The organism is Pseudomonas sp. 10B238 (assembly GCF_000970615.1).
Taxonomy (GTDB): domain Bacteria; phylum Pseudomonadota; class Gammaproteobacteria; order Pseudomonadales; family Pseudomonadaceae; genus Stutzerimonas.
The window spans coordinates 1-114,980 of sequence record NZ_KQ033929.1 but is presented as its reverse complement, the minus strand read 5'-3'; the positions used below and the strand labels follow the sequence as shown (position 1 = coordinate 114,980).

At 60.0% G+C, this 114,980-nt stretch carries 96 protein-coding genes, 9 tRNA genes and 2 pseudogenes (1 of these 107 running past the window's edge); 67 read left to right on the top strand and 40 right to left on the bottom strand.

All coding sequences use genetic code 11. The features are described 5' to 3' along the window. The 3 genes from RT21_RS05240 to RT21_RS23535 all read left to right on the top strand — a co-directional run. On the top strand, positions 1–121 hold the 3' end of the coding sequence (locus RT21_RS05240; RefSeq protein ID WP_045428669.1) for a hypothetical protein. 299 nt of this gene lie to the left of the window's left edge; 121 of the gene's 420 nt are visible here — the last part of the coding sequence; its start codon lies beyond the left edge, outside the window; the stop codon is at positions 119–121. Positions 122–242: 121 nt separating this feature from the next. After that, complete coding sequence (locus tag RT21_RS05235) at positions 243–1,253, top strand: 2-hydroxyacid dehydrogenase (protein ID WP_046161907.1); 1,011 nt, start codon at positions 243–245, stop codon at positions 1,251–1,253. Positions 1,254–1,682: 429 nt separating this feature from the next. Next, positions 1,683–1,904 carry a hypothetical protein gene (locus tag RT21_RS23535; RefSeq protein WP_127838884.1) on the top strand — a complete coding sequence of 74 codons (222 nt, stop codon included), beginning with the start codon at positions 1,683–1,685 and terminating at the stop codon, positions 1,902–1,904. On the opposite strand, the gene RT21_RS05230 is transcribed toward RT21_RS23535, so the two are convergent. Both RT21_RS05230 and RT21_RS05225 read right to left on the bottom strand, forming a co-directional pair. After that, positions 1,890–2,921, bottom strand: a complete 1,032-nt coding sequence (locus RT21_RS05230) for an AraC family transcriptional regulator (RefSeq protein WP_046161906.1) — start codon at positions 2,919–2,921, stop codon at positions 1,890–1,892. The genes RT21_RS23535 and RT21_RS05230 overlap by 15 nt on opposite strands. A gap of 4 nt (positions 2,922–2,925) precedes the next feature. Then, the gene (locus tag RT21_RS05225; protein WP_046161905.1) at positions 2,926–3,840 is read right to left on the bottom strand and encodes a GGDEF domain-containing protein; all 915 of its coding nucleotides are present in this window, start codon (positions 3,838–3,840) and stop codon (positions 2,926–2,928) included. Between the two features lie 705 nt (positions 3,841–4,545). On the opposite strand from RT21_RS05225, the gene RT21_RS05220 reads away from it, so the two are divergent. The 7 genes from RT21_RS05220 to RT21_RS05190 all read left to right on the top strand — a co-directional run bounded on the left by RT21_RS05220 (position 4,546) and on the right by RT21_RS05190 (position 14,279). Further along, a complete protein-coding gene (locus RT21_RS05220) occupies positions 4,546–7,026 on the top strand; it encodes a TonB-dependent receptor (RefSeq protein ID WP_046161904.1) in 2,481 nt (826 codons plus the stop codon). Positions 7,027–7,112: 86 nt separating this feature from the next. After that, positions 7,113–9,044 (top strand): phytase, encoded by a 1,932-nt coding sequence (locus tag RT21_RS05215; RefSeq protein ID WP_046161903.1) that lies wholly within the window; start codon positions 7,113–7,115, stop codon positions 9,042–9,044. An 87-nt stretch (positions 9,045–9,131) separates the two neighbouring features. After that, positions 9,132–9,845, top strand: a complete 714-nt coding sequence (gene tolQ / locus RT21_RS05210) for a protein TolQ (RefSeq protein WP_046161902.1) — start codon at positions 9,132–9,134, stop codon at positions 9,843–9,845. 12 nt (positions 9,846–9,857) lie between these two features. Next, positions 9,858–10,319: a protein TolR gene (gene tolR, locus RT21_RS05205; RefSeq protein WP_046161901.1), complete on the top strand. Its 462-nt coding sequence runs from the start codon at positions 9,858–9,860 to the stop codon at positions 10,317–10,319. Further along, entirely contained in the window at positions 10,316–11,167 is an 852-nt protein-coding gene (locus RT21_RS05200) for an energy transducer TonB (protein WP_046161900.1), read from the top strand. The genes tolR and RT21_RS05200 overlap by 4 nt, the downstream gene beginning before the upstream one ends. Before the next feature lie 34 nt (positions 11,168–11,201). Then, positions 11,202–13,163 (top strand): PhoX family protein, encoded by a 1,962-nt coding sequence (locus RT21_RS05195; RefSeq protein WP_046161899.1) that lies wholly within the window; start codon positions 11,202–11,204, stop codon positions 13,161–13,163. A gap of 132 nt (positions 13,164–13,295) precedes the next feature. Next, positions 13,296–14,279, top strand: a complete 984-nt coding sequence (locus tag RT21_RS05190) for a lipid A deacylase LpxR family protein (RefSeq protein ID WP_046161898.1) — start codon at positions 13,296–13,298, stop codon at positions 14,277–14,279. Between the two features lie 38 nt (positions 14,280–14,317). Here RT21_RS05190 and RT21_RS05185 read toward each other — a convergent pair whose 3' ends face one another. Genes RT21_RS05185 through RT21_RS05175 form a run of 3 tightly spaced genes read right to left on the bottom strand, consistent with a single transcriptional unit; the run spans position 14,318 to position 17,465 of the window. Beyond that, a complete protein-coding gene (locus RT21_RS05185) occupies positions 14,318–14,662 on the bottom strand; it encodes a YdbL family probable chaperone protein (protein WP_046161897.1) in 345 nt (114 codons plus the stop codon). 8 nt (positions 14,663–14,670) lie between these two features. Continuing rightward, positions 14,671–14,862, bottom strand: coding sequence for a YnbE family lipoprotein (locus RT21_RS05180; RefSeq protein WP_046162118.1), 192 nt, complete (start codon positions 14,860–14,862; stop codon positions 14,671–14,673). A 38-nt stretch (positions 14,863–14,900) separates the two neighbouring features. Then, entirely contained in the window at positions 14,901–17,465 is a 2,565-nt protein-coding gene (locus RT21_RS05175) for an intermembrane phospholipid transport YdbH family protein (RefSeq protein WP_046161896.1), read from the bottom strand. Between the two features lie 559 nt (positions 17,466–18,024). Between RT21_RS05175 and RT21_RS05170 the strand changes: the two genes are divergently transcribed. Continuing rightward, positions 18,025–18,378, top strand: coding sequence for a tetratricopeptide repeat protein (locus tag RT21_RS05170; RefSeq protein ID WP_045431990.1), 354 nt, complete (start codon positions 18,025–18,027; stop codon positions 18,376–18,378). A 79-nt stretch (positions 18,379–18,457) separates the two neighbouring features. After that, positions 18,458–19,930 carry a DNA recombination protein RmuC gene (gene rmuC / locus RT21_RS05165; protein ID WP_046161895.1) on the top strand — a complete coding sequence of 491 codons (1,473 nt, stop codon included), beginning with the start codon at positions 18,458–18,460 and terminating at the stop codon, positions 19,928–19,930. A gap of 15 nt (positions 19,931–19,945) precedes the next feature. Here the strand turns inward: rmuC and RT21_RS05160 are convergent, their stop codons facing one another. Beyond that, positions 19,946–21,190 carry an MgtC/SapB family protein gene (locus RT21_RS05160; RefSeq protein WP_046161894.1) on the bottom strand — a complete coding sequence of 415 codons (1,245 nt, stop codon included), beginning with the start codon at positions 21,188–21,190 and terminating at the stop codon, positions 19,946–19,948. 82 nt (positions 21,191–21,272) lie between these two features. Then, positions 21,273–24,743 (bottom strand): hybrid sensor histidine kinase/response regulator, encoded by a 3,471-nt coding sequence (locus RT21_RS05155; protein WP_046161893.1) that lies wholly within the window; start codon positions 24,741–24,743, stop codon positions 21,273–21,275. Positions 24,744–25,260: 517 nt separating this feature from the next. Between RT21_RS05155 and RT21_RS05150 the strand changes: the two genes are divergently transcribed. From RT21_RS05150 to RT21_RS05135, 4 genes are all read left to right on the top strand, one after another. Continuing rightward, positions 25,261–25,827, top strand: coding sequence for a GNAT family N-acetyltransferase (locus RT21_RS05150; RefSeq protein ID WP_046161892.1), 567 nt, complete (start codon positions 25,261–25,263; stop codon positions 25,825–25,827). 226 nt (positions 25,828–26,053) lie between these two features. Further along, on the top strand, positions 26,054–26,767 hold the full coding sequence (locus RT21_RS05145; RefSeq protein WP_046161891.1) for an AzlC family ABC transporter permease: 714 nt from the start codon (positions 26,054–26,056) through the stop codon (positions 26,765–26,767). Next, positions 26,767–27,093, top strand: a complete 327-nt coding sequence (locus RT21_RS05140) for an AzlD domain-containing protein (protein ID WP_046161890.1) — start codon at positions 26,767–26,769, stop codon at positions 27,091–27,093. Before RT21_RS05145 ends, RT21_RS05140 begins: the two co-directional genes overlap by 1 nt. Positions 27,094–27,190: 97 nt before the next feature. Beyond that, the gene (locus RT21_RS05135) at positions 27,191–29,068 is read left to right on the top strand and encodes an MFS transporter (protein ID WP_046161889.1); all 1,878 of its coding nucleotides are present in this window, start codon (positions 27,191–27,193) and stop codon (positions 29,066–29,068) included. A 24-nt stretch (positions 29,069–29,092) separates the two neighbouring features. On the opposite strand, the gene RT21_RS05130 is transcribed toward RT21_RS05135, so the two are convergent. The 3 genes from RT21_RS05130 to RT21_RS05120 form a co-directional block, all read right to left on the bottom strand. Beyond that, complete coding sequence (locus RT21_RS05130) at positions 29,093–30,016, bottom strand: MalM family protein (RefSeq protein ID WP_046161888.1); 924 nt, start codon at positions 30,014–30,016, stop codon at positions 29,093–29,095. A 157-nt stretch (positions 30,017–30,173) separates the two neighbouring features. Then, the gene (locus tag RT21_RS05125; RefSeq protein ID WP_046161887.1) at positions 30,174–31,463 is read right to left on the bottom strand and encodes a maltoporin; all 1,290 of its coding nucleotides are present in this window, start codon (positions 31,461–31,463) and stop codon (positions 30,174–30,176) included. A gap of 512 nt (positions 31,464–31,975) precedes the next feature. Then, on the bottom strand, positions 31,976–33,043 hold the full coding sequence (locus RT21_RS05120; protein ID WP_046161886.1) for a protein kinase family protein: 1,068 nt from the start codon (positions 33,041–33,043) through the stop codon (positions 31,976–31,978). A 94-nt stretch (positions 33,044–33,137) separates the two neighbouring features. On the opposite strand from RT21_RS05120, the gene RT21_RS05115 reads away from it, so the two are divergent. Further along, positions 33,138–33,470 carry a thioredoxin family protein gene (locus RT21_RS05115; RefSeq protein WP_046162117.1) on the top strand — a complete coding sequence of 111 codons (333 nt, stop codon included), beginning with the start codon at positions 33,138–33,140 and terminating at the stop codon, positions 33,468–33,470. Here the strand turns inward: RT21_RS05115 and RT21_RS05110 are convergent. Then, positions 33,460–35,535 carry an alpha-amylase gene (locus RT21_RS05110; RefSeq protein WP_046161885.1) on the bottom strand — a complete coding sequence of 692 codons (2,076 nt, stop codon included), beginning with the start codon at positions 35,533–35,535 and terminating at the stop codon, positions 33,460–33,462. The two genes, RT21_RS05115 and RT21_RS05110, sit on opposite strands and share 11 nt — an antisense overlap. Before the next feature lie 259 nt (positions 35,536–35,794). On the opposite strand from RT21_RS05110, the gene malE reads away from it, so the two are divergent. From malE to RT21_RS05085, 5 genes are all read left to right on the top strand, one after another. Next, complete coding sequence (gene malE / locus RT21_RS05105) at positions 35,795–36,982, top strand: maltose/maltodextrin ABC transporter substrate-binding protein MalE (RefSeq protein WP_046161884.1); 1,188 nt, start codon at positions 35,795–35,797, stop codon at positions 36,980–36,982. Between the two features lie 67 nt (positions 36,983–37,049). After that, positions 37,050–38,615, top strand: coding sequence for a maltose ABC transporter permease MalF (gene malF, locus RT21_RS05100; protein WP_046161883.1), 1,566 nt, complete (start codon positions 37,050–37,052; stop codon positions 38,613–38,615). Between the two features lie 11 nt (positions 38,616–38,626). Continuing rightward, positions 38,627–39,517 carry a maltose ABC transporter permease MalG gene (gene malG / locus RT21_RS05095; protein ID WP_046161882.1) on the top strand — a complete coding sequence of 297 codons (891 nt, stop codon included), beginning with the start codon at positions 38,627–38,629 and terminating at the stop codon, positions 39,515–39,517. Between the two features lie 63 nt (positions 39,518–39,580). Next, the gene (malT, locus tag RT21_RS05090; protein ID WP_046161881.1) at positions 39,581–42,325 is read left to right on the top strand and encodes an HTH-type transcriptional regulator MalT; all 2,745 of its coding nucleotides are present in this window, start codon (positions 39,581–39,583) and stop codon (positions 42,323–42,325) included. 78 nt (positions 42,326–42,403) lie between these two features. Further along, complete coding sequence (locus RT21_RS05085) at positions 42,404–42,952, top strand: sugar O-acetyltransferase (protein ID WP_046162116.1); 549 nt, start codon at positions 42,404–42,406, stop codon at positions 42,950–42,952. A 46-nt stretch (positions 42,953–42,998) separates the two neighbouring features. Here the strand turns inward: RT21_RS05085 and RT21_RS05080 are convergent, their stop codons facing one another. After that, positions 42,999–44,276 carry a hypothetical protein gene (locus RT21_RS05080; protein WP_046161880.1) on the bottom strand — a complete coding sequence of 426 codons (1,278 nt, stop codon included), beginning with the start codon at positions 44,274–44,276 and terminating at the stop codon, positions 42,999–43,001. Between the two features lie 334 nt (positions 44,277–44,610). Here RT21_RS05080 and RT21_RS05075 point away from each other — a divergent pair, with 334 nt between their 5' ends. Together RT21_RS05075 and malK are read left to right on the top strand one after the other, a co-directional pair. Then, entirely contained in the window at positions 44,611–46,230 is a 1,620-nt protein-coding gene (locus tag RT21_RS05075; RefSeq protein ID WP_046161879.1) for an alpha-glucosidase, read from the top strand. Positions 46,231–46,335: 105 nt separating this feature from the next. Beyond that, a complete protein-coding gene (gene malK / locus RT21_RS05070; RefSeq protein ID WP_046161878.1) occupies positions 46,336–47,451 on the top strand; it encodes a maltose/maltodextrin ABC transporter ATP-binding protein MalK in 1,116 nt (371 codons plus the stop codon). A gap of 58 nt (positions 47,452–47,509) precedes the next feature. Here malK and sugE read toward each other — a convergent pair whose 3' ends face one another. The 3 genes from sugE to rdgC all read right to left on the bottom strand — a co-directional run bounded on the left by sugE (position 47,510) and on the right by rdgC (position 49,882). Further along, a complete protein-coding gene (gene sugE / locus RT21_RS05065) occupies positions 47,510–47,824 on the bottom strand; it encodes a quaternary ammonium compound efflux SMR transporter SugE (RefSeq protein WP_045428610.1) in 315 nt (104 codons plus the stop codon). A gap of 130 nt (positions 47,825–47,954) precedes the next feature. Further along, a complete protein-coding gene (locus tag RT21_RS05060; RefSeq protein ID WP_046161877.1) occupies positions 47,955–48,899 on the bottom strand; it encodes a bile acid:sodium symporter family protein in 945 nt (314 codons plus the stop codon). Between the two features lie 62 nt (positions 48,900–48,961). Further along, positions 48,962–49,882 (bottom strand): recombination-associated protein RdgC, encoded by a 921-nt coding sequence (rdgC, locus tag RT21_RS05055; protein ID WP_045431984.1) that lies wholly within the window; start codon positions 49,880–49,882, stop codon positions 48,962–48,964. Positions 49,883–50,097: 215 nt separating this feature from the next. Here rdgC and RT21_RS05050 point away from each other — a divergent pair. From RT21_RS05050 to RT21_RS05040, 3 genes are all read left to right on the top strand, one after another. Further along, positions 50,098–50,173 (top strand) — tRNA-Val (locus RT21_RS05050). A gap of 13 nt (positions 50,174–50,186) precedes the next feature. Then, positions 50,187–50,263, top strand: a tRNA-Asp gene (locus RT21_RS05045). A gap of 297 nt (positions 50,264–50,560) precedes the next feature. Further along, positions 50,561–51,313, top strand: a complete 753-nt coding sequence (locus tag RT21_RS05040) for a BamJ family beta-barrel-assembly machinery protein (protein WP_177327058.1) — start codon at positions 50,561–50,563, stop codon at positions 51,311–51,313. Positions 51,314–52,012: 699 nt separating this feature from the next. Here RT21_RS05040 and RT21_RS05035 read toward each other — a convergent pair. After that, positions 52,013–52,088 (bottom strand) — tRNA-Asn (locus RT21_RS05035). A gap of 51 nt (positions 52,089–52,139) precedes the next feature. Continuing rightward, positions 52,140–53,336: an amino acid aminotransferase gene (locus RT21_RS05030; RefSeq protein WP_046161876.1), complete on the bottom strand. Its 1,197-nt coding sequence runs from the start codon at positions 53,334–53,336 to the stop codon at positions 52,140–52,142. Positions 53,337–53,671: 335 nt separating this feature from the next. On the opposite strand from RT21_RS05030, the gene uvrB reads away from it, so the two are divergent. Then, complete coding sequence (uvrB, locus tag RT21_RS05025; protein WP_046161875.1) at positions 53,672–55,687, top strand: excinuclease ABC subunit UvrB; 2,016 nt, start codon at positions 53,672–53,674, stop codon at positions 55,685–55,687. Positions 55,688–55,807: 120 nt separating this feature from the next. Here uvrB and RT21_RS05020 read toward each other — a convergent pair whose 3' ends face one another. Together RT21_RS05020 and RT21_RS05015 are read right to left on the bottom strand one after the other, a co-directional pair. Continuing rightward, positions 55,808–57,298 carry an MDR family MFS transporter gene (locus tag RT21_RS05020; protein ID WP_177327066.1) on the bottom strand — a complete coding sequence of 497 codons (1,491 nt, stop codon included), beginning with the start codon at positions 57,296–57,298 and terminating at the stop codon, positions 55,808–55,810. A gap of 49 nt (positions 57,299–57,347) precedes the next feature. Then, positions 57,348–58,382, bottom strand: coding sequence for an HlyD family secretion protein (locus tag RT21_RS05015; RefSeq protein ID WP_046161873.1), 1,035 nt, complete (start codon positions 58,380–58,382; stop codon positions 57,348–57,350). Positions 58,383–58,485: 103 nt separating this feature from the next. On the opposite strand from RT21_RS05015, the gene RT21_RS05010 reads away from it, so the two are divergent. The 9 genes from RT21_RS05010 (at position 58,486) to RT21_RS04970 (ending at position 62,491) form a co-directional block, all read left to right on the top strand. Then, positions 58,486–59,415 carry a LysR family transcriptional regulator gene (locus tag RT21_RS05010; RefSeq protein WP_046161872.1) on the top strand — a complete coding sequence of 310 codons (930 nt, stop codon included), beginning with the start codon at positions 58,486–58,488 and terminating at the stop codon, positions 59,413–59,415. 63 nt (positions 59,416–59,478) lie between these two features. Further along, positions 59,479–60,960, top strand: coding sequence for a glutamate--tRNA ligase (gene gltX / locus RT21_RS05005; RefSeq protein WP_046161871.1), 1,482 nt, complete (start codon positions 59,479–59,481; stop codon positions 60,958–60,960). Between the two features lie 167 nt (positions 60,961–61,127). Further along, positions 61,128–61,203 (top strand) — tRNA-Ala (locus RT21_RS05000). A 49-nt stretch (positions 61,204–61,252) separates the two neighbouring features. Next, positions 61,253–61,328, top strand: a tRNA-Glu gene (locus RT21_RS04995). 51 nt (positions 61,329–61,379) lie between these two features. Then, positions 61,380–61,455: transfer RNA gene (locus tag RT21_RS04990), tRNA-Ala, on the top strand. Positions 61,456–61,501: 46 nt separating this feature from the next. Then, a tRNA-Glu gene (locus RT21_RS04985) sits at positions 61,502–61,577 on the top strand. Between the two features lie 51 nt (positions 61,578–61,628). Then, positions 61,629–61,704, top strand: a tRNA-Ala gene (locus RT21_RS04980). A gap of 46 nt (positions 61,705–61,750) precedes the next feature. Continuing rightward, a tRNA-Glu gene (locus RT21_RS04975) sits at positions 61,751–61,826 on the top strand. A 215-nt stretch (positions 61,827–62,041) separates the two neighbouring features. Continuing rightward, on the top strand, positions 62,042–62,491 hold the full coding sequence (locus RT21_RS04970; RefSeq protein ID WP_045428595.1) for an acyl-CoA thioesterase: 450 nt from the start codon (positions 62,042–62,044) through the stop codon (positions 62,489–62,491). Between the two features lie 12 nt (positions 62,492–62,503). On the opposite strand, the gene RT21_RS04965 is transcribed toward RT21_RS04970, so the two are convergent. After that, positions 62,504–62,782, bottom strand: a complete 279-nt coding sequence (locus RT21_RS04965) for a hypothetical protein (RefSeq protein WP_045428593.1) — start codon at positions 62,780–62,782, stop codon at positions 62,504–62,506. A 394-nt stretch (positions 62,783–63,176) separates the two neighbouring features. Between RT21_RS04965 and dinB the strand changes: the two genes are divergently transcribed. From dinB to RT21_RS04880, 17 genes are all read left to right on the top strand, one after another. Further along, a complete protein-coding gene (gene dinB / locus RT21_RS04960; RefSeq protein WP_045428591.1) occupies positions 63,177–64,232 on the top strand; it encodes a DNA polymerase IV in 1,056 nt (351 codons plus the stop codon). A gap of 336 nt (positions 64,233–64,568) precedes the next feature. Then, complete coding sequence (locus RT21_RS04955; protein ID WP_046161870.1) at positions 64,569–65,489, top strand: type IV pilus biogenesis protein PilM; 921 nt, start codon at positions 64,569–64,571, stop codon at positions 65,487–65,489. Then, on the top strand, positions 65,489–66,094 hold the full coding sequence (locus RT21_RS04950) for a PilN domain-containing protein (RefSeq protein WP_046161869.1): 606 nt from the start codon (positions 65,489–65,491) through the stop codon (positions 66,092–66,094). Before RT21_RS04955 ends, RT21_RS04950 begins: the two co-directional genes overlap by 1 nt. After that, positions 66,087–66,752, top strand: coding sequence for a type II secretion system protein GspM (gene gspM / locus RT21_RS04945; protein WP_046161868.1), 666 nt, complete (start codon positions 66,087–66,089; stop codon positions 66,750–66,752). Before RT21_RS04950 ends, gspM begins: the two co-directional genes overlap by 8 nt. Beyond that, a complete protein-coding gene (locus RT21_RS04940) occupies positions 66,745–67,077 on the top strand; it encodes a Type II secretory pathway component (protein ID WP_156155714.1) in 333 nt (110 codons plus the stop codon). The genes gspM and RT21_RS04940 overlap by 8 nt, the downstream gene beginning before the upstream one ends. Beyond that, positions 67,074–68,672: a pilus (MSHA type) biogenesis protein MshL gene (gene mshL, locus RT21_RS04935; RefSeq protein ID WP_046161867.1), complete on the top strand. Its 1,599-nt coding sequence runs from the start codon at positions 67,074–67,076 to the stop codon at positions 68,670–68,672. The genes RT21_RS04940 and mshL overlap by 4 nt, the downstream gene beginning before the upstream one ends. An 8-nt stretch (positions 68,673–68,680) precedes the next feature. Then, on the top strand, positions 68,681–69,613 hold the full coding sequence (locus tag RT21_RS04930; protein WP_046161866.1) for an ExeA family protein: 933 nt from the start codon (positions 68,681–68,683) through the stop codon (positions 69,611–69,613). After that, positions 69,610–71,016, top strand: coding sequence for a tetratricopeptide repeat protein (locus tag RT21_RS04925; protein WP_046161865.1), 1,407 nt, complete (start codon positions 69,610–69,612; stop codon positions 71,014–71,016). Before RT21_RS04930 ends, RT21_RS04925 begins: the two co-directional genes overlap by 4 nt. After that, entirely contained in the window at positions 71,013–72,737 is a 1,725-nt protein-coding gene (locus RT21_RS04920; protein WP_045428579.1) for a GspE/PulE family protein, read from the top strand. Before RT21_RS04925 ends, RT21_RS04920 begins: the two co-directional genes overlap by 4 nt. A gap of 331 nt (positions 72,738–73,068) precedes the next feature. Further along, positions 73,069–74,307: a type II secretion system F family protein gene (locus tag RT21_RS04915; protein ID WP_046162113.1), complete on the top strand. Its 1,239-nt coding sequence runs from the start codon at positions 73,069–73,071 to the stop codon at positions 74,305–74,307. A 165-nt stretch (positions 74,308–74,472) separates the two neighbouring features. Then, positions 74,473–74,976 (top strand): pilus assembly FimT family protein, encoded by a 504-nt coding sequence (locus RT21_RS24275; protein ID WP_046161864.1) that lies wholly within the window; start codon positions 74,473–74,475, stop codon positions 74,974–74,976. Between the two features lie 25 nt (positions 74,977–75,001). Then, on the top strand, positions 75,002–75,457 hold the full coding sequence (locus RT21_RS24270; protein ID WP_046161863.1) for a prepilin-type N-terminal cleavage/methylation domain-containing protein: 456 nt from the start codon (positions 75,002–75,004) through the stop codon (positions 75,455–75,457). Between the two features lie 47 nt (positions 75,458–75,504). Further along, positions 75,505–75,948 (top strand): pilus assembly FimT family protein, encoded by a 444-nt coding sequence (locus RT21_RS04900; protein ID WP_046161862.1) that lies wholly within the window; start codon positions 75,505–75,507, stop codon positions 75,946–75,948. Next, positions 75,945–76,418: a prepilin-type N-terminal cleavage/methylation domain-containing protein gene (locus RT21_RS04895; protein WP_082082112.1), complete on the top strand. Its 474-nt coding sequence runs from the start codon at positions 75,945–75,947 to the stop codon at positions 76,416–76,418. Before RT21_RS04900 ends, RT21_RS04895 begins: the two co-directional genes overlap by 4 nt. Further along, complete coding sequence (locus RT21_RS04890) at positions 76,409–77,290, top strand: PulJ/GspJ family protein (protein ID WP_052724721.1); 882 nt, start codon at positions 76,409–76,411, stop codon at positions 77,288–77,290. Before RT21_RS04895 ends, RT21_RS04890 begins: the two co-directional genes overlap by 10 nt. Further along, positions 77,280–77,693, top strand: a complete 414-nt coding sequence (locus tag RT21_RS04885) for a hypothetical protein (protein ID WP_046161861.1) — start codon at positions 77,280–77,282, stop codon at positions 77,691–77,693. The genes RT21_RS04890 and RT21_RS04885 overlap by 11 nt, the downstream gene beginning before the upstream one ends. 88 nt (positions 77,694–77,781) lie before the next feature. Next, positions 77,782–82,170 carry a DUF6701 domain-containing protein gene (locus tag RT21_RS04880; RefSeq protein WP_046161860.1) on the top strand — a complete coding sequence of 1,463 codons (4,389 nt, stop codon included), beginning with the start codon at positions 77,782–77,784 and terminating at the stop codon, positions 82,168–82,170. Positions 82,171–82,535: 365 nt separating this feature from the next. Here the strand turns inward: RT21_RS04880 and RT21_RS04875 are convergent, their stop codons facing one another. The 8 genes from RT21_RS04875 to RT21_RS23170 form a co-directional block, all read right to left on the bottom strand. Next, complete coding sequence (locus tag RT21_RS04875) at positions 82,536–82,937, bottom strand: META domain-containing protein (RefSeq protein WP_046161859.1); 402 nt, start codon at positions 82,935–82,937, stop codon at positions 82,536–82,538. After that, complete coding sequence (locus tag RT21_RS04870) at positions 82,934–83,371, bottom strand: hypothetical protein (RefSeq protein ID WP_046161858.1); 438 nt, start codon at positions 83,369–83,371, stop codon at positions 82,934–82,936. Before RT21_RS04870 ends, RT21_RS04875 begins: the two co-directional genes overlap by 4 nt. Before the next feature lie 340 nt (positions 83,372–83,711). After that, complete coding sequence (locus RT21_RS04865; RefSeq protein WP_046161857.1) at positions 83,712–84,509, bottom strand: dienelactone hydrolase family protein; 798 nt, start codon at positions 84,507–84,509, stop codon at positions 83,712–83,714. A 221-nt stretch (positions 84,510–84,730) separates the two neighbouring features. Further along, positions 84,731–85,327 (bottom strand): cytochrome c3 family protein, encoded by a 597-nt coding sequence (locus RT21_RS04860; RefSeq protein WP_045428556.1) that lies wholly within the window; start codon positions 85,325–85,327, stop codon positions 84,731–84,733. Positions 85,328–85,337: 10 nt separating this feature from the next. Then, the gene (locus RT21_RS04855) at positions 85,338–85,820 is read right to left on the bottom strand and encodes a nitrate reductase cytochrome c-type subunit (protein ID WP_046161856.1); all 483 of its coding nucleotides are present in this window, start codon (positions 85,818–85,820) and stop codon (positions 85,338–85,340) included. 11 nt (positions 85,821–85,831) lie between these two features. Further along, positions 85,832–88,336 carry a nitrate reductase catalytic subunit NapA gene (napA, locus tag RT21_RS04850; protein ID WP_046161855.1) on the bottom strand — a complete coding sequence of 835 codons (2,505 nt, stop codon included), beginning with the start codon at positions 88,334–88,336 and terminating at the stop codon, positions 85,832–85,834. Beyond that, a complete protein-coding gene (locus RT21_RS04845; RefSeq protein WP_045428550.1) occupies positions 88,333–88,593 on the bottom strand; it encodes a chaperone NapD in 261 nt (86 codons plus the stop codon). The genes napA and RT21_RS04845 overlap by 4 nt, the downstream gene beginning before the upstream one ends. A 67-nt stretch (positions 88,594–88,660) precedes the next feature. Continuing rightward, positions 88,661–88,831, bottom strand: a complete 171-nt coding sequence (locus RT21_RS23170) for a periplasmic nitrate reductase, NapE protein (protein ID WP_082082125.1) — start codon at positions 88,829–88,831, stop codon at positions 88,661–88,663. A 288-nt stretch (positions 88,832–89,119) separates the two neighbouring features. On the opposite strand from RT21_RS23170, the gene RT21_RS04840 reads away from it, so the two are divergent. Next, on the top strand, positions 89,120–90,304 hold the full coding sequence (locus tag RT21_RS04840) for an MFS transporter (protein WP_046161854.1): 1,185 nt from the start codon (positions 89,120–89,122) through the stop codon (positions 90,302–90,304). 16 nt (positions 90,305–90,320) lie between these two features. On the opposite strand, the gene RT21_RS04835 is transcribed toward RT21_RS04840, so the two are convergent. The 4 genes from RT21_RS04835 to RT21_RS04820 all read right to left on the bottom strand — a co-directional run bounded on the left by RT21_RS04835 (position 90,321) and on the right by RT21_RS04820 (position 93,043). Then, positions 90,321–90,815: a SprT family zinc-dependent metalloprotease gene (locus RT21_RS04835; protein WP_046161853.1), complete on the bottom strand. Its 495-nt coding sequence runs from the start codon at positions 90,813–90,815 to the stop codon at positions 90,321–90,323. 55 nt (positions 90,816–90,870) lie between these two features. Continuing rightward, on the bottom strand, positions 90,871–91,536 hold the full coding sequence (locus RT21_RS04830) for a Yip1 family protein (RefSeq protein ID WP_046161852.1): 666 nt from the start codon (positions 91,534–91,536) through the stop codon (positions 90,871–90,873). A gap of 139 nt (positions 91,537–91,675) precedes the next feature. Then, positions 91,676–92,275 carry a Yip1 family protein gene (locus RT21_RS04825; RefSeq protein WP_045428541.1) on the bottom strand — a complete coding sequence of 200 codons (600 nt, stop codon included), beginning with the start codon at positions 92,273–92,275 and terminating at the stop codon, positions 91,676–91,678. Between the two features lie 138 nt (positions 92,276–92,413). Further along, positions 92,414–93,043 (bottom strand): DNA-J related domain-containing protein, encoded by a 630-nt coding sequence (locus RT21_RS04820; protein ID WP_046161851.1) that lies wholly within the window; start codon positions 93,041–93,043, stop codon positions 92,414–92,416. 112 nt (positions 93,044–93,155) lie between these two features. Here RT21_RS04820 and RT21_RS23530 point away from each other — a divergent pair. From RT21_RS23530 to RT21_RS22985, 5 genes and pseudogenes are all read left to right on the top strand, one after another. After that, positions 93,156–93,284: pseudogene (locus RT21_RS23530) on the top strand (tRNA 2-thiocytidine(32) synthetase TtcA); the annotation flags it as partial. A 203-nt stretch (positions 93,285–93,487) separates the two neighbouring features. Then, positions 93,488–94,687: a site-specific integrase gene (locus tag RT21_RS04810; RefSeq protein WP_227343405.1), complete on the top strand. Its 1,200-nt coding sequence runs from the start codon at positions 93,488–93,490 to the stop codon at positions 94,685–94,687. Further along, positions 94,684–96,336 (top strand): hypothetical protein, encoded by a 1,653-nt coding sequence (locus RT21_RS04805; RefSeq protein ID WP_023082702.1) that lies wholly within the window; start codon positions 94,684–94,686, stop codon positions 96,334–96,336. Before RT21_RS04810 ends, RT21_RS04805 begins: the two co-directional genes overlap by 4 nt. After that, a complete protein-coding gene (locus RT21_RS04800; RefSeq protein WP_041106970.1) occupies positions 96,299–98,626 on the top strand; it encodes a hypothetical protein in 2,328 nt (775 codons plus the stop codon). The genes RT21_RS04805 and RT21_RS04800 overlap by 38 nt, the downstream gene beginning before the upstream one ends. Before the next feature lies 1 nt (position 98,627). After that, on the top strand, positions 98,628–99,038 hold the full coding sequence (locus RT21_RS22985) for a hypothetical protein (RefSeq protein ID WP_052649197.1): 411 nt from the start codon (positions 98,628–98,630) through the stop codon (positions 99,036–99,038). 103 nt (positions 99,039–99,141) lie between these two features. Here the strand turns inward: RT21_RS22985 and RT21_RS04790 are convergent, their stop codons facing one another. From RT21_RS04790 to RT21_RS04775, 4 genes are all read right to left on the bottom strand, one after another. Next, positions 99,142–100,350, bottom strand: a complete 1,209-nt coding sequence (locus RT21_RS04790; RefSeq protein ID WP_023082699.1) for a GIY-YIG nuclease family protein — start codon at positions 100,348–100,350, stop codon at positions 99,142–99,144. Continuing rightward, positions 100,343–102,493 carry a hypothetical protein gene (locus RT21_RS04785; protein ID WP_063880481.1) on the bottom strand — a complete coding sequence of 717 codons (2,151 nt, stop codon included), beginning with the start codon at positions 102,491–102,493 and terminating at the stop codon, positions 100,343–100,345. The genes RT21_RS04790 and RT21_RS04785 overlap by 8 nt, the downstream gene beginning before the upstream one ends. 62 nt (positions 102,494–102,555) lie before the next feature. Continuing rightward, positions 102,556–105,357 (bottom strand): class I SAM-dependent DNA methyltransferase, encoded by a 2,802-nt coding sequence (locus tag RT21_RS04780; protein WP_045428537.1) that lies wholly within the window; start codon positions 105,355–105,357, stop codon positions 102,556–102,558. Positions 105,358–105,706: 349 nt separating this feature from the next. Next, positions 105,707–105,928: a helix-turn-helix domain-containing protein gene (locus RT21_RS04775; RefSeq protein WP_041106964.1), complete on the bottom strand. Its 222-nt coding sequence runs from the start codon at positions 105,926–105,928 to the stop codon at positions 105,707–105,709. Positions 105,929–106,032: 104 nt separating this feature from the next. Between RT21_RS04775 and RT21_RS04770 the strand changes: the two genes are divergently transcribed. The 4 genes from RT21_RS04770 to RT21_RS04755 all read left to right on the top strand — a co-directional run bounded on the left by RT21_RS04770 (position 106,033) and on the right by RT21_RS04755 (position 108,958). Further along, positions 106,033–106,620 (top strand): hypothetical protein, encoded by a 588-nt coding sequence (locus RT21_RS04770; protein WP_041106962.1) that lies wholly within the window; start codon positions 106,033–106,035, stop codon positions 106,618–106,620. Further along, entirely contained in the window at positions 106,617–108,017 is a 1,401-nt protein-coding gene (locus RT21_RS04765) for a DEAD/DEAH box helicase (protein ID WP_023083090.1), read from the top strand. Before RT21_RS04770 ends, RT21_RS04765 begins: the two co-directional genes overlap by 4 nt. Before the next feature lie 66 nt (positions 108,018–108,083). Then, entirely contained in the window at positions 108,084–108,347 is a 264-nt protein-coding gene (locus tag RT21_RS04760) for a BPSL0761 family protein (protein ID WP_023083089.1), read from the top strand. Positions 108,348–108,361: 14 nt separating this feature from the next. Next, positions 108,362–108,958, top strand: coding sequence for a DUF6088 family protein (locus RT21_RS04755; RefSeq protein ID WP_041106958.1), 597 nt, complete (start codon positions 108,362–108,364; stop codon positions 108,956–108,958). 102 nt (positions 108,959–109,060) lie between these two features. On the opposite strand, the gene RT21_RS04750 is transcribed toward RT21_RS04755, so the two are convergent. Together RT21_RS04750 and RT21_RS04745 are read right to left on the bottom strand one after the other, a co-directional pair. Next, on the bottom strand, positions 109,061–110,215 hold the full coding sequence (locus tag RT21_RS04750) for a helix-turn-helix domain-containing protein (RefSeq protein ID WP_031653271.1): 1,155 nt from the start codon (positions 110,213–110,215) through the stop codon (positions 109,061–109,063). Positions 110,216–110,221: 6 nt separating this feature from the next. Then, positions 110,222–110,872: a hypothetical protein gene (locus tag RT21_RS04745; RefSeq protein ID WP_045428535.1), complete on the bottom strand. Its 651-nt coding sequence runs from the start codon at positions 110,870–110,872 to the stop codon at positions 110,222–110,224. A gap of 333 nt (positions 110,873–111,205) precedes the next feature. Here RT21_RS04745 and RT21_RS04740 point away from each other — a divergent pair, with 333 nt between their 5' ends. Continuing rightward, positions 111,206–111,439, top strand: a complete 234-nt coding sequence (locus tag RT21_RS04740) for a hypothetical protein (RefSeq protein WP_031653269.1) — start codon at positions 111,206–111,208, stop codon at positions 111,437–111,439. 166 nt (positions 111,440–111,605) lie between these two features. Beyond that, positions 111,606–111,887 carry a hypothetical protein gene (locus tag RT21_RS24045; RefSeq protein ID WP_041106953.1) on the top strand — a complete coding sequence of 94 codons (282 nt, stop codon included), beginning with the start codon at positions 111,606–111,608 and terminating at the stop codon, positions 111,885–111,887. A gap of 522 nt (positions 111,888–112,409) precedes the next feature. Here RT21_RS24045 and RT21_RS04725 read toward each other — a convergent pair. Together RT21_RS04725 and RT21_RS04720 are read right to left on the bottom strand one after the other, a co-directional pair. After that, a complete protein-coding gene (locus tag RT21_RS04725; RefSeq protein ID WP_045428530.1) occupies positions 112,410–113,687 on the bottom strand; it encodes a Y-family DNA polymerase in 1,278 nt (425 codons plus the stop codon). Beyond that, positions 113,674–114,105 carry a LexA family protein gene (locus tag RT21_RS04720; protein ID WP_023082840.1) on the bottom strand — a complete coding sequence of 144 codons (432 nt, stop codon included), beginning with the start codon at positions 114,103–114,105 and terminating at the stop codon, positions 113,674–113,676. Before RT21_RS04720 ends, RT21_RS04725 begins: the two co-directional genes overlap by 14 nt. 94 nt (positions 114,106–114,199) lie before the next feature. On the opposite strand from RT21_RS04720, the pseudogene RT21_RS04715 reads away from it, so the two are divergent. Then, positions 114,200–114,883: pseudogene (locus tag RT21_RS04715) on the top strand (SOS response-associated peptidase family protein); the annotation flags it as partial. Positions 114,884–114,980: the final 97 nt, after the last annotated feature.

Sequence of the window (114,980 nt, the reverse complement as noted above, 5' to 3'; positions counted from 1 at the left end):
GGATTTCATGGTTTCGACTGATTTTTTGCGGCAGCAGAACAAGACCAATCCCAAGGTTAGCTTTCTTGGCTACCGGTTGCCCTGCAGCAACCCTTACGCCCGGTTCGACGGGCTGGCGTGAGGTCATACGGTATCCGCCTGCCTCGTTGAGCCCGTCGGTCAATGGCCTTTGCACTGTCATTCGATGGATCAAGTGACAGGCTGGGTGGCCCCCTCAATCCGTCCCAACCGGAGGCCTGTTCATGCGCATCGCCGTCTTCAGTACCAAGCCCTACGATCGCACCTTTCTTGACCAGGCCAACCAGGCCAACCAGGCGCACCAGCACCACCTGGTCTATCTGGACGCCCGGCTGACCGCGGAAACCGCGCCGCTAGCGGCGGGTTTCGCCGGCATCTGTGCCTTCGTTAACGACAAGCTCGACCGCGAGGTGCTGCAGCGCTTGCATTCCAGCGGTACGGAGCTCATTGCCCTGCGGTCGGCCGGTTTCAATAACGTCGATCTCGCCGAGGCGGAGCGGCTGGGCATGACGGTGGCGCGAGTGCCGGCGTATTCGCCCCACGCGGTGGCAGAGCATGCGGTGGCACTGGTGCTCGGGCTCAACAGGATGACCCATCGCGCCTATAACCGCGTGCGTGAAGGAAATTTCTCCCTCGATGGCCTGCTCGGTTTCGACCTGTACGGTAAGACGGTGGGCGTGATTGGGACCGGTAAGATCGGCCTTATCTTCGCCGACATCATGCACGGTTTCGGTTGTAGGGTGCTGGCCAGCGATCCCTTTCCCAGCGCCGATGCGAAGGAATTTGTCAGCTATGTGCCGCTAGAAAAACTGTTCGGCGAAGCGGACATCATTTCGCTGCACTGCCCGCTGACCCCGGAAACCAACCACCTGATCGATGCCGACGCGATTGCTCAGATGAAACCGGGCGTAATGTTGGTCAACACCGGCCGAGGCCGTGTGGTCGATACGCGCGCAGTCATCGAGGGTCTCAAGAGCGGAAGGATCGGTCGGCTGGGGCTGGATGTTTACGAGGAGGAAGAAAACCTCTTCTTTCAGGACCTTTCACAGCAGGTCATCAGCGACGATTTGTTCATGCGCCTGACGACCTTTCCCAACGTGTTGATAACTGGGCATCAGGCATTTTTCACTGCGGAAGCGCTGACTAATATCGCCGAGACCACGCTGGCGAATATCAGCGCCTTCGAGCAGGGTAGCGGTGCCCTGCATCGGGTGACCGCCGACAAGCTGGTGTAGCCATCACGGTTCGCTTTGGCGCCTGGATTGCCAGGCGGAGCCGTGGCCGATCAGCGTGGGCTCTGCTCGCTGATCAGCATCCCGCATGCCACCTGATAAACCTGATTCCCACGTCTGATCGTCAGTGGCGCTCGTTCAGCAATCACCGCGCCGCTGTCTAGCATCCGTTCGATGTGGGTACGCAGTTGATGGTATTGCCTGGTGTATTCCCGATGCATCTAGGTCAGCCCTCTCAGCCATCTCGAGTTATTAGGCGTAGCGACCCAGTTACGACTCGCTAGAAGTCGATTTGTCCCACCGTTCGTCGGAGAGTGGACGGGCAAAGCCTGGCTGCGACCGCTTAATGCAGCGATGGTATTCGCCCATTATCGCCGGTAGTATCAAAAGGCTATCGCTGCCGCGACGCTTTTCTAAGGGTGAGCTAGACGCATGAACGAACAAGCCATACCGGTGCTAATCACATTTCTCGCCGTAGCCGGTATCGCCGCGCTGTTGCTGCGTCGAGCGTTGACCCTCTCGAGTCTTCAGCGCAACGCGAAGGAAGCACAACCAACCCAAGCGAAGGTTACTCGTCTCAACTCCGAGCCGACCAATAGTCCCATCGACAGGCACGGCGCGGCGATACGCCCGACCGGGTCAGCTCTGGAATAGCTGGCGCAGGCTACTGGGCGCTAGCCCGGTCCAGCGCTTGAACGACCGTCGGAAGTTGGTGGTGTCGTTGAAGCGCAGGTAGCTCGCCACTTCTTCATTGCTGTAGCCCTTCATTTGGTAGAGATACAGCGCTACATGCTTGCGTACCTGATCCAGCTGCTCCTGAAAGCCGGTGCCATGCTTGTGCAGTTTGCGCTTGAGCGAGGCGGGACTCATCTCGAAGGACTGGGCGACACGCTCGAGATTCAGCGGCTCTCGGATGTTCGCGTAGAGATGGTCGTACAGCTGATCGATAAAGCTGCCAGGCCAGCCAAGGCTCTCCAGCTGCGCGCAACTCGCCTGCTGCGCGACCTGCCCGGCGGTCGCCGAGGCGCCTGGCCAAGGCGTGTGTAGATATTCCAGCGGCAGGCTCATCACGGTCATCTGACTGGCGAAGGTCAGCTGCTCGCTCAGGTGCACCCAGTACTGCTCGACATGCCGCGGCTGCGGGTAGGCGAGGTGGAAGCGCCAAGGGAGGCGCTCGCCGGATAGCCGTCTGCTCATCGCCACCACGGCGGTCAGGCTGGCTTCGGTGAGGAACCGCTGCTGGTTACCGATACCACAGTTGTCGGTCCAGTACAGGTATGCCCTCCGCTCGTCGAGGAACAGCCGGGGCGTCATTAGCGGACTGAGCAGGACGCGGAATTGCTGCAGCTGTTCCAGCGCCTGTTGCAAGGTGCAGGCATGGGTCAGCGCGTGGCTGACCTCGCCGTAGTGGCCGGGTAACAGGCGCTGGCCGAACAGAAAGCTGCTGTCGTCAGCCTCAAGTAAGCGCTGCGCGTTTCCGATTAAGGTCAGGAACTGCAGGGGACTGATCCGCGCCTGGCCACTGATGACGTCTTCATAGAACAGCCCACTACCACGCAGTAGCTGGTGGTTGTCGATCCCGCGTGACAGCGCCAGATCGATCAGCACGGCCGGCTGGTGATGAGCGGCGATGAAACGCGTATCGCAATCGTAACCAGTGGGCATGGCCATTTCCTCAGGCGCAGCGCGGCAACTGCTGCTTGGTTTTGGCCAGGTTCAAATTGAGGCGTTTGAGCAGCTGTTCAGCATCCTCGTCGAACGCCATCACGGTCCCTGTGCTTGCACGGAGGTGCACCCGTTCGCCGTGCTGTGTTGTTTTGTGCGCCAGGCTGGCCACGGCCTGTTGCAGTTCACCTGCGACCATTCGGGCCTGGGTCTCGCCCGTGTTTGGCAATACCGCCACGAAGCGATCCCCGGCCAAGCGGCAGAGTAGATCCTGACGGCGCAGATTGAGCAGCAGCAGCTGCGCCATGGCCTGCAAAACCGCATCCCCCTCTGCCTGGCCGTAGTGCTGATTGATTATGTTGAAATCGTCCAGGTCCACGACCACTAGCGACAGTGGCTGCTGTTCCGCCTGGGCGTGACCGAGCGCCAGTTGCACCTGCTGGCGCAAGTATTCGGCGGCGCCCAATGGGGTCAGCTTGTCGAACAGGCGGTGCTCGCGGAATCCTTTCTCACGCTTGCTCATCTGCTGGCTGATGGCACGCTGTTCCTGGTTGAGGTGATAGATGCCCAGCGTCAACAGCAGCAAGCCGATGGGCATCGGCGCGGTCTCCAGCCAGTTGTCCCAGACGGCCAGCTCCGGCAGCTGGATGAACTCGTCCAGCGTGTCCATCCACCAGGAAAAGAACACGCAGGCCAGGCCCAGGGCGAGCAGCCGTGTCACTCGACCGGCTGGACGGCTGTGCAGCAGCATGATCAGCCAGGCGAGCGCCAGCACGGCCGAGCCGCCTTCGCCGGCGACGTCCGTCCAGTTGATCTCCGCCCAGGTTTTGATCTGGCCGGTCGCCAGATAGACCTGCAGACCAAGATTGGCGACGAAAGCGAGGCCGAGCAGGGTGAGGGTGTGCAGTTTGAGCAGGGATTTCATCGGGTCTCCGTGGCGAGCCGCGCCAGTGCGTGAGGGCACGGAAACAGATGGATGTGACGGTTGGATGAATGGGGTGGGGGTTGAATTGGCTCAATGGTTTTTTTCGATGTTGCTCTTTTTTGAGTGTAAGCGGATTAGGGAGTTGCTTGATGGCTTGGTTTCGCCCTGCTGGGCGAGTCCCTTTTGGCAGTCGCCCCAAAAGGAACCAAAAGGTCTTGCCCCTGCATCCGAACTAGGCGTCCCCGGTTCGCTGCGCTCGACTTCCCTCATTCCATCGCTGCTCCGTGGGTCGCCGCGCAAGGGCCATCCATGGCCCTTCACGGCTCTCGCGGCATCCATGCCGCTCGCCCCTCTACGTAGCGATTCCATTCGGCCTGCTGAAAGGGGCGTTCGGCGGCGTCTGATGGTTCGTCTGCCAGCAAAGAAGCAACGCGCCCCCGCGTCTCGTAGCGGCGTAGGGTGGGCTTCAGCCCACCGTGACGGAGTCGCGATGTGCTTGTGGTGGGCTAAAGCCCACCCTACGGGTTGAGCGTTGCGTCCGAGCCGGAGGCGGGTCATATCGGCTCACCTCATACCCCAAACCACCCCAATAACCCCTTTCTGGCGCCCCAGCAAAAACCCCTGTCACAGAACCGCCATATCCCGACCCTACCGTCCGCTCCAGTTCCGGGATGGACCCGGTAAACAGCGTTCGGGGGATTGTTCATGAGCACATACCGCAGCGGCATCCGTCATGCAGGGTTCCGCATCAGCCTGCTGGCCCTGGCCGTCAGCGCCGGTTCGGCCTGGGCCGAGGAGCCGCTTGTCATGGAGCACGTCGAGGTGATCGGCCAGGCCGTCAGCGTCGACGAAGCATTGAGGGACCAGCGCAACTCCGACAGCGTGAAAAGCGTCGTCCATGCCGATGGCATCGGCCAGCTGCCCGATGACAACGCCGCCGAAGCCTTGCAGCGCATCCCCGGCCTCTCCGTTGAGCGCGATCAGGGTGAAGGCCGCTTCGTCAGCGTGCGCGGCATCGCGCCCGACCTGAACAGCGTCACCATCAATGGCACCCTGGTGCCCTCGCCGGAAAGCGGCCGCCGCGCTGTGGCGCTGGATGTGCTGCCTTCGGAACTGGTGCAGTCGCTTTCAGTGGTCAAGACCCTCACGCCGGACATGGATGCCAACTCCCTGGGCGGCACCATCGAGGTGGAGAGCCTGTCGGCGTTCGACCACGACGGCCTGTTCTACAGCCTCAGCACCGAAGCCAGCTACGACGAGAACGTCGGCGAGACCAGCCCCAAATTTTCCGGTGCCATCAGTAACCGCTTCAGCCTGGGCGGTGGCGTCGACAACTTCGGCGTGGCCGCGGCGCTGAGTTGGCAGGATCGCGACTTCGGCTCGGATAACGTGGAAACCGGCGGCGCATGGGATTTCGAAGACGGCGCCCGGCTGGAAGAGTTCGAGCAGCGCGACTACGAGATCACCCGCGAGCGCACCGGCTTTGGTCTGAACTTCGATTACCAGCCGGACGACTTCAGCAGCTATTACCTGCGCACGCTATACAGCCGCTTCAAGGACACCGAGACCCGCAACGCAGCCGGGGTCGAGTTCGAAGATGCGCAACGGGCCGGCGAGCTGGGCGATGCCGAGGGCTGGCGTGAGCTGAAGTCCCGCGAGGAAACCCAGACCATCCAGTCCTACGTGTTCGGCGGTGAACGCATGATGGGCCTCTGGACCCTCAGCGGTCAGGTCGGCTACAGCGAGGCCCGCGAGCGCAACCCGGGCGGCATTTCCAGCGCGACGTTCGAGGGTGACTTCGCTGACGTAGGTTTCTCCAGTACGGGCAAACCGCGCCTGACCGTCGACCCGTCTTTCTACGATCCTGCCAGCTTCGAACTCGACGAGGTGGAGTGGGAGAAGACTGATGCGCGCGACAAAGAGAAAAACATCCGCCTGGATCTGGCCCGTGATTACGACATCCAGGGCTATGCCTCGCAGCTTAAGTTCGGTGGCAAGCTCAGCCGGCGCGACAAGACCAACGACGCCGAGATCTGGGCCTACGACGATTTTGACGACCTGACCCTGGCCGACTTCCAGAGCGGCAAGGTCGACTACGCGCTGGACCGCTTCGGTTCGGGCATCAGCGCCGGCGGCCTGGAGGGCCTGATTGGCGGCCTCGATGCGAGCGAGTTCTACGATCAAGAGGAGTCGCGCATCGGCGACTTCGACATGAGCGAAGACATCAACGCGGCGTATTTCATGAACACCCTGGACTTGTACAAGTGGCGCATCATCGCCGGCCTGCGCTATGAGGGCACCGAGTTTAGCGCCAAGGGCACCGGCCTGCGCGACGGTGAGTTCGAAGCCGTATCCAGCGACAACCGTTATGAATATTGGCTGCCGGGCTTGCATGCGCGCTATGAGCTGACGCCCGATACCTTCGTTCGGGCGGCCTGGACCAATACCGTGGTGCGCCCGACGTTCGAGCAGCTGGCGCCTGGCTTCGTCATCGATGGCGAAGATGCGGAGTTTGGCAACCCTGACCTCAAGCCACTGGAGTCGATGAACTACGACCTCGGCATCGAGCACTACATGGGCCGCGCGGGCGCTGTGTCGGCCTATCTGTTCTACAAGGACATCGACAACTTCATCTACAACACCGATCTGGCCGGTACGGGCCAATGGACTGGATTCGACGAAGCGCTGAGCTTCGAGAACGGCAGCAGCGCCAAGCTCTATGGTGTCGAGTTGGCCTATTCGCAGAAGCTGAACTGGCTACCGGCACCCTGGAATGGCGTGCTGCTGGGCGCCAACGCCACCTTCAGCAAATCCGATGCAGAGATCGAAGGGCAGGGAAGCAGTCGCAGCATCGACCTGCCAAACCACTCCGATAGCGTCGGCAACCTCATGGTCGGTTGGGAGAATGACGTGTTCAACATGCGTCTGGCCGCCAACTACAAATCTGAGTACCTGGCCGAAGTGGCCGGTATCGATGACGCAGCCCACGATCTCTACGCAGACGATCAGCTGTTCGTGGACTTCAAGGCAGGCTACTTCATCACGCCGAACCTGCAGGTGACGCTCGAGGCGTTGAACCTCACGGACGAGTCCTACTTCGTCTACACCGGGCGCAGCAACTTCAACGCCCAGTACGAGGAATACGGCCCGACCTACAAGCTTGGCCTGACCCTGACGCACTTCTGACCAACTTCGACTTATTCGCCGCCCCGCCTCTGCTCTGTTCCCCTTTTCGGAATGGTGGCGGTCAGCGGCTGCAGATTGGAAAAACCATGTACATGACTTTGCATAAACCCATGCTGCTGAGCCTCTGCATTGCGCTTGCGGCCTGTCAGTCCGGAGCGGGCGTCGACTCCGGCAAGCAGCCGGCGCCGACCCTGAGCATCGTGGATGCCGCACCGCTGGAAGCCGTGAGCGCTCAGCTGATCGCCAATACAGATTTCTGGCCAACTGCGTCGCGACTGGTCGTTCGACCGGATTCGCGCGGGCTGCAGATACTCGACGCCAAGGGCGCAGTGATCAGCGATTTCAAAGGCCGCTTTGAAGGCCTGGATCATCGCCTAGGCAGGCAGGGCATGCTGATCGCCACCCTCGACCGCAAGCGCCAGCAGGCCGTGTTGCTAGGGCTTGACCGCGAGCATCGCTGGAGCCAGCCGCTGTACATCCCGCGAACCGACTTCGCCATCGAAGGGCTGTGCTTGTTCCGCGACGCGGCGCGCAACAGCTTCCTGTTTTTGGTCGGTGAAGAAGGTATCGGTGAGCAATGGCTGGTCGCCGCCGACATGCGCCCACTTGCGACGCCGCAGCGCGTACGCGGCCTGAGCCTGCCGCCGGAAAGCGGCTACTGCCAGGTGAATGATCAAACCGGCGAGCTGATCGTCAACGAAGAAGGCGTGGGCCTCTGGCGTTACGCGGCGGATGCCGAAGCACCGCTTGTGCGCGATCCGGTGGATATGGTTCAGCCGTTCGGGGGTATCGCCGAAGCAACTGCCGGCATGGCATTGGTGCCCGGCGGATTGCTGGCGCTAGACCCGGAAGCCGGCGCGCTGCACCTCTATGGGCGAGACGCCGACAGCTGGCGTAGCCATTCGGTACTGCCGCTCGAAGGCTTCGACGAGCCTGAGCAGATCAGCGCCCGATTGACCGAGGGTGGCATCGACCTGCTGCTGACCGATGAGCGTGGCGCCCACGCGTCTCGTCTGGATTGGCAGCCTCCAACGCCCACCGCGACGCCTGTCATTCCGATGCTGCCGGCTCAGGTCCAGACCGATCCGGTGCCGCACCTGGGGGATGCTGCCGATGACCCGGCGATCTGGGTCAACGCCAGCTACCGGACCAGAAGCCGTGTGCTGGGCACCGACAAGAAGGGCGGGCTCGGCGTGTACGACCTGACCGGCAAGCAGCTCCAGTACCTGCCCGTCGGGCGGTTGAACAACGTGGACGTGCGCACCGGCTTTGTTCATGGCGGCAAGCAGGTTGACCTCGCCGTGGCCAGCAATCGGGATCACAACAGCTTGCACCTGTTCGCCATCGATCCAACAAGCGGGCAGTTGAGCGACATCGGACAGATCGCCACGCCGATCACCGAAATCTATGGCCTGTGCATGTTCAAGGATCGCCAGGGCGCTATCCATGCGATCGCCAACGATAAGGACGGCACCTTTCTGCAGTACCGCCTGGATGGTTCCAGCGGCTCGCCGCGCGGTGAGCTAGTGCGGCAGTTCAAGGTCGCCAGCCAACCCGAGGGTTGCGTGGCCGATGACCGCACCCAGCGGCTCTTCGTCGGTGAGGAAGACGAGGCGGTCTGGACGCTGGATGCCCGTGGCGATGCACCGGCGAAGCTGGAGAAGGTGATCGGTGTCGGCGGCCCGTTGCATGACGACGTCGAGGGGCTGGCGCTCTACCAGGGTGCGAAGGCCGATTACCTGGTGATCTCGAGCCAGGGTAACGACAGTTATCTGGTACTGGATGCCGCCGCGCCTTACGCCGTTCGCGGCGCATTCCGCGTTGGTTTGAATGCCGAGCGCGGCATCGATGGCGCATCGGAGACCGATGGGCTGGAGGTCACTTCGGCCAACCTCGGCGGTATCTGGAGCCGCGGCATGCTGGTGGTGCAGGACGGCCGCAAACGCATGCCCGAAGGCGCTCAGAACTACAAATACCTGCCGTGGGCAGCGGTTGCTGACGCGCTAGGGCTCGACTGACCTCGGTCGCATGAATGCATCAGGCGACGCCCGCAACGTTGCCTGAAAGTAATAAACGAATGCCGTCCCACAGGGCGGACGGAGGAAATACAGATGCAAAGTGAACACATGTCGGTCTGGGGCCTGGTCAGCGAGGCCAGCCTGGTGGTGCAACTGGTGATGGTGATTCTGGTGCTGGCCTCGATTGCCAGTTGGTACCTCATCATCCAGCGTGGCGCGGCCTTGCGCCGCAGCGAACGCCTTTTGAAAACCTTCCTGCAGCGCTTTCGTAGCGGCGCGGAACTGACGCAGTTGTATCGCGAGGGCAGTGATCAGCCGCTGCCCCGGGAGGCGGCCCTGCAGCACATCTTTCTCGCCGGTTATCAGGAGTTCAGCCAGCTGCAGCGCCAGCCGGGCATTGCGCCGGATGCGGTGCTCGAGGGGGTGGAGCGCAGCCTCTATGTCGCCATTTCCGAGCAGGAAGAGCGTTTGGAAGGCGGTTTGCAGTTCCTCGCCACGGTCGGTTCGGTCAGCCCTTATATCGGGCTGTTCGGTACGGTGTGGGGGATCATGAATTCCTTCCTTGGTCTGTCCATGGTGCAACAGGCGACGCTTTCAACCGTTGCTCCGGGCATTGCGGAAGCGCTGATCGCCACGGCCATCGGCCTGTTCGCGGCGATCCCCGCGGTGATGGCCTACAACCGCTTTTCCGCCCGTGGCCAGACCCTGAGCGCGCGTTACTACAGCTTCGCCAACGAGCTGCAGGCGCGCCTGCATCGTCGCCTGCATGCCGGCTCGCCCAGCGTCGCCGCTGCCGCCTGAAGGAGCTTCGTCATGCTGGTCAAACCGCAGCGTAAACACGGCCCCAAAGCCGAAATGAATGTGGTGCCCTACATCGATGTGATGCTGGTGCTGCTGGTGATCTTCATGGTCACCGCGCCGATGCTGGTGCAGGGTGTGAAGATCGAATTGCCCAAGGTCGCCGCCGAGGCGCTGCCCACGGAGAATGAGCGGCAGATCCTGACCCTCTCGGTGAAGGCCGACGGCGGCTTCTACTGGCACCTGGGCACCGAGCTGAATGCCGAGGACCAGACGGACAGCGCCATCGACCTCGGGGAAATGCGCGAGAAGGTCGCCGCGATCATCGCCGAGCGCGGCGATACCCAGGTCTACGTACGCGCTGATGATGCCGCGGACTATGGCCGCGTGGTGGCCGGGATCGCCGAGCTGCAGCGCGGCGGGGTGGTGAACCTCGGTCTGATTACCGAGGCGCCACCTGGGCAGCCTACGCCATGAGCAGCCTGACCATGACGCTACCAACGAGGTTCCCGGTAGCGCGTCCGCAGTGGCGCAGCCATGCCGGTGCGGCGGCGGCCACCCTGGCGCTGCACGCGGCGGTGTTCGGTCTGTTGCTGCATGGCTGGACGCCCGAGCTGAGCGCGCCGAGCCAGACTCAAATACTCAAGACTCAGCTGATCAGCCTGCCGACTCCCAAGCCGGCGGCGGAGGCTGTGATTGAGCCCGAGCCCACACCCGTCCCGGAGCCGCTGGTGGAGACGGTCATCGAGGAACCGCAGGTCGATCCGCAGATCGAACAGCAGCGCCTGGAACAGGCCGATCTGGCCTACAAGCGCGCCGAGCAGGAGCGACAGGCAGAGGAGGCGCGCGTCAAAGAGCAGCAACGAGCCAAGCAGCAGCGCAAAGAGCAGCTGGAGCGCGAACGGCAGGAACGCATCGAAGTCGAGCGGCAGCAGCGCGAAGCCGAGCGCCGCGAGCAGCTGGCTCGTGAGGAACAACAGCGCCAACAGGCGGCACGTGCCGAAGCGGCGGCCGCTGCAGAACGCGCGCGCCAAGCCGAAGCCGCAGCGGCTGCCAGTCGCCAGTACCTGCCCATCGCCAAGGATGCACCTGACTACCCAACGCGTGCGCTGGACAAGGGCATCGAGGGCACCTGCACCGTCAGTTATTCGGTCAACCCACAGGGGCGGATCGAAAACCCGAAAGCGCTGGAAGACTGCCACCCGCTGTTTATCCGACCGTCACTTACGGCTGCTAAAAGTTTTCGCTACCAACCTCGGATCGTCGACGGTCGCGCCGTGACCGTTCCCGAGGTCAAAAACACCTTTCACTACCGCATCCAGTGATGCGGACCAGACCCATTTGCTTAACGAGTTAATGATGAAACAGGATTTCCAAAGCTTTCACGCCAACCTTTCCGCGCTCGATGATCAGGCGATCAACCCGAGCGCCAACGTCTCGTTGGAGCAGCTCGTCGATCACAGCCGACGCAACCTGCTCAAGGGCGGGATGGGCCTTGCCGCACTGGGCTTTCTTGGCGGCAGTCTGGGCGCCTGTCGTAGCGCCGTACAGTCTGAGTCGCTGATTGGCTTCGAGGGCATCCCGACGCAGCTAGACCCAGCGTTCGACAGCGTGCAGGTTGCACCAGGCTATAGCGCGCGGACGTTCTTTTCTTGGGGTGATGCCGTCATGGCGGATGCCCCCGAGTGGAATCCGGACGCCACCGATGATTGGCAGGCCCAGCTCAAGCAGGCGGGCGACAACCATGACGGCATGCATTTCTTTCCCTTCCCGGAAAATCCAGACAGCCACGGCCTGCTGGTGATGAACCACGAGTACGTCAACCCGCTGCTGCATCCTAACGGCATGACGTTTACCGACGGCAAGCGCCCGCTGGATGAGGTGCGCAAAGAGCAGGCAGCTCATGGCGTCAGCGTCATCGAAGTGAAAAAGGATGCACAGGGCCAATGGCAACGGGTCATGCCGTCGCGCTACAACCGGCGCATCTCGGGCATGACGCCGATGGCGGTGGGCGGCCCGCTGGCCGGCAACGACGCGCTGAAGACCGCTTCCGACCCCAGCGGCCGCGAAATCATCGGCACGCTGAACAACTGCTCCAGCGGCTTCACGCCCTGGGGCACCTATCTGGTGTGCGAGGAGAACTGGCACAACTACTTCGTCAACCATGACGCCGAGGACATGGCCAAGCGCGTGTCGCACAAGCGCTATGGCATCGAAGGCAAGGGCTTGAGCAAACTCTACGGCTGGGAAACGGCCGACCCGCGCTTCAACGCAACCCCGGACCCTGCGCAACCTCACGGTGGCCACGTACATGAGCCGAACCGTTTCGGCTGGGTGGTCGAGGTCGATCCCTTCGACCCAGCGAGCAAGCCGGTCAAGCGCACCGCGTTCGGTCGCTACTGCCGCGAGTGTTCCGTTCTTTCGCTGGGTGACGACGGCCGCATGGCCTTCTATTCCGGCGACGACACCAAGGGCGAATACGTCTACAAATTCGTTCCAAGCGGCCGTTATGTAGCGGGTGATGATCAGGCCAACCGGCGACTACTGGACGATGGCACCTTATACGTGGCGCGGTTCAACGCCGATGGCAGCGGCGAGTGGCTGGCGCTGGTCCACGGACAGAACGGTCTGACCACCGAGAATGGTTTCGCCGACCAGGCTGAAGTGTTGCTCAATGCCCGCGCCGCTGGCGACCATGTGGGCGCGACGCCCATGGACCGGCCAGAGTGGGTGGCCGTGCACCCGCGCAGTCGCGAGGTCTATGTAACCCTGACCAACAACGACAACCGCGGCATCAAGTGGCCCACCGACAAGGCCAATCCGCGTCCCGTGAACCTGCACGGCCAGATCCTGCGCTGGAGCGAAGCGGGCGCCGACCCCACCGCGACCGCCTTCACGTGGGAAGTCTTCCTGCTGGCCGGCGAGCAGCCCGGCGCCAAGCATGCAGAGGGTGAGTCAGTACCGGCCAACCTCACCGGCACCATCAACGGGGATATCTTTTCCTCGCCCGATGGGCTGGCCTTCGATAACGCTGGCCGGCTGTGGATTGAGACCGACTACGGCGACGACGAGCCCGCGATGCAGGCCATGGGCACCAATCAGCTGCTTTGTGCTGACCCGCGCACCCGCGAGGTGCGGCGCTTTCTGGTCGGCCCTCGCGGCTGCGAAATCACCGGTATCACCTGGAGCCCGGACTACCGCGCCATGTGGATCAACGTGCAGCACCCCGAGCTGAGCTTCCCGGCCAGCGATGGCAAGACGCGTCCCCGGGCCTCGACAGTGCTTATTACCAAGGACGATGGCGGCATCATCGGGACCTGATGGCTGTTAGCGATGGACAGGCCTGCCGGCGCGCTCATGTTTGTGCGCCGCGGTCACGCTGAACGTTTAGGCCACAGCCCGGTTCTAACATGCTGATACATACTTCTCTGCATGTAACCAAGGAGTCGGGCTATGGCCATTTCGCAGCTGCGCACTCGCGTGTCCCTCGCCGTCGTCATTTCCTGTACACCGCTGGTGAGCCAGGCGGACCTCTACTCGCTGAAAATCGAAAACGATGTGTTTGCTTCTGACGATGGGCACTACACCAACGGTTTCGAATTGATGCGTTCGTTCGAGCCTGGCGCCGATCACTGGTCGCGACGTTTCGCCGAGGCGATGCCGGGCTGGAGTGCCGATCAGGTTGATAACGTCGCCTATCGGCTGGGACATCAGCTTTACACGCCGGACGATATAACTCGAGCTCAGCTGATCGAGGACGACCGTCCCTACGCCGCGCTGTTGTTTGCTGGCATGTCGATTTTCTCGAATGATCAGCATGAAGGTTGGCGCGGCACCAGCGGCCTGCATCTGGATGTCGGGATCGTCGGCCCGGCAGCTGGGGGCAAAAAGATTCAGCGCCGGGTCCACGAAATCACCAACAGTGACGAGCCGCGCGGCTGGGACAACCAATTGCGCAACGAACCCTTCGTCAACCTTGCGTACCACTACCGCTGGTGGGGTCAGCAGCGCCTTGGCGGTCTGGAGTTCGAGTACGGTCCGAGCGCCGGCTTTGCGCTAGGCAATCTCTACACCTACGGCTCTGCGGGGTTCGGGTTGCGCATCGGGCAGCGACTAGAGCGCAGTTTCAGCATTCCGGCAGTGGCGCCGGCACAGAGCGGCAGCATGTTCTTCAATCAGGGCGGCGGCTTCGCCTGGAGTCTTTTCGCCGATGTCGAAGGGCGCTATATGGCGCAGAACATGCTGCTTGAGGGTAACACCTGGAAAAGCAGTCACTCAGTGGACCCGAACGAGTGGGTGGGCGATGCCAAGGCCGGTATCGCGCTCACCTGGAACAGCTGGCAGCTGGCCTTTGCCAGGGTCTGGCGAACACGTGAATTCAATGGCCAGGCCAATCATGACCAGTTCGGCTCGCTGACGGTCTCGACCTGGTTTTGAGGATCAAGCGGGGAGCGAGTGCCCCCGCGAAGGTTCACTTACTTCTTAACCCAGCTGCCGTTTAGCAGGATGATCTGGCCGGGCGGGGTTTTTTCGATGGCCTTCTTACCGGCAATGGCTTCCACATCTGCGACGCCGATGCCGTTCTTCTGTGCCAAGCGATAGTACTCGGCGCGTCGGGCCTGGTTGATCTGACTGGCGATTTCTTCAGCTTGCCCGCCGCTCTGCACGATGCCGAGATAGCCGTCGGGTTTCTCGCCGAGCTGACCGCTGGCCTTGGCCTGGCCGAGTGCGGACATGGCCTCGTTGAGCGACATGGCGGCAGCCGGCAGCGCAAGGCACAGCGCCACAAGCAGGGTTCCGAGTTTCAGATAGGTCTTCATAAGGCTCCTCAGAACAAACCGCTGTCTTCGTTGATGATCGAATCGAGTTGCTTGTCGACCTTGATGTAGATCTCGTGCTCGATTTTCACGTTGAGGTTGATGTTGATCGGCTCGTTGGGCACGGCCAGCTCAACGCGTGGGGTACAGGCAGTGGCCAGCAGGGCCAGCGCCAGAATGCTGATGGGATGGCAGAACCGCATGACGGTGTTCTCCAGATCGAAGTCGCCGCTACATTGCCTCATCTGAGGCGCTCCTGCACGCGCCGTTGAATGGTTTCGCTGACACGATCAGACAATTGGAGGCTGGTTAGCAGGGCGGGAATGTCTTCCTCGAGGTTGATTGAAAAATTGATAGGGCGGCCGCCTTCCAGCGCGGGGTTGCGCCCGTGCAGCTTGAGGCCCAGGTCGAGTGTGCCGTCGGCGGCATAGTGCACATCGCTGGCGAGCAGATCGTAGTGGAAGTCATCCAGCGCCTCGGTGACCAGGCGCATCGCCGGGTTGGCTTGGCCCAGTGCCTGGATTTTCGGTGAACGGAATTGCAGCGCGCCGCCAGGCTCGCGAGCCTGCAGCGAGCCTTGTTCGATACTGATTCCGGCTTCACTGCGCTGCAGCTGCAGCTCGCCATCGATCACGCCTGTGCCGGATAGCCCTTCGGCGGGATAGGCTTCGAGCAATAACGGCAATTGCAGCCCGCGCAGGTGCGCTTTCAACTGCTGCGTGCCCGACCCAAGGTCAGCCATGCCCGGTTCCAGCCATAGCCGTCCGCCCAGCAGCCGCACCTCGGCGATACTCCAGGCCAGGCGGCCCTGAGCGAGGTTGTCGAGCGGGCCCGCGTATTCACCGGCGAAGCGCAAGGGGCCGAACGTGAAGCCCGGATTGGCCTCGCGCAGGGTCAGTTCCGTCACGTCCACCCGCAGCTGATCGCGCCGTAACACGGCCGAAATCTCTGCGTCGAGCCCGCTCAATTCGGTGCGATCGTAAATGCCGCCGAGCCCCTTGGCGCTGAGCTTGGCCGACGCTGCGAGTGGGCCGCTGCCTGGCAGGTTGAGTTGCGCCTGCCCTTGCAGGCGTCCGTTGTTCAGCTCCAGCAAAGGCGGCCAATCGGCGAAAGTCGCGGCCAGTGGGTTGCCGGCGCGCAGGAACAGCTCAGGCAGGTTGACGTTGAGGCGAGTCGCGCTGTTAGCCCAGGTGTGGCTCAGCGCCACTGGCAGGCTGAGGCCTCCATCGTTGCCCAGCGGGCCGTCGAGGGAGACCTGCGATAGGTCCGCATTGAGTGTGCCGCTCCAGTGCCAGCCCTGTGGACGCAAGACAGGCTGCTTTACTTCACTGGCCGCTACAGCGGGCTTGCCGGTGATCGCCAGGCGTCGAAGCTCACCCTCGGCAAAACCAGCCTCCACCTTGGCCCCCGCCAGCTGCAGCATCAGCTGGCTGACGGTCAGGCCTGACGCGGCTGACAGGCTATCTACTCGCAGCCTTGAGTTTTTGTCGAAGCGAATGGTGGCGTCCTGCTGCGAAACCCGCCCGCTCAGCCGCAGGTCTGCTTCGAGCCCCTGCAAGCTGAAGTCCGCCTCTGTCATCGTCGGGCTGCGCAGCTTGAGCTGGGTTTGGTCGAAGGTCGCCGCGTAGGGCGAAGCGGTTGCCAGTACGAGACGCGTATCCAGCGTCACAGACGAGGGGCCGCTGGCAGACAGCTGCACGCTCAAGGGCAGGGTTTGAGTCGCCTTGTCAGTCTCTGTCGGGATGATCTTGAGACTTACGGCACTGGGGCGCAGCTGTGCCGGCAATGCCGCGAACAGATCCGCGGCCGGCTGCAGGGTGACATCGCCGGCCAGCTCGGTTGGTATCCACAGGCCGTCATCGGCAAGAAGGCTCAAGTCCAGCTGACCCTGTAGCTGGCCAAGGCCGACCACGGGCCAGGGCGCCGGTAGATTCGCCGATAGTCTCAGCTCGCCATTCAGTGCCTGCCAATCCTCCGCCAGGGTTTGCGTGTCGAGTTGCAGTGCCCAGCCGGCGCCGATCCGCATCTGCTCGGGTAGTGTCGGCAACGCCGGCGGCGTATAGGCCATCCATTCATTCAACCAGGCCAGCAGCCAAGGCGCTTCCGGCAACTCGTTCATCGCCAAGGTACCGCGCCAGAGCGTCGAACCGGTCTGGGCAGTCAGTTGGTTTTGCATGCTTAAGCGCTGCTGGCCGTCCAGCTGCAAACCGAGGTCCAGATGGGTGTCACTGTCTTGTTCATACGCGTGCAGCGCCAAGGCCAGGCGATGCGGCTGGTGGTCCAGCTGCAGGTCGAGGGTGGCGGGAAGCAGCTCCTGCTCGCCAAGCTGCCAGCCAAGTTGCCCCTGGGCCCGGCAGGTTCCGCTTGCACAGGGCACAGTCAAGTCCAGCGAAGCGATCTGTCCTCGTCGGGGCAGCCAAGCCGACCAGTCGTTCAGTTGCTCAGGGTCGGGTAAAGAGAGGGGCTGGTTGTCGTCGTTCTTGCTGGCAGCGGGCTGCCATTGGGCGTCGAGGCGCTCGATGTTCAGTGACCGAAGCGGCAGCAGTCGCCAACCGTCTGCAAAGTCGAGGCGCAGATTGTCGAGTGTCACTTCGAGCCGTTCGTCGGCTGATGGCTGCCGGACGAGGACCATTTGCCGCACGGCAAAATGGTCGAGCGTCAGGCGCATTCCGCTCACGTCGAGCGTGACGATTCCGAGGTCGCGCTTGAGTTGCTGCCAGCGAAAGCCACCGTAAAACCCAAACCCCAGAACGAGCAGAGCCAGGCCGGCAACCGCCCAGACGAGGATTGTCTGCCGCTTCGTCATGACCCGTTCCGCTGAAAATCGATGCGTAAGCATAGGCTGGTCGCTGCGCGCTTGCGACCGGCTTACGAAGCGAAGTCGTCGAGACCGAACTGGGAGCGGAAAGTTCCTTGCCATGCCGCGAAACGCTGGAGGGACGCGCCCAGGCGGGCGTTTCGAGAAGGTTGCGCCAAACTTGTGCACATTCGCTGTCGAGCGTTGTCAAGCGCTTATGACAATCTGTCGCAAATCAAGCGGAAGCTTATATCGGGAATAACCTACTGAAAAATAAAGGTTTTTTACATTGGCGAAAAAACCGCCAGTTTAACTGAAACCCGCTCACCATAGGCGCTAGGGGAATTTGTAACCTGTTTGCCCACAAAGTTATCCACAGCTTCTGTGGATTAAATAATTGTGTGATCCAGATCGTGTATTTCGAATTTTTGCAAGACTTTAACTCTGTGAAAAAAGGAGTAGAGTGCGCGCCCTTGTCCCCCCGAACCATTCGGTGACCATGAGAACGCGTCCACTCGCCTCGAGCTCGCTCGAGAGCACTTCATCTTCTCCACGCCTGCCGATGCGCATGGCGTTGTGGCTGCTGGACAGCCAGCGTCTAGGACAGACCAAGAGTGTCAAACGCATCGCCGGTCGGATGCTCAAGCAGCCGGCACTCGAAGGTGTGGTTGAAGCGCAGAGCCGCCTGGGACGGTTGCTCTGCCACGACTGCGACAGCCAGCGTGATCGTCGCATCGGTTTCGAACTGCTGCGCCAGGCCGCACGAGCCGGCGACCGTCAGGCTCAGCTCGAGCTTGGTCAGCTGTACTGTCAGGTTCAGCACCGCGAGCTGTCCAAAGCACGCCACTGGCTCGAACAGGCGGCTGCACAAGGTTCGACCGAAGCCTCGCGGATCCTCTTGCTGCTTCCGGCCAAGCGCTAGATTCGGCGTCGCAGACGGGCCGGCCTGACCTGCACGGGCTGGCTGGCTATACTGCCGCGCAGTTCAGCCGGAGCCGTTCATGCCCCTTGATCCTCTCTATCTAGCAGCCGGCCTCGGTGCCCTCTGTTTATTGCTCGCCATTGTTACGTGGTCGCTGCAACGGCGCTTGTCCCTGCAGCAGGCGGAGCTGTCGTTGCTCGACGAGCGGCTGAGCCAGGCGGTCATGGCGCAGGAAGGCCTCGGCGCGCAACTGGAAACCAGTCGCCAGGAGCAGGCCGATCTTCATGAAGCCCGCGCAGCGCTTCAGTCCGAAGCCGCTGTCTTGCGACGAGAAACCGAATGGCTGCAGGCCCAACGGTTGGAAAGCCGAGAAGCGCTCGATGATTTGCAGGCCGAGCGCGATGCGCAGCAAGCGGAGCTGCGTGCACTGAGCGCCGCTCACGCTGCGGTCACAGCCGAGCTGAACGAACAGCAGAAAACTCATGAGCAGCGTCTGGAAGATCTCCAGGGCGCCCGCGATGAGTTGCGTGCGCAGTTTGCCGAGCTGGCAGGCAAGATCTTCGAGGAGCGCGAGCAGCGTTTCGCCGAGACCAGTCATGAGCGTCTCGGTCAGCTGCTCGATCCGCTCAAGGAGCGCATCCAGTCGTTCGAGAAGCGCGTCGAGGAGAGCTACCAGAACGAGGCGCGCGAGCGTTTTTCTCTGGCCAAGGAGCTTGAACGGCTGCAACAGCTCAACCAGCGCCTCGGCGACGAAGCAACCAACCTGACCCGCGCCCTGCAGGGGCAGAAGACCCAAGGTAACTGGGGCGAGCTGATCCTCGAGCGGGTGCTCGAGCATGCCGGGCTTGAAAAGGGTCGCGAATACCACACCCAGGTCAGTCTCAAGAGCGCCGATGGCGAGCGCTTCCAGCCTGACGTGTTGATCCAGCTGCCCGGCGACAAGCAAGTGGTGGTGGACGCCAAGGTCAGCCTCACCGCCTACCAGGCGCTGATCTGCGCCGAAGACGAGGGCAGCCGCGCGCTGGCCCTCAAGCAGCACGTCCTGTCGTTGCGCAATCACCTGAAAGGCTTGTCACTCAAGGACTACCAGCGCCTCGAAGGGCTGCAGAGCCTGGATTTCGTCCTGCTTTTCGTGCCCATCGAAGCGGCGTTCGCAGCGGCGCTACAAGCCGACCCCGAGCTGTTTCAGGATGCCTACAGCAAGCACATTGTGATCGTCAGCCCGACCACCCTGCTGGCGACGCTAAGGGTGATCGACAGCCTCTGGCGCCAAGAGCGGCAAAGCCAGAATGCTCGTGAGATCGCCGAGCGTGCAGGGGGGCTGTACGACAAGTTTGCCGCGTTCATCCAGGATCTGGACGAGATCGGCAGTCGCCTGCAGCAACTGGACAAGGCCTACCTCGGCGCGCGTAACAAACTCACCGATGGTCGCGGCAATCTGGTAAGCCGCGCCGAACAGCTCAAGCTGTTGGGCGCGCGGGCGAGCAAGCGGCTGCCGGCCGATTGGCTTGAGCGTGCCGGGGCCGAGCTGCCGCTAGAAGCTGAGGAGTAGCGCGCGCATTTAGCTTCACAGCAGCCACAACACCGCCAGCCCGGCCAGCAGGCCGCTGAACATGAACGGTAGGGTCAGCATCGCCAGAGCGCGGCCGCCGATAAAGACGATCAGGCCTCCTTTGACCAGACTGTTGCTCAGCGCCGCGAGAAAGATGCCACGCACCGCGACCTGTTCAGCCAGATCGGTCCGGGCGCTGTTGGCCAGCGACAGGGTGATTGCATCCACATCGGTCAGCCCGGACAGCAGGGCAATCAGATAGACCCCCGCGTCGCCCAGTCCCCTTTGCGCGGCTTCGACAAGGAACAGGATGAGTACGAGCAGGCCGGCAAAACGCAGCGCCGGACCCAGTTCGAACGGGTTCTTCAACGGTGGCTCGGCGGCGTTGTCGGGCTGCTGACCGGCGCGCAAGTAGTAGAACAAGGCGCCGGCGGCGTAGATCAGGCCGGCCGTCAGCATTGGCGCGAGCAAGGCCGGCAGCAACGTCCTATTGATCACCCCAACTTCCAGCAGTACCCGCGGGAACATCAGCGCCGAGGTTGCCAGCAGGCCCGCGGCCAAAGCGTGGCGCATTTTCCCCGAGTCCAGGCGGGCTAGGGTGATGGTCATCGCCGTGGAGGAAACGATGCCGCCCAGCAGTGCCGTGATCATCAATCCGTGGCGGGTGCCCAGCAGACGGATGGCGACATAGGCAGCAAAGCCGATACCGGCAATCAGCACCACCATCCACCAGGTGGTATAGGGGTTGAACGCCTGCCAGGGCCCATACCCCTGGTTCGGCAGTGCGGGCAGGAGCACCACGGAAATGAACAACAGCTTTAGCACGCCGCTCAGTTCCGCTTCGTTTAGCTTGTGCAGCGCACCGTGCAGTCGCGCTTTCAGGCTCAACAGCAAGGCCACCACGACCGCCACAGCGGCGGCCAGCAAGCGACTTTCGGCCACGGCCAGGCTGCCAAGCAGGAAGGTCAGTAGCAGCGCCATCTCGGTGGTCATACCACGATCGGTATTGGTGCGGGACTCGATCACGTAGCCGGCGATCGTCAGCAGGGCCAGCACGATGAACATCGCGATCCAGGCGGGCGTACCGAAATGACTGGCGCTCAACGCAGCCAGGCCGCCGAACAGCCCGGCAAGGCCGAAGGTGCGGATGCCGGCCATCTCCTGGCCGTCTCTGTCACCGCCGCTCCAGCTGCGTTCTGTACCGATCAGTAGGCCCACGCCGAGAGCGGTTGCCAGGTTCAACAATAATTCGAGGGTCATGGGCAAAGGCCGTCGGCAACTTCTAATGAGTCCAGTCTAGCCGTCTCGCTGCGGCCGCGGTTTGCGTTGACGCAACGCAACGTCAATGCAGCGGAACGTGGCGGCTCATCAGTGCGCGCAACGCTGCCGGCTTGACCGGTTTGGCGAGAAAGTCCAGCCCCGCCGCATGGATCGCCGCGATCAGCTCCGGACGTCCGTCTGCACTGATCACCACTCCGGGCACCGGCTCGCCGAGGCGGGTGCGCAGCCAGGCCATGAGCTCCGAGCCGGTCTCACCGTGATCCAGGTGGTAGTCGACCAGCACCAGTTGTGGGCGCACGTCCTCACGCAGCAGTGCCTCGCATTCGGCCCGGTTACTGGCCGTCCAGACCTGGCAACCCCAGCGCGACAACAGGCTGTTCATGCCCACCAGAATGCTGTCTTCGTTGTCGATGCACAGCACCTGGATGCCGGTCAGAGCGGTTTGCTGCGCTTCGCCATTGCCATTGCTGGTGACCTGTCGGAGCACCTGGCTGGCGATCGGTACCGTCACGCTGAATACACTTCCTTTGCCGGGCCAGGAGCGAACCGCCAGCGGATGGTTGAGGACCTGGCAGAAGCCGTCCGCAATCGCCAGACCCAGTCCCAGGCCTTTCTCGGCGCGCGTCTGATGGCTGTCCAGCCGTTTGAACTCCTCGAAGATCACTCGCAGCTTGTCTTCGGCGATGCCCGGGCCGTGGTCCCAGACTTCGAGACGCAAGGAGGAGCCCTGGCGGCGCACCCCTAGCACCACGCGACCTTTGGCGTAGCGGAAGGCATTGGTGAGGAAGTTCTGCAGCACCCGGCGCAGCAGGCGGATGTCGCTGTCGACCCGTAGTCGGCTGCCATGCACCCTGAAATCGACGCCTTGTTCGGCGGCGAGCATGGTGAACTCCGTGGTCAGCGTGTCGAACAGGGTCGCAAGCGGGAAGGGGTTGCGGTCGGGGGTGATGCGACCATTTTCCAGGCGCGAGATATCGAGCAGGTCGGAGATCAGGTCTTCGGCCGAGCGCAAAGAGCTGTCCAGATGCCGAACCAGATCCCGCGCTTCCGCTGGCAGCGCATCGTGTTGGTGTGACAAGGCGGCGGAAAACAGTCGCGCCGCATTCAGCGGCTGCATCAGGTCATGGCTGACCGCGGCAAGGAAACGCGTCTTCGATTGGCTGGCTGCCTCGGCCGCGCTCTTGGCGGCCGTCAGCGCCTTGTTCAGTTTGGACAATTCATGGGTGCGCTCGCTGACGCGCTGCTCGAGGCCTTCGTTGGCGTCCTTGAGGGCGCGTTCGGCGTCGCGGTAGGCGGTGATGTCACTGAAACTCATGACGAAGCCGCCGCCGGGCATGGGATTGCCGATCAGTTCGACCACCCGGCCGTTAGGGAACGTGCGCTCCGAGGTGTGCGCGCGCCCCTGGCGCATCCAGTACAGCCGCTTGGCCACGTGGGTGTCCGGGTCGCCAGGTCCGCAGAGGCCACGTTCGGCGTTGTAGCGGATGATGTCGGCGATGGGTCGGCCAATGTAGACCAGCCCGTCCGGGTACTCGAACATTTCCAAGTAGCGGTGGTTCCAGGCCACCAGCCTTAGCGACTGGTCGACCACGCTGATGCCCTGAGTGATATTCTCGATCGCGCCCTGCAGCAGCGCGCGGTTGAACTGCAGCACTTCCGATGCTTCACCGACAATGCGCACCACGTCATCGACCTGCATGTCGCGGCCTTCCAGCGCGGCCTTGACCACGGCGCGGGTGGACGAGGCGCCCAGCACACCGGCCAACAATCGCTCGGTATGGGCGATCCATTGACCGTCGGCCTGCTGCCGGGGTGAGTAATCATGGCCGTGGCGCCGGGCAAAGCGCTGGAAGCTGAGTTCGGCGCGCTCGGCGCCGACGAAACGTGAGGCCAGCAGGAGCAGATCCTCGACCTGCACGGCCAGCAGCCGGCGGCTGCTGGCCGTGGGGTGAATTTCCTGTCCGATGAAACGGCTGGCCTGCCAGTGTTCGGCGACACGTGTCTGCGACAGGATTGACACCCAGAAGAACAGCGTCGCGTTGCCCACCAGCGACAGGGTGACGCCAAGCGTCAACGCGCTGGTATTGAATGGCAGATCGGTTGTGTACATCCACTGCAGGCCAGGAAACATCTCCAGCGGCCAGCCGAGCAGCGGCAGAATCAGCGTGTAAAGCCAGATCAGTCCGCCTGCGGTGAGGCCAGCAAACACACCGCGGCGGTTAGCCTGTTTCCAATACAGCGCGCCGACCATGGCCGGGGCCAACTGCGTGAGCGCGGCAAAGGCGATCTGGCCGATGGTCGCCAGGCTCGCGCTGGAGCCCAGCAGGCGATAGCTGACATAGGCCAGCAGCAGGATCGCGACGATGCTGATCCGGCGCACCGAGAGCATCCAGTGGCGGAACACTTCGAAAGGTTGCTCGGCTTCCTTGCGACGCAACAACCAGGGCAGCAGCATGTCATTGGACACCATGGTCGACAGCGCCACGCTGGCCACGATCACCATGCCGGTCGCGGCCGACGCGCCGCCGATGAACGCCAGCAGCGCCAGGGCAGGATGGGACTCGGCCAGTGGCAGGCTGATCACGAAGGAGTCCGGGCTGACGCCGCTGGGTAACAGCAGCTGGCCAGCCAGGGCGATCGGAATGACGAACACGGCGGCCAGTACCAGGTACAACGGGAACACCCAGCGGGCCAGGCGAAAATCGTGCGGTTCGATGTTTTCCACCACCGTCACGTGGAACTGGCGTGGCAGGCAAACGATGGCCATCAGCGCGACGGTGGTCTGCACCATCATGGCTGGCCAGTTCACCGTTTCCTGCCAGAACTCCGAGAGTTCGGGGGCATCGTGAGCCCGGTTGAACAGGTCGCCAAACCCATCAAACAGACCAAAGGTGACGAAGGCACCGATCGCGAGGAAGGCAAACAGCTTGACCAACGACTCGAAAGCGATGGCCAGGACCATGCCGCGGTGGTGCTCGGTCACGTCCAGGTTTCGGGTGCCGAACAGAATGGTGAACAGCGCCAGCACCATCGATACGATCAGCGCGGTGTCCTGCGCGCCGGAGCCGGCCGCGGCCTCGCCCTCATTGCCCACCAGCAGGTTCACGCCGAGGACGATGCCCTTGAGCTGCAGTGCGATGTAGGGCAGCACGCCGACCAGGCAGATGAGCGTCACCACCACCGCCAGCGGTTGCGATTTGCCATAGCGCGCGGCGATGAAGTCCGCAATCGAAGTGATATTTTCCTGTTTGCTGATCATGATCATCTTCTGGATGACCTGCGGCGCCAGCAGCATCAGCAGAATCGGACCAAGGTAGATCGGCAAGAAGGCCCAGAGTTGTTCAGCCGCCTGGCCGACCGCGCCGAAGAAGGTCCAGCTGGTGCAATAGACCGCCAGCGACAGGCTATAAACCCAGGCACGAACCCGCGGCGACAACTGGCTGCGGTTGCGATCCCCGTAAAAGGCAATGGCAAACAGCACGGCCATATAAGTGAGGGCGACCAGCGCAATCAGCCCACCGGACAACGACATGCGAACTCCAGATGTACATAAGTAAGCGGGCTTCAGCCTGGCCGTTTCCACAGAGTGGTCGATCCATGCCAGGCCGGGCAGCGCTCACCGTCGCCGGTAGGTAGCCTGACCACTGAAGCTGCGAGTCAGGGACAGCCAATGAATGGTGACTACCGGGATGGTGCTTGGGGCTGCCCAGGCTCAGCAGGTTTCGATGGCCGGAAGCTACCGCTCGTTGAAGACTTGAAAGGGTAAAGTTTCGCAGTAAAACGGGGCGGCGTGTTGCGGCTGCGACCATGGTCGCATGAGCTGGGCAAACACGACTGAGTCCGCCGCAAAGCACTGCGCTAGACAATCTGCATGCCGGGTCTGGTGATTTGCAGGTTCCGCGCGGTCCGGGTGCCGTTGATCCGAAGCGAGCCACTAGACTGATGCCCGATTGGCCACGTCGCGCTGGCCCATTCATGACCGGGGCACTTACTGCTGCCTCTGCGATCACAACAGGGCCTCATTCCGTTCAAGTCTGGAGAAAAAACTGATGTTCACGCCGGGTCCGGTCACCTTGCAGCGGGGCGCCCTACGGTTGGAGCCGCTGGTAGAAGCCGACATTCCGGCCTTGGTTGAACTGGCCGAGCACAACCGCGACGAACTGATCTACCTGAACGGGCCCTTGCGCCCCGATTGGTATCGCCTGGCCGTGACCGAACAACGCCGGGGTCGCGCCGTAGTGTTCACCCTGCGCATGGCCGAGCGCATCGTGGGTACGACCCGCTTCGCCGACTTCAACCCGGCATTGCCTGCCGCAGAACTGGGTTGGACCTGGATCGACAAGGCCGAGCATGGCAGCGGCCTCAACGGCTCGATCAAGCACCTGCTGCTCAAACATGCTTTCGAAGACTGGCACCTGGTGCGCCTGCAGCTGAAGACGGCGGCAAGCAACATGCGCTCCCAGCGCGCGATCGAAAAGCTGGGTGCACAGCGTGAAGGACTCTTGCGCAATCACCGGCGACTCGCCGATGGCCGCCTGGATGACACCGTGCTGTACAGCATCACCGACCGCGAATGGTCGGCCGTCAAGCGCTTGCTCGAGCCTGCCACGCGCTGAAACCGCCTGAGCCGGTCGGGCCCGGTTCGGCCTTTGATTTCGGCCTGGGCAACCAAAACCCAATATGCCGGCCATCGCCCTCGGGGCTCGACTTGGGGTAATGTTGGGTCCCTTCAGGAACGCTGCGTCAGCGTTCATCAGCTTGTCTTCAACCTTTCCCTATGCTCCGGCCAAGACGGCGGTGCGTAGCTCATCATCGTTTGCGGTGCATATCTAAGGAGCCCCGATGTCCCGCTCGCAAGAGTTCTTGCATGGCTGCCGCGATATCCTGCCGCTTATCGTCGGCGCCATTCCCTTTGGCATCATTTTCGGAACGCTGGCTATTGGTGCAGGGTTGTCTAGCTGGCAGGCCATGGGTATGTCCGCGCTGGTGTTCGCCGGCTCGGCGCAATTCATCGCCATTACCTTGATTACCGGTGGCGTGGGTGCAGCGGTGGTGTTACTCACGACCTTCGTGGTCAACCTGCGGCATGCGCTTTATAGCGCTTCGATGCAGCCTTTCGTCCGGCATTTGCCGAGCCGCTGGCGCGTGCCGCTGGCGTTCTGGCTGACCGATGAAGCCTTTGCCGTTATCCAGCATCGTTATGCTCGCGATGATGCTTCACCGTACAAACACTGGTTCTTCCTCGGCGCTGGCCTGACCATGTATCTGAGCTGGCAGCTGGCGACGCTTGCCGGTATCGCCTTTGGCCAGGCTGTGCCCAACGTTGCCAGCTGGGGCCTGGACTTCGCCATGATTGCCACCTTTATCGGCATTGCCGTACCCATGATGCGCACCCGCCCGCAGGTGGCATCAGCGCTGGTGGCAGCGGGCGTCGCGCTGCTGACTTGGGAGCTGCCCTACAAGCTCGGCCTCATCGCCGCAGCGCTGGCCGGCATTATCGTTGGCGTCTGGCTCGAGCGACGGGCCGAGCGCCAGCTTCAAGCGGAGGCGTGCTGATGCAGATCTGGTTGCTGATCTTGGGAATGCTGGTGATCACCTTTCTGACTCGATACAGCTTCTTCGCCTGGCCCAACCTGCGCTTTCCGCGCCTGGTGGAGCAGGGGCTGCATTACGTACCCGTCGCGGTGTTGACCGCCATCGTAGTGCCAGGGATGTTGATGCCAGCCGGCGAATGGGCAATGAACTGGCACAACGCCTACCTGCTGGCGGGTGTGCTGTCGATCCTGATTGCGGCCTTGACCCGAAACTTGCTGGCGACCATCGCGGGCGGGCTGCTGTTCTTTTTTCTGTTGCGCTGGGCGTTCGGGCAGTTGCCCCTGTGATGGGCTGCCCAGTCCGCGATACGGGCATGGCAGTGCTGTGCCTTTACCGGACCCTTAAGACTCAAATAGCCGACGTCTTATCCATGGAAGCGGATCGATGACCAAGCCTCACTCGCAATTCACCTTGTTCGGCAAGCGGCGCTTCCTGCCGTTCTTTCTGACGCAACTATCGGGCGCTTTCAACGACAACCTGTTCAAGCAGTCGCTGATTCTGGCGATCCTCTACAAGATCGGCTCGAATGCCGACACCAGCTTGCTGATCAATCTGTGCGCGCTGCTGTTCATCCTGCCGTTCTTTCTGTTCTCGGCGCTGGGCGGCCAGCTGGGCGAGAAGTACGCCAAGGAGCGGCTGATCCGGGCGATCAAAGCTGGCGAGATTTTCATCATGCTCGGCGGTGCGGCCGGTTTGTTGTTGGGCAACCTGCCGTTGCTGCTGACCGTGCTGTTCTGTATGGGGACTCAGTCCGCGTTGTTCGGGCCGGTCAAATACTCGGTGCTGCCGAAGCTGCTTGAGAACCACGAACTGGTCGGCGGCAACGCGCTGGTGGAGATGGGCACCTTTTTGGCTATCCTCGCCGGCACCATCACCGCGGGCGTTATGATGGCCAGCGAAGGCTACGCTCAACTGGTCGCCGGCAGCGTGGTGCTGGTGGCGGTTGCCGGTTACCTCGCCAGTCGAGCAGTGCCTGTAACCGGTGCGTCCTTGCCGTCGCTTGAGATGGACTGGAATTTGTTTCGTCAGACCGGCGCGATCCTGCGGATGGGGCTGGGGCAGCGCCTTTCGGTGTCGCGCTCGCTGATTGGCAACTCGTGGTTCTGGTTTCTTGGCGCGACCTACCTGACCCAGATCCCGGCCTATTCGAAGGATCTGCTGCATGGCGACGAAACTGTCGTCACGCTGATCCTGACGGTCTTCTCGGTCGGTATCGCTCTTGGCTCGCTGCTCTGCGAGCGGCTATCCGGCCACAAGGTGGAGATCGGGCTGGTGCCGTTCGGCTCCTTTGGTCTGACGCTGTTCGGCTTGCTGCTGTGGTGGTGGTCGGGCGGCTTTCCGCAGGCTGCGATGCCTCATGACTGGCTGGCGTTGCTGGGCATCGGTCAGGCCTGGTGGATTCTTGCCTCGGTGCTTGGCATCGGTGTGTTCGGCGGCTTCTATATCGTGCCGCTGTACGCGTTGATCCAGGCGCGCACGCCGGAGCATGAGCGGGCGAGGGTGGTGGCCGCAAACAACATCCTCAATGCGCTGTTGATGGTCGCGTCGGCGCTGGTCGCCATCCTGCTGTTGAGTGTCGCGGAGCTGTCTATTCCGCAGCTGTTTCTCGTGGTGTCGTTGATGAACGTGGCGGTCAGCGCCTACATCTTCAGCATCGTGCCGGAATTCAGCATGCGCTTTCTGGTGTGGCTGCTCGGCCACTCCATGTACCGGGTGCGCCATCAGGGACTGGACGCGATTCCCGAGGAGGGTCCGGTAGTGCTGGTCTGCAACCACGTGTCCTATGTCGATGCGCTGCTGATCGCTGGAGCGGTGCGCCGGCCCGTACGCTTTGTCATGTACTACAAGATCTTCCGCATTCCGGTATTGAACTTCATCTTTCGCACGGCGGGCGCGGTGCCCATCGCTGCGCGTCATGAAGACGAGGCGATCTATACCGAGGCGTTCGAGCGCGTCAGCCACTACCTCAGCAATGGCGAAGTGGTGTGCATCTTTCCCGAAGGCAAACTCACCACCGACGGCGAGATCAACGAGTTCAAGGCGGGTGTTGAGCGCATCCTCGAGGCGAACCCGGTGCCCGTGGTGCCGATGGCGCTGCGTGGGCTGTGGGGTAGTTTTTTCAGTCGCGATCCAGACAAGGGCTTCTTCCGACGGATCTGGTCGCAGGTGGACCTGATCGCCAGTTCGCCTGTCGCCGCGAGCGAAGCCAGCCGTCAGCAGTTGCAGGCGCAGGTCAATCTGTTACGCGGCGACCGGCGCTGAGCGCAGGTCGCCGTGTCGTGTGGTCTATTTGATCTCGATCCTCTCCAGCAGATAGGCCTTGGCGCTGGCATCGCCGACCCGCGCAGCCTCGTCGGCCAGGCGCAGCGCGCGCTCCAGGTCCTTGCTCGCCAGCGCTGCGTCGATGCCCTGCCGGTAGTACGCCTGGGTTTCCGGCAGAACTGCCGGTGCGGGCACTGGCGGTAAATCGTTACCCATTTCGCGGCCGATGCTATAGGAAGGCACATAGGTATTGGCCTGCTGACCGGCGACCTTGTCCTCGATAAGCACCATCTTCACGACGCCAGTAGGTGAATGCTGCGCAACCGGGTCGGGCAGGCTCGGTGGCTCATTACCCAGCGCCCTGGCGTAGGCCTTGGCCGGGTGCTCAAGCACCGTTTGGCCGTCTAGCTGGGCTCCGTCTGCATACAGCACCAGGTAGTACTCGTTGCCCGGGTTGTTCAGGTAGGTGCGATCGATGCGCAGCCGCGCGTCCAGGCTGTCGCCTTTAAGGCCGGAAGCGGGGGCATAGGTGAAGTCATCCGCATCCAGAATGCGGGTGGGCCGCAAGCGGCTGTCGAGCAGCATCACGCTGGGGGCCAAAACGGTCTTACCGGCTTGGCTGTAGAGGCGGATCTCGAAGGACTTGCTGTCTTTGGGCAATGCAAAGGCGCGGAAAAAGCTCTTGCCATTGTCAAAGCGATACGCCGGCGCCGAGGCGTCGAGCGTCGCGTTCCCGTTGAAGCTCGTGGGAAGTGGCTGGAAGGGAAAATCAGCGATCGTGTCGCAGCAGATCGATGCCTTAGCCAGCGCCTGACGGGCAGTGCTCGCAGGCTGTTCCAGCTGCGCGGGTGTATGGGTCAGCGCGTCCACTCGGCGCAGGGGTTCGCTACCGCATCCGGCAGCCAGCGTAATGGCGAAGCCAAGCAGGGAAGTTCTCAGATAGCTCATAAGGGCAACTCCAGTCGCCAATCGAAAAAAGACCCCGACCAGCCACGGTCGGGGTAAAACACCGCCAAAACGGTGGGAGCGGAACATGCAGTGCATGCCGATAGCAGCGGGCGATACGGAAGGAGAACACCGCTACGCCTCGCCGCACCTCAGGCGATTACCACCAGGCTTCGGCCTGGACGCCAAAGGTCAGACCGTCGTCTTCACCCGCGTCGATGGATTCGCTAGCGGCCTGATAGCGGCCGCCGTCCCACTGGGCATAGGTGGCAAACACGCGAATCTGCGGACGTGCCCAGAAGCTGCGGCCAGCTGACCACTGCTGGGCGAGGGTGAGTTTTTTCAGGTCGCGGCTGCGCTCGCCATCGGCCTGCGGGTCGATTCGGTCATAGCCGAATTCCAGCGCGGTGCTCATGACGTCGGTCCACTTGTAGACCGGGCGCACACCGAAGGAGAGCCATTGCTGGCCGGACTCGTTGTCGAAGTCGCGGTCTTCATAAATCTGGACGTACATCATCTCGATGTTATCGGTAATGCCGACCACGCCCTGGTTGACCAGGCGCAGCATGTCGCCGTCGCTGTTGCCGGTGTTGTTGCGGCCGCTGGTGGCGATGATGCCGTCGGTGCCGTATTGAACGGCGAGCTTGTTGTAGCCACCGAACCACCCCGCCTGGGTGTGTTCGAGCGTAACCAGGTGACCTTTCTGGTCCTGGTAGCCATCGTCACGTTCCTGGAAATCGGTCAGGTTGGCCTTGCCGTAGTCGTAACCGATCTCCAGCTTGCCGTTGGGGTTGACGTCGATCTCGCCGATGCGGAAGTCCAGGGTGTCGTTGGCCAGGTTGGTGCCGGTGCCCGAGCCCTGATAAGTCCACTCACCGTCGGTATTGCGCATCCAGGCGATGCTGGCCTTGCCGAAGCCCAGATCAATGTCTTCGATGCCGGCGCCGGGGCCGGATACGTCCCAGTAGTAGTAGTCGTTGATGTGCACGTCGTGGCGCTTGTAATAGCGCTTGCCAGCCCAGATGTCGGCGCCCGGCAGACTCTCGATCAGGTTGTGACCGACCACGTTGAACTGGCGGATCGCGACGTCGCCGCTCTCATCAAAGGGGTTATTGGCATCGCCATCGGTGTCGGTGCGGGTTGCTTCCCAGTCATTCGCCTGCCGCGAGTTGTAGGCGATCATGGTGTCGACGTAGAAGCTCTGTTCGCCTTCCTTCCAGACTTCCTGGCCGAGACCGATCTCGGCATAGGTCTCGCACTCGTTGCCCAGGCGGTACTTGGCGGGAGCGCCGGCTGCCTGAAAGCAAGCCTGGTCGCCACCGCCAACGGTGGTGCCGACGCCTGAGCGCAAATAGCCGTGAAAATCCACCGCATGCGAGGGCATTGCCGCTATGAGGGCTGTGCAAAGCAGGGTCGGTTGCAGAAGACGTACGGATCGTTGGGGGTTCATCGCGAAGTCCTTTGTTTTTGTTGTTGGTCTGTGCGGCCGGCGAGCTGCGGCCGGCTGGTCCACGGCAGCTGTCGGTGTTTGCCACTGCCCGGGTTGCTGCGCCGAATTGGGCTGGTGGCGACCGAAAGCCTGCGGATCGGCGACATTCGCGACATCCTCCCGACCGATCTTTTTTGAGGCGGAGCGGTGGGGCGTAGCGGGGGAGGAGGGAGACGAGCACGCGCAGCAGTGCCCATTACGCCTGGCCACTAAGCCCGGGAAAAACCGTGGGGGGAGGTATGGTCAGCGCAATCACCGGCGCAGGCTGGACCGGCCAATGAGGTTCGCATTGGCCGTTGCATCCGGTTTCCGGGGTTGCCGGTAATCGTGTCGGGTGCTCACAACAACGGGCGCCAATAACCGGGTGACCAGTGCCGAAGGCGCGACAACCGTAGGGCGTTTATAACGCTTGCCTGCCGGGCCCGTTCGGGCCCGGCTCCCTATTCGGTTGCCCATGCCCGGCCGCAATTTGACTAGGCGATCTGCCAGCGCTCGGCCAGCTGTCGTGCCCGCCGCAACTCCTCTATTAGCTGTCGTTGTGGCTCGACGGGTAGCAATCGCTGCAGGTCGCCATGCCGCTCGCGCGTGGTGCGCTCCAGCCAGCCAATGCGCGCAAGAGTCGAGGCGGTGCAGGTCTGGCCGCTGAGGTCATCGTGCAGATCGAGCCAATGCGAACGCCAGGCTTCCTTCAGGTACAGCGCTTCGAGATCACCGCGCATTGCGTGCTTCCATTCACCAATGATGCCGGCCAACCAGTCGAGTACTGTCGAACTGGCGCCGCGCGCATCAAGCTCCATGTGCAGGCGCCCATATGCCTCCAGGGCGATGCGTTTCTCCAGCGCAAACGCGGCCAGCGCGAGCGGCTCCTCCCGTTGCTCCAGTGTTAAAAGATGTGCGAAGTATTGGCGCGTCTCGAAGCGCTCGGCGGCGTGAAATTGAGGCATTTCGGTGCCGTTGCTGTTGAACTGACGCAGTGGGTCGAAGCGGTACATATAGCCGAAGTCGAACAGCCGCACGTGGCCGTCATCCAATGTATTGCCGGGACATAGATCCCATTCGAACAGCCCGCCGAGCAACAATGCCACCAGCATCTCGAACAGCTGCGTCAGCTGTCGCTCGTCCCAGACCGCGATGGGGTCGCCCTCAATCCAGGGCGAAAGCAGTACGCCTTGGCGATAGCTTCCATAACAGGTGTCGACGATGCCGACCAGCCGCTCGCCGAGAATCGGGTCGCGCTTGAGCTCGCGCAAGTCCGCACGGCGTTGCACCTCATTGAGAAAGGACGTCTGGCCATCAGTGTTCTGCACCAGGCACCTCTCGCGGGCGCGTTTGAGCGTCCAGCTCCGACCCTGCGCCTCGATCCGGTAGACATGCGCTGTGAGCCCGCCGGAGAGTACGCGGCTGACGTAGTCTTCGCTGCCGTCGGTGGTCGCCAGGGTTGCCAGCGGTAGCGGACAATCGTCCGGGTGCCCGACTTCCAGTTCGGCATTGCTGGCGATGAAAGCCAGCTGCGCTTGCTGGCGCGTGTTCAACGTGTTCATGGCGAGGTCTCCGCACAGGGTGCGCTATGGATGAGATTGCATGGATCGGTCGCGGCGTGTCGGGGTCGATAGGAGAACAGACGTGGAGGTGAACATGGCCGATGTGTACAAGACTGAAACCATCACGCGGGCCGAGGTCGACTCGCTCGACGGGGTAACGGTGCTCGACTTCGGCACCAACTGGTGCGGACATTGCCGCTCTGCCGAGCCGCACATCGAGCGGGCGCTGGCCGAGTATCCGCAGATCAACCACATCAAGGTCGAGGACGGTCCGGGACGCCCACTTGGGCGCAGCTATCGCGTCAAGCTCTGGCCAACTCTGGTCTTCGTGCGTCTCGGTCAGGAGCTGGCCCGAGTGGTGCGGCCGACCGACGCCAAGGTGGTCGGCGATGCAGCTGCCCAGGCCACCAATCCGCTCAGCGATTGACCAGAGCCCCCGCCTGCACCACGACGACCCTGTCGTTGCCCTGTACCCGCGAGAACGCGTAGGGCTGATCTGAAAGCTGTTGGTGCCGGCCGGCGCCAATGGCTGGATGCCGTGCGCGGAACTGACCGATTCGTTGCCAGTGATCGATTAGCGCAGCGATCTCGGGTTTGGTGTGCTCGCTCCAGTTCATATCTGACCGTGTGCCCTGGTAGGGGTCGGAGCCGGTGGGGCCGAAAGCGCGGGCGCTCTCGTCGCCGTAGTAGATTTGCACGGCGCCGGGGCTCAGCAGAAGCGCGCTGGCAAGGCCGCGTTGACGCTCCAGGTCGTGCTGCGCGCTGAACAGCGCGGTGTCATGGGATGAGGCATAGCTCATGAAGTTATGCCCGGGATTGTCCGCCAGCAGCCTGGCGTAATGCCCGTAGCTCTTGTCGGCCCGGACCAGGCAATCGCTGGCAGCTCCGGCGACCTCCTGCTGGAAGGCAAAGTTGATCAGCGCATCGAAGCCGTTGCTCTGGTAATCGCTGATTTCCGGCCCGTGGCCAAAGACTTCGCCCACCATCCAGAACGGCTCACCTGCGAGCGGGTCGTCTGGATTGGCTTCAGACCAATCGCGCCGGGCCTGGTCCGCCTGCTGACGCAGCTGCGCCCACGCGGTCGGCTCGACGTGCATGACGGTGTCGGCGCGAAAACCGTCGACGCCGAATTCGCGCACCCAGGTCGTCAGCCACTCGTTGAGGTAATCGCGTACGCGGTAACCGTCGCGTTCGACGGCGCGGGTGGGTTGCTTGTGACGAAGAAATTCAGGCAGGCGAACTGGTGTTTCTGATTCGGTGCGAAAGTCAGGCAAGAACGCCAGCGACCCTTTCAGCGGGTCCACCAGAACGCTCGGTGGCACCGGGTAGTCGGCAATACCGGCGCGCACCCAATCCTTGTCCCACCAGCGAGACCAGGCCGGGTGATCGTAATCGATCAGATTGTGGTAGGCGTGCAGGTGCTCGTAGGGCTCTGGCTGCCAAGCGGTCCAGCGTTCGGGCAGGTATTGCGCCATCCCGTCTCGCAGGCCACCAAAGCCAAACTGCTGCATGTCCGCCAGGGTGGAGTAGCCAGCGTGATTGAGCACGACGTCGAACAACACGCGGATGCCGCGGGCATGTGCCTGCTTGATCAGCTCTCGCAGGTCGGATTCGGTGCCCATATTGGCGTCCAGCTGGGTGTAATCCAATGCGTAATAGCCGTGGTAGGCGTAATGGCGAAAGTCGCCTTTATCGCCGCCACCGACCCAGCCGTGTATCTGTTCATAGGGGGCGCTGATCCACAGCGCGTCCACGCCCAGCTTGGCCAGGTAATCGAGCTTGCTGGTCAGCCCTTTGAGATCGCCACCATGAAAGGTGCCGATTTCCTGAGCGCCGTCGGGCTCACGGCCATAGCTACGGTCGTTGTTCGGGTCGCCATTGGCGAAGCGGTCGGTCAGGGCGAAATAGACGGTCGCGTTGCGCCAGTCTCGCGCCCGTTCCGGGCGCGCCTCGGCGGCCTCGATCAGCAGTAAGCCGTTGCTGCCGGGTGCCGGGGTCAGTTCGACCTTGCCGTCCTTCACGATGGTCGTGTTGCCGCTGTAAGCGTCGCGCAATCGCTGGCCATCCTCGAATACCCCAGCGACCGGAACCTGTACGGCTTCGCCATTCCATGGTTGGCAGACCTGCTCGACCGGCTCCTGCGATTGGCGACTGGGCAACAACCGCAGGTTAGCGTCATCGCCCGTCTGCACCAGCAGGCGGTAGCGCCCCGGTTTCACTACATCGAAATCGAAGCGATCGCCGGCGTTCAGCGCGTGGCGTTGAAACGGCTTGAGCGGCTTCTGTTCGGCCTCGCCAGTACCCAGTTCGAGGGTGCCTTTGGTTAGCTCCAGCTCAGCCGCGAAGCGATCCTCGGCTAGCGTTTCCCAGGCCGGTTGCAGAGGCTGACCGTTCAGTCTGATAGGGACTTGCGGTTCCGCTTGTATAACGGGTGCGAGCAGTCCGAAACAAAGGGCTAGGATAGGTGGACTAAGGGGCGGCAGAGGGCGCATGTCCGGCTCCGGCTTGGCGGGGAAGAGGCGTTATTCAAGCCTGTTTTCGTCGACCCGTGCAGGCTGAGTAAGGGCGATTCGAGGGCTCTGCGGGTGCAGTGCGAATGCAAAACTACGCCCTGCTTCTACGCCCCTCATCCTCCCTTCGGGGAGGATGTCTTCGCCCACTGGCGGGGCGAGTATGGATGCACTGCGAGACCGTCAGACGGCACGCAGAACGTTGTGGATCAAAAATAAGAAGCCACGAGGAAATACCTACATGAATAAAAAGCTGTTTGCAGCGGCCGCGATCGGTCTCTCCGCAACCCTGAGCCTGCCGCTGTCTGTCCAGGCCGCCATCGAAGAAGGCAAGCTGGTCGTCTGGATCAATGGCGACAAAGGCCATAAGGGACTGGCCGAGGTAGGCAAGAAGTTCACTGAAGAAACCGGCATTCCCGTCGAAGTGGCACACCCCGATGCAGCCACGGACAAATTCCAGCAGGCCGCCGCCACCGGCAATGGCCCGGACATCTTCATCTGGGCGCACGATCGCCTCGGTGAGTGGGCCCAGAGCGGCCTGATCACCCCCGTCACACCCAGCGCCGAGACCAAGCAGGAAGTCGCTGACTTCGCCTGGGACGCCGTCAGCTACAACGGCAAGCTGTGGGGCTATCCAATGGCGGTCGAAGCGCCTGCGCTGATCTACAACAAGGCCCTGGTGTCGACCCCGCCCAAGACCTTCGAAGAAGTCCTGGCGATGAACAAGGAGCTCGCCGCCGACGGCAAGCGCGCAATCCTCTGGGACTACAACAACACCTATTTCACCTGGGCCTTGCTGGCCGCCAACGGCGGTTATGCCTTCGAAGATACCGGCTCGGGCTATGACGTCAGCAAGACCGGCGTCAATAACGAGGGCGCCAAGCAGGGCGCAGCCGTCCTCAAACGCTTGATCGACGAGGGCGTGATGCCCAAGGGCGCCGACTACAGCGCCGCAGAGGCCGCCTTCAATAAAGGCGATACGGCGATGTTCATCAGCGGCCCCTGGGCCTGGTCGAACATCAAGAAGAGCGGCATCGACTTTGGCGTGGCGCCGATCCCGGCGGTAGGCGATAGCCCGAGCAAGCCGTTCTCCGGCGTGATGGCGGCAACGCTAAACGCCGCCAGTCCGAACCAGGCGCTGGCGGTCGAATTCCTGGAAAACTACCTGCTGGAAGTGGATGGCCTCAAAGCTGTGAACGCTGACGTGCCGTTGGGCGCGGTGGTGAACAAGGAATACATGGCCGAGCTTTCGGATGACCCGATGATCAAGGCCACCTTCGAAAGCGCCCAGCAGGGCCGTCCGATGCCGAACATTCCGCAGATGGGCGTGTTCTGGTCAGCCATGGAGCCTGCCCTGACGAACATCACTTCCGGTCGCCAAACTGTGGATGCCGCCCTGGATGACGCCGCCAAACGCATCGTCAAATAACGACAACCCACAGCCGCAGTTGGAGACGCCTGCGTCTTCGGCTGCGCGCCCTGAGGCCCAGATTCCGATGTCCGCCGTGAATGTTCCTGCCGAAATGCCCGGCCGCGCCGTGCCGAAACTGTCGATACCCAAGCTGCCAGCTGCGATGCGTTGGGGCCTCTGGCTGCTGTGCAACGCTTTTGCCCTGTACCTGATCATCGCACTCTATGCGCAGGGGCAAACTGTGTTCGCTCTGCTCGGGCTGGTGGTCGCCGGAATCGCCAGTTTCGTGTTCATCAACCGCCGTGCCTACGCCCATCGCTACATATTCCCGGCGGTAGCGGGGATGCTGGTGTTCGTGATCTTCCCGCTGCTCTACACCGTGGGCATCGGCTTCACCAATTACAGCGGCACCAACCTGCTGAGTTTCGAGCAGGCGCAGCGCTACCACCTCAATCAGACCTACCTTGCAGGCGAACGCTTCGGCTTCAGCCTGCACCAGAACGATGCCGGTGAGATGCGCCTGCGGGTCGACCGTGGCGAGCAGGGCGTCTGGGTTTCCGCTCCGCTGGCAGGTCAGCCGGTTGAGGGCGAGCCGCTTGGCATGAGCCGGGAAGCCGAGGTCGAAAAGCTGGGTGCGGCCTTGCCGTTGCGTGATGTGATCCGCCAGCGCAAGCAACTGGAACAGTGGGTCATGCGCGGCCATGAAGGTCAGCTGCTGCGCCTTTATGGGCTGCGCGAAGTCGCCGCGGTGGAGCCGCTGTACCGGTTGCGCGACGACGGCTCTCTGGTCAACAACCAGACCGGTGAACGCCTTACGGCCAACGATGAGATCGGCTTCTATGTCGATGCCGAAGGGCAGCAGGTCGCGCCGGGTTATACGGTCTATGCCGGCTGGAGCAATTTCGCCAAGGTGCTGACCGATCCGAAGATTCGCGGCCCGTTTCTGCAGATCTTCGTCTGGACGGTGTGCTTCGCCGCGCTGACGGTGGTCTTCACCCTTGCGGTCGGCCTGGTGTTGGCCAGCCTGCTGCAGTGGGAGATGGTTCGCGGCAAGGCGTTTTACCGGCTGATGTTGATTCTTCCGTACGCGGTGCCGGCGTTCATCTCGATCCTCGTGTTCAAAGGTCTGTTCAACCAGAGCTTCGGTGAGATCAACCTGATGCTCGACAGCCTGTTCGGGGTGCGGCCGGACTGGTTCAGTGACCCGACCCTAGCGCGCAGCATGATCCTGATGGTCAACACCTGGCTCGGTTATCCCTACATGTTGTTGCTGTGCATGGGGCTGCTGCAGGCGATTCCGCGCGACCTCTATGAGGCCTCGGCAATGGACGGCGCGACGCCAGTCGACAATCTGTTGAAGATCACACTGCCGCTGCTGATCAAGCCACTGGCGCCGCTGCTGATCGCAAGCTTCGCCTTCAACTTCAACAACTTCGTGCTGATCACGCTGCTGACCCGTGGCGGGCCCGACATCCTCGGCACCACGACTCCGGCAGGCACCACCGATCTGCTGGTCAGTTACACCTACCGCATCGCCTTCCAGGATTCGGGGCAGAACTTCGCCCTGGCCGCCGCCATCGCCACGCTGATCTTCATCGTCGTCGGCGCCATGGCCTGGCTGAACCTGAAGCTCTCGAAAGTGAAGGTCTGAGGATTACGCACATGGCCATGGTTCAACCGAAATCCGTCAAATACCGCCTCTGGCTGACGCACGCAGGCTTGCTCGCCTTTGTGGCGCTGATCGTGTTCCCACTGCTGATGGTGGTGTCGATCTCCTTCCGGGAGGGCAACTTCGCCACTGGCAGTCTGCTGCCGGACAATCCAACGCTGGAGCATTGGTCGCTGGCGCTGGGCATCCCTTACGTCCATGAAAATGGCGAAGTCAGCAACCCGCCGTTCCCTGTGCTGACCTGGCTGTGGAACTCGATGAAGATCGCGCTGATCAGCTCGCTGCTGATCCTCATGCTTTCGACCACCAGCGCCTATGCCTTTGCGCGGCTGCGCTTCGGTGGCAAGAGTCCGATTCTCAAGGGCATGCTGATCTTCCAGATGTTTCCACCAGTACTGACGCTGGTGGCCATCTACGCCTTGTTCGATCAGCTCGGTGAGCACATCAGCTGGCTGGGCGTTAACACCCACGGCGCCGTGATCATCGCCTCGCTGGGTGGCATGGCGCTGCATATCTGGACCATCAAGGGCTACTTCGAGAGCATCGACGGCTCGCTGGAAGAAGCGGCCATCGTCGACGGCGCCACCACCTGGCAGGCCTTCGTGCACATCTTGCTACCCATGAGCGTGCCGATTCTGGCGGTGGTGTTCATCCTCGCCTTCATCACCAGTGTCACCGAATACCCCATTGCCTCGGTGCTGTTGATGGATGTAGACAAGCTCACCTTGTCGGTCGGTGCGCAACAGTATCTCTACGACCAGAACTACCTCTGGGGCGACTTCGCTGCGGCGGCGGTGCTCTCCGGACTGCCAATCACCGCGGTGTTCCTGTATTGCCAGAAGTGGATCGTCGGCGGGCTCACAGCCGGAGGCGTAAAGGGGTAATCGACCCAGGACAGCTCGATGCGTCACGACACCCGAACAGGGAACGAACAACGGGAGACGACCATGAACGCCGCAATACCTGCACCCTTGCCGCTGATACCGGCGAAGCTGAACATGCCGCTGCTGCCGCGCGGTCTGTTGGCGCGGCCACGCCTTGACGAGTGGTTTCAGCGTCTTGGCGAGGTGCGGCTGGCTGTGCTGCACGCACCGAGCGGTTTCGGCAAGACGACCCTGGCGTGCCAGTGGGCAAGGGCGTTCGAGGGCCGTGTCGCCTGGTTGCAGCTGCATCCGGGCGACAATGATCCGCTGCAGCTTGGCCGCTATCTGCTTCACGCCCTCGACGCTCAGTTGGAGCATGGGTGTCCCCGCAGCCTCTTGCTGGCCGGTCAGGGCCGGGAGGCTTTCGATACGCTGCTTACGCATCTGCTGGCCGAATTGCCGGGCGAGCACGAACCGCTGCTGCTGGTACTGGATGATTTCGAAACGCTGTACACCGCAGAAGTCATCGCTGCGCTGCGCTTCTTCCTGCGCAACATGCCGAGCTGGATGACGCTACTCGTCTGCAGTCGCGGCCTGCCGGAACTGGGCGTGGCGGATCTACGGGTCAAGCATCAGCTGCTTACCGTTGACGCTCAGCATCTGGCCTTCGAAACCGACGAAGTTCAGGCGCTGCTGGATCTGGGCCTGCCGGTTTCGATCAACCGCGAGCAGGTCGAGCGCTTGAACCGGCGTATCGGCGGCTGGCCGTGCGCATTGCAGCTGGTTCTGCAGGAAGTGCAGACGGGCCGTGGTATGGATCCGTTTCTGGAAAACCTGCAGCTCGGTCATCCGTATATTCGCGATTACATGCGCGAGCAGGTCGTTGCCAACCTGGGCGCAAGCACGCTGGATTTCCTCCAGGCGACCTGTCTGCTGGATCGCTTCAACGCAGCACTGGCCGACCGACTGACTCAGGGCAGCAATGCTCGCGGGATGCTCGAGCAATTGGAGCGTAACGGGCTCTTCCTGCAGTCGCTGGATGGCCTCCGTCAGTGGTATGCCTACCACCCATTGTTCGCCACCTTTGTGCTGGGCGAACTGCGCACCCATCAGCCTCAGCGGCTATCCGATCTGCACCTGCGTGCGGCCGAAGCGCTGATGGCGGAAAACCTGCCGGAAGAGGCGGCGCGGCATGCGGTACAGGCCGGCTGCCCGACCCGCGTCGGCGAAGTGCTGGAGCGTCACGGCCGGCAGTTCTACCGTCAGGGCCGCCTTGAGCTGCTGCAGCAATGCCTGGAAACACTGCCGGAGGCGGTTATCGCCGGCTCGCCGCTGTTGACCCTGCTGCAGGCCTGGGTGTCACAGAACTCCTATCAGTTCGATCAGGTCGAGCGCTGGTTCAAGGCCGGCGAAGAGGCCCTGCAGCAGAGCTGTTCGGAAGACGACTGGGCGCGCATCGTTGGCGAATTCAACGCCGTTCGCGCTCAGGTCGCCATGAACCGTGGTGATGAAGAACAGGCAATCGCCCTGGCACGGGAAGCCTTGGTACGTGAGCCATTAATCATGCGCACCTCGAAGGTCGCAGCCCTCTCGGGCCTGGCCGAGGCGCATTTCGTTCAGGGCCTGCTACCGCAGGCGCAGAAGCAGTATGAAGAGGCCGAACGCCGTGCCCGCGAGATTCGCGCCTCGCACCTGGTGGTATGGAATCTCGGCCAGCTTTCCGAAATCGCCATTGCCCAGGGCTATCTACAGAAGGCCTATTCGCTGCAGGAACGGGCGATCCAGTACGTCGAACAGGCCGACCTGCAGGCGACCCCGATCATGGAGTTCATCTACCGCGTGCGTGGTCAGGTGCTGCTTGAGTGGCACCATCTGGATGCCGCCGAGCAGTGCGCGCTGCAGGGCATCCAGATACTCGAAGACGTCGGCGACCGCTGGCTGCTGCAGTGTTACGCGCTGCTGGCCGGGATCGCCCATGCGCGCGGCCAGCAGAGCGCCTGCGCGGACTACATAGGCAAGATCCAGAGCATGCTCGCTGACGACAATTACCATGTCGACTGGCTCGCCAATGCCCATGCGGTAATGCTCAGCTACTGGGACTCCACCCAGGACAAGACCGCGATCCAGCAATGGCTGCTGACGGCGCCAGCGCTCGAGCGCGGCCTCAATCACTTCGCCCAGTACAACGGCCGCAACCACGCGCGAGCCCACCTTTCGCTGAAGCAGCCGGACAAGGCGCTGCCGATCCTCAGGCAGCTGCAAATCGATGCGGAGCAGCACGGCTTGATCATGGACTTGAACCGCAACCACATCCTGCTTGCGCAACTGCACTGGCTGCGGGAAGAGCGTCAGCAGGCGCTGGATAACCTGCAGCTGGCGTTGACCCTGGCGAGCAGCACGGGTGCCATCGGCAGCTTTCTGCGTGTCGGTAAGCTGCTGATCGCCATGCTCAAGGCCTTGCAGCATGAACGTCGGCTCGATGAACTCGAAGCGCAGCGTGCCGATCGCCTGATACAGCTGGCGCAGCAGCAGCGCGACTTCAGCCGGGCGATTCGCATCACCCTCGACGAAGCGGTGATTCAGGACATCATCAACCGCCCGGATGTGCCCGAGCTGATTCGCCATTCGCCGCTGACCCGCCGAGAGTGGCAAGTGCTGAGCCTGATCCACGCGGGGCAGTCCAACGAGCAGATCGCGGAACACCTGAATGTCGCGCCGACGACGATCAAAACGCACATCCGCAGCCTGTATCAGAAGCTCAACATCACCCATCGCAACGAGGCCGTGCAGCTGGCCCGCAGCCTGCTGAGCAAAATCCAGGGCGAGTAACCGCGGCGGTTCGACGAGCGATTGCGCATCCGGCCGGTCCAAGGCCGAATGCGTCAGTTCATTCCAGTGGAGCCCGACATGCCGATGACCGAAAAACAGAAGATGCTCGCCGGCGTACTCTACCGGCCCGGTGACGCCGAGTTGCAGGCTGATCAAGCCGCCGCCAAAGCCTGGATGGTGCGTTACAACGCAGCGCTCGGCGAAACACCGGCGGTGCGCCGTAACTTGCTGAAAGAGCTTTTAGGAAGCGTAGGCGAAGGCGCTGTGATCCGGCCGCCGTTTCATTGCGACTACGGCTACAACATTCACCTCGGCGACGATGTGTTCTTCAACTTCAACTGTGTGATTCTCGACGTGGTCGAGGTGCGCATCGGTTCGGGGACGCAGATCGGGCCAGCTACGCAGATTTACGCGGCGGACCATCCACGAAGCGCGGAAGAGCGCCGCAGCGGCCTGGAATTCGGCCGTCCGGTGGTGATTGGGGAGAACGTCTGGATTGGCGGTGGCGCGATCATCCTGCCGGGCGTAACCATCGGCGATGACGCCGTGATCGGAGCGGGCAGCGTGGTGACTCGGGATGTGGCGGCGGGGACGACAGTCGTAGGCAATCCGGCCCGTAGTCGCTGATAGACGTGAGAATGGCAGCCGGCGCTGGGCCGGCTGCCGGCACTGCTTACTGCTGAGTCACGGTGGCCATGTTGCCCGAGCCCATCTGCGAAACGATTGCCGAGTCGCCCATGCCGCTCTGCATCAGCATCGCCTGGTTGCCTACGCCGCCCTGAAGCACGGTGGCCATGTTGTCCTGGCCGTCCTGGGTCAGGCTGACTTCGTTGTCCGAGCCATAGATCTGCTGGATGTCGGCCACGTTGAGGTCGCCGCCCTGCATCACGTCCACGCGGTTGTTGTCGCCGTAGCTGGAACCGGTCAGCTCGTTGCCGTTGCCGCTCTGGTTGGCGGTGAGCAGGTTGTCAGAGCCATCCTGGGCGAAGTCGATCAGCTGATCGGTGCCTTCCTGAGTGACGTAAGCCTCGTTGAACTGCCCGTTCTGCTGCAGCGAAGCAGTCATCATGCTGCCGTCTTGATCGACGATGGCATAGTTGTTGTTGCCGGTCTGCTCGGTGCTGGCGGTGTTGCTATCGCCAGCCTGGAAGATGTCGGCGCTGTTGGCGGTGCCGTCTTGGAAGATCGACGCGGTCTGCAGCGAGCCGCTCTGGTCGATGTAGGCTTCGTTCTGCAGGCCGTTGGACCGGATATCAGCGCTATGCTCGGCGCCTTCCTGGGTGACGGACGCGACCTGCATATCACCCTGCTGGTCGATATTAGCCACGGAGTCAGAAACGTCCATCTGATAAACAGTGGCGTCGTTGTCGTTGCCTTCCTGATTAACCACGCCGTCGTTGCGCGCGCCATTTTCCTGCCAGACCAGCGAGGTGTTGTCGTTGCCGACTTGACGCTGTTCCGAAACGCTCAGCTCTGTGTTGGTCTGGATCGATTCGGCGAAGTTGTCGTTGCCGTTCTGATCGATCACAGCGGTGCTCAGATCAGCGGCGGTCTGCTCGGTGTACGCAGTATTGAAACTGCCCTCCTGGTACTGGCGAGCGGTGGCGCCGGTGGAGTCGCTCTGGACAATGCTCGCATCATGGTTGTCGCCACTTTGCAGCTGGATGGCTTCGCTCTGCACGGTCGAGGACTGCACGATGTCCGCGCGGTTCAGGTCGCCAGTTTGCGTCTGCACGGCATCGGACATCGTGGCCTGAGTCTGGGTCACCATGCCGTCGTTGCTGGCGCCGGTCTGGGCCTGGTAGGAAATGTTGTCCTGACCACCAGTCTGAGTCACTTCGACAATGTTGTCGGCACCGGTCTGATTCTGTTCTGCGCTGTTGTCTTGGGCGTGAGCCTGAGTGGCCAGAATCGCGATGATGGCGGCTGCGAGGGGCTTGCACTTGAACATTTCATCTCTCCATGGATTTTGGATGCGTGTCGCTCCTGACTGGGCGGCTGCGCAGGTCTGCTGGGCGGCGGCTACTGCGGATCAGTCCTGGAACTGCATCGATCCTAAATGCCGCTCGTGACAGATAAGTGTCGATTCGCTTGTTTGTCGACATTTTTATGACGAATGACGGGCGCGGCTATATGCGACTCCCGGCGGCCCGCTCTACGCCCCCCGCTCCGGCCGCCTCTACGCCCGAGCCATACGCCTCGGTATTACGCTGCCGGGAGGATGTTGCGGCGGGATGACGCACCTAGAGTGGCGGCGTGTTCCCCAAACATCGAAGGTTGGTTGTATGAATCGCAATGACTGGTGGCGCGGCGGCGTCATATATCAGGTTTACCCGCGCAGCTTTTTCGACAGCAACGGCGACGGGGTCGGCGATCTGCTCGGTGTGGTCGAGAAGATCGACTACATCGCCAGCCTCAACGTTGATGCCATCTGGCTGTCGCCGTTCTTCACCTCGCCCATGAAGGACTTCGGCTACGACGTGTCCGATTACCGCGGCGTAGATCCGCTGTTTGGCACGCTGGAAGACTTCAAACAGGTCATCGACGTTGCTCATGCGCGCGGCATTCGCATCCTCATCGATCAGGTACTCAATCACTCGTCCGATCAGCACGCCTGGTTCAAGGAAAGCCGCTCGAGCCGCGACAACGACAAAGCCGACTGGTACGTCTGGGCCGATCCGAAAGACGACGGCACCGTGCCCAACAATTGGCTGTCGGTCTTCGGCGGTGCCGCCTGGACCTGGGACAGCCGCCGCAAGCAGTACTACCTGCACAACTTCCTCTCCAGCCAGCCAGACCTCAACTTCCATTGCGAAGCGGTGCAGCAACAGCTGCTCGAGGACATGGAGTTCTGGTTGAAACTCGGCGTCGACGGCTTCCGTCTGGACGCGGCGAACTTCTATTTTCACGACCGCGAACTGCGCGACAACCCGCCGAACCATGACATTCGCGAAGGCAGCATCGGCGTTCGCGCCGACAATCCTTATGCCTTCCAGAAGCACGTGTACGACAAGACCCAGCCGGAAAACCTCGACTTTCTGCGGCGTATTCGCCAGTTGCTGGAACGCTACCCGGGCAGCGCCACGGTGGCCGAAATCGGTTGCGACCATTCGTTGAGCACCATGGCCGCTTACACGGGAGGCAGCGACACGCTGCACATGGCGTACTCCTTCGATCTGCTGACCGAACAGTGCAGCCCGGGTTTTCTGCGGCACACCATCGACTGCGTGGAACGCGAGTTGGTAGACGGCTGGCCGTGCTGGTCCATCGGCAACCACGATGTGGTGCGGGTAATGAGTCGCTGGGCGCTGGCCAACCAACCCGATCTGGCGCGCGGCCGCATGTTCATGGCAATGCTACTGACCATGCGCGGCAGCGTGTGCCTTTATCAGGGCGAGGAGCTGGGGTTGGATGAGGCCGAGCTGCAATTCGAGCAGCTGGTCGATCCTTACGGCATTCGCTTCTGGCCGGAATTCAAGGGCCGCGACGGTTGCCGCACGCCGATGCCCTGGCACGATCAGGACCAGCACGGCGGCTTCAGCCGGGAACAGCCCTGGCTGCCGATGGCCGATCGTCACTTGCCGATGTCGGTGGCCGCCCAGGAGCAGGACCCGAATTCGATGCTCAGCATCTATCGCCGGTTTCTTGCATGGCGTCAGGACCAGCGCTTGTTGATCGAAGGCAGTATGCGCACCGTTTACCATGACGATGCGCTGTTGGTGTACGAGCGCCGCCTGGACGATGAGGTTTGGGTATGTCTGTTCAATATGGGCGATAGCGCACGGCACTTTGATCTGTCGGCTCCGGTCGAAGGCCTCGACGTGCCCTCGGCATCAGCCGTTTTCGAGGGGCACGGCGTACATTTGCCGGCGCATGGATTCGGATTTGCACGCCGGCTTGGCTGAGCGAGTCGGTTGAGACGGGCGTCTGGTCCGTTTCGACCGGGTTGCTGTCGCCCGTTTCGCTTGCCGCGATGCGTCGTGGCGGCTGTTTGAAGGAGAACAACAATAATGGCCAGCGTAACCCTGCGGAATATCTGCAAGAGCTTTGATGACGTCCCTATCACCCGCAATATCGATCTGGATATTGCTGACGGCGAATTTGTGGTGTTCGTGGGCCCGTCCGGTTGTGGCAAGTCGACACTGTTGCGACTGATTGCCGGGTTGGAGGACATCACGGACGGGGAGCTGCGCATCGATGGCGAGCGGGTCAATGAGCTGCCGCCCATGGATCGTTCAGTGGGCATGGTGTTCCAGTCCTATGCGCTCTACCCGCATATGAATGTCGCGGAAAACATGGCGTTCGGTCTGAAGCTGGCGAAGATCGACAAGGCCGAAATCAAGCGTCGCGTCGACTCGGTGGCGAAAATTCTTCAGCTCGATCAGATGCTTGATCGCAAACCCAAGGATCTGTCCGGCGGTCAGCGCCAGCGCGTCGCCATCGGCCGGACCATGGTGCGGGAACCGAAGGTATTTCTGTTCGACGAGCCGTTGTCGAACCTCGACGCTTTTCTCCGCGTGCAGATGCGTATCGAGATCTCGCGCCTGCACCAGCGACTGCAGTCCACGATGATCTATGTCACGCACGATCAGGTCGAAGCCATGACGCTGGCGGACAAGATCGTCGTGCTTAACGCCGGCCGCATCGCTCAGGTCGGGCCGCCGCTGGAGCTGTATCACTATCCGAAGAACCAGTTCGTAGCGGGCTTCATCGGTTCTCCGCAAATGAATTTCCTGCCGGTAAAGGTGATACGCGCCGATGCGGAGTCGGTGGAGGTCGCGATGCCAGGGGGCAGCGCGTTACAGCTACCTGTCGACGGCAGTCAGGTTGCTCCAGGCGATGCCCTGACCTTGGGTGTTCGGCCAGAACATTTCGTTGACCCCGAGCAGGCTGATTTCGTCTTCCATGGCGAGATTGCAGTGGCCGAGCGCCTCGGCGACCACAATCTGCTGCATCTGAACTTCGAAGGCGTGGGCGAGATGGTGGCGGTTGCCAGTGACGGTAACCGCCGCGTGGCGGTGGGGCAGGCCTACGCAACGGGGCTGTTGGCCGCCAAATGCCACCTGTTCCGGGTCGATGGTCAGGCTTGTGACCGGCACTATCGGGAGCCGGCACTGTTCGGCTGAGCGCGATATTTAGCTAATCGCACATGACAGCTGGCGGTCGGCCAGCTGTCATGCGGCTTCAATGACTGAGCTTCAGGCCAAGCAGTCCGGTGCAGATCAATAGCACGCTGCCGAGGCGAAACAGGCTCATCGATTCCCCGAACAAGACGATGCCGGCGATCACCGTTCCCACTGCACCGACTCCAGTCCAGACGGCGTAGGCGGTGCCCAGCGGCAAATCCTTCATGGCAAGCCCGAGCAGGCCCAGGCTGGCGGCCATCGCAGCGACAGTAAGCAATGTGGGAAGAGGGCGGGTGAATCCCTCGGTGAACTTCAGCCCAACGGCCCAGCCAATCTCGAACAGACCGGCAAAAAACAGAATGACCCAGGACATACGCACCTCGACAGGACGGTAATTAGGCGGGGCCGTCCCCGGTGAGTGTGTACAGCCTGAGGTCGTCCTCAGCGGGCGTTATTGTCCACAGCGAGCCGGTCCGGGCAAGAGCGCCGGACCGGCGGCCGCGTCAGCGCGCGTCCGGGCCGTCGTCTTTCATCCTCCGATAGACCGTCGCCAGCAGTGCACCGGACAGGTTGTGCCAGACGCTGAACAGCGCGCTGGGCACTGCTGCAAGTGGTGAGAAGTGCGCACTGGCCAGAGCTGCACCGAGGCCCGAGTTCTGCATGCCTACTTCGATCGAAAGGGTTTTGCGCTGCGCCAGTGGCAGGCCGAACAGTCGTCCGACCAGGTAGCCGATGCCGAGGCCAAGGCTGTTGTGCAGCACCACAACCGCCATGATCAACAGACCAGACTCGGCGATCTTCGCCTGGCTGGCGGCAACCACGGCGGCGACGATGATCACGATGCTGACTACCGAAACCAGCGGCAGGATATCGACAACCTGATGCACCCGGTTGCCCAGAAAACGGCGTGCGATCAGGCCGAGGGCTATAGGCAGTAGAACAATCTGCACGATGGACATGAACAGCGCGCCAAAGTTGACCGGCAGCCAGGCCGATGCCAGCAGCCAGATCAAAGCAGGCGTTACCAGCGGGGCGAGCAGTGTGGTCACGGCGGTGATCGCGACTGACAGCGCGACGTCACCACGGGAAAACCAGGCGATCACGTTCGAGGCGGTACCGCCCGGACAGCAGCCGACGAGAATCACGCCGACAGCGATTTCCGCCGGCAAGCCCAGCAAGGTGCAGAGTCCCCAGGCGAGAGCAGGCATGATCAGAAATTGCGCGCCGACACCCAGCGCGACCCAGAGTGGACGTCGGGCAACTTCAGCGAAATCCGCGGCTTTCAGCGTCAGGCCCATGCCGAACATGATCAGCCCCAGCAATGGCACGATCCAGGCGGTGGCGGGCAGGAACCAGCTGGGCTGGAAGAAGGCAAGAACGGCGAACAGCAGGACCCAGAGGGCGAAGGTATTGCCGACAAAGCGGCTGAGGGAGGCGAGGGCGCGCATCGGACTTACCTTGTAGTTATGGAAGGGGCGCCGTCAGCATCAACTGCCGGCGCTGAGGCAGTTTAGATGCCTTGCGGGATCTCCTCTCCACCCAGGGCTTCGAACAGTGCGGGAAGAAACTCTTTAAAGGTCAGCATCATCAGCAGGAAGCTGGCGTCCTGCTGGCCGAGGTCGTCATCACCTCCGTCCTGTTCGGCCTGGTCCTGCAACAGCTCTTCAAAGCGCAGGCGCTTGATCACCATCTTGTCATCAAGCACGAAGGACAGCTTGTCCTGCCAGCCCAGCGACAGTTGCGTGACCTGCTTGCCGACTTCCAGGTGTTGTTGGATTTCGTCGCTGGTCAGGTCCTGGCGCTTGCAGCGCACAACGCCGCCGTCTTCATGGGTGTCGCGCAGCTCGCACTCGTCGAGGACAAAGAAGTCGTCCGCGGCTTTCTGCGTCTTGACCCAGTCGGTCATGGTGGCAGAAGGGGCAATTTTCACAGTCAGCGGGCGAACCGGCAGCGAACCAATGGCTTCACGCAGCGTGGAAAGAAGGTCTTCGGCGCGCTTGGGGCTGGAAGCGTCGACCAGGATCAAGCCTTGTTCCGGCGCGATGGCGGCGAAGGTGCCGGACTTGCGGATGAAGGCGCGCGGCAGGAAGGCTTGGATGATGTCGTCCTTCAACTGCTCGCGCTCTTTCTTGTAGACCTTGCGCATTTGCTCGTTTTCGATCTCGTCGACCTTTTCCTTCAGTGCGTCCTTAACCACGCTGCCGGGTAGGATGCGCTCTTCCTTGCGCGTGGAGATGAGCAAGAAGCCCTGGCTGGCATGCACCAGCGGCGCATCTTCGCCTTTGCCAAAGGGGGCAACGAAACCGTAGGTGCTCAGTTCCTGGCTGGCGCAGGGGCGCGCGGGCTTGGCGGCCAATGCAGCTTCAAGTGTCTCGACATCGAAAGGGACGTTCTGGGTGAGACGGTAGACGAGCAGGTTGCGAAACCACATGGCGATTTGAAACTCCGGTAAAAGCAAAGCGCGCATTATTCCCCTCCGGCGAACGCAGGCCAACCCTGCGCAAGGGCAATGCCGATGGAAACCACAAAAACAGGGCTTAAACAGAGGGTTTCCTAAGTCTTTGTAAGTTCTTCAATTTTTTTTTCAAAAGGGGGTTGCCAAGGTCCAGATCCCTCTCTAGAATGCGCCCCACTTCGAGAGCAAACGGGTGATTAGCTCAGCTGGGAGAGCATCTGCCTTACAAGCAGAGGGTCGGCGGTTCGATCCCGTCATCACCCACCACTCGAGGTTTAGCGCAGCGGTAGTTCAGTCGGTTAGAATACCGGCCTGTCACGCCGGGGGTCGCGGGTTCGAGTCCCGTCCGCTGCGCCATATTTGCCATCAAGGACCACTGAACGCCTTGATGGCCCGAAAAAAGCGACCTTAGGGTCGCTTTTTTTTTGCCCTCGAATTTCACTTCCGTCTGTTTCGCTGTTTCGCTGTTTCGCTGTTTCGCTGTTTCGCTGTTTCGCTGTTTCGCTGTTTCGCTGTTTCGCCGTTTCGTGCGGCACTTCTGTACTTTTCACTGTCTTTACCTATTAGCGCGGTGTGCTCGGTAGCCACTGTCCGAGCTCGCTGCTAAGCTCCGGCAATGTTTTTGCACCACTTCTTGGGTAATAAGGAAACAGAATGAGACCTCAACGTTTGGCGTCGGCGATAGCTCTGGTTGGCCTGGTCCTGGCGGGCTGTGATTCGGAAACCAGCGCTAAGCTGGAAACGCCAGCGCAGAAAGCCTCCTATGGCATCGGCCTGAATATGGGCAAGAGCCTGGCACAGGAAGGCTTGGCTGATCTGGATTCGACGGCCGTCGCGCAAGGCATCGATGATGCTATCGGCAAGAAAGATCAGAAGCTGACCGATGAAGAGCTGATGGAAGCCTTCGCTTATCTGCAGACTCGTGCCGAAGAGCGCATGGTCGAGATGAACAAGGAATCCGTCGCCGCTGGCAAGAAATTCTTGGAAGAAAACGCCAAGCGTGAAGGCGTTAAGACCACCGAATCTGGCCTGCAGTACGAAGTGATCAAAGAGGCCGACGGCGCCCAGCCGGGTCCGGACGATGTCGTCACTGTCCACTACGAGGGCAGCCTGACTGACGGCACGGTCTTCGATAGCTCAATCAAGCGTGGCACCCCAATCGATCTTCCTGTCAGCGGCGTGATTCCAGGCTGGGTCGAAGGGCTGCAACTGATGCATGTCGGCGAAAAGTACAAGCTGTATATTCCGAGCGAACTCGCCTATGGCGAGCAGAGCCCGAGCCCGCTGATTCCTGCCAACTCCGTTCTGGTCTTCGACCTTGAGCTCCTAGGCATCAAGGGTGAAGAGGATGAAGCGACGCCTCCACCGGAAGCTGTCGAAGAGGCTGTCGAGGCTGCCAAGGAATAACAGATCCTTGCGTTCCAAACGCCCCGCATATGCGGGGCGTTTTAGTTTCCGGTGTCAGCTCTGTGTGAGAATTGGTTCGCCGAGTACGCATTGTAGGAGCGAGCTTGCTCGCGATCAGTGGTGATGCGGTTCGGCATAACGGCTGTGTTCGGTTCGCCAGCAAGCGAGCTCCTACAGACCGTTGTTGGTGGGGCGTGGGAGGTTAGCGCCTACAAAGTAAAGCCCGGGCACTGGTCTGATGCTTTGAAGTTGGCTCCGCGACCTGGGCTCGACTGCGCAGCAGAACGCGCTTCAGCGCGGCCCCGAAGCGGTGAGCGAAGCGAATCACCTGGGACAGCGTCCTAGTAAGGGTCCGAAGGAAACGAAAAGCCCCAAATTTTCACCTGAAGCTTTGAATTTGGCTCCGCGACCTGGACTCGACTGCGCAGCAGAACGCGCTTCAGCGCGGCCCCGAAGGGGTGAGCGAAGCGAATCACCTGGGACAGCGTCCCTGGTGAGAGTCCGACGGAGACAAAAAAAGCCCCAGATTTTCACCTGAGGCTTTGAAGTTGGCTCCGCGACCTGGACTCGACTGCGCAGCAGAACGCGCTTCAGCGCGGCCCCGAAGGGGTGAGCGGAGCGAATCACCTGGGACAGGGTCCCTGGTGAGAGTCCGAGGGAAACAAAAAAGCCCCAGGTTTTCACCTGAGGCTTTGAAGTTGGCTCCGCGACCTGGACTCGAACCAGGGACCCAATGATTAACAGTCATTTGCTCTACCGACTGAGCTATCGCGGAACAGCGGTGCGTATCCTAATGATAACTAAGGGGAAGTCAACCCTCGGCAGCTCAGAGAACCTGCACGATCGCGTCAGTCACGTGGTCCAGATTGCTGTGGTTCAGTGCTGCGGCACAGATGCGCCCGGTGCCGATCGCATAGACGCCGAACTCGACGCGCAGGCGCTCGACCTGGGCGGCGGTCAGGCCTGAGTAGGAGAACATCCCGCGTTGCTTGGCGACAAAGCTGAAATCCTGCTTGGCGCCTTTTTCAGCCAGCTGTCGAACCATGGTCAGACGCATGTCCTGGATGCGGGTGCGCATCTCGCCCAGCTCGGTTTCCCACATGGCGCGCAGCTCAGGGCTGTTGAGTACGGCAGACACCACGGTCGCGCCATGGGTTGGCGGGTTGGAATAGTTGGTGCGGATCACGCGCTTGATCTGTGACAGGACTCGGGCCGACTCGTCGCGGTTCTGGGTCACCATCGACAGCGCGCCGACGCGCTCGCCATATAGCGAGAATGACTTGGAGAAGGAGCTCGATACAAAGAAGCTCATGCCTGAGTCGGCGAACAGGCGCACGGCAGCGGCATCCTCCTCGATGTTGTCACCGAAGCCCTGATAGGCGATGTCGATAAACGGCACGTGATCATTGGCGCGCAGCACTTCGAGGATCTGCTTCCAGTCCTCTGGCTGCAGGTCGACGCCGGTCGGGTTGTGGCAGCAGGCGTGCAGCACAACGATCGAGCGGGGCGGCAGGTTTTTCAGGTCTTCAAGCATGCCGGCGCGGTCGATGCCATGGCTGGCCGCGTCGTAATAGCTATAGTTCTGCACGGGAAAGCCGGCAGCCTCGAACAGTGCGCGGTGGTTTTCCCAGCTTGGATTGGTGATGGCGACGACCGCATCGGGCAGCATGCGCTTGAGGAAATCCGCGCCGATCTTCAACGCGCCAGTGCCGCCCAACGCCTGCGTAGTAACCACGCGGCCATCGGCAACCAGCGACGAGTCGGCACCGAACAGCAAGCCCTGTACAGCCATGTCATAACTGGCGATGCCCTCGATGGGCAGATAGCCGCGCGGTGCATTCAGCTCCAGACGCGCCATCTCGGCGGCGGCCACCGCGCGCAGCAGGGGAATTCGGCCTTCTTCGTTGTAGTAGACGCCCACCCCCAGGTTGACCTTGTTCTGCCGAGTGTCGGCATTGAAGGCTTCATTGAGGCCGAGGATCGGATCGCGCGGCGCCATTTCGACAGCGGAGAACAAACTCATGATGGGGAGGCTCGAAGAGAGGAGGTGACTGATGCAGCACCCTCGCTTCGCGCTGAGGGCGGTGCGCAAACGGGGCAAGAGTATAACGGGACTGGCCCTGTGCCGCGATATGCTAGGGCGGTTTTTCTGTCGGTTTAAGCCCAGCGGAGGCCGCGAGTTTTCCTGGCTTTGCCTGCTCGTCGCCCGAGCACTTGATATCGCTGGGCGAGCCCGCATTGAAAGGGGTTGTGGTTGCTGCGCGCCGCGTCGCCAGCAGCACGTTGCACGTCTGGAAACATCGCCATAGCGGCTCGAATATTCATTTTCGAGTCGTCTCGCTATCTGAAGAGGTCGATATGTCGCAGTTCGAATTGGTCACGCGCTTCAAGCCAGCCGGAGACCAGCCTGAAGCCATTCGGCAGATGATCGAAGGCATCGAGGCCGGCTTGTCGCACCAGACGTTGCTCGGTGTAACGGGGTCGGGCAAGACCTTCAGCATCGCCAACGTGATCGCCCACGTGCAGCGGCCCACGCTGGTGCTTGCGCCAAACAAGACGCTTGCAGCTCAGCTCTATGGGGAATTCAAGGCGTTCTTCCCGAACAACGCGGTTGAGTATTTCGTCTCCTACTACGATTACTACCAGCCAGAAGCCTATGTGCCGTCGTCCGATACCTTCATCGAGAAGGATGCTTCGATCAACGACCATATCGAGCAGATGCGTTTATCAGCGACCAAGGCGCTGCTGGAGCGGTCGGACGCGATCATCGTCACTACTGTTTCGTGCATCTACGGCTTGGGTAGCCCTGAAACCTACCTGAAAATGGTGCTCCACATCGATCGAGGCGATCGCCTGGATCAGCGTGAGCTGCTGCGCAGACTCACCGGGCTGCAGTACACCCGCAATGAAATGGATTTCGCCCGTGCGACCTTTCGCGTGCGTGGCGATGTGATCGATGTCTATCCGGCCGAATCGGACCTGGAAGCGGTGCGCATCGAGCTGTTCGATGACGAAGTGGAAAGCCTGTCTGCCTTCGATCCCTTGACCGGCGAGGTGATCCGCAAGCTGCCGCGCTTCACCTTCTACCCCAAGAGCCACTACGTGACGCCGCGCGAGACCCTGCTCGACGCCATCGAGAACATTAAGGTGGAGCTCAAAGATCGCCTCGATTACCTGCGCAGCAACAACAAGTTGGTGGAGGCGCAGCGACTCGAGCAACGCACCCGTTTCGATCTGGAAATGATCATGGAGCTGGGTTATTGCAACGGCATCGAGAACTACTCGCGCTATTTGTCCGGGCGCGACTCTGGCGAGGCCCCACCGACGCTTTATGACTATCTACCAGCCGATGCGCTGCTGGTGATAGACGAGTCCCACGTGAGCGTTCCGCAGGTCGGCGCCATGTACAAAGGCGACCGCTCACGCAAGGAGACGCTGGTCGAATACGGCTTCCGTCTGCCATCGGCGCTGGATAATCGACCGATGCGTTTCGATGAGTGGGAGGCGATCAGTCCACAGACGATCTTCGTCTCGGCGACGCCCGGACCTTACGAGGCTGAGCACGCAGGGCGAGTGATCGAACAGCTGGTAAGGCCTACCGGGCTGGTCGACCCTCAGATCGAGATACGCCCGGCGCTGACGCAGGTCGACGATCTGCTTTCGGAAATCAACAAGTGTGTGGTCAAGGAAGAGCGTGTGCTGGTTACGACGCTGACCAAGCGAATGGCTGAGGATCTCACCGACTACCTCGGCGATCACGGCGCGCGGGTGCGCTACCTGCACTCGGACATCGATACCGTGGAGCGGGTCGAGATCATCCGTGACCTGCGCCTGGGCGTGTTCGACGTCCTGGTAGGCATCAACCTGCTGCGTGAGGGCTTGGACATGCCCGAGGTGTCGCTGGTGGCGATCCTCGATGCGGACAAGGAAGGCTTCCTGCGCTCCGAGCGCTCGCTGATCCAGACCATCGGCCGTGCGGCGCGTAATCTCAACGGCCGGGCCATTCTGTATGCCGACAGAATAACCGGCTCGATGGAGCGGGCCATCGGCGAGACCGAGCGCCGGCGTAACAAGCAAATCGCCTTCAACGAAGCCAACGGTATCGTCCCGCAGGGTGTGTTCAAGGACGTTCAGGACATCCTGGAAGGCGCCACTGTGCCGGGTTCGCGCAGCAAGAAGCGTCGCGGCGAAGCCAAAGCGGCGGAAGAAGCGGCGCGCTACGAGAACGAACTCCGCTCACCGAGCGAGATCACCAAACGGATTCGCCAGCTGGAAGAAAAGATGCTCGCCTATGCGCGCGATCTGGAATTCGAAGCCGCCGCGCAGACGCGCGACGAGATCCACAAGCTACGCGAGAGGTTGCTTCAGGTTTAACATTCTCGACTCATCGCTGAATGTCTCGGGGCGGATGAACCTGTCCCGTTAAGTGCCTAGCGCTGCTGCAGCGGTCGACTTGTTTGCCCGTTACCCTTGGCGAAATACCACCTTCCGGTCTCAGTGGGCTGCGCCACCTTTGATGTCGTCAGGCAGCCGCCGCGTCAGCAGCACAGCAACCATGCTGACTGCTAGCGCGATGCCGACGAAGTGGAAGGCGTCGTTGTACGCCATGATCATCGCCTGCTGATGAGTGATCTCGCTGATCCGCCCTAGTGCGGCCTGCTCGCTGCCCAGCTGCTGAGTTAGCGCGATCAGCCGCTCCGCAACAGCAGGGTTGCTCGGCCCCACCGACTCGCGCAGATAGTCAAAATAGATCTTCGCGCGACTGTCCAGCAGCGTCGCCAGCAAAGCGATGCCAATCGCGCCGCCGAGGTTGCGCAGAATGTTGAACAGGCTGGACGCTGAGCCGGCATCCTGCGGCTGGATGTAGGCCGTGGCGATCAAGGAGATGGTGACCATGATCATTGGTTGGCCGAGCGCTCGGATGATCTGGATCGGGTGGAACTGGTCGCCGCCAAAGTCCGGATTGAGTGCGCCGGAGGCAAAGCTGGAGATGCCGAACAGCGCGAAGCCTGCCGCGCATAACAGCTTTGGCGGAATAATCTTCATCAGCTTGGGCACCAGTGGAATCAGGAACAGCTGCGGAATGCCCATCCACATGATGACCTGGCCGATCTGCAGCGCGTTGTAGTTCTGAATCTGCGCCAGGTACAGCGGTAGCAGATAGATCGATCCATAAAGCCCGAGTCCCATGCCTAGGCTGGCGATGCTGGTCAGACCGAAGTTGCGCTCACGCAGGATTCCCAGGTTGATCAGCGGGTTAGGCCGCGACAGCTGCAGGATCACAAAAAGAATCAGACTGACCACTGCCACCGAGCCCAGCTGGACGATCAGGGTCGATTCCAGCCAGTCCTTGCGATGTCCTTCTTCGAGAAATACCTGTAGGCATCCCAGCCCCATCGCCAGCGTGACGATGCCGGCATAGTCGGTGCTTTTCAGCAGTTCCCAGTGCGGCGGCTTTTTCTCCAGACCGTACAGCAGGCCCGCGATCATCAGCAGCCCGGGCGGCACGTTGATGTAGAAAATGTATTCCCAACCCCAGCTCTCGGTGAGCCAGCCGCCCAGTGTGGGTCCGATCGAGGGTGCAAAGGTCGCGGTGATGGCGAACAGCGCCATGCCCTTGGCGCGATGATGGTCCGGCAGCTTGATCAGCGTCAGGGTGAAGGCCAGCGGGATCAGCGCGCCGCCGGTGAAGCCCTGCAGTGCGCGAAACACGATCATGCTTTCCAGGTTCCAGGCAAAGGAACAGAGCAATGACGAGATCAGAAAACCGATCGATACCCAGACCGCCAGACGCCGCGCAGAGAGCAGCTGCACCAGCCAGGCGGTGAGCGGAATCATGATGATTTCCGCTACCAGATAAGAGGTGGAGATCCAGGAGCCTTCCTCCAGCGTGGCGGACAACGCGCCCTGGATGTCCTTCAGCGAAGAGTTGGTGATCTGGATATCCAGCACCGCCATGAAGGCGCCAAGCATGGCGCTCATCACGGCAATCCAGTCGCGTCGGCTAGGCTCGCCGACCGGCCGGATCAGGGCATCAGCGGCCACGGATGTCGATCTTCACGTCCACCGACATGCCGGGGCGGATACGGCCCTTGAGCGGGTTATCGCTGGCAAAGGTCAGCTTGACCGGAATGCGCTGCACCACCTTGGTGAAGTTACCGGTGGCATTGTCCGGCGGCAGCAGGCTGAACTGCGCGCCGGAGGCGGGGAACAGGCTTTCGACTCGGGCATCGATGGGCGTGTCAGGGTAGGTGTCGAAGGTAAGTTCGGCGTTTTGTCCAACCTGCATCCGGCCAATCTGGGTTTCCTTGAAATTGGCCTGCACCCAGATTTCCTCGTCGGGAACGATCGACATCAGGTAGGCACCGACCGGCACGTATTGGCCGTTGCGCGCTGAACGCTGCCCGACGATCCCGCTGATCGGCGAGCGAATTTCCGTACGGCCCAGGTTCAGCTCGGCTTGCTCGATTTCGGCTCGAGCGCTGCCAATTTGCGCGTCCAGACGTTTGACGTCCGCTTCCAGCGCGTCGACCTGCTGGCGTTGCGCTGCCAGGTCGGCTTCGGCTTTCTGTCGCTGCGAGCGGGCGACCTTTGCGTCGGCAGACAGCGTGGTGACGCGTTCTTCGGAGATGAAGCCGGGCTTTCGTAGCGCTTCGACGCGCGACAGGTCCGTCTGGCTGCGTTCCAGATTTGCCTGAGCCGCGCCAACCGAAGCCTGACTGGCGGCGATTAGGCTGCTCTGCTGCGCCAGGCGGCTGCGTGCCTGGGTGAGTTCAGCTTCACGAATCGCCAGGTTGGCCCTGGCCTGCTCCAGGGCGAGGCGGAAGTCGCCTGGTTCAAGGCTGACCAACAAATCACCTGGTTGCACATGCTGATTATCCTGCACGTGGACCTGTTCGATACGCGCGGCGAGCTGGCTGGAAATCCGTGTGATTTCACCTTGTACATAGGCGTTGTCGGTGTGTTCGTAATGACGACCAACGAAATACCATTGAGCGAAGAACCCGGCTGCGACCAGCAGTACAAGGGCAACGAAGATGATCAATCGGCGTTTCAGCTGGGCGGACATGGGGTCGCTCGTTGGCGGAGTGAGCCGGGCAATCTAGCAGCGTTCCGCTTGAGTAATAACCCGTTACAATTGCGAAACTTTGTTGCAAATACGGAACAATGCAATGGGTCTGGATGACGCGCTGATCTTCACTCGTGTGGTCGAGTGCCACAGTTTTACCCAGGCGGCCTCGAGCCTGGCCATGCAGAAGTCAACGGTAAGCCGTCGTATCGTCCAGCTCGAAGAGCGGTTAGGCGTGCGGTTGATCAACCGCACCACGCGGCGCTTGCGGCTGACCGAGGTGGGGCAGGCGTACTACGAGCGCTGTCGGCAGATCATGGTCGATTTCGCCGAAGCCGAGCAGGCCGTCATGCAATTGCAGCAGGTGCCGGCCGGGCTGCTGCGAATCTCCGCGCCGATCGAATTCGGTCAGTGGATCTTGGGCCGAGTGCTGGGTGATTTCATGCGCTTGTATCCGGAGATCAATGCCGAAGTGGAACTGGCATCGAGGCACATCGATCCGGTAGAGGAGGGTGTCGACATCGTCATCTCGGTGGGACAACCCCAGGACTCCAGTTTGATCGGGCGCAAGCTCTTCGAGACCCGGCGGCGACTCTGCGCCAGTCCGGAATATCTGGCCCAGCATGGCGTGCCCACTCGGGCGGAGGATCTCGCCAGCCACCGTGCGATCACTCTGTCGCGCGACCCGGTGCGCTACTGGCCGATCCTCGAACAGAACGTCAGTTGCCGCCGGGTGCTGACCTGCAACAACATCACCTTTGCCCGCGAGGCTGCACTGGCGGGCGCAGGCATCGCGGCGCTACCGACCATGATCACCGACCAGGAGGTGCGTGAAGGTCATCTGGTCGAGCTTCTCCCAGATGTCGATCTGCCGATCGGCGAGGTGTATGCGGTGTATCCCTCGCGGCGTTTTCAGGCGATGAAGGTCACGGCGTTTCTTGATTTTCTGATGCACTCGTTGCCAGTTGCGGAAGGCCGTCTGGTGGAGCCGGTGGATGCGCGCCTGTTAACATCGCGCCTTTACACGCGCTGACCCAGCCGACCGAGCCGGCTATCGCAGCCGCCGTGTCTTCCTGTGCCTTGATTCGAGAACATCATGACCACCGTTCGCACCCGTATCGCACCATCCCCTACCGGCGATCCGCATGTCGGCACCGCTTATATCGCGCTGTTCAACCTATGCTTTGCGCGCCAGCACGGCGGCCAGTTCATCCTGCGCATTGAGGACACCGACCAGTTGCGCTCCACGCGCGAGTCGGAACAGCAGATCTATGACGCGCTGCGTTGGTTGGGCATCGAGTGGGACGAAGGCCCGGACGTGGGCGGCCCGCACGGGCCCTATCGGCAGAGCGAGCGCGGCGAGATCTACAAGAAGTATTCGGACGAGCTGGTCACCAAGGGACATGCGTTCCCGTGCTTTTGCAGTGCCGAGCGCCTGGATCAGGTGCGTGCCGAGCAGATGGCCAACAAGGAAACGCCGCGCTACGACGGGCATTGCATGCACATCCCGGCCGAAACCGCGCAACAGCGTATCGCGGCGGGCGAGTCGCACGTGATCCGAATGAAGGTCCCGAGCGAGGGCGTGTGCCAGGTCAGTGACATGCTCCGCGGCACGGTCGAGATCGGCTGGGATCGCATGGACATGCAGGTGCTGATGAAGGCTGATGGCCTGCCGACCTACTTCCTGGCCAATGTCGTCGACGACCATCTGATGGGCATCACCCATGTGCTACGCGGCGAGGAGTGGCTGCCATCGGCGCCGAAACTGATCAAGTTGTACGAGTATTTCGGTTGGGAACAGCCGCAGCTCTGCTATATGCCGCTGCTGCGCAACCCGGACAAGAGCAAGCTTTCCAAGCGCAAGAACCCGACTTCGGTGACCTTCTACGAGCGCATGGGCTTCATGCCCGAAGCGATGCTCAACTACTTGGGCCGCATGGGTTGGTCGATGCCGGACGAACGCGAAAAATTCACCCTGGCGGAAATGATCGAGCACTTCGACATCAACCGTGTCTCTCTGGGTGGGCCGATCTTCGACGTCGAGAAGCTGTCCTGGCTCAATGGTCAGTGGCTGCGCGAGCTACCAGTCGAGCAGTTCGCAGCCGAGGTGCAGAGGTGGGCGTTCAACCCCGAGTACATGATGAAGATCGCGCCCCACGTGCAGCAGCGCGTCGAGACCTTCAGCCAGATCGCGCCATTGGCAGGCTTCTTCTTTTCCGGCGCGCTGAACCTTGATCCGGCATTGTTCGAGCACAAGAAGCTCGACGCCACTCAGGTCCGTCAGGTATTGCAGCTGACGCTGTGGAAGCTGGAAGCCTTGCGGCAGTGGGACAAAGAGCGCATTACCGAGTGTATCCAGATGGTTGGGACGCATCTCGAATTGAAGTTGCGCGATGTCATGCCCTTGATGTTCGCCTCGATCACAGGCCAGGCCAGCTCCGTGTCGGTGCTCGACGCCATGGAGATCATCGGGCCCGACCTGACCCGCTTCCGTCTGCGCCAGGCGTTGGAGCTATTGGGCGGCGCTTCGAAGAAAGAAGTGAAAGAGTGGGAAAAGCTCTTCGCCGCGATGGCTTGATCCGCGATGGCTTCTCGGGACGCGGTTGGCGCCGTCCCGCAGCTGTTCAGCGTTTGCCACTCGTCGCCGGTAAGTATTTGTTCTGATGCCAAAAAATCTTCGGGGTCAGAAAAAATATCGTTGACACTCCGAGAGGCCGCACCTAATATGCGCCCCGTCCTCGAGATGGGGCTATAGCTCAGCTGGGAGAGCGCTTGCATGGCATGCAAGAGGTCGACGGTTCGATCCCGTCTAGCTCCACCAATCTCGATTGCCACACCGGTTCACGCCGGTTGCCTTTGAAGGGCTTTGCGTCCCCTTCGTCTAGTGGCCTAGGACACCGCCCTTTCACGGCGGTAACAGGGGTTCGAGTCCCCTAGGGGACGCCATTATTCAAAATCGCAACGCGAGAGCGGGGCGAGTCGAGAGACATTAAATCCGGGGCTATAGCTCAGCTGGGAGAGCGCTTGCATGGCATGCAAGAGGTCGACGGTTCGATCCCGTCTAGCTCCACCAATCCACGACGGGTCGTAGCGGTTACGGTCTGTTCATCGAAGGTTTCGTCCCCTTCGTCTAGTGGCCTAGGACACCGCCCTTTCACGGCGGTAACAGGGGTTCGAGTCCCCTAGGGGACGCCATTATTCAAAATCGCAACGCGAGAGCGGGGCGAGTCGAGAGACATTAAATCCGGGGCTATAGCTCAGCTGGGAGAGCGCTTGCATGGCATGCAAGAGGTCGACGGTTCGATCCCGTCTAGCTCCACCAATCCACGACGGGTCGTAGCGGTTACGGTCTGTTCATCGAAGGTTTCGTCCCCTTCGTCTAGTGGCCTAGGACACCGCCCTTTCACGGCGGTAACAGGGGTTCGAGTCCCCTAGGGGACGCCATTTTTTTTGCCCGTTTTGGGCATCAAAGGGTCATTTCTCACGAAATGACCCTTTTTGTTTTGCCCGCAATTTGAGTGTCGTCATCAGGGCGACATGGTCTGGCATGCTGAATGGTGGGCCATAGATGCGGCCCGCATGCGTGACAATCGAGCGGTGGGTGGCTTCCAATAGGCGATTCGGCCGCATCTGCGGCGCACTGCACAGCGAGGGTACGCATGATCTGGGACCAGGCTGACTCATTCGTCATCGATATTGACGTGCAATCCGAGCATATCGACGAGCTCGGCCACGCAAACAATGCGGTTTATGTGACTTGGCTGGAAACTTGCGCCTGGCAGCATTCGCAGCATTTGGGGCTTGGGCTGGGCGACTACCGTAGGCTTGATCGAGCGATGGCGGTACTGCGACACGAAATCGACTACTTGGCTGCTGCGTATCAGGGCGATCAATTGCAGCTCGGCACTTGGATCGTGGACTCCGATCAGCGACTGAAGATGAAACGTAATTTCCAGCTGATCCGGCCGGCGGACGGGGTGACGCTGTTACGCGCGCAAACCACCTTCGTCTGCATTCAGTTGTCTACCGGCAAGCCCAAGCGCATGCCGGGCGAGTTTGTCGAGGGGTATGGCAAGGCGCTGGTGCAGCCTTATCCCCTCGAACTCTGACCCCATTTCTGATCAGCGCTGTTCCGGCTTGCTGACGTCTGCCTCGCGGCGTTCCTCGGCATCGCCGCGCCAGTCGTCCTGCACCTCGTTTTCCATCTTCTGCTTGAGGGTCTTAGGGTCATTATTGATGTTCGCCGTATTGGCGCGCTGGTGGTTTTCATTCATTGCGCTGCCCTGGGCGGTGCTTGACAAGCCAAGGTCTTCGTCGTCCTGCATGGCTTCCTGATTGGCCATTGCTCCAGTCGCAAGCAGGCTGGTGAAAAGGGCAGTGGCAATACTCAAGGTCTTCATCGGTAATCCTCCGGGTAGCTTGGAAGTGTTTGCTGCTCTACCTCTTAAATTCCGACTCGGTGGCCCGGGAATTGTTCGTGGGAAGCCGCATTGGCCCAGGCTTGCAAGCGTTAGCGCGGCCTCTAGCGCCGCGCTTTCGTTCGTTTTACCTCTGGTCGGTTTGCCGCCGACTGGTTCGTTCAGTTGAGTAAATGCGGCGAATTTCAGCTAGGCGCCGGTTCCAAGAGGTTCCGGAAAAGTGACTGCCTCGAGTCGTCGGCTCGCTTATCCACTCATCCTCGCAATATCCTCGGGGCGACCCGGATCGGCCATAATGTCGCGCGGCCCGCTTCGCTCTTGATGGAGTTGTTCAAGGGAAGCGGCGGTTTAGTCCAGTCACGAGTTTCTTACCGTTATCCCGTCCAGAAAAATCATCCATGTCGATTGCGATTGCTTCTATGCCGCGATCGAGATGCGCGACGATCCCAGTCTTGCCAACCGGCCCATTGCGGTTGGTGGCTTGGCTGATCGACGCGGCGTTATTGCCACCTGCAACTACGAAGCTCGCGCATACGGCGTGCGCTCCGCGATGGCCTCCGGTCATGCGCTGAAGCTCTGCCCGGATCTGCTGATCGTGCGGCCGCGGATGGATGCCTATAAGGAAGCTTCACGCGAAATCCACGGGATTTTCCGGACCTACACCGATCTGATCGAACCCTTATCGCTCGACGAGGCTTTTCTCGATGTGAGTGGCTGCGAGCATTTTGCCGGCAGTGCCACCCGCATTGCGCAGGACATCCGTCGGCGAGTCTGGCAGCAGCTGCGCATCACCGTTTCAGCAGGCGTTGCGCCTAACAAGTTTCTGGCAAAGATCGCCAGCGACTGGAACAAGCCGGATGGTCTGTTCGTGATCACCCCGGATCAGGTGGATGATTTCGTACTCGCTCTGCCGGTCACCAAACTCCATGGTGTCGGCCGGGTGACGGCGGAGAAGCTGAAGCGCATGGGTATTCACACCTGCGCTGATCTGCGCAGCTGGAGGCGCCTTGATCTGGTTCGGGACTTCGGCTCGTTCGGTGAGCGACTGTGGGGGCTGGCGCATGGCGTCGACGAGCGCCTGGTTCAGGTCGAGAGCCGGCGCCAGTCGGTCAGTGTCGAGAACACCTACGAGCGCGACTTACCAGACCTTGCCGCCTGCCTTGAGCGACTTCCGGAGTTGCTCGAGCAGCTCGCCGGCAGGATGGCGCGACTCGATAACGGCTACCGGCCCGGCAAGCCGTTCGTGAAGTTGAAGTTCCATGACTTCACCCAGACGACCCTCGAACAGTCCGGCGCTGGGCTTGAGCTTGAAGACTATTCCGACCTCCTGGCGGGCGCCTTTGCCCGTGGCAAGCGACCGGTGCGGTTGATTGGCGTCGGGGTTCGTTTGATCGACCTGCGAAGCGGCTTCGAGCAGTTGCGGTTGTTCTGATCGCCGTCCGTTGGTCATCCGTCAATGTCCATCCTGCTTTTTGGTACGTCTGTTGCTTCAGCTGTTGCGGCGTGGCCAAAGCTGCCACTTTTCCGGCGCGGATTGTTCAGACGCGCTCTAGCGACGAGTGGCCTAACTGAAGGGCAGCAGTGGCCGATACGGTGGAAGGTTTTTGACGCCTCGTCGCGAAGACCAGAGGTGTCGGTGATTGGACTAGATAACGCTTTTTGTTAGGCTTCCTATATAGATGGCAATCTGATATCAGATTAGGTGCGTGTGTTCCGTCTCGTGTTTTAGAGTTGTGCAAGTCGCGAAGCGGCAGGAGTGCCTTCCCTGATGGGGCTATTTTTCAAACGTCGTAAAGCCACCGCAATGGGGCTGCTGGGTCTTGAGTTCGGGCCGCAAGGCGTCGCACTCGCGCAAGTCCAGCGTGCTGACGGCGAGACGCCACAGTTGCTGCGTTGCGACTACCTTGAGGGTCAGCCGGAGGCGCAAGCTGAATTGCTCAAGCAAGCCGTTGCCGAGCATGGCCTGAACGGTATGTCGGTCAATCTCCTGCTGCACCCTTCGGCTTATCAGATGTTCCTGCTGGAAGCGCCAGAGGTACCGGCTGAAGAGCTGCGTGACGCCATGCGCTGGCGCGTCAAGGACTTGCTCAGCGAGCCGCTTGAAGACGTTGTCATCGATTGCTTTAGCCTTCCGGAGGACGCTTATCGTGGCCGCACGCGCATGGTCTATTGCGTGGTGCTGAAAAAGTCCCGGATGACTGAGTTTCGCGCGCTCGTCCAGCATGCCGGCCTGACCCTGGCAAGCATCGACATCACTGAAATGTCCTTTCGCAACCTCGGGCTGCTGGCCGGTGCCGATGCCATCAATTTGGCGCTGTTGCGCCTACGTACCAGCGAAGGTTTGATCTGTGTACAGAACGGTGCCGATCTGTATATGGCACGGCGTATCGAACACGGTCTGGCGCGTGCCGAGCAGGATCTGTCCAGCATGACCCTGGAGATCCAGCGCTCGCTCGACTACTACGAAAGTCAGTTGGGTAAAGGCTATATCAGCCGCCTGTTGCTGTTGCCGATGAAACAAGACGGTGAGCGGACCCATCAGGCGCTGGCGGCCGGGCTGGCTGTCAATCTGCAACGGCTGGATTTGCGTGAGCTGTTCCCGGGTCAGCCGGCCAGTGACCTCACCGAATCGAGCCAGGCCTTCTGTATCGGCGCTGTCGGTGCCGCCCTGCGTCAGGATGCTTGCTGATGCAGAACATCAACCTCTATCAACGCGAACGCCGTAGCGGCGGTGGACCACGCCCCAGGCAGATGCAGCTGGGCGTCGTGCTGGTTATCGCAGTGCTGGCGATCCATGGCGCATGGCAGGGTTGGAAGCTGCATACCGCCGGCCAAGCTGCCGTACTCGCCGAACAACAGGCCGGGCAGGCAGAGGCCAGGCTGGACGTGGTCAAGGCTGATTTTCGCGAGCCGACGCTCGACCCGCGGCTTCCGCTGCAGTTGGCCGAGCGCGAAGCCGAGAACCGCGAGCTGCAACGACTCGCCGACCACCTCAAAACGCTGGATGCGCAGCGCAGCAACGGCTTCTCGGGGTTGCTGCAGGGCTTGGCTGATCGCCACCCACCGCAAGGGCTTTGGCTGACCCGGATCCGCCTACAGGCGGGCGGGGATGAAATGGCATTGCAGGGGCTGACGCAGGATCAGGAACTACTCCCACTTTATCTGCAGAGCTTGGGTCAGAGCGGTGCGTTCAGCGGACGCGAGTTCGCCCGTTTCGATCTTCATCGCGACGACCGCGATCTGCTGCAGTTCCGCTTGTCCTCCCAGGCCGTGACGGAGCCGGACGATGAATAAGCTCATCCAACACTGGCAGGCGCTGGCGCCGCGCGAGCAATGGCTGACCTACGGTGTGGGGCTGTCGCTGCTGATCATGCTCTACGTGTTGTTGATCGCCGAGCCGCTGGGCCTGCGCATTGCCGCCGAAACCAGTCGGCAACAGGCTGCGCACACCCGTCTTCTCGCGGCTGAGAGCAGCCTGCTGGAAATTCAGGCCAAGCTTGCGGCCGATCCGAACCTGAGCTACCGGCGGGCGCTGGTGGCTGCACAGGTTAGCCATGACGAGCTGCTGCAACGTATCGATCTGGAAACCAGCACGCTGGTATCGCCGACCCGGATGAAGGGGCTGCTGCAGGATCTGTTACGTAACCAGACCCAGCTCAAACTGGTTGCCCTGGAAAGTTCGAGCGGGCCGCTCGCGGTGCCCGCTGCGGCAACGGCTGAGGGCAAGGAGCAGAAGACGCCACCGGTGGTGTTCTATCGCCATGGCCTGCGTCTGACCCTCGAAGGCGGCTATTTCGACCTACTGGCCTATCTCAACGCCGTCCAGGCGAGTGGCTGGCGCTTGCATTGGGACAGCCTGAACTACGAAGTCGGTGAGGAGGGCGCGGGCCGGGCTCGCGTCACCCTCGACTTGCATACCTTGAGTCGCGATGCGGGGTGGGTTGGTGTTTAGGACTGCAGTCAAACTTATCTGCCTGGCTTCGCTGTTTGCCGCCGCGCCTGTCGTCGCGCTGGATCCCACGCAACCGCCGGCCGGGCGGGCCGCTGGCGATGCGCCGGTAGACGCGGCTGCCAGCTTGCACCTGCAGGCGATCCTGCGTGGCCCCGGGCGTGCCAGCGCCGTGATCAACGGAAACAGCCTGCAGGTCGGTGACCGCGTGGGAGATACCCGCATCCTTGCAATTCACCGGCACGCCGTCGTCATTGATCGCCAAGGTCAGCAGCAAGAACTGCACCTCAGCGCCCCCATCATTCAAACGAGCCGTACCCAGCCATGATGCCGACCCAGATGTCTCGCTTCGGCGTGTTGAGCCTGATCTGCCTGCTTTCTGCCTGTCAGACCTTCGAAGACGGCGATCAACGTCTGTACGAGCAGAGCAACCGCCTGTTCGAGGAAAGCCTGGAACAGAACCAGCTGAAAGTGGTTCCGCCAGTTTCGGTGCAGGCGGGACTGATCCCACCTTTGGCAGCCGACAAGCTCGTCGTCTCGGGGCCTCGTTTCGACGTGGCCGTCAGCGACATGCCGGCCCGCGAGTTTTTCCTCAGCCTGATGAACAGCGCCGGGGAAAATCTGCTGGTGCACCCCGGCGTGACCGGCAACGTAACCTTCAGCCTGCGTAACGTCACCCTCGAAGAAACCCTGGCGGCGGTTCGGGATAGCTACGGCTATGACTACCAGCGTACCGCCTACGGCTATCAGATCCAGCCGAATGAGGCGATTACCCGCACCTACGATCTCGATTACCTGAACGTCCAGCGCCAGGGTATGACCGACACCCGCGTAAGCTCGGGCCAGGTCACCAGCAGCGACAGCACCGGCGTCGGAGCGGCAGGCACTACGACCAGCAGTACCTCCTCGACCGTGAATGCCAGCCAGTTGCTGACCACCAGCAACGTGGACTTCTGGAGCGAAGTGCGAGCCGTGATCGAGATGATGATCGGCGGCGAAGAAGGTAATCAGGTCGTCGTGAATCCGCAGAGCGGATTACTTGTGGTGCGCGCCTCCAGCGCGGATCAGCAGGCCGTAGAGCGCTTTCTGATCCTGGCGCAGCGCAACCTGCAACGTCAGGTCATCCTCGAAACCAAGATCCTCGAAGTGAATCTATCCGATGGCTTTCAGTCCGGCATCAACTGGGCACAGCTCGGCAGCATGGGTAATGCCGATTTCAGCCTCGGCGTGCAGGGCGACGCGCTGAGCGGGCCGAACAGCGTCGGCGGTGTGTTCAGTGCTGCCGTGCAGGTCGGTGATTTCAGCGGCGTGCTGCAACTGCTGGAAACCCAGGGCGAGGTACGTGTGCTGTCCAGCCCGCGGATTTCGACACTGAACAACCAGAAGGCGGTCATCAAGGTCGGCACGGACGAGTTCTTCGTAACCGATGTTTCGACCACCACGACGTCGCTCGTGGGCGGCACCACTGCACCGGATCTGGACATCACCCTGACCCCATTCTTCTCCGGCATATCGCTGGATGTCACCCCGCAGATCGATGAGAACGGCCAGGTCACGCTGCACGTGCGGCCGACCGTCAGCCGCGTGCAGGACCAGAACAAGACCATCCAGCTGGGCGGCTCGGACAATGTCTTCAATCTGCCGCTGGCGCTCTCGACTACACGTCAGTCCGACTCCATCGTGCGTGCCCGCAGCGGTCAGGTGGTGGTCATCGGCGGCCTGCTGGAAAACCGCAACACCAATACCGATGCAAACATTCCCTGGGCCTCGAAGCTGCCGATAGTGGGCACGCTGTTTCAGCAACAACGCAAAGCCCTGCTGCAGACCGAGCTGGTGATCCTCATGCGGCCACAAGTGGTGGACGACCAAGTCTGGTTGGATGATCTGCGTAAATCCGCCGAATCCTTCCGGTCGACCAGGTAACCGCCGGTATGTACGAAGCATTTTTCGGCCTGCGCGAGAAGCCATTCGCGCTGACACCGAACACAGGCTTCATGGTTCAGCTGGCGCCGTATCAGGCCTGCCTCAATCTGCTGCGCGTGGCGCTGGGTGAGGGCGAGGGCTTCATCAAGGTCACCGGGGAAGTGGGCACGGGCAAGACACTGCTCTGTCGCGCGCTGCTCAACGAACTGGACGCCGCTCACTACCAGGTCGCCTGGTTGCCGAATCCGACGTTGACGCCAATGGCCTTGCGCCAGGCGCTGGCGCACGAACTGCACATTGCCGAGGCGAGCGAGCTGGACAACCACGGCTTGCTCAACGCCCTCCACGCACGCTTGATCGAGCTGGCCGCGCAGGGCAAGAGCACCGTTCTGCTGATCGACGAAGCCCAGGCGCTGCCGACTGCGACGCTGGAAGCCTTGCGCCTGTTGACCAACCTCGAGACCGAACACAACAAGCTGTTGCAGGTGGTGCTGTTCGGTCAGCCGGAACTGGACGCGACCCTGGCCCGCGAAGACTTTCGTCAGCTGCGTCAACGCATCACCTTTTCCTACAGCCTTCGCCCGCTGGATGTGAGCGATGCTACGCGCTACCTGCAGGAACGCCTGGCCGTGGCGGGCTATCGGGGCGAGCCGCTGTTCAAGGCTGCGGCGGTACGTTTGTTGGTGCGAGGCAGTGGCGGAATTCCGAGGTTGCTCAACATCCTGGCGAACAAATGCCTGATGGTGGCGTTCGGTGAAGGGGCTCGTCAGATCTTGGCGCGGCATGTGCGCCGGGCGTTGGACGATACCGAAGGTGCGAAGCCGTTCTGGCGAAACACCTCACGTCTTTTCGGCTGGAAGATGACCGCTGGGTGCCTGTCGCTGGCACTGATCGCCGGTGCCTGGCCATGGCTGGCGCAACTCACCGAGGTGCTGCCGTGAGCCTGGTCAACGACATGCTACGGGATCTTGAGGCGCGCCGCGCGGCGCCGGCCGAACGTGAGCAGCTGGGTAGCCTTTATGCCGTGGACGAAGCCGCTGCGAAACGGCGCGAAGGCTATGAGCGCTTGCGTCGCGGGTTGGTGATTGTTGCCGCAATCGGGGTGCTGGCCATTGCGCTGTTCCTGCTCTCCGGGCGTCTGCAACCGGCCGCCCAGCCCATGGCCGCGGCGCCCGTCGTTGTTTCGCCACCGGTCGAAGAAGTTGCGCCGATGCCAGAGCCTGTCGCGCTGACGCAACTGCTGGAGGTGTTGCCACAGAACGACGGGCGGCGTTTCGTCCTGCAGCTGCTGCTCGATCGATCCGTCAGCTATCAGCGAATCGATACGAACGGCTCGGTCAGCTTCCGCCTCAGTGATGTGCAGTTCAAGGGCGAGGCCCGCACCGGGCGCATCGAGAAAGAAGGGCAGACGCTGTCTTGGCGCGTCGAGGCGCAGGACGGCGACGTTAATGTGCTGATCATCGGTTTCGGTGATCAGCTGAACGTAGCTGATCGCCTCGAATCCATCGGTGATCGTTCGCAGCTATGGTTGGACGTGTCGTTTGGCAGTGCGGCTGATGCCGACCCGCAGACTGAATCTATGCCGGTTGCCGAGTCGCCGGATATGGACGAGGCCCAATTGCCGGACTGGGTGACCCGTGACGTCGAGCCGGCTGAGACGCTCAACGAGCCGGCCCCCGCCAAAACGACACTTGAGCCCAAGGCCGTGCCCCGTGCTGCGATTGCCGCAGAGCCCGTTGTTCCAGCAGGCGCTGGAAATATCACGATCGGTGCGCATCAGCCCGATGCACTGGCGCAGGCCCGCGACGCGCTGAGTCGGGGTGATCACCTATCGGCTATTCGGCAGCTGCAGGCACTGCACCAGGCACAACCGGACAGCGCAGAGATCAGCCGCTGGCTGGCTCGTGCCTACCTCGGCGCGGGCGATACCGCCGCGTTGCTGAAGTGGCTGCCGGCTCAGTTGCAGGCCCGCCCGTTCGATGCCGAGCTGCGTGAGCTGCTCGCGCGCGGCCAGTTGCAACTCGGCGATCAAGGCGCAGCCATCGCGACGTTGCAGCAGAACGCGCCGGCACTGCAGCGCAACACCGCCTATCACGCCTTGCTTGCTGCGCTGTACCAACAGGTCGGCGATTGGTCCGCAAGCGCTGCGACCTACCGTCAGCTAACCGCTATTCAACCAGGGCAGGGCGCATGGCAGCTCGGCCTGGCCATCGCGCTGGAACAACTCGATCAGCCGGCACAGGCCGGTCGGCATTATCGCCAGGCATTGCAAGGGCAGGGCCTGGATGAAAGCGCGCGTCAGTTCGCCACTGAACGTGCCGGTTCCCTCGGAGGGACGCAATGACTCAGGACATCCGCCAGCGCAAGATTCGCCTCGGCGACCTCCTGGTCCAGGCCGGGCTGATCAGTGACGCTCAGTTGCAGCTCGCATTACAGGACCAGAAGCGGACCGGCTCCAAGCTCGGCCGCACGGTACTGGATCTCGGTTTCATCGATGAAGGACGCCTGCTTCGGGCGCTTTCCGAGCAGTTGCAGATCCCCTTCGTCGAGCTCAAACACTACAAGTTCGACAATCAGCTGACTCAGAGTCTGCCCGAGGCAATGGCTCGGCGTTTCCGCGTCATCGTGCTGTCGCGCCAGGCTGAGGGTTTGCTGGTCGGCATGACCGATCCACTCGACCTTTTCGCCCAGGACGAAATGGAGCGTTTGCTGGGCAAACGGGTATTCCCAGCGGTGGTCCGTGAAAGCGAGCTGCTGGGCGCCCTCGATCAGCTCTACCGACGCACCAGCGAAATCGCCTCGCTGGCCGGTGAGCTGGAAGGCGAACTGCAAGACAGCGATTTTGACTTGTCGCGCCTCGGCGCTGAGAGCAATAGCGACGCGCCCGTGGTGCGGCTGTTGCAGACGCTGTTCGAAGATGCCGTGCAGATGAAAGCCTCCGACATTCATATCGAACCTGACGAAGGCGTGGTGCGGATCCGTCAGCGTATCGACGGTGTACTCAACGAGCAGGTGATGAAGGAGCACCGCGTTGCTTCGGCGCTGGTCATGCGTTTGAAGATCATGTCCGGCCTGGACATCTCCGAGAAACGTTTGCCGCAGGACGGTCGCTTCAACATCCGGGTGAAGGGCCGCAACATTGATGTGCGTGTGTCGACGATGCCGGTGCAGTTCGGCGAATCGGTGGTGATGCGCTTGCTCGACCAGAGCGGGGCGATGTTTCAGCTCGACGGCACCGGCATGCCGGCGGCGATGCTTGAGCGCTTCCGTCGTCTGCTGCAACGGCCCCACGGCATGGTGCTGGTCACCGGGCCGACCGGCTCGGGTAAAACCACCACGCTCTATGCGGGGCTTTCCGAGCTGAACAGCCCCGAGAAGAAGATCATCACCGTGGAAGATCCGGTGGAATATCGCCTCCCGCGGATCAATCAGGTGCAGATCAATGCCAAAATCGAGCTGACCTTTGCGCGCGTGTTGCGAGCTGCGCTGCGTCAGGACCCGGACATCGTGCTGGTCGGCGAGATCCGCGATCAGGAAACCGCCGAGATCGGCCTGCGCGCCGCGCTGACCGGTCACCTGGTGCTGTCGACGTTGCACACCAACGACGCCCTGACCTCTGCCATGCGCCTGATCGACATGGGCGTGGAGCCCTTCCTCGTCGCCACGGCGCTGAACGCGGTGCTGGCCCAGCGCCTCATTCGTCGCGTCTGTGAAAACTGCCAGGAAGAGCACCAGCCGGATCCGCGTCAGCTGGTCTGGCTGGAAACGCTGCACGGCGGGTCGCTGGCCGACAAGCGTTTCCGTCGCGGCAGCGGCTGCCACCAGTGCCACAACAGTGGTTACAGCGGCCGGATCGGTGTCTATGAGTTGCTCGAACTCGACGAACCGATGATCGCCGCGCTGCGCCGTGGTGATCCGCAAGGCTTCGCCGAAGCCGCGCGCAAGCAACCGCATTACCGGCCGCTGGCCGAATGTGCATTGGATTACGCCATTGCTGGCATCACCAGCGTGGATGAAGTGCTCAAGGTGTGCGCCACCCTGGCGGATGACGAGGTGACGGTGTGAACGCCCAGGCTGCACCACGCCGCTGCACCGCTACAGTAGGAGCCAGCTTGCTGGCGATCCATGGGCGCGCTGCGGCTAATCACGTTCGTGAGCACGCTCGCGCCTATGGACGCATGCAAGGCATAGGCGAACCGACCATGACGCACGCGCAACCTGTAGGAGCCAGCTTGCTGGCGATCCATGGGCGCAGGGCGGCGCATCGCGTCGATGCTTGCTGGTATGCGTTTTGCTCGTCATCCCAGGCTGGTGAATGCGTCGATGTGTATGCACCTCGGGGCGGGCGGTCCGCGCGGAGCGGTGCGTTGCTCGCAAGACTTGGATGGCAAATCTGATGCCTGCCTTCCGCTACACCGGCCGTAATGCCCAAGGCGTCAAAGTAAGCGGTGCGCTCGAGGGTGCCAACGCCGATTCCGTTGCGGGCGAGTTGTTGTCACGACAGATCACTCCGCTGACCATCGAAGCCCGCGAGAGTCAGGCTGGCGGCGGTGATGCATTGGCGGTGCTGCGCGAAAAGCTCCAGCGCAAGCGCGTCGATCTCGATGAGCTGATCATCTTTAGCCGCCAGATGTACAGCCTGAGCAAGGCCGGTGTGCCGATCATCCGCGCTATCGGCGGTCTGGCAGAGTCGAACCGAAACCTGTTCTTTCGGCAGATCCTGCAGGACGTGCGTGCCAGCCTGGAGAGCGGACAATCCATGGCCGTGGCGCTGAACGGCCACCCCAAAGTGTTCAACAACCTGTTCGTCAGTATGGTCAGCGTTGGCGAGAACACCGGCCAGCTCGACCAGGCCTTCAAACAGCTGTCGGCCTACCTTGAGCTGGAACGCGAAACCCGCAAGCGCATCAAGCAGGCGACCCGTTATCCCATCTTCGTCATGGTCGCCATGGGCGTCGCGCTCGCGGTGATCAACCTGCTGGTGATCCCGGCTTTCGCCAAGGTGTTCGCCCAGTTCCACGCCCAGCTGCCGTGGGCCACCCGCGTGCTGATCGGCACGTCCAACTTCATGCGCGATTATTGGTGGCTGTTGCTGCTGGGCATCGTTGGCGGGCTTTACGCCTTCTTCAAATGGATCGAGACCGATGCCGGTCGACTCCAGTGGGATCGCATCAAACTGCGCCTGCCCATTGTCGGCGGCATCTTCGAACGCATCGCCCTGGCGCGCTTCACCCGTACCTTTGCGATGATGTACCGCGCCGGTGTGCCGTTGCTGCAAACCCTCTCGATCAACAGCGCCAGCGTCGGCAACCAGCATATCGGCCAGGCGATTCTCGGCATCCGCGAAAGCGTCGAACGCGGCGAAGCCCTGACTCGCTCGGCCCATAACTCAGGCCTGTTTACACCGCTTGTCCTGCAAATGATGGCCGTCGGTGAAGAAACCGGCGCGTTGGACGACCTCTTTATCGAAGTGGCTGATTTCTACGAACAGGAAGTCGACTACGACCTCAAGCAACTGGCCGATGCCATCGAGCCGATCCTGATCGTTTGCATGGGCGTCATGGTGCTGGTGCTGGCATTGGGTGTGTTTTTGCCGATGTGGGACCTGGGCAGTGCGGCGCAGGGGAGGGGGTGAGACAACTGGCCGAAAGCTTGCTAAGGCCATGCACCGGCGGGTTTACCGTCAAGCACTTGGCGTGACGTGCAAAAGATTGCTGACAGGTCAGGGAGGACGTGTCGGCACAAACCAACCGGTTCGACCACGGATAGGCCGCGTAGACCGGTAAAACGAGGAGCAGCAATGAGCAGGAATAAGGGTTTCACGATGATTGAGCTGGTGGTGGTGATTGCCATTCTCGGCATCCTGGCGGCGGTCGCGTTACCGCGCTTTATCGACGTTGCAGATGATGCTCATGAGGCTTCGGTGCGAGGCGTCGGCGGTGCGCTTGCGTCCGCAGTCATGCTCGCGCGTGCACAGTGGGAAGTTAACCGGGGCAAGGGCATAACGTCGAACGATAACGTTGTGGGCTTTGGCTCCGGAAACATCGACGTCAACACCAGTGGCTGGCCGGTTGGCATCGACGGCGGCAATACGCTTGGTTCGATTGCCGATTGCCAGGCGCTCTGGACCAACCTGCTGCAAGGTTCCGCGCCGACCATCACGGGAACTGCGCCGAACTACGTTGCCACACTGGCCGGCGGCACCGGTCAGGCATGCACCTACACCTACCAGGGCCAAGACAAGAACGACACGATCGTTTACGACTCGGTGCTCGGTACGGTCGTCACCACTTTCAAACCGTAATACCAACTGCCTCGGGGGCATAGAAATGAAGAAACAACAGAGCGGTTTTACTCTGATTGAACTGATTATGGTGATTGTGATTTTGGGGATTCTGGCGGCATTTGCTTTGCCCCGGTTTGCGAACCTCGGAGGAGACGCGCGAGCGGCAACGGTTGATGGAGCTGCGGCCTCGATGCGATCCGCAGTTGCAATCATTCATTCAGCATGGCTTGCAGGAGGTAGTACGGGCTCTACTGTTGAAGTAGAAGGTGCGTCGGTCGCTGTCGATGCGCTTGGTTATCCGACCGCCGCGGCCACGGGCATCGGCGCTGCGGTAGACATGGCTGGCGGACTTACTGGGGCTGTGTCGGACGATGATTACGTCATCTCTGCTACTGGTGCTACCGGTGCTTGCTCGGCTACATACACAGCCGCTATCGCGGCTAGTGGTACTGATCCCATGGTGCCACCGACAGTGGTTGTCGATAAGTCTGGCTGCTAACGCTTATGTGTCCGACCACAGTGTGGTCGTATTCCAAGCTTTCTAAGATGAAGACTGCCCGCGGCTTTACCCTCGTCGAGCTGATCATGACACTCGTCATCATCGGCGTCCTCGCCGCTGTGGTGGGGCCGCGTTTCTTCGATCGAAAGGTGTTCGACGAACGGCTTTTCTTTGAAGAGACGGTCTCGGCCGTGCGTTACGCTCAGAAGCTGGCCCTGGCCAGCGGCTGCCTGACCCAGGTCAACCTCGACGCCGGCGGTTACCGCCTGCGTCGAGCGGCCAACTGCGCGTCCGGTGATTACATCGCCGAGGTGCAGGGGCCGGACGGCCAGACTCCCTTCGCCAATACCGAGGTGCCAGCAGGCGTGTCGGTGTCGGCGACCAATTTTCCCGTAGTGTTCGACTCGCTGGGACGTCCCTCCGGCGCGGCGAGCGCCACCATCGGCGCGTTCACCTTTAGCGTGACTGCCGAAACCGGGCTGGTGCAATGAAGCGCCAGCGCGGCATGACCCTTGTCGAGCTGGTGATCACCATCGTGATCATCGGTATCGCAGCCGCGGCGCTGTTCACTGCCATGGCCTCGATAACGGCACGTTCTGCCGATCCGCTGCTGCGCCAGCAGAGCCTGGCGATTGCCGAGGCATATCTGGAAGAAATCGAGTTGCAGGCGTTTGCCACGCAGGCCAGCGCCGCGTGCAACCCTGCGCGCGCCTGCTTCAACGACGTACGTGACTACGCGGGGATATCCGAGGCGCCGCATGATGCCTTCGGTACTGCGATTGCTGACTTGGCAGCCTATAACGTCGCCGTTTCGGTGAACGGCCCAGATGCCTGGAGCGGCGTTCAGGCGCTTCGCATTGACGTCACCGTAACGGACCCGGCCGGCGCCACATTGCAGCTGAGCGGCTATCGAACCTGCTACGGCGAAACGGATGCCTCGGGGGCGAGCCTATGCCCCTGAAGTCGCGCGGCTTCACCTTGGTCGAGCTGGTTATGGTCATCGCACTGGCCGGCTTGGTGGCTGTCATGATTTCGGCGGTGTTGGGTCGGCCGATGGAAAGCTTCGCGGCGCAGAGTCGTCGTGCCGAGCTGGTCGATCTTGGCGCGGGTGCTCTTCAGCGGATGACGCGTGATGTCAGGCTTGCGGTCCCCAACTCCCTGCGCGTGTCCGCTGACGGCCAGGCGCTCGAATTGCTGTTGATCCATAGCGCCGGTCGATACCGCCCGAATCGCAACGACAGCGATGGGCTGCGTTTCGGCGAAGCCGTAACCAACTGCGGAAGTTCGACGGCTGACCTGAGCTGCGACAGCGTCCAGCTGCTCGATCCGTCGATCGATCTTTCAGGTGTTCGGTGGATGGTGCTTTACAACGTCGGCGCCGAGTCTGGCGGCGTGCCGCTTGCCGGAGCGAACGTCTGGAAGTTTGCCAATCCAGGCGTGATTACACCGAGCGGGACAACCTTCTCCCTGCGGACCGGTGCGCCGGTGGACGAGTCGCTCATTGCGCTTGGCAATTTGCCGTCCGGTGGGTTCCGCTTCGCCCTGGCCTCACCTCAGCGTCGGATGTACTTGGCTGAGCGCGTGGTGGGGTATCGCTGCCAGGGCGGCGAGCTGGTGCGCTACAGCTATGACCAGTTACTTGAAAGCCTGCCCCTGTCGCCGCCGACCGGTTCCAACCCGCTAAAACTCACTGGTGACGTCAGCCAGTGCCGCTTCAGCTACCGAGCCGGCAGCGCGCAGCGGGGAGGGCTATTGAGCCTGGCTCTCGGTATTGCCCAGGATGACGAGATCCTTCGACTCACCCAACAGGTTCACGTCGACAATGCGCCCTGATTTCCGAACACCGCGGCATTCGGCTGGGTTCGGTCTGGTCGCAGCCTTGTTCCTGATGATTGTGGTGACGGTGATTATCTTGACCATGGCGCATCTGTCTGCAACTCAGCACGGGACCATGAGCCTTGCGATCCAGCAGGCGCGTGCATACCAGGCCGCACGAGCGGGACTCGAGTGGAGCATTGCTCGAACACTGGACAACGGGATCTGCCCGGCGGAGTCACTGAGCCTGGGCGGCAGTCTGTCGGAGTACACCGTGGCCGTAACCTGCGTCTCGAGTGTTTACACGGAAGACACATCCACTGTCGCGATCTACCGGCTGACCGCGACTGCACAGAACGGCATGCCAGGCAGTCGTCCGGATTATGCCTATCGCCAGTTGACCGCCGTCGTGGAGCGTTGAGTTGAAGCAGACAAGCGTGAGGGGGCGTATCTTGTTGGCTGTTTGCCGGCTCGTAACGTTAGGGATACTGCTCCTGGCGGGGCAGGCGATGGCCGAGAGTTATTCGCTGGAGCCGAACCAGAAGAATCTGCCCGCGTGCAGCGGTGCCTGGAGCAGGAGCAACGGCAATAGCGTCTACGCATGCTCGGGTCAGATTACGCTGAGTGCTGGTGACGTGCTTACTGCAAGCGGTGCTGTAACGCTCCGGGCTGCCGGTTTCTCAATTGCCAGCGCGGCGATCGGCAGCGGCAGTGGGCCAATCTCCATAGAGGCTGACTGGGGTGGCATCACGGCGACAGGCACGTCCACGTTTAGCGCGGGTGTCTCGTCCAATGGTTCTGCTTCCCTCAGTACTGCAACCATCGCTGGCAGCCTGACCGGGAGTGGCTCGATCACCATGAGCGGTGGCAGCGTAGAAGGTGACGTCAGCTCGGCGTCAGGCTCGATTCAGCTCACCGGGGTCACTGTCGTAGGCGCGATAACAGCCAATAGCGGATCTATCACGCTAAGCGGCGGCAGCGTAGACGGGCTGGTCAACAGCAACTGCTGTGACGTGGTGTCCACTGGAACCAATCTTCAAGGCGGAGCCCGCTCGGGGTCGTCTTCTCTATCGATCACCGGTGGGGTTATTCAGGGCGATTTCTCCTCTAACAACGCTGCTACGCTCAACACCGTGACGATGGTGTCCGGCACTGTCTTGGCGGGATCGATTTCATTCACTGACAGCACGGCTGGTTCTTCTACCGCGTCGGTGACGATGGCGTCTCGCTATAACGCAATCAGTCTGTCCGGATCACAGGTCTATGGTGATCTCACCGCGCCGGATTACTCCACCGTGAATGTTGCCAATGGCAGCAACGTCTACGGGACCTGCAAGCCGAACTCAACTCCGGCAAATGCCTGCAAGAGCACGAAGTTGCTGCTTAGCTGGTGGCTGAACGAGGGTGGTTGGACTGGCGCTGTCGGAGAGGTGCTGGATCGCTCCGGCAACAACTTGCATGGCCAGGCTTATAACGGCGCGTCGACGGCAGCCACGGCGCCAGCGCTGACCACTGTCGCAGGGCAGGGCACCTGCCGCTACGGCAGTTTCACCGGGGCATCCCGGCAGTATGTCCAGACTGCGCATAACGATGCTCTGAGCTTGCAGCAGGAGTTCACTATTGGAGTGTGGGTCAGACCGCGAACGCTACCAGCAAGCGGCCTCATGAGCATTCTGTCCAAGGACGAAAACTACGAGTTCCACCTGCGCCCGGACGGCACGGTCAACTGGTGGTGGCAAACCACCGGCCCGAGCGCCACCCGTGAGTTCAGCAGTACTGGCAAGGTAGTGGTTGGCCAGTGGAATCATGTGGTGATCCGCTACACGCGGACCCAACAGACTATCTATATCAACGGCACGGTGGCTGGCCAGGCAAGCCTGAGTGGTACGCCGCTCGCCAATAGCGATCCGCTACAGCTGGGCTGGGACCAGCTAGCTGGACGTCATTTCGACGGGGATCTGGACGAACTGCGCATCTATCAAGGAGCGCTCAGCAACTCGGATATCGCTGCGTTGGCGACCGAGCGCCACGCCTGTAGTCAGGCACTGCAGTGCGTCAGCGATGATTTCGACAGGCCGCTGCTGGGCTCCGACTGGATCGTATCGAGCCGAGGCCTGAGCGCCTTCACGCCTGCCATCATCGGCAATCGACTGCGCCTGACCAGTAATCAGGGCAACGTGGCCACAGCAAGTGCCTTGCAACGATTGTTTCCGGGCGAGGGCAATTTCATCCAGGCCCAGTTCAAGTATTACGCCTACAACGGTAATGGCGCCGACGGTATCGCGCTGATCCTGTCAGATGCCACACAGACGCCGCAGCCGGGTGGATACGGCGGCTCGTTGGGCTATGCGCAGCTCAATTCCACCAGCGGCTTCGCGGGCGGCTGGTTGGGTATCGCGCTGGACGAATACGGTAACTTTTCCAACCCGACGGAAAATCGCCAGGGTGGGCCAGGGTTGCGCCAGGACTCGGTATCGATACGCGGCCCAGGCTCCGGCACATCCGGCTATCGCTACCTTGCAGGCACCCCGGCAGGGCTTAATCCAGGGGTAGACAGTGCCTCCAGCAGCAGCCCTGCGCCTGGCCACACCTACCGCATCACCATAGACGCGCGAACGGCGGGCAAGGCGCTGGTTACCGTCGAACGCGATACTGGATCAGGATTCGTGGTGCTTCCGGGATTGGAGAGCTTCGATGCCCTGGCCGCGTCGGGGCAGACGTCGATGCCGGAAAACCTCTATCTGTCGCTGACGGGATCGACCGGTGGATCGAACAACATCCACGAGATCGATGACCTGCAGATATGCGCCAGCGAAATCAAGCCAATTGGGCAACAGATCCACCATTTCGACCTGAGCTATTCGCCCACGTCCTTGACTTGCAATCCACAAGAAGTAACCGTCAGCGCCTGCCTGAATGAAGATTGCTCTAAGCTGTACACCGAGGCTATGGAGGTCGCATTGGCCGCCGAGAATGCCGTGTGGTTCGAGAATGGCATTCTGAAAATTCCTGGCGGAGGCGTTGGCACCGCAAAGTTGCAGGTGCCGCAATTCAAAAAGGTGGCGACAATCGGTGTCAGTGGATCTACGCCGCCCGCGTTGTCGTTCGGCACCACGACCTGCTCGACTCCTGGCTGCACGGTGACGGGGGTAAAGAGTGGCTTCCTGTTCGATGTGCCTACGCTTACCGCGGCCAAGCCCCAGGAAGAGATCGCCTTCCGTGCGGTCAAGGTTGATCCAGAAGATCCCTCTACGTGCGAGCCGGGCTTCGCGGGCGGCACGCGAAACATCGCGTTCAGTTCTACCTATGACAATCCGGCGACTGGCACGCAGCCGGTGATCATCAACGGTGAGGCAATAGGCGCGAAGGCGACCGAGCTGCCGCTCAGTTTCGACAGTCAGGCGGTTGCCAGGCTTTCGGTGCGCTATGACGACGCCGGGAAGATGACGCTAGCGGCACGTTATGAGCCTACTTCTGGCAACGAGGCAGGATTGCTGATGGAAGGCAGTGACCTGTTCGTCAGCAAGCCCTACGGACTCTGCATTCAGACGATTCCTGCGGCGGAACAGGCCTGTACCTCCGATAACGTGGCATGCCCGCTGTTCAGCAACAGTGGCACCGTCATTCGTGCCGGTGATCCTTTCCCGGTCTCGGTTCGGGCAGTGGGCTGGCAGAGTGACGGCGAGGCGCTTACCGCCGATCAGCTGTGCGCTGGCAATATCACGACCCCGAATTTCGAGTTGGCAGGGGTCGTTCTCACCAGTGAATTGGTGGCACCCGCCTCGGGTCAGGTCGGGTCGCTTTCGTTGACTGAGTACAACCATGAACTGGGTGCCGAGACGAAGCTGGTCAACTCAGCCCAGCAGGACGTGATGTCGATTTCGGAGGTGGGCATCTTTCGTCTGGTCGCCACGCCGCCGGATTATCTCGGCGAGCCCATACATGGTGGAACGAGCAATCGCATCGGACGATTCTCGCCAGCGTTTCTCGGCGCAACCGGTAGTGCCAGCCTGACGCCCAGTTGCGGGCCGGTATTCAGTTACCAAGGCCAGCCGATGGATTTCGCTGCCGGGTGGGAGCCGTCGCTGACGGTTACTGGCTATAACCGCCAGGGTGACGTAACTCAGAACTATGATCGCGGAGAGTTCTGGCGCTTGCTTACACCAGCGGTCGGTGGCTATGCATCGGCCGTAGGGCGTGCCGGGTTGGACGCGCGCCTTTCCGCGACTGGGAGCCCTACGGCTGCAATCGTAGGGGCGGATGATGGCGATGGCAGCAGGATTTATCGCTGGAGCGGTCAGTCGCTCATGTATTCCCCTGCCGACAAACCATCGGCGGATGATCTGCCATTCACCGCGAAGGTCGTCCAGACGTTTTCTGCGGCCAGCTTGACCGACGCCGATGCCGTGTGTGTGGCGGGTACCGATTGCCAGCCTTTCAGCTACGCGTTCACCGAGCAGCCCGGCAGCGAGGTGCGGCTTGGTCGTATGCAAATCGGCAATGCTCATGGCTCGGAGCTGCAGCCGTTGGTGCTGCCGCTCACGATCGAGTCCTGGCAGGCGACCGCAGGCGGCCCCGTTTTTCGGACTGAGATCGAAGACCAATGTACGAGCGAGGGTTCGCTCGGCGGCGTGCAGTTGGACGGTTTCACCGGCCGGCTTACCAGCGGCAAGACAACTGCGACGGTAGCCAGCATTGGCTTGGGAGTGGGCCAGGTGGCACTCAGCGCGCCGGGTTCCGGAAATGACGGATCAGTCGAGGTATCGCTCCCCGGCATGCCTGACTGGCTGCGCTATGACTGGCGGGGCGCAGGACGCGAGGCGGGCCGGGGCCTTGCCTCCTTCGGCATCTATGCCGGCTCGAAACCGCTGATCTTCCGCCGCGAACTCTATCGCTAGATAAGCAAAAGGGCCGCAATTGGCGGCCCTTTTGGCGGGTGTAAAAGAGGGGAATCCCTGGCCTGCCTGTACCAGGGTCCCCAAAACTGGTTACCTGGGTTATTGCAGAGGGCGTGCCAATTCCGCCAACTATGGCAGCGGTCGCAACCGGTCACACACAGAACTAGCCCCGAGGTTTTGCTGCGTGCCCTAGGTTGCAGTGGCTATGCGGGTTTCAGTTGGGTTTGTCGGGGCTGAATGAAAGCGCCCCGAGCGGTACGCCTGATTCCTGAGGCGGGCCGTGGGCTATAGGTACTGGCTACGGCAGAGGCTTTACGCTTGCTGAAGGGGCACACCATAGCCGGCGCGCCCATCTTTGGCGCAGCTCAGTTCTGTTCCGGCCAAACTCGCAGCGGAGCGCCTTCGGTGGGCCAGAAACGCAGCTGATCGATCTTGGAGACGTCCCAACGTTCGATTTGCGAGAGCAGTTCGAGGAAGTGCTGTTCCTGCTTCATGATGTGTTCGGCGCACATCTTGCGCGTGCTGCCGATTTCGCTGAAGCGCAGCTTCTGGCCGTCGAGCTGGTAGCTGGCGAACCAGTGGTTACAACCGGCGTTGCCATACGCACGGTCTTCGCTGAAGGTCAGCGAGACAGGGTTACGGCCCACCACGGGCTCGTCACCGATCCACTCGGCGATATAGGTGACTTCGTTCTGCAGGGTTAAGGGTTCAACCGCACATCCCGATACGGACAAGATGGCCAAGCCGGCTAACAGGATCTTCTTCATGGCTTTGCCCTCTGGCAGGCTGGGCAGAGGTGGCGGCCGGTGTCGTTCGTCCAGCCCAATTCGGCAATCCTGGCTTCGGCCGCTGGCGCGCGCGCGGCTTCGCCCTTGGCAGCGTCTACGGCGAATTCGAAATCCAGTTGCTTACCGCAACCGTCGCAGTCGACCTGCCAGTTGATGATCGCCAGTTCCTTGAACACCGGCCCGTTCGCCACGGCCATCCACTGGCCTGGCGGGTTGATCAGGTGGCGAACCTTGTCGACGGTCAGACGCTGGGAGAGGTCTCGGCTGCCTTTAAGCGTGACGATAAGGACATCGCCTGAGCGAACATTGCCACCGTTGCCGGTGACCTGGTAACGGCCCGGCGCCAAGGCGCGACATTCGGTCAGGGTGTGTCCGGGGTTGAGCAGGGTATAGCGAAAATCGTGTTCGGCCATGACTCGCGATCGATTTGGAATGGGGGAGTTGCGGTGGGCCGTAATGCTAGCACGGGAGCTGGGCAGAGGCTGCTCTGGGAGGCGGAACACCGGAAGAAGTAAAGAAACCAGCGGCGTGCGCGGGGTGGGCTTGGATGGCGGTGTTCGCCAGCCGTCACCCCAGCCTCTCCCCAAACGGGAGAGGACGGACCGTTAGACAGCTACGGTTGTTGACGGGGGGCCACGAAGGGCGCCCGTCAACGTGAAGCATCAACGAACCCAAGCCACCAAGCGGTTCCATACGCCACAGCACCAGAACACGCTGCTTTCGCAAGCATGACCGGTGCGTCAGGCCGTTGGGTTAAGGGCGGCTGCTGTCGAACGTTTCGTCGAGGAAGCGTTGCATGTCATTCCATGAGCGCTCGTCGGCGGCTTTGTTGTAGGCCACATCGACGCCTTTTTCCTGAAACTTGTCAGCCCCTGGATTGGTGAAGCCGTGTTTGGCGCCTGGCAGGTTGACGAATTGATAGTCGGCGCCGGCTTTGACCATTTCGGCGCTCAGTGCGGCGACGTCTTCGGCACTGACCATACTGTCGGCGCTGCCGTGTTCGACCAGTACGCGCGCTTTGACACTCCCCGGCGCTGCGCGGGTTTCGGTGGCCAAGGCGCCGTGGAAGCTGACAACGCCTTCGAGTGGTACGCCCTGGCGGGCCATGTCCAACACGACCTTGCCGCCGAAGCAGTAGCCAACGGCGGCGAGTTTGGCGCCGTCGGTCTGCTGTTGCTGTTTGAGCAGATCCACACCGGCGTTGAAGCGGGCTTTGGCCGCGTCGGTATCGGCCAGGGCGGCTTTCATGAAGCTCATCGCGTCCTTCGGATGCTCGGTGTTCTTGCCCTCGCCATACATATCAATTGCCAGGGCGCTGTAACCCAGTCCGGCCAGGTCACGGGCGCGGCTTTTGGCATAGTCATTGAGGCCCCACCATTCATGGACCACCACGACGCCTGGGCGCTGGCCCTCGATAGCGTCGTCGTAGGCGTAGTAGCCAACCATCTTGGTGCCGTCGGCTGCGGTGTAGGGGATTTCCTGAGTCTGGATCTCAGCGTGAGCGACGGCGCTGACCGCCATCAGGGCTGCACCGAACAGTTGATAACGCATGGTGAACTCCTTGTTGTCGTTGATATCGAAACGTTCCGATAATTAGCCGGAGTTCGACACAGGCGCAACAGGGTTGTTCAGCGGGTAAAGCGCGGCAGGTGCCGGAAGCGTTTCGGAGGGGATGTGAATCAAGGCGGTCTGATTACCTGAGCCCGTCCCTGGGCTCAGGTTCATCGATGATGCTTCGGCGCTGCCCATCACGATCAGCGCCGCCCGGACAGTTACCAGCCCGGCACGCCGTGCATGTCTGGCAGTCGGTGGGCGATGCCCTTGTGACAGTCGATGCAGGTCGCTTCGCCTTTGCCTAGCGCTTTGGAGTGGAACTCGGCGGCGCGTTTGCTCTGGCGGGTGAAATCCATGAACTCGTAGTTGTGGCAGTTGCGGCACTCTAGCGAGTCATTGGCCTTCAGACGACGCCATTCACGCTCGGCCATTTCCCGGCGCATGCCGAGGAATTTTTCCCGCGTGCTGATGGTGCCGAAGATCTTTCCCCAGACCTCTTTCGAAGCCTGCATCTTGCGCGCGATTTTATCTGTCCATTCGTGTGGCACGTGGCAATCCGGACAGGTCGCGCGTACGCCGGAGCGGTTGGTGTAGTGGATGGTGTCCTTGATCTCCATGTACACGTTGTCTTCCATCTCGTGACAGGAAATGCAGAAGGCTTCGGTATTGGTCGCCTCCAGCGCGGTATTGAACCCGCCCCAGAAGATGATGCCAGCAAGAAACCCCCCGAGCGTCAGGACGCCCAGGCTGTAGTGCACGCTCGGGCGGCGCAGGACGGTCCAGTAACGCTTGAGGAACGACAGTATCGACTTCATCCAGGCGTCCTCACTGTTCGTTCTGCTGGTTTTCGTGATAGAGCAGCTCGTCGATGTTCTCGAAGTCGTTCTCTACCAGCGGTTTCACGTCGTGCTGCACCACATGGCACTGGGTGCAAAAGTAGCGACGCGGGGCAACAGCGCCGAGCGTCTGGCTATCGCGGTCGGTGAAGTGGGTGATGCTGATCATTGGCGCTTGAGTGCGAGCACTGTTGGCACGGCTGTGGCAGGACAAGCACTTGTTGCCGTTTATATCGACCTGATAGCCGCGAATGGTGTGCGGAATGGTCGGCGGCTGCTCCGGATAGTTGCGCTCGCGCTTCAGATCCTTGTTTTCCTCATCCCTGAGCGGAGGCGGGGTGAACTCCTGGGTGATGGTGCCGCCCGGACGGCGACCATCCGGCGCGGGCGCATCCAGTGGGTAATCGGGCCCGGCTGCGACGGCCACGCCAAACACCGCGAGGAGCATCAAAGGCAGTAAACGGAATTTCATGGTGACTCTCCTCAGGCGATGCTGACCACTTCGATCTTCACGGCGCACTTCTTGAAATCGGTTTGCTTGGAGATCGGGTCGGTAGCGTCGAGGGTGACCTTGTTGATCAGTTTGTTGGCATCGAAGAAGGGCACGAAGATCAGCCCCTTCGGAGGCTTGTTGCGGCCACGGGTTTCGATGCGAGCCTGCATTTCACCGCGTCGACTGATGACCCTGACCACGCTGCCGCGGCGGGCCTTGAGCTCGCGCGCATCGTCCGGATGCATGTACACCAGCGCATCCGGCACAGCCTGGTGTAGCTCGTCGACACGCTGGGTCATGCTGCCGGTGTGCCAATGCTCCAGCACGCGGCCAGTACTGAGCCAGAACGGATACTCTTCATCCGGCATCTCTGCAGGTGCCTCGTAGGGCAGTGCGAAGATGATCGCCCGCTTGTCCGGATAGCCGTAGAACTGCACCTCTGAGCCTTTCTCGACGTAGGGGTCATGACCTTCACGGTAACGCCAGAGGGTTTCCTTGCCGTCTACAACCGGCCAACGCAGGCCGCGCTCCTGATGGTAACGGTCGAAGTCGGCGAGATCGTGACCATGACCGCGACCAAACTGAGCGTATTCCTCGAACAGGCCTTTCTGGACGTAGAAGCCATAGTCCTCCGACTCTTGGTTCCGGTAGCCTTCTTCGATATCCGAAACGGGGAAGGTGTCGACCTGTCCGTTCTTGAAAAGCACCTCGAACAGCGTCTTGCCCTTCAGCTCCGGTGATTTGGTCAGCAGCTCAGCAGGCCAGACTTCATCGGTGGTAAAGCGTTTGGAGAATTCCATCAATTGCCAGAGGTCCGAGCGCGCTTCACCTGGCGGGCTGACCAGCTGATGCCAGAAATGGGTGCGACGCTCGGCATTGCCGTAGGCACCTTCCTTCTCCACCCACATCGCAGCGGGAAGGATAAGGTCTGCAGCCTGGGCTGAGACCGTGGGATACACGTCAGAAACAACGATGAAGGTTTCCGGGTTGCGCCAACCGGGCAGCACCTCCTGCATGATGTTGGGGCCGGCCTGCATGTTGTTCGTCGCCTGGGTCCAGTAGACCCTCAGGCCACCGTCCTTGAGCTCGCGGCTTTGTTGCACGGCATGAAAGCCGGGCTTTTCCGGGATGGTGCCTTCGGGCAGCTTCCAGATCTTCTCGGTGACGGCCCGATGCTTGGGGTTGGTGACGACCATGTCCGCAGGCAAGCGGTGCGAAAAAGTGCCAACCTCGCGTGCGGTGCCGCAGGCCGATGGTTGTCCGGTAAGCGAGAAGGGGCTGTTGCCGGGCTCGCTGATTTTTCCGGTAAGCAGATGAATGTTGTAGATCATGTTGTTCGCCCAGACGCCGCGGGTGTGCTGGTTGAAACCCATGGTCCAGAACGACATCACTTTTGTTTTCGGATCGGCATAGAGTTCCGCCAGCATCTGCAAGCGCTCTTCCGGAACACCCGACTCGCGAGCCGCGCGCTCCAGGGTGTATGGCTTGAGGAACTCGGCATAGTCTTCAAAACTGATGTCGGTCCAGCCGCCTGCCGCAGCGGCATTCTCGGCCTTCATCTCGCGCGGGTCGGTCGCTCGCAGGCCGTAGCCGATGTTGGTGTTGCCCTTGGCGAACTTGGTGTGATTCTTGATGAAGTCCTGATTGACCGCGCCACTCTCGATGATGTGGTTGGCGATGTAGTTGAGAATCACCAGGTCGGTCTGCGGCGTGAACACCATCGGTATGTCCGCAAGATCAAAGCTGCGGTGCTCGAAGGTCGACATCACAGCGACTTTTACATGCGGCGCGCTAAGGCGGCGGTCGGTCACGCGGGTCCAGAGCACGGGATGCATCTCGGCCATGTTCGAGCCCCAAAGCACGAATGCGTCCGCGGCTTCGATATCGTCGTAGCAGCCCATGGGCTCGTCCATTCCGAAGGTGCGCATGAAGCCGACAGCGGCAGACGCCATGCAGTGCCGCGCATTTGGGTCGAGGTTGTTGGAACGAAAACCGGCCTTCATTAGCTTGCTGGCCGCATAGCCTTCCCACACGGTCCACTGGCCGGAACCGAACATGCCTACGGCAGTTGGGCCGTGGTCTTTCATCGCGGTCTTGTATTTCTCTTCCATGATGTCGAAGGCCTGCTCCCAACTTACAGGTTGAAACTCGCCCTGTTTGTCGTACTTGCCATCCTTCATCCGCAACAGCGGCTCAGTCAGACGGTCGGAGCCGTACATGATCTTCGACAGAAAATAGCCTTTGACGCAGTTGATACCGCGATTGACCTCGGCCTTGACATCGCCATGCGTGGCGACCACGCGGTCGCCGCTGGTGGCGACCATCACGCCGCAGCCGGTGCCACAGAACCGGCACGGCGCCTTGTGCCATTTGAGCGCCGTCGCCTGCGGATCAGTAACGAGGTTGCTAGCACTGGTAGCGATAGGCATGCCAGCTACGCTTGCTGCGATGGCCGCGGCGTTGGCTTTGGCGAATTGACGTCGTGTGAGGCTCATTCCGGCTCTCCTTCGGGGCTGAGGAGTTCGTGGTAAATCAGGGCAGCGTTGAGGACGCCAGGCAATTGTTGGATGTGGCTGATGGTGTCGAGAATGCGGCTTTCGTGCTCCGCCTCAAGAACCACCACCACTTTTCCGGCGGCGCTTTCCTGATGAAGCTCCGTGCCGGGCAATAGCAGCAGGTTCTGTTTCACCGCATCGAGTAGCTCGGGGCGGCAGTGCACGAGCAGGCTCGCGATATGCAAGGCATTGGTCATTTTTCTTATAAAGCTCCGCCTGCCCTGAAACGAGCAAGCAATGAATGAGGGGGCCTATCTCAGGCAATCAGCTCGGTGGGCCGGGTGGGCCAAAGAACAGCTGGCTTATCCAGACGATGAAGCCATAGCCGGATACGGTCAGGACGCTTAGAAGGGGGAACAGGAAAACCAGCAGAAAGACAAATAGCCGTGTTTCCTCCGGCTTGCCTGCGGATGCGGGATCGGTATGGTGCGGCACTGCGTTCACCTTTAAATCCGAGTGGCGTAGTGGGAGTCTAGTAAGCGTTCCCAGCTTAATCAAAGCCAGCTGTCTATTTGACTAAGGGCTATAGGGCCTAAAACCACTTATATTGATCTGGCGCAATGAACTGGCTCGTGCTGGATGCGTTTCGTCCATCGCGCTCGATAGCTGAATGCCTGGGTACGAGGCTCTGGGACGGTATGCAGGCAGCTTGCTGATACCAAGGTTGTGCTAGCCTGCGAGGCTTTTTTGGGCCCGTGTTGCGCGGGCGTAGAGATCGTTTTCATGTCTTGTGACTCGCTTGATTCCCACCTGAAACGCGGCACCGCTGCTTACCGTCGAGCGACGCTGGCATTGTTCTGCGCAGGGTTCGCAACCTTTGCCATGCTCTATTGCGTGCAGCCATTGCTGCCGCTGCTGGCCTCGCATTTTTCAGTGTCGGCCGCCACCAGCAGCTTGGCCCTGTCATTGACCACGCTGTCACTGGCGCTCTGCCTGTTGATTTCAGGCGGCTTGGCGGAAAGCTGGGGGCGCAAGCGGGTCATGGCGCTAGCGCTTATGCTGGCTGGGCTGCTTGGTCTTGCCTGTGCAATGGTCGAATCCTGGACCCTGTTGCTTGTATTACGCGCGTTGTTGGGTCTTGCACTCAGTGGCTTGCCGGCTTTAGCGATGGCCTACGTGGGGGAGGAGTTCGATCCCGAGTCGTTGCCTGCGGCGATGGGGCTGTATATCGGCGGGACAGCCCTCGGTGGGCTCTTGGGCAGACTGTTGTCAGGCCTGCTGAGCGATCTTGGCGGTTGGCAACTGGCGCTGGGCGGAATTGCCGGTTTAGGTCTGGCGGCGTTGGGGGCCTTCGTCTGGCTGCTTCCAGCATCCCGCCATTTCAAGCCACAACCGCTGTCTCTGCGCGGACTGCTGAGCAACTTTGCTGAGCATCTGAGCAACCCGATCCTGCGCAATCTTTTCCTTCAGGCATTTCTGCTGATGGGGGGCTTCGTCGCGTTGTTCAACTACATCGGCTTTCGTCTGGCCGGCGCGCCGTTCGGCCTTTCCTCGACGGTCATTGGCCTGCTGTTCACTGTTTACCTGGCCGGCATATTCAGCGCAGGTTGGGCCGGGCGGCTGGTGCCACGCCTGGGTGCGAGAAGCGTACTGCAAGGTGGTATCGCGCTGATGCTGTCAGGCGTGGGGCTGTGTTCGACGCCCTGGCTGATTGCAATCGTGATCGGACTGGCGTTATTCACCCTGGGCTTCTTTGCTGCACACGCCGTAGCCAGCGGGCAGGTCGGCGTGCATGCCAAGGGCGCCAAGGCGCAGGCGTCGGCGCTCTATCTGTGTGCCTATTATCTCGGGTCGAGTGTGGTCGGCTACGCCGCCGGCTACGTGTGGGAGCATGCGGGATGGCTGCCTTTGATGGCGGTGCTCGCTGCGCTGTTCGTGATCGCAGCCTGGCGCGCCAGACGGCTATAGCGCGGCGGCCAGTCGGTCAGTCGATTCGCTGCTCCCCGCTGAAAGCCAGGGTGGCGCGGCAGGTGCGGCAGAAGTAGCGACGGCCTTTGCGGACCAATGCATGGCGCTGGGCGGTAAACGGAAAATCTCGCTCGGGACAGGCACACCGGTAGATGTAAGCACTCGTCTGCCGGCGGGTGATCTCGTAACTGTGGCAGCGATCAGGGGTCAGCTCGTAAACGCCGCGCATGATCAATTGCCACTCTTCACCATGGGGGCGAATCCGGCCGCCGAACATTTGGTGAGCGACCAAATGGGCCACCTCGTGAGCCACGGTCTGCTTGAGGAAGTGCTCGCGGTTTTCCTGATACAGCTGCGCGTTGAAGCGCAGCAGGTTGGTGTTCAGATGCGCAACGCCGGCTTTCTGCCCGCGCAGTTTGAAGCTGACTTTCGGTCGCTCGAAGCGCTTGTTGAAAAAAGCCTCGGCCTGTTCATAGCAGGCCTCAACTCGGGCGTGTAGCTGGTCGGGCATAGGGGCCTCCGAATAAGCCCAGAATTATGCCGCAATCCGCCAGGCTGACAATCTCTCAGAGACCGCCGGGCTCCTCCTGAGGACGTTCTTCCTGGGTGCCGTAGCTCTGGTTCGCTTGTACGGTGCGTTCGTAATTGGGTTGCAGGAACTGAGACCAGAACAGAATCATGGATACCAACACCGTCACCATCACCAGCAGGGCCACACCCCAGATCGAACTGGCATAGAGAAAGCTTTGCGAGCTGCGCTGGCGCATGAAGGCTGGTAGGCCAGTGAATAACAGGTAAGTGGAGTAGATGCCTGCTATCAGCAGAACGATCGCTGCGAACCAGCGATTCGGGTACAGCCCGGTCACGCCGGCGAGGAGGAACGGGGTGATGACGTAAGCGATGAAACCAATGCACTGGTTCAGATTCGGGCGTACCTCAAACGCGCGCGCCATCCACCTTACGAAAAAACCCATGACCACTGTGCCGACAATGATGGTGATGTACAGCAACAGGCACAGCTGAAAAGCGCTGGCAAAATCGAGTCGTACACGTTCGGCGTCCACCAGGCTCCATCCTACGAAGGTGACCCCAATGAACAAGCACACAGCAGGAATCAGCGCCAGCAGCAGTAAATGCATCAGGTAATGCAGGCTGTGGGCGTCTTCCTTCTGGCGAATCGTTTCCCAGGCTCGGTCGGGCCGGGTGAACAAGCTGATGAATTCTGGGGTCATGGGGCCTCCTAATGCCGATGCTTGAGCGCAGGTCTTGCTGGTATAGACGCTCAAGCGCGACAGGGATTCAACGCCACCATGTCGCAGGCAAAAACGGGCCGACGCGGAGGCCACCGCGTCGGCCCGTATCGTGGCAAGGCTAGCGTACGTAGATTGGGCCAACCCCCATGCCCCACATGATCACTGACAGCGCGAGGATCGCCACCAGCACAACCAGCCCGACAGCCAACACTGAACTCGAGAACAGGAAGCCCTCGTCGGAGGGGATGTTCATGAATGTTGGTAGGCCAACGTAGAGCAGGTAGGTCGTGTAGCAGATTGCAGCCGTACCCACGATCATGCCCAGCCAGATGTGTGGATAGAGCGCGGCCAGGCCGCCGACGAACAGTGGCGTGGCGGTGTACGCGGCAAACACGATGCACTGCACCAGCGTCGGGTTTGCGTCATAGGTGCGTGACATCCAGTGGATGAAGGCGCCCATCACGGCCACACCACACAGCATGGCGAGGTAGGACAGCAAGGTGAGTTGCAATGCACTGCTTTCGGTGAGCTTTACCGCCTCGCCACCGCCAATGCTCCAACCGACCTGGGTGGTTCCGATGAACGCCGATATCGCCGGTATCGCTGCGAGTACCAGCACCTCTCCCAAGTGCAAATGCCCGACCTCACGCTCCTCTCCAGTGATTTCCTGCCATTCCTGGCCCGGGTGTGCAAACAGTCCCCAAACGTGATTGATCATGCCAGCGTCTCCTCAGTTTTGGAGGGTCGCTCCGCCTGGCTTTCCGTCGGTGTGACGGGCGTGCGACCTTAAGTCGCAGTATAGGGAGCGGACGGTACGGCGCACTGGGCTCGATTAGAGCAATTGGAAGCTATGAACCTATCGGTAATAGCGTTGCAGTATTTCCATCGCCAGATTGATTGACTGGAGCCGGGTCGTACTGCCGCCACGGTCGGGGTGGTGAATGCTGACCAACTGGCGATAGCGCCGTTTAATGGTATGCAGGCTGAGCGAAGAGGCCTCCTGGTCCAGCTCGAACAGCTCCAAGGCTGCGCGTTTCTGCTCCGGATCCCAGCTTTCGTTACGCTCGCCAAGATGGTCGCCGCGCATGCGCGACCAGAAGCTCGCTAGCAGGCGTTCCACCTCCTGTTCGTCGGTGTCGCGCAGATTGCTCATGTCCAGGTAGTAGTCGCGCAACGGATCGTTTTCGGCGACTCCGCTGGCACCAGGCACATAGGGTTGAAGCTGGACGTTTAACGGCGAAATCTGGAGGTTGTAGCGGCTCTCGCCCCAGAGTTGGTCGCGCAGCTGGTACAGCGCGTTAAACACAAGGAAATGGGTGCGGAACAGCACCAGCTTGTCGAGTAGCGGCAGGTTGGGGATACGGGTGCTGTGCCGGGCCTTGAGCTGTTGGATCAGCTGGTATTCGCTGCAACCATCCGGTTGTTCGCGTAGCAGCACGAATATTTGCTCGGCCAGGTCCATTTCGGGTTCGAGATCATCGTTCATGTCGCAAAGCCTAGCACAAGGCCAGCGTTACAAACGGCTGGATGGATGGGGTGGGGCGCCGGTACATTTTGCGCGTAAAATGCGCGCCTTTCGCATCTCACCGGACTCTGAAATGGGCAACCTCTCGGTCAACCAGAACAAACTGCAGAAGCGTCTGCGTCGCCTCGCTGGCGAGGCAGTCACTGATTTCAACATGATCGAGGAAGGCGACAAGGTGATGGTTTGCCTGTCTGGCGGCAAATTATAACCAAAAAAATATTTGTAAAGCCTATAAACCTGTAGACATTGCCTGTAAGCCCCGCCTTCCGTCGCTTTTCCTTTCCTCTCGTTTGACAGAACTCATTTATGGACTAGTTTGTAACTAAATCGGTTATTGGACTAGCTTTTTTGTCAATTATGAAAGTCAAACGATACCAATTCAATTCGTTGCCCTTCGTGTCGATAGTGGACGAAGCGGATTGCCCTATTGATCCGTATGTTTCCTGCTACCTCAATGGTGCTTTATCTGCTAAATCGGCCAATACGAGATTTAGGTACGCAAATGAACTGCTGTTCGTGCTGCAGTACTTTTCGGAAAAAAATATTGACCTACCCGAACGAGTTGCGTCGGGCATTTTTATCTCCCAGATGGAGTACATGCAGTTCTATGACAGATGCTGCTTAAGTAAGGGTTCTGGTGATGAAGGTATAAATATAAGATTTCTAGATATAAATGATAAACATCTAAGGAACATCATTGTTGCCAATCAGAAAGGGATGGCAAAGGTCGCTAGCGAAACCTTGCAAGGTCGCATCAGACGACTTCGACAATTTCTTTTATGGTTGTTCGATGAGTTTCACGAAGTGCAAGATGCTGACGAAAAAACAAAAAATAAATTTAATGGGCTTATTGCAGAAATTAGGTTAGATGAAGATGCCCTTGGCAAGAATGGAGGGCAACATGTTGGCGATCCTGAGGAATCGGTGATCCCGGATGACGTTTTCGTAAAGTTTTTAGAGATGGTGATGCCGTCCTCTCCTAATAATCCCTTTAAAGCATCTAGGGTGAGGAATTACTTGATCGTCAATTTGCTAGTCCTAAGCGGCATCAGAAGAGGTGCGCTGGCAAAATTGAAGATTTCTGACTGTCTATTTCATGGCACTAACGATCAGCTAGCTATTTATCGATCTGCAAATGATCCAACAGATCTGCGCTCTGAAAAACCCAATCAAAAGACAAAAGCACACTTCGCCTCGGTTGATCCAGGTTTTTTGGAGAAGGTTAAGTTCTATATTGACAACGTTCGTATTGTCTTTCCTCGTGCGCAATTCCATGACTTCGTGTTTGTCAGCGAAAATGACTCTAAAGGCACTGCGGGTCAGCCTCTTTCTTTAAAGGCAATAAATGCAATATTTCAAAAGCTCTCTAGGTCGCTGGGCTTTCATGTCCATCCTCATTTGTTGCGCCACAAATGGAATGAAATTTTTGATAAGAAAGGGGAGTCGCTTGGGGTCAATCCGGCTTTGCTTGAGGATGCTAGAAAATATGCCATGGGCTGGTCGCAAAATACGACTCAGAACAGACGATATAATGAAAAGCGAATTGCGCTGAAGACGAGAGAGATATCAATGGCGCATCAAAAAAGAGTGGATCCGCAAAAATGACTCGCGAGAAGAGGCGGGAAGTTTTTAAGTCTCTGACTAATGAAGGCTCATGGATTACGGCCAAATCTGGCCTGATGGTAAATACCTCGGAGGATGTATGGATATTACTGCCGAATAATGGAAAAGGAAAACGGTTGTGCGTTGACTGGGTTCATTCGTCTAACATGCCAGATGATGATAAAAACTTAATTCTGAGTGTATTTGTGGACTACGTACGAACCAAGGCTGCGAGTACGGCGTCAGGTATCGTTTGCAATGTAAAGCCATTTATGTTGAATGGCATTCCGTCCTTAGCCAGAGTTAAATCTATATGGAGTGGGCTGCAGACAAACAATAAGAAGGGGCTCAATCAGTTCTTTGGGACGCTCTCTAGGCAAGGTAATACACGGTATGAAGAATATCACAAGTATACGCGGACACATTTGGACAAGGGTAAAGACAATACTCTTGATCCTTCCATTGGGGCACTAAGCGATATTGAGTTTGACTCGTTAGCCAGGCAGATCAATGAAAATATACAAGAGTTCGACTGGGGCGCCAGTCGGGATCTTTTGTTTTTTCAGTCGCCGAGGCTATATGCGCGGCTCAGAAATATAGTCACTAACAAGTTGTTGCTCTCCATCGTAAGGCGGCCAATTCAAATTGCGCTATTGAAATGGTCTGATTTGATCCCCTCGGGTGCGAGTTTTCGCGACGCGGGAATTCTTCCTGTGGACGAAATCGGCACGGTAGGGGGGCAAACATTGCAGCTTAGAGTGTTCATAGTTAAGTCTAAGGGCGCACAATTCTCAAGGGAGCGGCCCGAGCGCTATCCAATACATCTTTCCGAATATATCTCAGGGGTTCTTATAGACTATAAACGGGTGGTATTGGAAGGGCTCAGACTAGTGATGGACTCAGCAGAGATTAAAGTGGATCAATCTGAACTCTTGAGCCTCATGAATGATATGCCTATGTTTCCAGCGGTTGATTTTTTTAAAGTGCGATTTGACTCTTTAGATTTGTTCAAAAGCATGTTTACGCCAAAGTCTACTGCCTACCACATATCGGAGACTGCAGTTGCACACGCCATGAGATGGGTTCCGGTTGCCTCTGATCGAACTGTCGAATGTATGGCTACTTCCAATAGAATTCGTCACACCGTATTAACTCGCGGTGCTCAAAATGGTCTGCCCGCCGTTCAATTGGCCAAGATGACAGGTGTCACCGTGCCGGCTGCAAGGCATTACATAGATTTGGATTATGTATCTAGGAGAGAGATTGACACAAAGTATATCGGAAATGAGTTTCTAAAGAAGGCTTTTAGCCATACCTTAACTGTCGTTCCGGAAGGCGATGAGGTCATTGTCGACAATAAGTTCAACCCTGTTGGTGGGGCACTCAACAAGCATTCCTGCGCGACCTGTTCAACTGTTTTAGGGAGACCATTGGGGTGTTATGGGTGCCCAAACTTTCGTCCGATGCTAGAAGCTGATCACAGGTCGGTATTGGCTGATGCAGAGGGCAAGCTTGCTGCAAACCGCAACTCCCTAGTTAGTCCTATTTACGCCCGAAGTATTGAAAAACTGGAGAGACAGATTGTTTGGGTGAAGCAGACAATAATGGTTTGCGATGAAGAACTCGCAAGGCAGCGCACAATCAATGCTTAACAAATACCTTGGCCGATTGGAGCGGCTCATCAACGAATATCGCGAAGCCGAGCTAGCGCAATTTGAAGGACATGGCGGCAAGAAGGCGGAGTTTGATGATTTGGTCTGGTATCACGTGGACCCCAATACTGGCCGCCGAACCAGATTCTTGTGTGGTGTACATGGGCGTAAGGGCAAAAGCAACGCCGGCAACCATCCCATATACGCCCTTCCTTACCCCTATGACCACCTGATAAAAGTGTGGATCATAGAAACAACGAACACACCACTTTCCGTCAACGAGAAAAAAATTCGGACGTCGGTAGCTAGGAAATTGTTGTCACTCATGGATGGTGATCTCTATGAGCAATCAGAGTGCACAATCACCAGTCTTAATTTGGGGGCGCGTTCAGCTGACCGCTTGCGGCCGTTTCTCGCGTTCTGCGCTGAAAAGGGGGTGATGCGAAAGGTCAACCTGAAGGGCAGCGACAGCAGAGACAGGACGGGACATGCCACGTTTGACAATACGCTGGAGAAACTTCCAGATATCCAAGCAGTGCTTGCGCTAGCCGACATCTTCTCTACTGTATTTGAGTATGTGGATGAACATGGCTCGCTGCGCCCTGGTAAAGAGATAAAAATCCATGATGCCTTAGTAGTGACTTTTGGAACGCTGTCGCTGGCGTCGCCTAATCGAACTTCTGCGGAAATACCTGTTCTTCCTAAACAAAGACTGCATTGTTACTCTGAAAGCAATGGAGAGCCAGTTTATTACCTCGACTGGATTGGAAGTAAAGGCTACGGGAACAACAAGAACCACATACTTGCGGTGCTCGCTGATCCGATAAAGAAAGCCATGAACTTCTTTTACAAAGCATGCGAGCCAGCGAGAATTCTATGTCGATTCTACGAGAACCCGGACCAAAGCTTGAAAGCGTTGCTTGGTGGGTTCGAGATAGCGCCAGAACTAAAGAGGAATTTAAATTTAGCGCAGCGGCCCAATCTTTTCACATTGGGTTATGCATTAGGGTTCTATGGGGCTAATGATTGCGTTCCGATCCTTAAGGAAGGAGTTGATCTGACTTCCACCTATAAAAGTCAAAGAGGCCATTTTTTCGAAAAAAAACCGATTTATTCATTGCGGCCTAAAGATCAGTTGTCCGTGTCGCAAACAAGAAGTGCAGCTTTAGCAGGATTACCCCACTTGTTCGGGTACGCCAATATGCCAAAAGTTTTTTCCGATAAGTCTGTCGTTTCGGTTGAAGAAGTGCAGGAGTGGTGGATTGCTTTCTATAGGACATCAATTTTGCCGGAATTTCCACTCTCATTTTCAAGCGGAGAATCAAGTATCAAGCTTAAGGATGCCATGTTCTGCTTCTTGGGGAGTTGGCTTTATGGTGCGCCCGAGAGTGTCGGAAGTGGTGGGAAAGTTTTTCAAAAGACAAACTATGCGGTGGTGCCATTAGCGTCGCTAGGCGCCTCGGTTCTTACTCGACTGGTCGGCCAGGGGCGCTACACGACATCGATTTTTCAGGATTACGGATTTTCGTCAGAATTAATTCTGCGACCGCATAGTCTGCGGCACTTATCTAACACCCTTGCTGATTTAAGTAGCATTCCAGTTGAAATTATCACTGCTTGGTCTGGCAGAAAGAATCCCGAGCAAACCCATACTTATATTCATACGACTCACGACGAGAAAGCCAGTCGTGTGAGTGCGATATTGAATCCGCCAGATATCGACAGGCGGGATATTCGAGTCGTTTCCCAAAATCAACTTACACAAACCACCAACCTGCCGGCATCTGTCACCTCCACCGGTCTTTGTACTCAAAATCTTAATGTAACGCCTTGCAATTATTTGAACGATTTCGTCTCGCAGTGCTTCATGTGTCCGGAGACTTGTCACATAGCAGGCGATGTGAAGACAATCGAGTTTTTTGAGAAAGATTTATCGTTTCAAACTTTGAGATTAGAATCGGTAGCGTGTGATCCACGCTTACCAAACTCCCAGGCGATGAGGCAGTGGTATCTAATTCACTCGCGAAATACCCATATTCTATCCATGCTGAATGATTTGATGAAAAGTAAGCCTGTCGGAACGATGATTCGTTACTCAAATAAAAATTCTGAGTTCAGTTTGACCGATCTAAATACCAAGATCATTACAAAGGTCGCGTGTGCCCTACCGGATTTTGAGGCTCGCCTGAAGGGTATTATTGAAGATAAGACTGCCAGAACAGCATCTGATGCTAATCCCGAGTTGCGCTCTCTTTTATCCTCTTTCGGTCTGTCTGAAGGGGAGGTGTGATGTGGTAGTACCAAAAATATCAGCTCAGCAACAGCGTAAAATTGAGATTATGTTAGCTAAGTGGGTAGGTAAGCTGACTTGGGACGCGCTGGTCGCTAAGGTAGAGCTTGAGCTTGGCATAAAAACAACTAGACAAACCCTATGCACTTATGTCGGTATCAATACATATTATAAGAATAAAAAAGCTCAACTTCGTGGCGCAACTCCTTCCCTGCTCACAAAGATAACTGCTTCTGAAGTAAAGCTTGTGGAGCAAATAGAGCACTTGAAGGCTGAGGTTGCGGTTCTCAAAAGAAATAATGCAGAGCAACTGCGTATGATTGAGAGGATGCTTTTGAACGCCAATGCCATTCCCAACCTTGATCTCTATGCCTTGATCAAGAAAAGACCTGAAGAGATACAAAATGGCTAATCATTCGTACACCTCCTCGACTATGCCGTATTGGGCACACGCTTGGTGTGCAATCCAAGGGGGCATCCAGGAGAGAAGACTTGCTTTCTCCCGGATATGACCATCACGCTTTAATTGCCCCTTCGCTGACTAGGCGAGCTGTTTGCGGGTCATACGCAAAACCGGTAATCGACCCATCTCGAATGCGCTCAACCGCCTCATCAATCACATGCAGCGGCACCAGAAACCACTCCCTAGGTTTGACCGGATGGCCGAAGCGGTCTTCGATGGTCAAGTCCAGCTGCGCCGCGCCGAACAGGCGGTGGAAGATGTTTTCCAGCCGGGTGCGGTTCAGGTTGTGCAGCTTGTAAGTAGCGACCACCTCCACATCAGCCAGCAGGTAGGTGGCGTCTTTGTCTGCGCCTGCGATGCGGGTTTCCACTCGGCCTCCGGTTACGCCGATCTTGTGGATCAGCTCGCGGTGCTCGGCCACGAAGGGGTGGTTAGACTGGCTGCGCAGCACATAGATAGTGCCGCTTTCTATGTCGTCCGGCTCGGCGATGTCGCTGAACAGTGGGCCTGAGTCGACCTTGATCAGCCGAGATCCGGCACGCCCCTCACTGTCCTTGTAAAGCGCCCGCTGTAGGGATCGTAGCAACAGATCACTTTCCGTCTCATTGGAGTAGATGACGCGCAAACGCCCGTTCGTCTCCGCATTCGGCGTTTTGTAGGTGTCCCCGACTTCGGCGACGTAGGCAATGAGCCCGCTCAGAATGAAGAAGTCTCCAGCCTCAATGCTGGCGTTCTTGCCAAAAGGCTTGGTCACCCAGCGCTTTTGCTTGAGGCCTACTTCCACTTCATCAAACAGCGGCTTGAAATTCTCGAAGTCTTTACAGGGGTTCCGAGCGGCCATCTCTTCAGCCGCTTTTATTGCCGCACTGGAACGCACATGCCTCAGTACCGTTATGTCGTCCTGCTCGACGGACTCACTACCGATGCCCAGCTCGGCGAGCAAGGCGTCCTCATCCAGGTCATCCACATTAGTCGTGGTGACCGCAGTACCTGACAGTAGGCCGTGAGTATCCAGACCGGCCAGTAGGGTTTGTGCCTCTGGCAGTTTGCGCAGTTGATCCAGGCGCACGGCATACAAGCGCTCAAAAATGTCGCGGTCTTCGCCATGCAGCGGAGCGCGGCCGTGGGTCTGATAGAAGCGCTGAATGTCCTCGAAACCAGCGATGATGCGCTCTTCGCGAGGAGTTCGAGTGGCTGTCTTGAGCGTGGGGACTTCTACCCCCAGCGCCTCCAGCAGGTCGTCATCGTTCATATCAGCCATTGGCGGATTCCCCCTGCGCCGCTTTGGCTTGGGCGCGGTAGCGTGCCAATGCTGCTACGCCTTCAGCCAAGCGTTTTTCCCAGGCATCGGCAGAGTTGATGTCGGGCAGGCGGCCGCGCTCGTTCTTGAACTGCAGGGCACGCTTGGCCAGCTCTCGCGCCTCATCTTCGGGGATGCTCACCTTCTTGGCGGCAATGCTGGCCTGAACCTGGCGCAGAGACTTTTCATCCATTGCCTTCGCCAGTACCGCATAGGCGGCATCGAAGGGGTTGATGCGGTCGATCAGGTCAATGTCCAGCTCGCGCACGTTAACGAATTTGCGCACGCCATCAAGCAGTGCTGTGCTGCCCTGCACGTTGTCGCTACCGTTTGCATCTGCCTGCGCCAGAGCCAACTTGGCCTGCTGGGTAATGTTCATGGCGGCGATGGCGTGCTGGCGGATGGCTTCCTGGTCGACGTCGCTCAAATCGGGGTACCGCTCGCGCACGATCTTGCCCATGCGCAGTTGAGTCAGCTCTTCCGGCAGGGTGTTCTCCTTATCGAACAGGCCGCGCTCCAGCACGGTTTTGTCCTGCAGGAAGCTGGTCACTACTTCGTTCAAGTCTTCTTTGCAGATGCGCGTGGCTTCTGTGCTTTGCGGCGTGGTCAGGCCGTTAATCTCGACATGGAACTGGCCCGTGGTTTCATTCACACCCAGGTTGGTGCCGCCCGGTTGATACCCCTCCGGGCCATAATTGAAGCCTTCTTTCGGCCCGGTATCTTTCGGGGTGAACTCATAGCGCGGGGCGAGCACCTGTTCCATCAGCAGGCTGGCAGAAATGGCCTTGAGCATATCGTTTACCGCTTCGGCTACAGCTGCTTGATCAGCCATTGGCTCTGCGATCAGGTTGGTGAAGCGTGAGCGCTCTTTACCTTCTGCATCGCGGGTGGCACGGCCAATGATCTGCACGATTTCGGTCAGGCTCGAACGGTAGCCGATGGTCAGCGCATGCTCGCACCAGATCCAGTCAAAGCCCTCCTTCGCCATGCCCAGAGCGATGATCACATCGACGTTGTCGCGGTTGTTTTTCTGCGCCGGGTCTTTCAATGCGCCGAGCACTTTGGAGCGTTTGCCTGGGTCGCTGTCATCCACCAGGTCGGCCACTTTCAGCGTGCGGCCGTCCTTGGCTTTGATCAGGTGAAAGCCGGTGGTCGGGTCTACACCCTGCCAATCGCCGAGCGCGCTCATGATCTCGTTGACCTCGCGCTCTTTGTCCTTGAGGCTCTCGCGGGCATTTACGTTTGGAATGTGGACGATGGTTTTCAGTGCCGGGTCCAGCACCTTGGCGACCGCATCCACGTACCGGCCGGTGTAGAAGAAGTAGCCAATATCCAGCGACTTGAGCCAGCGGTAGCCGTTGAGCTGCTCGTAGTAGGTGTAGGTGACTGTCTCAAATTTGTTCTCTTCCGACGGGGCCAGCACGGCCTCGCTGTCACCACGGAAGTAGGAGCCGGTCATGGCAACCAGATGCACCTTGTCGCGGTTGATAAACGCGCTCAGTTGGCTGCCCAGTTTGTTGTCCGGATTGGCGGAAACGTGGTGGAACTCGTCGATGGCAATCAGGCGGTTGTCGAAAGCGTCGATGCCTAACTCTTCCACGGCAAAGCGGAAGGTGGCATGGGTGCAGACCAGCACCTTGTCGCTGCTGGTCAGGAAGGCGCGCACTGCATCTACCTTGGACTTGGCCACACGCGGTTCATCGATGCCTGGTGCATTGCACAGGTTCCACTGGGGGGCTACTTGCCAGTCCCAGTAGAAGCCATGTTGGCTCAGCGATTCATCGGCAAAGCTGCCGCCAATGGAGCGCTCCGGCACTACGACGATAGCCTGTTGCAGTCCCTGGTTATGGAGCTTGTCCAGGGCGATAAACATCAGGGCGCGGGACTTACCTGATGCCGGTGGCGATTTAATCAGCAAATACTGTTCGCCGCGCTTGGTATAGGCGCGTTCCTGCATGGTACGCATGCCCAGCTCATTTGCCTTGCTGGATGCCCCAGTGTGCGCGGTAGCAATGGATACCGACGGCACCGTGTATCTGTTGGTCGGGTTGGTAGTGTTAGTCACTGTGATTCTTCCTCCATGAGAGTACCGTCGCCTGGGCATTGTGGATGCGGCCTTTGAGATCAGCTAACCACTCGCCGTAGCCTTCGGGGGGCGTGGTCAGGTTAGCAAGGGTATCGCTCATGCCTTTTCCCTCGTGGCTTTTTCGGCGCGGCCTTCGATGTATCTGCTGTCATCTTGGTGTAGAGGTCAAACAGCTTTTCCAGTCGTTCGGTATCGTTTCTAAAACGCCGACCGATGTAGATACGCTCCAGCACTTCATCGTTGCGCTCGTGGGCGCGGCGCAGGTTGGCCGGCATGGCGTCCGGGGCGTACAGATCGGCGATGGTGGCGGGGAAGTGGGCTTCGCGGGCCAGGAGAATGTCCTCGGCGCAGCGCGTCAGGTCCGCCTTGTTCTGCTCGGTGAGTAGCGGCACTGGGAAGGTGTTCCAGCCAAGAGTGTTCGAGTAGCGAAAGTCAGTTTTCATTTTTCCGCAGACAGTGCCGATCCAGACTAAGTGCAAGCGGGAAGCAATCAGGGCCATGTTCCAGAGCGGAGCATCGTAGAGGGCGAAGGCGAGATTGGAAACGATAGTCCCGGCAGGCGCATAACCGCAGGGCAGATACGCGCGAGTTTCGGAGGAGACGCTAGGGACAATGAGCGTTGAATGCTTGCCGAAGTACATTCTTTGGAATTGGTGTGGTCTTTCAGCGATGTCCCTTGCTGTCTTCCCACCGTTGAGTCGCATATTGCGCACATCACGAAGACGTTGAGCAATAGGATGGATCGTTTGTGCTTCAGCCAAGTGCTGATCTTCGATCCACAGACAGTAACGCTCCAGGCCGCGAATGAACTCAGCGGAGCCATAAATCCGGCGAATAAATCGGCCTTGCTGAGCAGGTGTGAGTTGCAGGGCGTCGCGTTCGTCCCGCGAGAGCAGCAAATGACCGCCATCTATTGGAGTATTTCCAAAAGTCATCTCACTCTGCGTACCCAGGGGCTGGCTAGTCTTATCCACAATGACACTATCACCTACCGCCAGATATGCATTGATATGCGCACATTGGCGTTCGATGGTCTGTCCCGAGTCGTCCAGAGAGAACAAGCGCCTCGGATTGCGTGGCTGCGTTGTGATGCCAATGATGACTACAGTCACACCTGCATTGTGGCTGGCAAGATTGGCCCAACGAAAGGATGTGTGGGCAAATTCGATTTGGCGGCCACTGGCAAATATCTCCGGCCACAGGATTGGAACTTGCAGACCCTGGCAAATGGAGTTGGTGGACACGAAAGCCGCAGCAGAGCGGGTTTTGGTGCCGTAATCAGCGGCCTTAATGAACCAGCCGGCAACATAATCGAGCGACTTCCAGTTCTGGATTCGCCTATCGAAAAGAGTCTGCAAGTCAGCCTTTTGTTCGTCCTTCTGATCCCGTGAGCCAAGATACGGCGGATTCCCGCAGATATACGTTTCCCCACCTTCGTTCTCGAAATCAATTTCTGTCTGATTGAGAGGCGTGCCAAATAAGTCATCGGCGAGCACTCTCACGCCTGTTCCCGTTGGCGGGCAGATGCTCAGCCAGTCCAGCCGCAGCGCATTGCCGCAAACGATCCAGTTCTGCGCATCCAGAGGCAGAAACTCCGCCAGCGCATCCTGCTGGCCGCGATACAGCACATCGCACTGAAATTCGGCAATGATTAGCGCCAGACGGGCAATCTCTGCCGGAAAGTCGCGCAGTTCGATGCCGCGAAAATTGGTCAGAGGGATTTCCGATTTATTGTTGGCCTCGCCTCGGCGGCGATTGATCTCGGCTTCAATCTCGCGCATCTGCTTGTAGGCGATAACCAGGAAGTTGCCGGACCCGCAGGCAGGGTCAAACACACGGATGCGCGCCATGCGCTTGCGCAGGTTCAGCAGCTTGGCTTTGTTGTCGCCCGCAGCGTCTAGTTGAGCACGCAGGTCATCCAGGAAGAGCGGGTTCAACACTTTCAGAATGTTGGGCACGCTGGTGTAGTGCATGCCGAGTGCGCCACGCTCTTCATCATCGGCTACGGCCTGGATCATGCTGCCGAAGATGTCTGGGTTGATTTTTTGCCAGTTGAGGTTGCCAGCGTGCAGCAGGTAGGTGCGCGCCATGCGCGTGAAGCGTGGCACTTCGGTACTGCCGGAGAACAAACCGCCATTCACATAAGGGAAGGTGTTGGCCCAACTGGGTAGGCGCGGCTGAGCGGTGGCGCGCTCGGCCAGCTTGATGTTCATGGCGCGGAAGATTTCCGACAGCACTTGGTGGGTGTTGGAGCCGTCGCGTTCGCTGAACTGCTCAACCGTCTTGGTAAACAGACCATCGCCAGTGAAGATGTCGGTGTCTTCGGCAAAGAAGCAGAAAATCAGCCGCGCCATAAAGTGGTTCATGTCATGGCGGCGTTCGGCTTTGGCCCAGTCTGGGTTTTCATTCAGCAGCTCGACGTACAGCTTGTTCAAGCGGCTCGTGGCGCGCACGTCGATGGGGTTGTCCTTGATCTCCTTGATGGTGGAGATGCCGGCCAGCGGCAGCAGGAAGCCGAAATGGTTGGGAAGGTCTGGATAGCCGCAGGTGATGGTTTCACCCGTGATCAGCTCCTCGGCCTCCAGCGTTTGTCCGTCGGTAGCGAGGATGAATTTGGCCTTGGCTTTTGCGGTGGCCGGGCTGGCACGCAATGCCTTGAGCGTATCGCCCACGCTGCCGGGCTCGCAGGTGGCGATATGAATGTTGTTGCGCAGTAGTACGCCGCGAGGTACGTCCGAGGCGTTGTTGTTGCCGGCGCGCAGCCGCTTGAGAGCGGTTTCCTTATTGCCGAATGCGGCCAGGAAGGTGAACGGAAACTCCACCGCGTCAAAGGGCTCAAAGGCCAGGTCCGAAATGGCGGACTCAATTTCTACTGCATTCATGGTTTACCACTATCCAGATCGCTGATGCGCGAATGCGGCGATTTTAGCCGCTAAATTTTTGGGTAATGGCTACCTCCCGGCCGGCACATGCTGCTCTGTCAGCCTGGCGTCAGCATCGGCAACTCAGCTCTGCTCAGAAGCGTTGACGCATGCCTAATGCCATCGGCAGCGACATCTGAGCGCCCTGAGCCAGTGACCGGGAAATCAACCACTACACGATGCCGGGGGATGATAAAGGAAGGCGCTTCTGTAATGCGAAAAAGCCGCAGACCAGGTTTTGATCTGAGAGCGAAATTTGGCCTGGATCTGGTCAGGCCTTCTTGAACACCGCTCTCGATCAGATGCGGAGCTACAGCTCTGACAACTGAGGCAGAAGGCAGGATGGATCGCAAGCGAGCTCGCTTGCAATGCGATAGAGCTTCTCGACGGTGATGTTTACTTCGCCACGCTCGATTCGCCCCATATAGCTACGGTCCATACTGCAGGCCAGCGCTAGAGCATCCTGAGAAATCCGACAGGCCTTTCTCTGCGTCCGGATGCGTTCCCCTAACGCCTTCGCCAACTTATCCATGACCGTCTCAATTCCACTTGAGGCGGCACTATCGTGTGTTTGCGGACGTACGAGCCACGGATTATAATCCGCATTTCCTCTGCGTTAACTCTTCTGGTGCCTCAATGAAATCGGCCTCGTTTACCTTCGACAGGCGTCTGTATGAGCTGCTTCAGGAGGAAGGGCGTTCAAGGTTCACGACGCGTGAACTGCGTGATGCCTATGCCAAGCGCCTGGATGGCATGACTTTCCGTATCGGTGATGTGCGCCGCTATGTGTATGAGCAGATCCGCCGAATGCTGCGCATGGGTTGGGTTGTGCTCGATGAAGAGCGCCGTTCGCGGGGACAGGTCTACCACCTGCTGCCGATTCCGGCACATCTGCAATTGGAGCTGATCGACAACGGGTTCGAGAACAGCCATAAGACTGCTTGTGAGCCAGAGCAGGAGCCGTCAGCGTTCGATAATTCGGCGGTGCCGCAACCATCAGTCGATGCGGATCAGCACCTGGAGGCGCTCCTCAAGGAAATCAGGCTGGACTTCCTCGCATCGATGGGCGAGGCGGAGCGATACAAGCTGCTCCTCGATGATATGCCGCATCTCCGGGATAAGGTCGAAGGCGAGTACCTGGAAGCTAGAGACCGAAGCTCGCGCCTGCTGGGCCATCTTCGCGCCATCGAGAAGACACTCAAGACGCTTGCCTCCGCACGATGACCACACTGCTGCGAAACTGGCAACGCCGCTGCATCGACGCGGCACTGGAGCACTTTACTGCCACGCCGCACTTCTTCTGCCAGGCAACGCCGGGTGCCGGTAAGACGCGTATGGCGGCAGAGCTGGCCAGCAGGCTGCTTGAGCAGGACCGGATCGATCTGGTGCTCTGCTTCGCACCATCCTGCCAAGTTGTCGAGGGCTTTCGCTCGTCCTTTGCTGCGGTGCTCGGCAGACGCTTGGACGGCCAACTCGGCGCAGTTGGGGCGGCGTTCACCTATCAAGCCATGGAATACCGAGATGAGACGTTCTGGCGACTCCTCGATGACTACCGTGTGTTCGTGGTTTTCGACGAAATCCACCACTGCGCCGGCCACGATGTACTTCTGAGTAACGCCTGGGGCCAACAGATTCTTCAGCGGATACAGGACAGGGCAGCCTTCACCTTGGCCCTCTCCGGCACCCCATGGCGTTCGGACGACCGGGCCATTGCCCTGGCCCGCTACTCGACGCCCGAGGGGTACCTGATCTGCGACTACCGCTACGGATTGAAAGAGGCCATTGCTGATGGTGTGTGCCGTTCCCCTCGCATTGTCCTGCTCGACAACCAGAAGGTGATACTTACCGAGGAGCTGGACACGGAGAGCACTGTCAGGATGTTTCCCAGCATTGCCAAACTATTGGGGGAGTCCCCTGTCACCTACGAAGAGCTGTTGCGCCATGACGAGGTGATTGACCAGTTACTCGGTCTCGGGTGCAGCAAGCTGGATGAGCTTCGCCTGATCAAGCCTGATGCGGCAGGCTTAGTGGTTGCCACCGACATCGAGCACGCCCAGCAAATTGCCTTGGCCCTGGAAACCCTGGGTGAAGGTTGCCGCATCGTGACCAACAAAACCCCGGCTGCGCAGCAGGTTATCAATGCGTTCAGACACAGCGCCTGCCGTTGGATTATCGCAGTTGGAATGATCAGCGAAGGCACGGACATTCCTCGACTCCAGGTGTGCTGCTACCTCAGTCGCATCCGCACTGAGCTGCATTACCGACAAGTGCTTGGGCGAGTGCTTCGGCGCACAGGCGAGCCCGATAATCAGGCGTGGCTATTCATGTTAGCGGAGCCGACACTGCAGTGCTTGGCAGAGAGAATTGCAGATGATCTACCGGATGACCTGGCAGTGCTGAACGAGGTAGAGATGCCAGCCTCCACTTCAGGTTCAATATCTGGCTGGATTGGGGCTGCTGGTAATATCGATGTCCTGGATGACAGTAATGGAAGTGGCATTGCGCAGGTAATTGGGGCAGGTGCTACATGCGCCTTATCCCTGGGGGGCTCTGCCGCTGAGCCAAACCATCTGGTCAGCTTTTCCAAGCACTACCGGCAACAGTTGCTGGCTTGCTTTTGATGCTTGTATGGAGGACTGAATTCAAGCGTCGGCAGACGTGGTTGACTGAATCAGGAGATAGCCGCATTGACCCTTCCTCACGAAAGAACCCGCAGCGTCATCAAGACCGAAGAGTTCCTGCGAGAGCTCGCCCGTAACACTGAGCTGCCTCAGGATATCCGCAGCTATGCGAAAAGCCTGCTCAGGCACTACCCGTCGGCCGACCAGATCCTCTCGTTGGGGCGCCTTGAAGAGTGCCTGGTGAGCGATGCACCAGATGATGAATATCGACGGCGGGTGATCGCTTTTCATCAGCCGCTGTTCAGCTCGTCATTGGACTTCACGCGATAGAAATGAGAGCCGCAATGTCCAGCACTGATTTTGCTCTGTCGGTATCCACCCGCATTGCGCAACGGATTAAGCGCTTACCCAAAGGGCAACCCTTCTGCATCGGCCGCTTTGCGGAGCTTGGAGCGCGTGGCGCCATATCCAAGGCACTAGCTCGGCTGGTCAGCCAAGGCGAACTTGAACGGGTGCATCGAGGAATTTACATGCGCCCGAAATCCAGTCGATACGTTGCACGGGTCCGCCCAAATGTATGGGAAGTAGTGAGCTTGATCGCTAGGCAGAACCGCCATGTTCTACAGATTCATGGCGCTCATGCGGTCAGGTTGTTTGGACTGAGCACCCAGATGCCGCTCATTCCGATCTATTACACCAGCGGACCCAGCCGATCATTTTTTATAGGTAAGGGTGAGGTCCGGTTGGTACATGCGGCACCAATGGTCATGCAGCGTGCCGGGACCGAGGTAGGGACGGCTATCAGCGCACTATTTTATCTCGGTAAAGACGGCTCGACCCCGGAATGCATTGCCGCGATCAAGAAGGTGCTCAGGCCAGAAGACCTAACCACATTAATGGCCTGCAAAATGCCGAAATGGATGCGCATGGCGTTGGAGTAGTCAGCGCGCATACACACCGTCAACACGCTTGCTCCTTAACGCTCTGTCAGGCAGATTTCCGTTGCTGGCCGAGTCCGACCAAGCGACATCGGCGGCATCCCTTCACCCCTTGACCAAACGGAGATGGGCACCTGATTTCCCACCAGAGTCGGATGGGTTAGCGCTCTGCCCCTTCAACACGTTCAACATCAATCCGAACGTCAATTCATTGATCTCCTCAGGACTGATTGCCAGTTCTCCCGCGACGCCAGCTTTCCCAACCCCATCTGCACGTAACGCGGCGAAAATCTTCTCCAGGATCACTGACCGCTCATGAGCAATAGATTCCGGCTCTTCGGTGCGATAGCCCTCTTGAGCAATCTGAATACACAGCGTTCGGTAAGCCCACTCCGTGGAAAGCCCCAGGCTATGAAGCCGGTAATTTAAGGCTGCCACAGAAACGGACCAGAGCTTCTTGTATTTGATTAGGCTTTTGATAGTGATCGAACGTGGAGCCATCGCTAGAACGCTTGCACGTGGCATTAGAAAAGCCGACGCAAAGGCATTCGCCTCACGCTCTAAATCAGGTCCTTGTGGGTGGGCATGCTGGTGCATAACCAAATGTCCTAATTCATGAGCTGCGTCAAAGCGGCAACGCTCGGCCGACTTAAAGGTATTCAAGAACATAAAGGGGCGGCCGCCACTCCACATCGAGAACGCGTCGACCTCCTTTGCATCAATTGCAAGTGAGTAGACACGAACGCCTTTCGACTCAAGAAGCGCAATCATGTTCTTAACCGGCTGCTCACCTAAACCCCAGTGTGCCCTCAGCATCTCCGCAGCGGCCTCTGGCGCTTGGGCACTGCGTGATAGTGCCAGCTTATCGAGCGCCTCAAAATTCGTCAGTGCAGCGCGTTCGGACCCCAGGTCCGGAAGATCTGGCTCTGGCAAATCGAAACGTTGCTCGATCCAGTCATTCAGCAGGAGCGCAATTGCGCCTGCACCGAGAGCTGAATCCCTAAGGCCAGCAGTCATCTTTGAGAGCGACCGGAAACTGGCAACATCCGGCGTTGGCACCTCAGGATCATCACCAAAGAAAAACGCTTCGGGGAACCGAAGCGTTTTAGCGATTTTTGCAAGGGTTCCAGGCTCAGGCTCCTGCGTGCCACTCTCGTAGCCGGAGACTGATCGCTCCGTTACTCCTATATGAGTGGCAAGCTCACGCTTTTTCATACCTCGCCGGCGACGGGCGAGCGCAAATCGTTGTGGATTAAACATGATCTATCACGAGCTTTTACGGCGAATTTCGATGTCGATATCCGGACCGCCTGGGGAGGTAACCTCAAAGAAATCATCATCAAGAGCAAGGGTGCCAAGCATGATGCGTTCAGACCAGAAATTGATCTTGCCGCCTTTACCCATTCCCGATGGACGTGAGAGCTCGATGCGGATTTCCTTCTTCACCGTGTCGGTGTGGTGGAGCAGGATCCAGGTCTCATGAGGGCCTGATTCAGGCAGCTCCTCCGGATCGGGCAGCAAGTCATCAAACATGTCGAACTGGCAGTTCCGCTCAACAGCATCAACTGTATTTTTACCCTTCCTGGATCGGCTGCTCGGCATCCCCAGCAGATTTCCAACATAGCTATCTCCCGATGCGACAGCAATCGCGAGATTGAGCGCCGAGTGAACGGTAAGAGGGTAGTTCGACTGTTCATGCGCGACCCACCCTAGTGGGCGCAGCTGATCGCGCACCGCTCCTACCAACCAGCCCCACATTTCAAGGCCGGGAAAAATGCTGGGATGGTTAGGAGTCAGGCGAACCCGCTGTAGGTGAGCTTGATTGATAGCCTCACGCAGTGGCTCGCGCTCCAGACTCAACTGTTCAAGACGGGCGGCGATTTCATCCTGATCACTGAATACCTGGCAAGCCTGCATCTGAGGACTCCTAACACAACGGTGACTTCCGGTTATTCTTCCTCAAATGAGGTAAAAAAACAAGAAGCACACGTCGCGGAGGGAGACCGAGAGGACGTTGCAGCATGCGTGTTGCCGCCTGTGCATTTTCCACCCACATGCCGGAATTTCATTGACCCAGTTTCGAGCACCAAGCGAGTTGTAGAATTTCGCTTTCAGACTGCTGGGTTAGGGCAGAATAGCGTCGGCACCTGGGTTAAAAATGCACTGGCGATAACATTTGATGTTTGCGGCAGTACCGCCTCCCGTTCCGGATTGGCACAGTAATAGACTTGATTCAAATTCGGAGGAAGCATGGGTATTTCGTATTACCTCGCATGTTTGGAGACCCGGCAATATGTCTGGGTTGGCAGGCTTGACCCACAGGGGGAGGTGCCGGCGGTGGACGTCGAAGGCTCCATCGCCATGTTCGCGCTGGAGAATCGGAACAAACCGTTGATCGTCGTTAGTGAAAGCCATCCGATCCTCGAAGAGGGAATGGAGTGGTCGCCGCCCGCAACGCAAGAAACGTGCAGCGGACAACCATGACGAACCACCGCCAACCGCATCTGTCGAAGACCTGCCATATCCACCGCCGTCATGGCACACCAGACCATGCTTGAGCTAACGCAGCGGGGCTGGAAAACTGGCAAAAGGCGCTCCGTTGCGCAGTGCCCTCGGTTACTCTTTTTAATACGAAGATGAGGTCTGCCCGGTGACAGAGAGCCATAAAGACACCATTTGCGATGTATGCGCTACCAGTACGAGGGTGCCGGGGTACGGCGAGCAGTTCGGGACGCTTCAGGCGCTCTGGGGCTATGGCGCAGGGCATGATGGCGAACGCTATCGAGTCAATCTATGCGAAAGCTGCTTTTTCGCGGCACTAGCGTTTTTGAAGCAGGAGCGCCGCACGCAGAATCTGTTCAGCGATGAGCAGCCCTGCGAGGAGCGCCCATTCGGACTAGTCGCCCGCGATGACTACTTTGGTGATTCGTAGCCATATCGCAGAGATGAGGTTATTGGCTCGCCAGCATCGAACTCAGGCCATGTCTGCACGACTTCTCGGTACAATGGCGTCACCGGCAATCGCTCTAGGGATCTCGCTTGACTGACGCAAAACTCACTGAAGTCGAGATGCGGCGCGCGCTTGGCCTAGACCTCGCGCCTTCGAAATCGAAGCAGCCCATACCCAAACAGCACTCTACCGTCACACTCGTTGAATTGAGCGTGCGTAAGAACGGTGGTTCGCCATTCCGCTTCGAGCACCGCTCCCGTTCCATCAGTACTCTCGCTGCCCAACTCGAGGCCGAGAAAGCAGCACGGGAGAAAGGGTATGAGGTCTGGGTCGTGTTGGATATCAGGCAGGTTTCATCATAGAGCCGCAACAGCCGTCAGTCAGTCCACGCCTCGCTGATTGCTCTGGGGCAGTGAACGCTTGAGTCAACTAGATCGAGTCAGTTCGCACTCGGGCAGCTCTTGGCCGGCACCTGTCTCTTCCAGGGTAAGCCGCCTCAAGCCCTTACGTTACCGTCCATAACTGATCAATCCGCGTCGTATAGCTCGGGCTCATCATCTCCCGACGCATGCCCCAGTCCGGTTTCGCCGGCACCCCTGCAGGTCGCATCGTTCCACGCCCCCATCGTGCATTGATCGCATCCATCACCCCCATCACCCGCTCGGCAGCCATCGGCGGTGTCGCGACGAACAGGTCATCAGTGAACTCGCCACGCTGGCGCAGATCGAGCAACAGGATCTCCGCCTTACTGAATGCAAAGCCGGCCCGGAAGATCAGTTCCAGCCCCGCGGAGGCGGCTTTGGTTATCAGTCGGGTATCGTCGGTCGGATAGGGCAACTCACAGATAATGCCCTTGGTGAACTTCGGCTCGTCCGGGTTGAACATGCCAGTACGAATGCTGATCCGTACCTTCTTGCACAGGGAGTGCTGCGCGCGCAGCTTTTCACAAGCCCGAGCGGTGTAGGAGGCGACCGCTTCGCGGATCGGCGGCAGTTCATGTAAACGCTTGCCGAACATCCGGCTGCAGCAGATCTCTTGCTTCGGCGGTACTTGCTCCTCGAGCGCCAGGCAGGATGTGCCACGCAGCTCACGGGCCGTCTTCTCCACCACTACCGAGAACTTGCTGCGCAGTGTCCAGGCGTCAGCCTGGGCAAGATCCCAGGCAGTACGAATGTTCATGTCGGCCAGGTGGGCGGTCATCTGCCGGCCGATGCCCCAGACCTCGCTGACATCCATCACCTGCAGGAGCCTGTTGCGCTTTTCGGGCTTTCGGATGTCCACGACCCCACCGGTCTGCCGTTGCCATAGCTTCGCCGCACGATTGGCCAGCTTGGCCAAGGTCTTGGTCTGGGCAATGCCCACCCCCACCGGGATGCCAGTGCAGCGCAGCACCCGTGCACGCATCTCCCGCCCCAACCTCTCCAAACTGCCAGGCATACCGGTCAGGTCGGCGAACGCTTCATCAATGCTGTACACCTCAAGCACCGGAGCCATCCCCTCGAGAATGGTCATCACCCGCTGACTCATGTCGCCATAAAGCGCGTAGTTGCTGGAGAACGCAAAAATGCCGTGCTGCCGAAGCTTTTGCCTGATCTGAAAATACGGCTCACCCATCTTGATGCCCAGCGCCTTGGCCTCGGCCGAGCGGGCGATCACGCAGCCGTCGTTGTTCGACAGCACGACGATAGGCGTACGCAGCAGGTCCGGGCGAAACACCCGCTCGCAACTGGCGTAGAACGAGTTGCAGTCGATCAGGGCAATTGCCGACTCAGCCTGGGGCATGGCAGCGCACGCTGTGGGTGACCACGCCCCAGATCAGTAGCTCATCCCCCTCGAGTACGTAGCGCGGCGCGTAGGCCTGGTTCTCCGCCCGCAGAACGATCTGTTCGCCTTCCTTGGCCAAACGCTTCACCAAGGCATCGCCGTTGAGCGCAGCGATGACAATCAGGCCAGGCCGCCCCTCCATCGCCCGATTCACGATAGCCAGGTCGCCATCAAACATCCCTGCGTTGATCATGCTGTCGCCGCTGATGCGCACCAGATACATATGCGGCGCGCGGAGGTCGAGAAGCTCGTCGAGGGATATCTCGGCTTCGATGTGATCCTGCGCCGGCGAGGGAAACCCGGCCGGGACGCGGAAGGAATACAAAGGCAGGCACACGGAGCTGCTGCTCAGTGGCCCAAGGATCGTGCAGGACATAGTGCACCCGCAATAATGCTGTATTTATATACAGTATAAAACAAACCAACCCACCTACAATCAGAATGAGAAAGGCGATGACGAGCGGACGGTCATGTGCGGACGATTTGCGCAGTATCAGGGGATGGCGGATTACCTGCGGGAGCTGAACAGCGAGCAGGAGGTGATCGGCGGCTACGACAACCTGCCGATCGAGCGCTATAACGTGGCACCACAGACCAACGTGCAACTGCTGCACGCGGAGGGAGGGGGCCTGACGATCGCCGCGGTGAGATGGGGGTGGGCACCGCACTGGGCGATGAAGGGAAAGATGCCAGCACCGATCAACGCCCGCGCCGAGACGGTGGCGAGCGGCAAGTTCTTCAAGCAGATATGGCCGTACCGCGCGCTGGTCGCAGCTGACGGCTGGTATGAATGGGTGAAGGACGAGACCGATCCGAAGCACAAGCAACCCTACTTCATCCGCCTGCGCAGCGGCGAGCCGATGTTCTTCGCCGCCATCGGCCAGCTCCCCCACGCCGGCAGCGAGATTCGCGAAGACGATGGGTTCGTGATCATCACCGCCGACGCCCAAGGTGGCATGTTGGATATCCATGATCGCCGGCCAGTGGTACTACCAGCGGACTTGGCCCGAGAGTGGATAGACCCAAACACAACTTCGCAGCGTGCCGAGCAGATAGTGCAGGAACTGGGCCTGCAGTCCGAGGCATTCGAGTGGTACCAGGTCAGCAAGGCGGTGGGTAACGTGAAAAACACCGGGGCAGCGCTAATTGGCCCCACCCGACAGGCTCTGATCGACCGGAGGCGAGATGCGCCAGTCAGCTGCGACTGGCGGGAAGCGGCCGATTCTGTTGAAAAAGTAGCGGCCTCCCCAT

Bases quoted from the DNA above. Each gene is read 5' to 3' on its own strand.
- RT21_RS04790 (WP_023082699.1), bottom strand. From the start codon at position 100,350: ATGGCTGATATGAACGATGACGACCTGCTGGAGGCGCTGGGGGTAGAA.
- RT21_RS04780 (WP_045428537.1), bottom strand. From the start codon at position 105,357: ATGAATGCAGTAGAAATTGAGTCCGCCATTTCGGACCTGGCCTTTGAG.
- RT21_RS04785 (WP_063880481.1), bottom strand. From the start codon at position 102,493: ATGCCCAGGCGACGGTACTCTCATGGAGGAAGAATCACAGTGACTAAC.
- uvrB (WP_046161875.1), top strand. From the start codon at position 53,672: ATGTCGCAGTTCGAATTGGTCACGCGCTTCAAGCCAGCCGGAGACCAG.
- malK (WP_046161878.1), top strand. From the start codon at position 46,336: ATGGCCAGCGTAACCCTGCGGAATATCTGCAAGAGCTTTGATGACGTC.
- RT21_RS04895 (WP_082082112.1), top strand. From the start codon at position 75,945: ATGAAGCGCCAGCGCGGCATGACCCTTGTCGAGCTGGTGATCACCATC.
- RT21_RS04800 (WP_041106970.1), top strand. From the start codon at position 96,299: ATGAAGAACTCGCAAGGCAGCGCACAATCAATGCTTAACAAATACCTT.
- malF (WP_046161883.1), top strand. From the start codon at position 37,050: ATGTCCGCCGTGAATGTTCCTGCCGAAATGCCCGGCCGCGCCGTGCCG.
- RT21_RS04840 (WP_046161854.1), top strand. From the start codon at position 89,120: ATGTCTTGTGACTCGCTTGATTCCCACCTGAAACGCGGCACCGCTGCT.
- RT21_RS05175 (WP_046161896.1), bottom strand. From the start codon at position 17,465: ATGACGAAGCGGCAGACAATCCTCGTCTGGGCGGTTGCCGGCCTGGCT.
- RT21_RS04725 (WP_045428530.1), bottom strand. From the start codon at position 113,687: ATGCCCCAGGCTGAGTCGGCAATTGCCCTGATCGACTGCAACTCGTTC.
- RT21_RS04825 (WP_045428541.1), bottom strand. From the start codon at position 92,275: ATGATCAATCACGTTTGGGGACTGTTTGCACACCCGGGCCAGGAATGG.
- gltX (WP_046161871.1), top strand. From the start codon at position 59,479: ATGACCACCGTTCGCACCCGTATCGCACCATCCCCTACCGGCGATCCG.
- RT21_RS04740 (WP_031653269.1), top strand. From the start codon at position 111,206: ATGGGTATTTCGTATTACCTCGCATGTTTGGAGACCCGGCAATATGTC.
- RT21_RS04880 (WP_046161860.1), top strand. From the start codon at position 77,782: ATGGCCGAGAGTTATTCGCTGGAGCCGAACCAGAAGAATCTGCCCGCG.
- RT21_RS04765 (WP_023083090.1), top strand. From the start codon at position 106,617: ATGACCACACTGCTGCGAAACTGGCAACGCCGCTGCATCGACGCGGCA.
- RT21_RS04965 (WP_045428593.1), bottom strand. From the start codon at position 62,782: ATGAAGACCTTGAGTATTGCCACTGCCCTTTTCACCAGCCTGCTTGCG.
- RT21_RS23535 (WP_127838884.1), top strand. From the start codon at position 1,683: ATGAACGAACAAGCCATACCGGTGCTAATCACATTTCTCGCCGTAGCC.
- RT21_RS05110 (WP_046161885.1), bottom strand. From the start codon at position 35,535: ATGCGCCCTCTGCCGCCCCTTAGTCCACCTATCCTAGCCCTTTGTTTC.
- RT21_RS04820 (WP_046161851.1), bottom strand. From the start codon at position 93,043: ATGAACGATGATCTCGAACCCGAAATGGACCTGGCCGAGCAAATATTC.
- tolR (WP_046161901.1), top strand. From the start codon at position 9,858: ATGCTGGTCAAACCGCAGCGTAAACACGGCCCCAAAGCCGAAATGAAT.
- RT21_RS04720 (WP_023082840.1), bottom strand. From the start codon at position 114,105: ATGTCCTGCACGATCCTTGGGCCACTGAGCAGCAGCTCCGTGTGCCTG.
- RT21_RS04845 (WP_045428550.1), bottom strand. From the start codon at position 88,593: ATGACCAATGCCTTGCATATCGCGAGCCTGCTCGTGCACTGCCGCCCC.
- RT21_RS04950 (WP_046161869.1), top strand. From the start codon at position 65,489: ATGCAGAACATCAACCTCTATCAACGCGAACGCCGTAGCGGCGGTGGA.
- RT21_RS04900 (WP_046161862.1), top strand. From the start codon at position 75,505: ATGAAGACTGCCCGCGGCTTTACCCTCGTCGAGCTGATCATGACACTC.
- RT21_RS05170 (WP_045431990.1), top strand. From the start codon at position 18,025: ATGGCGTTGTGGCTGCTGGACAGCCAGCGTCTAGGACAGACCAAGAGT.
- RT21_RS05140 (WP_046161890.1), top strand. From the start codon at position 26,767: ATGCAGATCTGGTTGCTGATCTTGGGAATGCTGGTGATCACCTTTCTG.
- RT21_RS04870 (WP_046161858.1), bottom strand. From the start codon at position 83,371: ATGGCCGAACACGATTTTCGCTATACCCTGCTCAACCCCGGACACACC.
- RT21_RS05120 (WP_046161886.1), bottom strand. From the start codon at position 33,043: ATGAACACGTTGAACACGCGCCAGCAAGCGCAGCTGGCTTTCATCGCC.
- RT21_RS05125 (WP_046161887.1), bottom strand. From the start codon at position 31,463: ATGAACCCCCAACGATCCGTACGTCTTCTGCAACCGACCCTGCTTTGC.
- RT21_RS05085 (WP_046162116.1), top strand. From the start codon at position 42,404: ATGCCGATGACCGAAAAACAGAAGATGCTCGCCGGCGTACTCTACCGG.
- RT21_RS05015 (WP_046161873.1), bottom strand. From the start codon at position 58,382: ATGTCCGCCCAGCTGAAACGCCGATTGATCATCTTCGTTGCCCTTGTA.
- RT21_RS05010 (WP_046161872.1), top strand. From the start codon at position 58,486: ATGGGTCTGGATGACGCGCTGATCTTCACTCGTGTGGTCGAGTGCCAC.
- RT21_RS05235 (WP_046161907.1), top strand. From the start codon at position 243: ATGCGCATCGCCGTCTTCAGTACCAAGCCCTACGATCGCACCTTTCTT.
- RT21_RS04775 (WP_041106964.1), bottom strand. From the start codon at position 105,928: ATGGATAAGTTGGCGAAGGCGTTAGGGGAACGCATCCGGACGCAGAGA.
- RT21_RS04860 (WP_045428556.1), bottom strand. From the start codon at position 85,327: ATGAAGTCGATACTGTCGTTCCTCAAGCGTTACTGGACCGTCCTGCGC.
- RT21_RS05195 (WP_046161899.1), top strand. From the start codon at position 11,202: ATGAAACAGGATTTCCAAAGCTTTCACGCCAACCTTTCCGCGCTCGAT.
- RT21_RS04750 (WP_031653271.1), bottom strand. From the start codon at position 110,215: ATGTTTAATCCACAACGATTTGCGCTCGCCCGTCGCCGGCGAGGTATG.
- RT21_RS04930 (WP_046161866.1), top strand. From the start codon at position 68,681: ATGTACGAAGCATTTTTCGGCCTGCGCGAGAAGCCATTCGCGCTGACA.
- RT21_RS24275 (WP_046161864.1), top strand. From the start codon at position 74,473: ATGAGCAGGAATAAGGGTTTCACGATGATTGAGCTGGTGGTGGTGATT.
- RT21_RS04865 (WP_046161857.1), bottom strand. From the start codon at position 84,509: ATGCGTTATCAACTGTTCGGTGCAGCCCTGATGGCGGTCAGCGCCGTC.
- RT21_RS04915 (WP_046162113.1), top strand. From the start codon at position 73,069: ATGCCTGCCTTCCGCTACACCGGCCGTAATGCCCAAGGCGTCAAAGTA.
- mshL (WP_046161867.1), top strand. From the start codon at position 67,074: ATGATGCCGACCCAGATGTCTCGCTTCGGCGTGTTGAGCCTGATCTGC.
- RT21_RS04770 (WP_041106962.1), top strand. From the start codon at position 106,033: ATGAAATCGGCCTCGTTTACCTTCGACAGGCGTCTGTATGAGCTGCTT.
- RT21_RS04920 (WP_045428579.1), top strand. From the start codon at position 71,013: ATGACTCAGGACATCCGCCAGCGCAAGATTCGCCTCGGCGACCTCCTG.
- RT21_RS24270 (WP_046161863.1), top strand. From the start codon at position 75,002: ATGAAGAAACAACAGAGCGGTTTTACTCTGATTGAACTGATTATGGTG.
- rmuC (WP_046161895.1), top strand. From the start codon at position 18,458: ATGCCCCTTGATCCTCTCTATCTAGCAGCCGGCCTCGGTGCCCTCTGT.
- sugE (WP_045428610.1), bottom strand. From the start codon at position 47,824: ATGTCCTGGGTCATTCTGTTTTTTGCCGGTCTGTTCGAGATTGGCTGG.
- RT21_RS05160 (WP_046161894.1), bottom strand. From the start codon at position 21,190: ATGACCCTCGAATTATTGTTGAACCTGGCAACCGCTCTCGGCGTGGGC.
- RT21_RS05190 (WP_046161898.1), top strand. From the start codon at position 13,296: ATGGCCATTTCGCAGCTGCGCACTCGCGTGTCCCTCGCCGTCGTCATT.
- RT21_RS04855 (WP_046161856.1), bottom strand. From the start codon at position 85,820: ATGAAATTCCGTTTACTGCCTTTGATGCTCCTCGCGGTGTTTGGCGTG.
- RT21_RS05225 (WP_046161905.1), bottom strand. From the start codon at position 3,840: ATGAAATCCCTGCTCAAACTGCACACCCTCACCCTGCTCGGCCTCGCT.
- RT21_RS04755 (WP_041106958.1), top strand. From the start codon at position 108,362: ATGTCCAGCACTGATTTTGCTCTGTCGGTATCCACCCGCATTGCGCAA.
- RT21_RS05150 (WP_046161892.1), top strand. From the start codon at position 25,261: ATGTTCACGCCGGGTCCGGTCACCTTGCAGCGGGGCGCCCTACGGTTG.
- RT21_RS05230 (WP_046161906.1), bottom strand. From the start codon at position 2,921: ATGGCCATGCCCACTGGTTACGATTGCGATACGCGTTTCATCGCCGCT.
- RT21_RS04885 (WP_046161861.1), top strand. From the start codon at position 77,280: ATGCGCCCTGATTTCCGAACACCGCGGCATTCGGCTGGGTTCGGTCTG.
- RT21_RS05060 (WP_046161877.1), bottom strand. From the start codon at position 48,899: ATGCGCGCCCTCGCCTCCCTCAGCCGCTTTGTCGGCAATACCTTCGCC.
- RT21_RS05030 (WP_046161876.1), bottom strand. From the start codon at position 53,336: ATGAGTTTGTTCTCCGCTGTCGAAATGGCGCCGCGCGATCCGATCCTC.
- RT21_RS05080 (WP_046161880.1), bottom strand. From the start codon at position 44,276: ATGTTCAAGTGCAAGCCCCTCGCAGCCGCCATCATCGCGATTCTGGCC.
- RT21_RS04970 (WP_045428595.1), top strand. From the start codon at position 62,042: ATGATCTGGGACCAGGCTGACTCATTCGTCATCGATATTGACGTGCAA.
- RT21_RS05215 (WP_046161903.1), top strand. From the start codon at position 7,113: ATGTACATGACTTTGCATAAACCCATGCTGCTGAGCCTCTGCATTGCG.
- RT21_RS05040 (WP_177327058.1), top strand. From the start codon at position 50,561: ATGAGACCTCAACGTTTGGCGTCGGCGATAGCTCTGGTTGGCCTGGTC.
- RT21_RS04955 (WP_046161870.1), top strand. From the start codon at position 64,569: ATGGGGCTATTTTTCAAACGTCGTAAAGCCACCGCAATGGGGCTGCTG.
- RT21_RS05220 (WP_046161904.1), top strand. From the start codon at position 4,546: ATGAGCACATACCGCAGCGGCATCCGTCATGCAGGGTTCCGCATCAGC.
- malG (WP_046161882.1), top strand. From the start codon at position 38,627: ATGGCCATGGTTCAACCGAAATCCGTCAAATACCGCCTCTGGCTGACG.
- RT21_RS05200 (WP_046161900.1), top strand. From the start codon at position 10,316: ATGAGCAGCCTGACCATGACGCTACCAACGAGGTTCCCGGTAGCGCGT.
- gspM (WP_046161868.1), top strand. From the start codon at position 66,087: ATGAATAAGCTCATCCAACACTGGCAGGCGCTGGCGCCGCGCGAGCAA.
- malE (WP_046161884.1), top strand. From the start codon at position 35,795: ATGAATAAAAAGCTGTTTGCAGCGGCCGCGATCGGTCTCTCCGCAACC.
- RT21_RS04745 (WP_045428535.1), bottom strand. From the start codon at position 110,872: ATGCAGGCTTGCCAGGTATTCAGTGATCAGGATGAAATCGCCGCCCGT.
- RT21_RS05145 (WP_046161891.1), top strand. From the start codon at position 26,054: ATGTCCCGCTCGCAAGAGTTCTTGCATGGCTGCCGCGATATCCTGCCG.
- RT21_RS04875 (WP_046161859.1), bottom strand. From the start codon at position 82,937: ATGAAGAAGATCCTGTTAGCCGGCTTGGCCATCTTGTCCGTATCGGGA.
- RT21_RS04805 (WP_023082702.1), top strand. From the start codon at position 94,684: ATGACTCGCGAGAAGAGGCGGGAAGTTTTTAAGTCTCTGACTAATGAA.
- RT21_RS04830 (WP_046161852.1), bottom strand. From the start codon at position 91,536: ATGACCCCAGAATTCATCAGCTTGTTCACCCGGCCCGACCGAGCCTGG.
- RT21_RS05155 (WP_046161893.1), bottom strand. From the start codon at position 24,743: ATGTCGTTGTCCGGTGGGCTGATTGCGCTGGTCGCCCTCACTTATATG.
- rdgC (WP_045431984.1), bottom strand. From the start codon at position 49,882: ATGTGGTTTCGCAACCTGCTCGTCTACCGTCTCACCCAGAACGTCCCT.
- RT21_RS04890 (WP_052724721.1), top strand. From the start codon at position 76,409: ATGCCCCTGAAGTCGCGCGGCTTCACCTTGGTCGAGCTGGTTATGGTC.
- RT21_RS05075 (WP_046161879.1), top strand. From the start codon at position 44,611: ATGAATCGCAATGACTGGTGGCGCGGCGGCGTCATATATCAGGTTTAC.
- RT21_RS04835 (WP_046161853.1), bottom strand. From the start codon at position 90,815: ATGCCCGACCAGCTACACGCCCGAGTTGAGGCCTGCTATGAACAGGCC.
- napA (WP_046161855.1), bottom strand. From the start codon at position 88,336: ATGAGCCTCACACGACGTCAATTCGCCAAAGCCAACGCCGCGGCCATC.
- RT21_RS05115 (WP_046162117.1), top strand. From the start codon at position 33,138: ATGGCCGATGTGTACAAGACTGAAACCATCACGCGGGCCGAGGTCGAC.
- RT21_RS05180 (WP_046162118.1), bottom strand. From the start codon at position 14,862: ATGCGGTTCTGCCATCCCATCAGCATTCTGGCGCTGGCCCTGCTGGCC.
- malT (WP_046161881.1), top strand. From the start codon at position 39,581: ATGAACGCCGCAATACCTGCACCCTTGCCGCTGATACCGGCGAAGCTG.
- RT21_RS05135 (WP_046161889.1), top strand. From the start codon at position 27,191: ATGACCAAGCCTCACTCGCAATTCACCTTGTTCGGCAAGCGGCGCTTC.
- RT21_RS05130 (WP_046161888.1), bottom strand. From the start codon at position 30,016: ATGAGCTATCTGAGAACTTCCCTGCTTGGCTTCGCCATTACGCTGGCT.
- RT21_RS05185 (WP_046161897.1), bottom strand. From the start codon at position 14,662: ATGAAGACCTATCTGAAACTCGGAACCCTGCTTGTGGCGCTGTGCCTT.